At 48.9% G+C, this 115,343-nt stretch carries 90 protein-coding genes and 3 tRNA genes (1 of these 93 running past the window's edge); 66 read left to right on the top strand and 27 right to left on the bottom strand.

The window, feature by feature from the left end; genetic code table 11:
• The first annotated feature begins 30 nt into the window (after nt 1–30).
• The 4 genes from ACTJJJ_RS13415 (at nt 31) to ACTJJJ_RS13400 (ending at nt 6,477) form a co-directional block, all read left to right on the top strand.
• Nucleotides 31–450 carry a hypothetical protein gene (locus ACTJJJ_RS13415; RefSeq protein WP_188934392.1) on the top strand — a complete coding sequence of 140 codons (420 nt, stop codon included), beginning with the start codon at nt 31–33 and terminating at the stop codon, nt 448–450.
• Between the two features lie 184 nt (nt 451–634).
• Nucleotides 635–1,780: an efflux RND transporter periplasmic adaptor subunit gene (locus tag ACTJJJ_RS13410; RefSeq protein WP_440702649.1), complete on the top strand. Its 1,146-nt coding sequence runs from the start codon at nt 635–637 to the stop codon at nt 1,778–1,780.
• A gap of 28 nt (nt 1,781–1,808) precedes the next feature.
• Nucleotides 1,809–4,964 carry an efflux RND transporter permease subunit gene (locus tag ACTJJJ_RS13405; protein ID WP_440702050.1) on the top strand — a complete coding sequence of 1,052 codons (3,156 nt, stop codon included), beginning with the start codon at nt 1,809–1,811 and terminating at the stop codon, nt 4,962–4,964.
• 67 nt (nt 4,965–5,031) lie between these two features.
• Nucleotides 5,032–6,477, top strand: a complete 1,446-nt coding sequence (locus ACTJJJ_RS13400) for an efflux transporter outer membrane subunit (RefSeq protein WP_440702049.1) — start codon at nt 5,032–5,034, stop codon at nt 6,475–6,477.
• 76 nt (nt 6,478–6,553) lie between these two features.
• Here the strand turns inward: ACTJJJ_RS13400 and ACTJJJ_RS13395 are convergent, their stop codons facing one another.
• Together ACTJJJ_RS13395 and ACTJJJ_RS13390 are read right to left on the bottom strand one after the other, a co-directional pair.
• On the bottom strand, nt 6,554–8,680 hold the full coding sequence (locus tag ACTJJJ_RS13395) for a carboxy terminal-processing peptidase (protein WP_188934398.1): 2,127 nt from the start codon (nt 8,678–8,680) through the stop codon (nt 6,554–6,556).
• A gap of 11 nt (nt 8,681–8,691) precedes the next feature.
• Nucleotides 8,692–9,270, bottom strand: coding sequence for an FKBP-type peptidyl-prolyl cis-trans isomerase (locus tag ACTJJJ_RS13390; protein ID WP_440702048.1), 579 nt, complete (start codon nt 9,268–9,270; stop codon nt 8,692–8,694).
• Between ACTJJJ_RS13390 and ACTJJJ_RS13385 the strand changes: the two genes are divergently transcribed.
• The 9 genes from ACTJJJ_RS13385 (at nt 9,257) to ACTJJJ_RS13345 (ending at nt 16,926) form a co-directional block, all read left to right on the top strand.
• Entirely contained in the window at nt 9,257–9,478 is a 222-nt protein-coding gene (locus tag ACTJJJ_RS13385) for a hypothetical protein (protein ID WP_440702047.1), read from the top strand. The genes ACTJJJ_RS13390 and ACTJJJ_RS13385 overlap by 14 nt on opposite strands.
• Nucleotides 9,479–9,739: 261 nt before the next feature.
• Nucleotides 9,740–11,317: a F0F1 ATP synthase subunit alpha gene (gene atpA / locus ACTJJJ_RS13380; RefSeq protein WP_188934402.1), complete on the top strand. Its 1,578-nt coding sequence runs from the start codon at nt 9,740–9,742 to the stop codon at nt 11,315–11,317.
• A 90-nt stretch (nt 11,318–11,407) separates the two neighbouring features.
• Entirely contained in the window at nt 11,408–12,292 is an 885-nt protein-coding gene (gene atpG, locus ACTJJJ_RS13375) for an ATP synthase F1 subunit gamma (protein WP_188934404.1), read from the top strand.
• A gap of 109 nt (nt 12,293–12,401) precedes the next feature.
• Entirely contained in the window at nt 12,402–12,638 is a 237-nt protein-coding gene (locus ACTJJJ_RS13370) for a DUF5615 family PIN-like protein (protein ID WP_440702046.1), read from the top strand.
• Nucleotides 12,639–12,678: 40 nt separating this feature from the next.
• A complete protein-coding gene (locus ACTJJJ_RS13365; RefSeq protein WP_440702045.1) occupies nt 12,679–13,410 on the top strand; it encodes an outer membrane lipoprotein-sorting protein in 732 nt (243 codons plus the stop codon).
• A 127-nt stretch (nt 13,411–13,537) separates the two neighbouring features.
• Complete coding sequence (locus tag ACTJJJ_RS13360) at nt 13,538–14,065, top strand: YceI family protein (RefSeq protein WP_426292952.1); 528 nt, start codon at nt 13,538–13,540, stop codon at nt 14,063–14,065.
• A 183-nt stretch (nt 14,066–14,248) separates the two neighbouring features.
• The gene (locus tag ACTJJJ_RS13355; RefSeq protein ID WP_426292951.1) at nt 14,249–15,244 is read left to right on the top strand and encodes a mevalonate kinase family protein; all 996 of its coding nucleotides are present in this window, start codon (nt 14,249–14,251) and stop codon (nt 15,242–15,244) included.
• 108 nt (nt 15,245–15,352) lie between these two features.
• Entirely contained in the window at nt 15,353–16,216 is an 864-nt protein-coding gene (galU, locus tag ACTJJJ_RS13350) for a UTP--glucose-1-phosphate uridylyltransferase GalU (protein ID WP_188934412.1), read from the top strand.
• Nucleotides 16,217–16,236: 20 nt separating this feature from the next.
• Nucleotides 16,237–16,926 (top strand): SDR family NAD(P)-dependent oxidoreductase, encoded by a 690-nt coding sequence (locus tag ACTJJJ_RS13345; protein WP_440702044.1) that lies wholly within the window; start codon nt 16,237–16,239, stop codon nt 16,924–16,926.
• Nucleotides 16,927–16,945: 19 nt separating this feature from the next.
• On the opposite strand, the gene ACTJJJ_RS13340 is transcribed toward ACTJJJ_RS13345, so the two are convergent.
• Entirely contained in the window at nt 16,946–18,238 is a 1,293-nt protein-coding gene (locus ACTJJJ_RS13340) for a hemolysin family protein (protein ID WP_188934416.1), read from the bottom strand.
• A gap of 146 nt (nt 18,239–18,384) precedes the next feature.
• Here ACTJJJ_RS13340 and ACTJJJ_RS13335 point away from each other — a divergent pair, with 146 nt between their 5' ends.
• The 6 genes from ACTJJJ_RS13335 to ACTJJJ_RS13310 all read left to right on the top strand — a co-directional run bounded on the left by ACTJJJ_RS13335 (nt 18,385) and on the right by ACTJJJ_RS13310 (nt 25,327).
• Nucleotides 18,385–19,590, top strand: a complete 1,206-nt coding sequence (locus ACTJJJ_RS13335) for a DUF763 domain-containing protein (protein ID WP_440702043.1) — start codon at nt 18,385–18,387, stop codon at nt 19,588–19,590.
• A 134-nt stretch (nt 19,591–19,724) separates the two neighbouring features.
• Nucleotides 19,725–20,003, top strand: coding sequence for a type II toxin-antitoxin system RelE/ParE family toxin (locus tag ACTJJJ_RS13330; RefSeq protein WP_188934418.1), 279 nt, complete (start codon nt 19,725–19,727; stop codon nt 20,001–20,003).
• A 1-nt stretch (nt 20,004) separates the two neighbouring features.
• On the top strand, nt 20,005–20,328 hold the full coding sequence (locus tag ACTJJJ_RS13325; RefSeq protein ID WP_188934420.1) for a HigA family addiction module antitoxin: 324 nt from the start codon (nt 20,005–20,007) through the stop codon (nt 20,326–20,328).
• A 44-nt stretch (nt 20,329–20,372) separates the two neighbouring features.
• Nucleotides 20,373–23,804: a DUF7133 domain-containing protein gene (locus ACTJJJ_RS13320; RefSeq protein WP_426292946.1), complete on the top strand. Its 3,432-nt coding sequence runs from the start codon at nt 20,373–20,375 to the stop codon at nt 23,802–23,804.
• A 119-nt stretch (nt 23,805–23,923) separates the two neighbouring features.
• Nucleotides 23,924–24,955, top strand: a complete 1,032-nt coding sequence (locus tag ACTJJJ_RS13315) for a hypothetical protein (protein ID WP_426292945.1) — start codon at nt 23,924–23,926, stop codon at nt 24,953–24,955.
• 27 nt (nt 24,956–24,982) lie between these two features.
• Complete coding sequence (locus ACTJJJ_RS13310) at nt 24,983–25,327, top strand: DUF6984 family protein (protein WP_426292944.1); 345 nt, start codon at nt 24,983–24,985, stop codon at nt 25,325–25,327.
• Nucleotides 25,328–25,331: 4 nt separating this feature from the next.
• Here ACTJJJ_RS13310 and ACTJJJ_RS13305 read toward each other — a convergent pair whose 3' ends face one another.
• Together ACTJJJ_RS13305 and arfB are read right to left on the bottom strand one after the other, a co-directional pair.
• The gene (locus tag ACTJJJ_RS13305; protein WP_440702042.1) at nt 25,332–26,573 is read right to left on the bottom strand and encodes an MFS transporter; all 1,242 of its coding nucleotides are present in this window, start codon (nt 26,571–26,573) and stop codon (nt 25,332–25,334) included.
• Between the two features lie 14 nt (nt 26,574–26,587).
• Nucleotides 26,588–26,995 carry an alternative ribosome rescue aminoacyl-tRNA hydrolase ArfB gene (gene arfB, locus ACTJJJ_RS13300; RefSeq protein WP_440702041.1) on the bottom strand — a complete coding sequence of 136 codons (408 nt, stop codon included), beginning with the start codon at nt 26,993–26,995 and terminating at the stop codon, nt 26,588–26,590.
• A gap of 120 nt (nt 26,996–27,115) precedes the next feature.
• Between arfB and ACTJJJ_RS13295 the strand changes: the two genes are divergently transcribed.
• Complete coding sequence (locus ACTJJJ_RS13295) at nt 27,116–28,420, top strand: DUF6600 domain-containing protein (protein WP_440702040.1); 1,305 nt, start codon at nt 27,116–27,118, stop codon at nt 28,418–28,420.
• 142 nt (nt 28,421–28,562) lie between these two features.
• Nucleotides 28,563–29,582: a GntR family transcriptional regulator gene (locus ACTJJJ_RS13290; protein ID WP_188934434.1), complete on the top strand. Its 1,020-nt coding sequence runs from the start codon at nt 28,563–28,565 to the stop codon at nt 29,580–29,582.
• A 47-nt stretch (nt 29,583–29,629) separates the two neighbouring features.
• Here the strand turns inward: ACTJJJ_RS13290 and ACTJJJ_RS13285 are convergent, their stop codons facing one another.
• The 7 genes from ACTJJJ_RS13285 to ACTJJJ_RS13255 form a co-directional block, all read right to left on the bottom strand.
• On the bottom strand, nt 29,630–30,913 hold the full coding sequence (locus tag ACTJJJ_RS13285) for a sugar isomerase (RefSeq protein ID WP_440702039.1): 1,284 nt from the start codon (nt 30,911–30,913) through the stop codon (nt 29,630–29,632).
• A gap of 68 nt (nt 30,914–30,981) precedes the next feature.
• Nucleotides 30,982–33,105 (bottom strand): bifunctional aldolase/short-chain dehydrogenase, encoded by a 2,124-nt coding sequence (locus ACTJJJ_RS13280; protein WP_188934438.1) that lies wholly within the window; start codon nt 33,103–33,105, stop codon nt 30,982–30,984.
• Nucleotides 33,106–33,357: 252 nt separating this feature from the next.
• Nucleotides 33,358–35,196, bottom strand: a complete 1,839-nt coding sequence (locus tag ACTJJJ_RS13275) for a T9SS type A sorting domain-containing protein (protein ID WP_440702038.1) — start codon at nt 35,194–35,196, stop codon at nt 33,358–33,360.
• An 84-nt stretch (nt 35,197–35,280) separates the two neighbouring features.
• A complete protein-coding gene (locus ACTJJJ_RS13270) occupies nt 35,281–36,927 on the bottom strand; it encodes a leucine-rich repeat domain-containing protein (RefSeq protein ID WP_440702037.1) in 1,647 nt (548 codons plus the stop codon).
• 182 nt (nt 36,928–37,109) lie between these two features.
• Nucleotides 37,110–39,221, bottom strand: coding sequence for a prolyl oligopeptidase family serine peptidase (locus tag ACTJJJ_RS13265; protein ID WP_440702036.1), 2,112 nt, complete (start codon nt 39,219–39,221; stop codon nt 37,110–37,112).
• Between the two features lie 11 nt (nt 39,222–39,232).
• Nucleotides 39,233–41,119, bottom strand: coding sequence for a CocE/NonD family hydrolase (locus tag ACTJJJ_RS13260; RefSeq protein ID WP_440702035.1), 1,887 nt, complete (start codon nt 41,117–41,119; stop codon nt 39,233–39,235).
• Nucleotides 41,120–41,128: 9 nt separating this feature from the next.
• Nucleotides 41,129–42,052 carry a PE-PGRS family protein gene (locus ACTJJJ_RS13255; protein WP_440702034.1) on the bottom strand — a complete coding sequence of 308 codons (924 nt, stop codon included), beginning with the start codon at nt 42,050–42,052 and terminating at the stop codon, nt 41,129–41,131.
• A gap of 92 nt (nt 42,053–42,144) precedes the next feature.
• Between ACTJJJ_RS13255 and aspS the strand changes: the two genes are divergently transcribed.
• The 22 genes from aspS to ACTJJJ_RS13145 all read left to right on the top strand — a co-directional run bounded on the left by aspS (nt 42,145) and on the right by ACTJJJ_RS13145 (nt 71,459).
• Complete coding sequence (aspS, locus tag ACTJJJ_RS13250) at nt 42,145–43,902, top strand: aspartate--tRNA ligase (RefSeq protein WP_440702033.1); 1,758 nt, start codon at nt 42,145–42,147, stop codon at nt 43,900–43,902.
• A 126-nt stretch (nt 43,903–44,028) separates the two neighbouring features.
• Nucleotides 44,029–46,419, top strand: coding sequence for an SLBB domain-containing protein (locus ACTJJJ_RS13245; RefSeq protein ID WP_229222541.1), 2,391 nt, complete (start codon nt 44,029–44,031; stop codon nt 46,417–46,419).
• Between the two features lie 29 nt (nt 46,420–46,448).
• Nucleotides 46,449–47,519, top strand: coding sequence for a Wzz/FepE/Etk N-terminal domain-containing protein (locus ACTJJJ_RS13240; RefSeq protein WP_440702032.1), 1,071 nt, complete (start codon nt 46,449–46,451; stop codon nt 47,517–47,519).
• Nucleotides 47,520–47,575: 56 nt separating this feature from the next.
• The gene (rfbF, locus tag ACTJJJ_RS13235; RefSeq protein WP_188934452.1) at nt 47,576–48,346 is read left to right on the top strand and encodes a glucose-1-phosphate cytidylyltransferase; all 771 of its coding nucleotides are present in this window, start codon (nt 47,576–47,578) and stop codon (nt 48,344–48,346) included.
• A 9-nt stretch (nt 48,347–48,355) separates the two neighbouring features.
• A complete protein-coding gene (rfbG, locus tag ACTJJJ_RS13230) occupies nt 48,356–49,435 on the top strand; it encodes a CDP-glucose 4,6-dehydratase (RefSeq protein WP_440702031.1) in 1,080 nt (359 codons plus the stop codon).
• A complete protein-coding gene (locus ACTJJJ_RS13225) occupies nt 49,428–50,324 on the top strand; it encodes an NAD-dependent epimerase/dehydratase family protein (RefSeq protein ID WP_440702030.1) in 897 nt (298 codons plus the stop codon). Before rfbG ends, ACTJJJ_RS13225 begins: the two co-directional genes overlap by 8 nt.
• 2 nt (nt 50,325–50,326) lie before the next feature.
• On the top strand, nt 50,327–51,649 hold the full coding sequence (gene rfbH, locus ACTJJJ_RS13220) for a lipopolysaccharide biosynthesis protein RfbH (protein WP_188934458.1): 1,323 nt from the start codon (nt 50,327–50,329) through the stop codon (nt 51,647–51,649).
• Between the two features lie 2 nt (nt 51,650–51,651).
• On the top strand, nt 51,652–52,671 hold the full coding sequence (locus ACTJJJ_RS13215; protein ID WP_440702029.1) for a GDP-mannose 4,6-dehydratase: 1,020 nt from the start codon (nt 51,652–51,654) through the stop codon (nt 52,669–52,671).
• On the top strand, nt 52,653–53,999 hold the full coding sequence (locus tag ACTJJJ_RS13210) for a lipopolysaccharide biosynthesis protein (RefSeq protein ID WP_440702028.1): 1,347 nt from the start codon (nt 52,653–52,655) through the stop codon (nt 53,997–53,999). The genes ACTJJJ_RS13215 and ACTJJJ_RS13210 overlap by 19 nt, the downstream gene beginning before the upstream one ends.
• Nucleotides 53,989–54,915, top strand: a complete 927-nt coding sequence (locus tag ACTJJJ_RS13205; protein ID WP_188934464.1) for a glycosyltransferase family 2 protein — start codon at nt 53,989–53,991, stop codon at nt 54,913–54,915. The genes ACTJJJ_RS13210 and ACTJJJ_RS13205 overlap by 11 nt, the downstream gene beginning before the upstream one ends.
• A gap of 21 nt (nt 54,916–54,936) precedes the next feature.
• Nucleotides 54,937–55,749: a glycosyltransferase family 2 protein gene (locus tag ACTJJJ_RS13200; protein ID WP_440702027.1), complete on the top strand. Its 813-nt coding sequence runs from the start codon at nt 54,937–54,939 to the stop codon at nt 55,747–55,749.
• A 24-nt stretch (nt 55,750–55,773) separates the two neighbouring features.
• Complete coding sequence (locus ACTJJJ_RS13195; RefSeq protein ID WP_188934469.1) at nt 55,774–56,889, top strand: EpsG family protein; 1,116 nt, start codon at nt 55,774–55,776, stop codon at nt 56,887–56,889.
• Nucleotides 56,889–58,085, top strand: coding sequence for a hypothetical protein (locus ACTJJJ_RS13190; protein WP_440702026.1), 1,197 nt, complete (start codon nt 56,889–56,891; stop codon nt 58,083–58,085). The genes ACTJJJ_RS13195 and ACTJJJ_RS13190 overlap by 1 nt, the downstream gene beginning before the upstream one ends.
• Before the next feature lie 244 nt (nt 58,086–58,329).
• Nucleotides 58,330–59,460 carry a right-handed parallel beta-helix repeat-containing protein gene (locus tag ACTJJJ_RS13185; RefSeq protein WP_440702025.1) on the top strand — a complete coding sequence of 377 codons (1,131 nt, stop codon included), beginning with the start codon at nt 58,330–58,332 and terminating at the stop codon, nt 59,458–59,460.
• A 7-nt stretch (nt 59,461–59,467) separates the two neighbouring features.
• A complete protein-coding gene (locus ACTJJJ_RS13180; protein WP_440702024.1) occupies nt 59,468–60,583 on the top strand; it encodes a glycosyltransferase in 1,116 nt (371 codons plus the stop codon).
• Nucleotides 60,584–61,099: 516 nt separating this feature from the next.
• Nucleotides 61,100–63,286 carry a hypothetical protein gene (locus ACTJJJ_RS13175; RefSeq protein WP_440702023.1) on the top strand — a complete coding sequence of 729 codons (2,187 nt, stop codon included), beginning with the start codon at nt 61,100–61,102 and terminating at the stop codon, nt 63,284–63,286.
• Nucleotides 63,287–63,544: 258 nt separating this feature from the next.
• The gene (locus tag ACTJJJ_RS13170) at nt 63,545–64,672 is read left to right on the top strand and encodes a glycosyltransferase family 4 protein (RefSeq protein WP_440702022.1); all 1,128 of its coding nucleotides are present in this window, start codon (nt 63,545–63,547) and stop codon (nt 64,670–64,672) included.
• Nucleotides 64,669–65,679 carry an NAD-dependent epimerase/dehydratase family protein gene (locus ACTJJJ_RS13165; protein ID WP_426292919.1) on the top strand — a complete coding sequence of 337 codons (1,011 nt, stop codon included), beginning with the start codon at nt 64,669–64,671 and terminating at the stop codon, nt 65,677–65,679. The genes ACTJJJ_RS13170 and ACTJJJ_RS13165 overlap by 4 nt, the downstream gene beginning before the upstream one ends.
• A gap of 240 nt (nt 65,680–65,919) precedes the next feature.
• A complete protein-coding gene (locus ACTJJJ_RS13160) occupies nt 65,920–66,921 on the top strand; it encodes a sugar transferase (RefSeq protein WP_188934484.1) in 1,002 nt (333 codons plus the stop codon).
• A gap of 32 nt (nt 66,922–66,953) precedes the next feature.
• Nucleotides 66,954–68,375 (top strand): capsule assembly Wzi family protein, encoded by a 1,422-nt coding sequence (locus tag ACTJJJ_RS13155; protein ID WP_440702021.1) that lies wholly within the window; start codon nt 66,954–66,956, stop codon nt 68,373–68,375.
• 49 nt (nt 68,376–68,424) lie between these two features.
• Entirely contained in the window at nt 68,425–69,867 is a 1,443-nt protein-coding gene (locus ACTJJJ_RS13150; protein ID WP_440702020.1) for a capsule assembly Wzi family protein, read from the top strand.
• Nucleotides 69,868–70,091: 224 nt separating this feature from the next.
• The gene (locus ACTJJJ_RS13145; RefSeq protein ID WP_440702019.1) at nt 70,092–71,459 is read left to right on the top strand and encodes a capsule assembly Wzi family protein; all 1,368 of its coding nucleotides are present in this window, start codon (nt 70,092–70,094) and stop codon (nt 71,457–71,459) included.
• Between the two features lie 3 nt (nt 71,460–71,462).
• Here ACTJJJ_RS13145 and ACTJJJ_RS13140 read toward each other — a convergent pair whose 3' ends face one another.
• Nucleotides 71,463–71,852 (bottom strand): HIT family protein, encoded by a 390-nt coding sequence (locus tag ACTJJJ_RS13140; protein WP_440702018.1) that lies wholly within the window; start codon nt 71,850–71,852, stop codon nt 71,463–71,465.
• Between the two features lie 127 nt (nt 71,853–71,979).
• Between ACTJJJ_RS13140 and ACTJJJ_RS13135 the strand changes: the two genes are divergently transcribed.
• A complete protein-coding gene (locus ACTJJJ_RS13135) occupies nt 71,980–72,684 on the top strand; it encodes a 3-keto-disaccharide hydrolase (protein WP_440702017.1) in 705 nt (234 codons plus the stop codon).
• Here ACTJJJ_RS13135 and ACTJJJ_RS13130 read toward each other — a convergent pair.
• Nucleotides 72,679–76,677: an AAA domain-containing protein gene (locus tag ACTJJJ_RS13130; RefSeq protein WP_440702016.1), complete on the bottom strand. Its 3,999-nt coding sequence runs from the start codon at nt 76,675–76,677 to the stop codon at nt 72,679–72,681. The two genes, ACTJJJ_RS13135 and ACTJJJ_RS13130, sit on opposite strands and share 6 nt — an antisense overlap.
• 25 nt (nt 76,678–76,702) lie before the next feature.
• Nucleotides 76,703–77,776: a TerC/Alx family metal homeostasis membrane protein gene (locus tag ACTJJJ_RS13125; RefSeq protein WP_188934496.1), complete on the bottom strand. Its 1,074-nt coding sequence runs from the start codon at nt 77,774–77,776 to the stop codon at nt 76,703–76,705.
• A 392-nt stretch (nt 77,777–78,168) separates the two neighbouring features.
• On the opposite strand from ACTJJJ_RS13125, the gene ACTJJJ_RS13120 reads away from it, so the two are divergent.
• The 7 genes from ACTJJJ_RS13120 to ACTJJJ_RS13090 all read left to right on the top strand — a co-directional run bounded on the left by ACTJJJ_RS13120 (nt 78,169) and on the right by ACTJJJ_RS13090 (nt 85,829).
• Nucleotides 78,169–78,241: transfer RNA gene (locus tag ACTJJJ_RS13120), tRNA-Gly, on the top strand.
• Between the two features lie 64 nt (nt 78,242–78,305).
• Nucleotides 78,306–78,391: transfer RNA gene (locus ACTJJJ_RS13115), tRNA-Leu, on the top strand.
• A 75-nt stretch (nt 78,392–78,466) separates the two neighbouring features.
• Nucleotides 78,467–79,282 (top strand): helix-turn-helix domain-containing protein, encoded by an 816-nt coding sequence (locus tag ACTJJJ_RS13110; protein ID WP_188934498.1) that lies wholly within the window; start codon nt 78,467–78,469, stop codon nt 79,280–79,282.
• A gap of 41 nt (nt 79,283–79,323) precedes the next feature.
• Complete coding sequence (locus ACTJJJ_RS13105; RefSeq protein ID WP_440702015.1) at nt 79,324–80,865, top strand: FAD-dependent monooxygenase; 1,542 nt, start codon at nt 79,324–79,326, stop codon at nt 80,863–80,865.
• Between the two features lie 110 nt (nt 80,866–80,975).
• Nucleotides 80,976–81,788 carry a helix-turn-helix domain-containing protein gene (locus ACTJJJ_RS13100; protein WP_440702014.1) on the top strand — a complete coding sequence of 271 codons (813 nt, stop codon included), beginning with the start codon at nt 80,976–80,978 and terminating at the stop codon, nt 81,786–81,788.
• A 92-nt stretch (nt 81,789–81,880) separates the two neighbouring features.
• Nucleotides 81,881–82,651: an isocitrate lyase/PEP mutase family protein gene (locus ACTJJJ_RS13095; RefSeq protein ID WP_440702013.1), complete on the top strand. Its 771-nt coding sequence runs from the start codon at nt 81,881–81,883 to the stop codon at nt 82,649–82,651.
• Between the two features lie 232 nt (nt 82,652–82,883).
• The gene (locus tag ACTJJJ_RS13090) at nt 82,884–85,829 is read left to right on the top strand and encodes a DEAD/DEAH box helicase (RefSeq protein ID WP_188934506.1); all 2,946 of its coding nucleotides are present in this window, start codon (nt 82,884–82,886) and stop codon (nt 85,827–85,829) included.
• A gap of 109 nt (nt 85,830–85,938) precedes the next feature.
• Here ACTJJJ_RS13090 and ACTJJJ_RS13085 read toward each other — a convergent pair whose 3' ends face one another.
• The 3 genes from ACTJJJ_RS13085 to ACTJJJ_RS13075 form a co-directional block, all read right to left on the bottom strand.
• The gene (locus ACTJJJ_RS13085; RefSeq protein WP_188934508.1) at nt 85,939–87,240 is read right to left on the bottom strand and encodes an adenylosuccinate synthase; all 1,302 of its coding nucleotides are present in this window, start codon (nt 87,238–87,240) and stop codon (nt 85,939–85,941) included.
• A gap of 78 nt (nt 87,241–87,318) precedes the next feature.
• Nucleotides 87,319–87,819, bottom strand: coding sequence for a Fur family transcriptional regulator (locus tag ACTJJJ_RS13080; RefSeq protein WP_188934510.1), 501 nt, complete (start codon nt 87,817–87,819; stop codon nt 87,319–87,321).
• Between the two features lie 127 nt (nt 87,820–87,946).
• Nucleotides 87,947–90,235 (bottom strand): RelA/SpoT family protein, encoded by a 2,289-nt coding sequence (locus ACTJJJ_RS13075; protein ID WP_188934512.1) that lies wholly within the window; start codon nt 90,233–90,235, stop codon nt 87,947–87,949.
• Between the two features lie 169 nt (nt 90,236–90,404).
• Between ACTJJJ_RS13075 and ACTJJJ_RS13070 the strand changes: the two genes are divergently transcribed.
• Both ACTJJJ_RS13070 and tig read left to right on the top strand, forming a co-directional pair.
• A tRNA-Leu gene (locus ACTJJJ_RS13070) sits at nt 90,405–90,486 on the top strand.
• Nucleotides 90,487–90,652: 166 nt separating this feature from the next.
• Nucleotides 90,653–92,005 (top strand): trigger factor, encoded by a 1,353-nt coding sequence (gene tig / locus ACTJJJ_RS13065; protein ID WP_188934514.1) that lies wholly within the window; start codon nt 90,653–90,655, stop codon nt 92,003–92,005.
• Between the two features lie 58 nt (nt 92,006–92,063).
• On the opposite strand, the gene ACTJJJ_RS13060 is transcribed toward tig, so the two are convergent.
• On the bottom strand, nt 92,064–92,441 hold the full coding sequence (locus ACTJJJ_RS13060) for a helix-turn-helix domain-containing protein (RefSeq protein ID WP_426292910.1): 378 nt from the start codon (nt 92,439–92,441) through the stop codon (nt 92,064–92,066).
• 249 nt (nt 92,442–92,690) lie between these two features.
• Between ACTJJJ_RS13060 and ACTJJJ_RS13055 the strand changes: the two genes are divergently transcribed.
• The 5 genes from ACTJJJ_RS13055 (at nt 92,691) to ACTJJJ_RS13035 (ending at nt 97,864) form a co-directional block, all read left to right on the top strand.
• Nucleotides 92,691–93,365, top strand: coding sequence for a ClpP family protease (locus ACTJJJ_RS13055; protein WP_188934518.1), 675 nt, complete (start codon nt 92,691–92,693; stop codon nt 93,363–93,365).
• Nucleotides 93,366–93,614: 249 nt separating this feature from the next.
• Entirely contained in the window at nt 93,615–94,859 is a 1,245-nt protein-coding gene (clpX, locus tag ACTJJJ_RS13050) for an ATP-dependent Clp protease ATP-binding subunit ClpX (protein ID WP_188934520.1), read from the top strand.
• Nucleotides 94,860–94,971: 112 nt separating this feature from the next.
• The gene (locus ACTJJJ_RS13045) at nt 94,972–95,664 is read left to right on the top strand and encodes an SDR family NAD(P)-dependent oxidoreductase (protein ID WP_426292909.1); all 693 of its coding nucleotides are present in this window, start codon (nt 94,972–94,974) and stop codon (nt 95,662–95,664) included.
• Nucleotides 95,665–95,769: 105 nt separating this feature from the next.
• Nucleotides 95,770–96,729: a 1-phosphofructokinase family hexose kinase gene (locus ACTJJJ_RS13040; RefSeq protein ID WP_188934523.1), complete on the top strand. Its 960-nt coding sequence runs from the start codon at nt 95,770–95,772 to the stop codon at nt 96,727–96,729.
• A 73-nt stretch (nt 96,730–96,802) separates the two neighbouring features.
• The gene (locus ACTJJJ_RS13035) at nt 96,803–97,864 is read left to right on the top strand and encodes a 6-bladed beta-propeller (protein WP_188934525.1); all 1,062 of its coding nucleotides are present in this window, start codon (nt 96,803–96,805) and stop codon (nt 97,862–97,864) included.
• A gap of 46 nt (nt 97,865–97,910) precedes the next feature.
• Here ACTJJJ_RS13035 and ACTJJJ_RS13030 read toward each other — a convergent pair whose 3' ends face one another.
• Nucleotides 97,911–98,636, bottom strand: a complete 726-nt coding sequence (locus ACTJJJ_RS13030; protein ID WP_188934527.1) for a hypothetical protein — start codon at nt 98,634–98,636, stop codon at nt 97,911–97,913.
• Nucleotides 98,637–98,830: 194 nt separating this feature from the next.
• Between ACTJJJ_RS13030 and ACTJJJ_RS13025 the strand changes: the two genes are divergently transcribed.
• A complete protein-coding gene (locus tag ACTJJJ_RS13025; RefSeq protein ID WP_440702012.1) occupies nt 98,831–101,161 on the top strand; it encodes a TonB-dependent receptor in 2,331 nt (776 codons plus the stop codon).
• 51 nt (nt 101,162–101,212) lie between these two features.
• A complete protein-coding gene (locus tag ACTJJJ_RS13020; protein ID WP_188934531.1) occupies nt 101,213–101,767 on the top strand; it encodes a hypothetical protein in 555 nt (184 codons plus the stop codon).
• Nucleotides 101,768–101,894: 127 nt separating this feature from the next.
• Here the strand turns inward: ACTJJJ_RS13020 and ACTJJJ_RS13015 are convergent, their stop codons facing one another.
• Nucleotides 101,895–102,305: a Fur family transcriptional regulator gene (locus ACTJJJ_RS13015; protein WP_188934532.1), complete on the bottom strand. Its 411-nt coding sequence runs from the start codon at nt 102,303–102,305 to the stop codon at nt 101,895–101,897.
• Between the two features lie 193 nt (nt 102,306–102,498).
• Between ACTJJJ_RS13015 and ACTJJJ_RS13010 the strand changes: the two genes are divergently transcribed.
• Nucleotides 102,499–102,894: a MerC domain-containing protein gene (locus tag ACTJJJ_RS13010; protein WP_188934533.1), complete on the top strand. Its 396-nt coding sequence runs from the start codon at nt 102,499–102,501 to the stop codon at nt 102,892–102,894.
• On the opposite strand, the gene ACTJJJ_RS13005 is transcribed toward ACTJJJ_RS13010, so the two are convergent.
• The gene (locus ACTJJJ_RS13005; RefSeq protein WP_440702011.1) at nt 102,895–104,109 is read right to left on the bottom strand and encodes a serine hydrolase; all 1,215 of its coding nucleotides are present in this window, start codon (nt 104,107–104,109) and stop codon (nt 102,895–102,897) included.
• A gap of 150 nt (nt 104,110–104,259) precedes the next feature.
• On the opposite strand from ACTJJJ_RS13005, the gene ACTJJJ_RS13000 reads away from it, so the two are divergent.
• Both ACTJJJ_RS13000 and ACTJJJ_RS12995 read left to right on the top strand, forming a co-directional pair.
• The gene (locus ACTJJJ_RS13000; RefSeq protein ID WP_426292904.1) at nt 104,260–105,978 is read left to right on the top strand and encodes an IlvD/Edd family dehydratase; all 1,719 of its coding nucleotides are present in this window, start codon (nt 104,260–104,262) and stop codon (nt 105,976–105,978) included.
• A gap of 69 nt (nt 105,979–106,047) precedes the next feature.
• Complete coding sequence (locus ACTJJJ_RS12995; RefSeq protein WP_188934539.1) at nt 106,048–106,839, top strand: SDR family NAD(P)-dependent oxidoreductase; 792 nt, start codon at nt 106,048–106,050, stop codon at nt 106,837–106,839.
• 3 nt (nt 106,840–106,842) lie between these two features.
• Here the strand turns inward: ACTJJJ_RS12995 and ACTJJJ_RS12990 are convergent, their stop codons facing one another.
• From ACTJJJ_RS12990 to ACTJJJ_RS12975, 4 genes are all read right to left on the bottom strand, one after another.
• Nucleotides 106,843–107,550: a hypothetical protein gene (locus ACTJJJ_RS12990; RefSeq protein ID WP_188934541.1), complete on the bottom strand. Its 708-nt coding sequence runs from the start codon at nt 107,548–107,550 to the stop codon at nt 106,843–106,845.
• 44 nt (nt 107,551–107,594) lie between these two features.
• The gene (gldD, locus tag ACTJJJ_RS12985; protein ID WP_440702010.1) at nt 107,595–108,188 is read right to left on the bottom strand and encodes a gliding motility lipoprotein GldD; all 594 of its coding nucleotides are present in this window, start codon (nt 108,186–108,188) and stop codon (nt 107,595–107,597) included.
• A gap of 129 nt (nt 108,189–108,317) precedes the next feature.
• Nucleotides 108,318–110,159 carry a glutamine--fructose-6-phosphate transaminase (isomerizing) gene (glmS, locus tag ACTJJJ_RS12980; RefSeq protein ID WP_440702009.1) on the bottom strand — a complete coding sequence of 614 codons (1,842 nt, stop codon included), beginning with the start codon at nt 110,157–110,159 and terminating at the stop codon, nt 108,318–108,320.
• Nucleotides 110,160–110,366: 207 nt separating this feature from the next.
• A complete protein-coding gene (locus ACTJJJ_RS12975; protein WP_090380574.1) occupies nt 110,367–111,173 on the bottom strand; it encodes a glycogen/starch synthase in 807 nt (268 codons plus the stop codon).
• Nucleotides 111,174–111,379: 206 nt separating this feature from the next.
• Between ACTJJJ_RS12975 and panC the strand changes: the two genes are divergently transcribed.
• Nucleotides 111,380–112,222, top strand: coding sequence for a pantoate--beta-alanine ligase (gene panC / locus ACTJJJ_RS12970; RefSeq protein WP_440702008.1), 843 nt, complete (start codon nt 111,380–111,382; stop codon nt 112,220–112,222).
• A gap of 58 nt (nt 112,223–112,280) precedes the next feature.
• On the opposite strand, the gene ACTJJJ_RS12965 is transcribed toward panC, so the two are convergent.
• Nucleotides 112,281–113,759, bottom strand: a complete 1,479-nt coding sequence (locus tag ACTJJJ_RS12965; protein ID WP_188934549.1) for a Gfo/Idh/MocA family protein — start codon at nt 113,757–113,759, stop codon at nt 112,281–112,283.
• Between the two features lie 238 nt (nt 113,760–113,997).
• Between ACTJJJ_RS12965 and panD the strand changes: the two genes are divergently transcribed.
• The gene (gene panD / locus ACTJJJ_RS12960) at nt 113,998–114,348 is read left to right on the top strand and encodes an aspartate 1-decarboxylase (protein ID WP_188934551.1); all 351 of its coding nucleotides are present in this window, start codon (nt 113,998–114,000) and stop codon (nt 114,346–114,348) included.
• Nucleotides 114,349–114,391: 43 nt separating this feature from the next.
• Nucleotides 114,392–115,343, top strand: the 5' portion of a protein-coding gene (locus ACTJJJ_RS12955; protein WP_188934553.1) for a lysylphosphatidylglycerol synthase transmembrane domain-containing protein. Its footprint extends 86 nt past the window's final position; only the first 952 of its 1,038 coding nucleotides appear in the window; its start codon is at nt 114,392–114,394; its stop codon lies off the right edge, out of view.

The following is a 115,343-nucleotide window of genomic DNA, read 5'->3' as shown; positions in this document are numbered from 1 at the left end:
ATTTTCAATGACCTGATCCTTATCAGCATCATGACAAAAAGAACTTTTGTATTGTTTTTCTGGCTCGCTCAATTCGCCGTTTCATTGCTCCTGGGGCAACAGAAGGCTATTGCGTGCAAGATTGATATCGGAACCGGGGCTTTCTCTCCCTTCGAAATTCAGGAAAGGCCCGGCAGCAAGGATATTGTGTTAATCGATGATACAATCTGCCAAAACGAGACGATCGTCAGGGCCGATGAAACAAAATGGAAGGAATCTCTTTCCAAGCTTTTCAACCGCCGGCACTCTACCTACCGCTTCCTGACGCTGATCTCGCAAGCAATACCCCAGTGCGAAATTACCAGGCCTTCCAAAGTTATTAGGGAGTCTGTTCAACTGCTTTTCGTTAGCAATGGAGAAATTACGCTGCCCGACTATTACAGCTTCCTCCATCGCCTTTGCCCTTTTTGAACTCGCCGCAAGCGTTCTTTAATCCAACATTTTCGTAGCTGACGGACCGTCTGGTTGTGCCCATTGGCGCATATACTGGCCGTTCCGGGCATTCATGCTATTCTTTTTGCTGCACGGTATTCCCGCGCGGCCAAAAGCCTATTCCTATTCCCTTGCACCAACCAATTTATACAAACGCATCATGATGAAAGACCTAAAATGGCCGCTGCTTTTGCTTGTCAGCATTTTTACCTACGGCTGCGCTTCGAAAAGTGAAACTTTATCGGAGACAAAAGACAGCATTCCGACCATCCCCGTAACGGAACTCAGGCCTCAGAAAACCGAACTACACCGCGAATACGTAGGCAACATCCACGCCCTGCGCAACGTGGAAATATACGCCCGCGTGAAGGGTTACCTCGAAGAAGTGTATGTGGACGAGGGTAAGGAAGTCAGAAAAGGACAGACTTTGTTCCGCATTAATAATGAAGAATATGAAGCGCAGCTGGCCAAAGCGAAGGCCAACCTGCAAAGCGCGATCGCCGACGCAAAAGGCGCCGAGCTGGAAGTAAAGCGCGTAAAGCTGCTGGTGGATAAGAATGTCGTGGCGAAAAGCGAGCTGGAAGTAGCGCAGGCGAAACTGGCTGCTGCTAATGCGAAAATTGAGGAAGCGAAATCCGAGAAATCGAATGCGGCCATACAGCTGGCGCACACCGTAATTAAAGCACCATTCGACGGCGTGATCGACCGCCTTCCTACGAAAATGGGCAGCCTGATCGACGAAGGCACGTTGTTGACCACGCTGTCGGACATCAAAACCGTTTATGCCTATTTCAATGTGTCTGAAAACGAATACCTGGAATACGTCAAAGCCCGTGACAAGGCCGCGACCAAACAAGCCGTGGTAGAACTGGAACTGGCCGACGGCTCCTTTTTCAAACATAAAGGCATTATCGAGACCATGGAAGGTGCGTTCGACGAGGGTACCGGCTCCATTGCCTTCCGCGCACGGTTTTCAAACCCTGAAAAACTGCTGAAACATGGCTCTACGGGCACGATCCGCCTTACCAACACGGTGGACAATGCGATCCTCATTCCGCAACAAGCCGCTTTCGAAATTCAGGACAAAAACTTCGTGTATGTACTTGGCAAGGACAACAAGATCAAGACGCGCAGCTTTGTGCCGCAATCACGGTTATCTACTTTCTATGTCGTAAAATCAGGTCTCGAATCAGGCGAAACGATTGTTTGCGAAGGGCTTCAATCCCTGCGTGACGGCGTGACGATTAACCCGAAAACGGTATCTACCGACACCGTGTCAGCCGAAAAAATCGAGCTTACCGCGCGGTAGCATTCTTCTATCACCTGAATTGTAGATCATGTTTCAAAAATTCATTGAGCGACCGGTTTTATCGCTGGTCATCTCCATATTTATTACCCTGCTCGGTGTTCTGGCGGTGCTGGAATTACCTGTTTCCCAATTTCCCGACATTGTTCCGCCGTCGGTTGTCGTAACGGCTACCTATACCGGCGCCAACGCGGAAGTGTGCGTCGATGCCGTGGCCGTACCGCTCGAAAAGGCGATCAACGGGGTGCCCGGCATGACCTATATGACGAGCGTTTCCGGCAACGATGGCGTGACGACGATCAATATCTCCTTCAATGTGGGCGTAGACCCCGACCTCGCGGCGGTGAACGTACAAAACCGGGTACAAACTGTTATCGACGAGCTCCCGGAAGAGGTGATCAAAGCCGGTGTAACCACCGAAAAAGAGGTGAACAGCATGCTTATGTACCTCGATATCATGAGCTCCGATTCTACCGTGGGCGAGGATTTCGTGTACAACTTCGCGGATATTAATATTCTGAAAGAGCTGAAAAGGATCGACGGCGTAGGCCGCGCGCAGATCATGGGTAGCAAAGATTACTCCATGCGCGTATGGCTGCAACCCGACCGCATGAACAGCTATAACGTCTCCGCAGACGAGGTAATCCAGGCCATTCGCGACCAGAACGTGGTCGCTGCGCCGGGTAAGACGGGCGTCAGCTCTGGCCGTGAAAAGAATGTATTACAATATGTATTGAAATATACCGGAAAGCTCTTCGAACCCGCGCAATACGAAAACATCGTGCTGCGCTCCAATCCCGACGGCTCCATTCTGAAACTGAAAGACGTCGCCAAGATCGAGTTTGGTACGCTGGAATACGATATGGCTTCCAAATCGAACGGACGGCCTTCCGCTTCGATCATGATCAAGCAGCGCCCCGGCTCCAATGCGCAGGAGGTTATTCAGAACATTAAAACCAAAGTTGCAGAGCTTAAAACGACCACATTCCCACCTGGAATGGACTATTTCGTTTCCTACGACGTTTCCCGCTTCCTCGACGCCTCCATTCACGAGGTAATCCGCACGCTCATCGAGGCATTCATACTCGTGATCCTGATCGTTTACCTGTTCTTGCAGGACTTCCGTTCTACCCTTATTCCGGCCCTTGCGGTGCCGGTGGCGCTCGTCGGTACGTTTGCGTTCATGCAAATGTTCGGGTTTTCCATCAACCTGCTGACGCTTTTCGCATTGGTACTGGCGATCGGTATCGTAGTCGATAATGCGATTGTGGTCGTCGAGGCGGTGCACGCCAAGATGGCCGAAAAGCATCTCGACGCCAAAACGGCAACCATTGAATCGATGAAAGAAATGAGCGGCGCGATCATCGCGATCACGCTGGTCATGTCGGCAGTATTTGTGCCGGTTGCATTCATGTCGGGGCCAGTCGGGATTTTCTACCGGCAGTTTTCCATTACCCTTGCTATTTCCATTGTCATTTCGGGTATCAACGCGCTTACGCTCACGCCGGCTTTATGCGCGTTGATGTTGAAAAACACACACGGACAGCCTGTGAAGAAGAATCCGCTTACAAGGTTTTTTGATGGTTTCAACAAAGGTTATGATGGTTTGCAAAACGGTTATCGGAAACTGCTTTCGTCGATTGTGAGCCGCAGAATGATTACGATCGGACTGTTGATCGGCTTCTGTGTCGCCACCTTTGGTATTAACAGCATTCTCCCAAGCGGCTTTATTCCAACCGAAGACCAGGGAGTAATCAACGTGAACGTCACCACGCCGGTAGGTGCTACTGTCGAAAGGACGGAAGTCGTATTGGATCAGATTCAAAAAGTAGCTGAAAGTCTCGAACCGGTAGAATCTGTTTCTTCACTTTCCGGTTACAGCTTGCTCACCGAATCGGCGGGCTCGTCGTACGGGATGGCGATGATCAACCTGAAACCCTGGGACCAGCGGAAAGCTTCGGTACAGGACATTATCAAGGAAATGGAGGCTAAAACGAAGCACATTACCGATGCAGAAATCCAGTTCTTCCCTCCTCCTACCGTGCCTGGCTTTGGTAATTCCAGTGGCTTCGAACTAAGGGTTCAGGACCGTTCAGGTAATGAAGATCTGCAAAAAACAGCCGCGGTTACCAACCAATTTATCAAAGACCTCACGGCTACACCCGAGATCGCCGCTGCATTCAGCAGCTTCGACGCGAGTTTTCCTCAATATATGATCCACGTCGATTCGGACATTGCCGCCAAAAAGGGAGTATCGATCGACATCGCGATGAGCACGCTCCAAACCATGATCGGTAGCTATTACGCTTCCAACTTCATCCGTTTCGGGCAGATGTACAAGGTAATGGTGCAGGCGGATGCCAGCTTCCGCAAGAACCCCGAGGACATTCTCAAATTGTATGTCAAAAACAACCGGGGCGAAATGGTGCCGTTCTCGACTTTTATCAAACTTGAAAGGGTGTACGGCCCCGAATTGCTGACGCGCTATAATATGTATACGTCAGCGATGGTCAATGGCGACGCGGCCCCTGGTTACAGCAGCGGAGACGCAATCAAGGCCGTCGAACGCGTGGCCGCAACGAGCTTGCCGAAAGGCTACACCTACGACTGGTCGGGTATGACGCGTGAGGAGATCCTTTCAGGAAACCAGGCCATTTTCATATTCGGGATCTGTCTGGTGTTCGTGTACCTGCTGCTTGCGGCGCAGTATGAAAGCTTCCTGCTGCCGTTACCGGTAATCCTTTCGCTGCCTACCGGTGTTTTCGGGGCATTCCTTGCATTGAAGTTAATGGGACTGGAAAACAACATTTACGCACAGGTTTCGCTCGTCATGCTCATCGGTCTTTTGGGTAAAAACGCGATCCTGATCGTGGAATATGCCATTATCCGCCAAAAAGAAGGCCGTACCGTCATTGAAGCCGTGCTGGAAGGCGCCACTGAGCGTCTCCGCCCGATTTTGATGACTTCATTCGCATTTGTCGCGGGACTTATCCCACTGGTAATGGCATCCGGTGCCGGGGCGATCGGCAACCGGTCGATCGGCGCCGCGGCGGCGGGCGGGATGCTCATTGGTACCATTTTCGGGGTGATCATTATTCCTGGCCTGTACGTCTTATTTGCGAGCATGGTCAAAAAGAAAAAAACACATCCTCCGGTAGTGGCTACGGAAGAAGCATTGCTGCATTAAGCCCCCTCGAATCCAGTTTCGGCCGCGGGGCGAGTCCCCGCGGCCTTTCAAATCAGATTTTATATTGATGAAAAGACATAAAAAGTACGCTTCCGGCCTGCTGTTTGCCGCAATGCTGATCTCGGTATCAGGCTGTAAAATGATGCAGCCCGTGGAGCAGCGTGCGCAAATCAAAACCCCGGCAACATTCGCAGGCCAGGCCGATTCCGCTGGTATCGGGTCGCTGCAATGGAAAAGCTTCTTCAACGACCGGTACCTCGTCGCGCTGATCGACACAGCATTGCAGAACAACCTCGACCTGAAAATGGCCGTTCAGCGTATCGAAATGGCCCGGACCAATATCATGGCCGCTCACGGGGCCATGCTGCCCGTCGTGTCAGGCGATGTGTCCGGTGGCGGCCGCAAATTCGGTGATTACACGATGGACGGCGTGGGTAACTACGATACCAACTTCTCAGGAAACATCGACGAAGATCGCCGCCTTCCCGCCCCTTTTATGCCCGATTACTTCGTCGGCCTGCGCAGTTCTTGGGAAATAGATATTTGGGGTAAACTTAAAAATCAGAAAAAGGCTGCTTACACCCGCTTTTTGGCGAGCGAAAAAGGTCGTCAGGCGATCATCACCGGCCTCATCGCCGAAATAGCACGTTCCTATTACGAACTTTTGGCGCTCGACACCGAGCTCGACATTATCCGGAAAAACATCGCATTGCAGGAATCGGCGGTGGAAACGATTAAAATACAAAAGGAGGCAGGCCGCGCCAACGAACTCGGCGTGCGGCAGCTCACAGCTCAGTTGCTCAACACCCGCAGCCTCGAATTTGAAGTACAGCAGAAAGTCATTGAAATCGAGAACAATGTAAACCTCCTCACAGGCCGTTTCCCTGGCTCCATTGCAAGAGGTACTACGTTGGAACAGGCAATGCCGCAGGTTATCAGCGTCGGCGTACCTGTGCAAATGCTTCGCAGAAGACCCGACATCCAGCAGGCCCAACTGGACTTGCTCGCTAATTATTCCGAACAACAGGCCGCACAACTGGCATTTCTGCCTTCGTTGAATATCACGGCATTCCTGGGATTTAATGCCTTTAAAAGCAACCTGCTCTTCTCGTCGGGCTCACTCGCATATAACGCGCTTGGCGGCCTTACAGCCCCGCTCGTGAACCGGAAAGCATTGAAAGCAAACCAGAAACGTGCAGAAGCCGCGAGCCTGGAAGCACTATATGCTTACAATAAATCAGTTTTGAACGGGTTCAGGGAGGTCAGTACAAGCCTCAAAAAGCTGGAAAATACGCGCCAGATCGGCGATCTGAAAAAACAGGAGGTAGAAGTCCTGCAACAAGCCGTAGCAACCTCCAAGGACCTGTTTTTGACCGGCTACGCTTCGTACCTCGAAGTAATCACCGCGCAACGGGGTGTTTTGCAGGAGGAACTTAACCTAACCAATGTGCAGAAAGAACAGTTTCTTGCATTGGTTGAGTTGTACCGGGCGTTGGGTGGCGGCTGGGAATAACCATCAACCTACGATTATGCAAAGAGAGCACCGACCTCGCGATCGGTGCTCTCTTTGCATATCCTTGTTTAGATAACTACTTCTTCTTAGTCCCAGCCAGACTCGGCTCTTTCGAGATTACGATCAGGTCTGCCAGAATACGGCCGGTTTCAGTGAGATAGATATCCTTTTTCTTCTTCACGTCTTTGGGCGCCTCGGCAACTTTTGAATCGGTTTCCTCTTCGTCGTCACCGTCGACATTGTCCTCGCCAAGCTGCTTCATCGCCGCGCGCTTTTTCTCAGCTTCGTCGCGCTCTGCTTTCCGTTTAGATTCCTGCAAGGACACCACCTTGTTCTCACGCGCCTGCTTGAAATCGTCCAGCGTTTTTACAAGCGTTTTCAGCTCCTCGTCGGATTTGAGACGGTGTTTGTGCTTATCGCGGATTTGATCTACGATTTTAGGATTGATATTGCTGGTAACCTCATAACGCGAGGAAGGGATTTGATCCCACGGCAATGCGCTTGGCTGCGAGCCTTCGCCATATTCATTTACTTTAAATGCGGTAGGCAGTTCCAAATCGGGTGTCACACCTTTCAACTGTGTGCTGCTGCCGTTAATGCGATAGAATTTCGCAACGGTCAGTTTCACCTGGCCGAGCTGGTCTTGCTCTTTTGGCACCCATTGATTCAGGTCGATCAGCGTTTGAACGGTTCCTTTACCATAAGTTTGCTCACCCACGATCAAACCGCGCTTGTAATCCTGGATAGCAGCCGCGAAGATTTCGGAAGCTGATGCGCTGAAACGGTTGACCATTACAGCCAGCGGCCCATCATAGGCAATTGCAGGGTCGTTGTCCGATTGTACTTCTATTTCGCCCTGGCTTTCTTTCACCTGAACTACCGGTCCGCGGTTGATGAACAAGCCGGTCAGTGAAACGGCCTCCGTCAGCGAACCACCACCGTTATTACGAAGGTCGATCACGACACCATCCACGTTCGCAGCTTGCAAGTCGGTAATCAGTTTCTGAACATCGCGGGTTGTACTTGAAAATTCTTTCTCGCGGTGTTGCGCACCTTCGAAGTCGCGGTAGAATAGCGGTATATCGATCACCCCTATTTTATAGTCCTTATTACCATTGTTAATAGAGACGATCTCGCTCTTCGCACGCTGCTCTTCCAGCTTGATCTTCTCGCGAACAAGGCGATATTCCTTCGGAGCCGAGCCCGGCAATGCGTCGGCAGAGATGATCTGCAAGCGCACCACAGTAGATTTCGGGCCTTTGATCAGTTTCACGGCGTCATCCACAAACCAGCCGACGATGTCCACAAACTTGCCTTCGTCTCCCTGTGCTACCGCTACGATTTTATCTTCCTTTTTAAGTTGCTTGCCTTTGAATGCAGGTCCACCGGGGATGACCTCTACAATTTTGATATAATTATCTTCCTCACGAAGCAATGCACCGATACCTTCCAGCGACTGGCTCATTTCCTGTTTGAAACGGTCAGCCGAAGTAGGCGCCATGTAGCTCGTATGCGGGTCGAGTGACTCTGCATACGCATTCATGAACATCTGGAAAACTTGTTCGGTACGGATGCGTCCCAGTGCACGGTCGCGGCTTTTGTAGCGGTCGCGCAGGGTACTTACCACTGCTGTGTCCGCTTTACCCGACAGTTTGAGGTCTAATGCCTCGCTTTTCAGGTATTTCCGCCACGTGTCGTTCAGTTCGTCGGTGTTTTTGGCCCAAGCCGCTTTTTCGCGGTCGGTATTCATCGACTCGTCCTGTGTGAAATCGAAAGGCTTCGATTCTTTCAGCAACGTCTGAATGTACTCGCTTCTTTCTTTGTAGCGCTTTCTGAAGACATTATAGATCTGGAAAGGAACATCCAGCTCCCTTTTCTGCAAATAGTCGTCGAAAGAGTTCTTATACTGCTCGAATTCCGCGACATCGGTAGCCAGGTAGTAAAGTTTTCCGTGGTCTATCGCATCCAGGTATTTATCAAACATCGCTGCCGAAAGGGAATCGTTCAGCTTTGTTTTTCTATAATGATAACTGGATAAGATCCTGGTAGTAAGCTCCTCCGCCTTGTATTGCGCCGGAATCGGCTTGATATCTTCATCCATGGAGGCGGCTGCTGGTGCCGTCACCCCCACTCGTTCCTGAACAGGGCCCCGCTGCCAACCCAGCAACACAACCGGAATAAGAGTGATAAGATACTTTTTCATTTGCACGTTTGCTATTTTACGATTTCCAATAATTCAACCTCAAATACGAGGGCTGAATAAGCCGGTATCTGAGGACCTGCCGCACGCTCACCGTAAGCCAGCTGATATGGAATGAAAAGCTTCCATTTCGATCCGACAGGCATTAACTGAAGCGCTTCGGTCCATCCTTTAATCACGCCATTGACCGGAAACTCAACCGGCTCGCCTCTGTCGACCGAGCTGTCAAAAACCGTTCCATTGGTCAATGTGCCATGATAGTGTGTCTTAACCTTATCAGTCGCCGCCGGTTTTGGACCGTCGCCTGTTTTGATGATCTGGTATTGCAAGCCGCTCTCGGTAGTCACCACGCCTTGCTTCTTCTTGTTTTCTTCCAAAAACTTCTCCCCTTCCTTGCGCACAACCGCTCCTTTTTCTTCCATCATCTTGGTGAAGTAACCTTGTATAAACAAATTGGCTTCATCCGCCGAAAAAGCCGTTTTTTCACCTTTAAGAGCTGCTTTAACGGTTTGTGTAAGCAACTCGCTGTTGATATCGCTGATACCTTGTGACGATAGCGAATTTGCGAAGCTAACTCCAATGGCTGCTGACAAAGAGTCGGCGCTTGTTTTCAATGTTGCAGGAGCTGCTAATGTTTTTGCAGGTGTTGCCGCTGATTTCTTTACAGTTGCAGCGGGTTTAGTAGTTTTCTTGATAGTCTGTGCTGTGCTTTCCGCGGTTACCAATACTCCAAATGCCAGGGCTGCTAAAACGGTTTTTTCTAATTTGTACATTATACTGAAAGACGGTCGAAAAGATTAGAATTTAATATATAAGAGGTATTAACGATCTCAATTACAACAAAAACACAATCAGTACCTAAAAAAGTTTTAAAAATGTTATTAGAAGCTGATAAACGGTAAATTTGCCTCCGGCAGTACACTTCCGCCCATATCCTTGGAAAAATCTAATTTTATATCACAGGTTTTAGTTAAATCATTCTGTTTTTACCAAAATAAAACTCTACCTTTGCGGCAGTTTTCAGAAAACTTACTACTATACTCTAAATAAGTCAATTATACTATGGTATCTGTTAGACCGGATGAAGTTTCGGCCATCCTGCGCGAACAACTTGCAGGCGCTCGATCAGAAGCAGAACTCGAAGAAGTAGGAACAGTCCTTCAGGTTGGTGACGGTGTTGCCCGCATTTATGGTCTTTCCCAGGTACAGGCAGGTGAGCTGCTTGTTTTCGAGAACGGCCTTAAGGCCCTCGCTCTTAACCTCGAGGAAGACAATGTGGGAGCCGTATTACTAGGGGATTTCAGTGACATCAAAGAAGGTGCTACTGTAAAACGTACCAAAGAAATCGCTTCCGTGAAAGTGGGTGACGGAATCATCGGCCGTGTGGTTAACACTCTGGCTGAGCCGATCGACGGAAACGGACCAATTACGGGTGAGACGTTTGAAATGCCTATCGAGCGCAAAGCTCCGGGTGTTATCTATCGCCAGCCGGTAACTGAGCCGCTTCAAACGGGTATCAAAGCGATCGACGCCATGATCCCCATCGGACGCGGACAGCGCGAATTGATCATCGGTGACCGCCAGACAGGTAAAACTGCGGTTGCGATCGATACAATTATTAACCAGAAGGAGTTCTACGACAAGGGAGAGCCCGTATTTTGTATCTACGTTGCCTGCGGACAGAAAGCTTCGACTATCAAGTCGATCGAAGCTACCCTTCGCAGATACGGCGCGATGGATTACACGGTAATCGTGGCAGCTGGTGCTTCCGATCCTTCTCCGATGCAATTCTACGCACCATTTACAGGTGCTGCGATCGGTGAATACTTCCGCGACACCGGCCGTCCTGCTCTCGTAATCTACGATGACCTTTCGAAACAAGCGGTATCTTACCGTGAGGTGTCCCTGCTACTCCGTCGTCCTCCTGGCCGCGAAGCTTACCCAGGTGACGTATTCTACCTCCACAGCCGTCTTTTGGAACGTGCTGCGAAAATCATCGCTGATGATACCATCGCTGCCAACATGAACGACCTTCCGCCTTCACTGAAAGGTAAAGTAAAAGGTGGTGGTTCACTGACAGCCCTTCCGATCATCGAAACACAGGCTGGTGACGTTTCGGCTTACATTCCTACGAACGTAATCTCGATCACCGACGGTCAGATCTTCCTTGAATCCAACCTGTTCAACTCGGGTATCCGTCCTGCGATCAACGTAGGTATCTCGGTATCCCGTGTGGGTGGTAACGCGCAGATCAAATCGATGAAGAAAGTTTCGGGTACCCTGAAACTCGATCAGGCGCAGTTCCGCGAACTGGAAGCATTTGCGAAATTCGGTTCCGACCTCGATGCCGCTACAAAGCTGGCGATCGACCGGGGACGCCGCAACCAGGAAGTTTTGAAACAAGCACAATACGCGCCGGTTCCTGTTGAATTGCAGGTAGCGACTGTTTACGCTTCCACCAAAGGCTTGCTGGATACCGTAGACGTAGCACGTGTGAAGGAATTCGAAAAGGATTTCACCACCGTATTGGCTGGACAATATAAAGAAGCACTTGCTGCTTTGCGTGCCGGAAAACTGGACAACAGCGTAACAGACGTTATCGAGAAAGTAGCCAAAGAAGTTGCTGTAAAATATCGTTAACACCGGTAAAAATGCCGGAGCGGAACACGTCCCGGCATTTTCCTAGTACATATATAATAGGATCACCGGATCGCTTAAAACACCCAGAGAATGGCAAGCTTAAAAGAAGTACGTAACCGTATTGTTTCGGTTAATTCCACACAGCAGATCACCAAAGCCATGAAAATGGTGGCGGCAGCCAAGCTGCGTCGTGCACAGGACAGCATTTTGCAAATGCGCCCTTACGCACAGAAGCTTGGAGAAATGCTTCTGACAGTTTCGTCAGCATCGGAAAGCGCTGCCGACAGCCCGTTGAAAGCCGTTCGCGCGGTGGAAAAGGTGCTGATCATCGTCGTAACTTCCGATCGTGGATTGTGCGGAGCATTCAATACCAATGTTATCAAAGCTACAATCCAGCTGATCGAGTCGAAATATGCGGCTCAGGCAGCGAAAGGAAACGTAGAGATTTTTGCCATCGGTAAAAAAGGCGCAGAGTCGCTCGTACGCCGCGGCTTTACCGTGAACACAGCTTACACCGATCTGTTCGGCCGTCTGAGCTTTGTAAACGCGAAAAGCGCCGCCGAAGAAATCATGAAGGATTTCTCTGATGGCCGTTACGACGCGGTGGATATCGTGTACAACGAATTCAAAAACGTAGCTACACAAATCATCCACACCGATCCCTATTTGCCGATCGTAGCTGAAAACAAATCGACCAAGTCGAAAAAGACCGAGGTTAACTATATTTTCGAACCGACCGAAGAAGAAATCCTTGCGGAACTGATCCCTAAGTCGCTGAAAATCCAGTTGTACCGCGCCGTTCTCGAATCCAATGCATCGGAGCAGGGAGCGCGAATGACAGCGATGGACAAAGCCACGGAAAACGCCCAGGAGCTTCTCAAAGAACTCCGCCTTGTGTACAACCGTACACGTCAGGCAGCGATCACGAAGGAAATTCTCGAAATCGTAGGTGGTGCCGAAGCATTGAAAAACTAAGGTTACCTCAAACCATATTACAACGGCCGGATTGCAACAATCCGGCCGTTTTTTTGTTTATTTATTGATATAGTCTGTCATTTAAATGAATATACCATGGCTGATTTGATTGAGAGGATTACCGTCAATCCCGACTTATGTAACGGGAAATCATCTTACCATTGTTATCCGCGATGCTGACTTTTCCATTCGTATCAGCACAAGTGAACCTCCACCCCGGATCATTCATTTTCACCTTGGAAATATCAAGGCTTCAGAACTTTTCAACTATTATACAAATAATTGGTATAATATTACCGACCTCAGCAAAGAATATAAACTAGTTACAGTTTTCGAGACAGAATAGAAGTTTTGTCGTGACGAACCCAAACCAACAACCACACCTTATGCAACATTCCAAAAGCCTTTTCAAACTACTCACATTCCTCATCATCGCCTGCGTCGGTAATGCCGCATTTGCGCAAAACGTCGACGACATTGTTGCTAAACATGTCAAAGCCATGGGCGGTGAAAAGCTGGGTAAGCTGCAAAGCATGAAGATCGCCGCCGAAATGGATATTATGAATATGAAAGTCCCCATTACCACGATCATTGTGCAAAATAAAGGTTTCAGAAGCGAGAGCACTGTGCAGGGCATGACCGTCGTGCAGGCTGTGAGCGGCAATACCGGCTGGACCATTAACCCAATGACCGGCAATACGAAAGCAACGGCGCTTCCTGAGGACGCCATAAAATCACTCGCAAACGAAACCGATTTGACCGGCCTCTACAACTATAAGGAGAAAGGCTACAAAGTGACACTGGATGGCGAGGAGGACCTGGCAGGCGCGAAGGTTTACAAGGTAACCATGACTTTGCCAGGCGGCGTTCGCCGTGTTAACTACATTTCCAAAGACACTTTCTATATTCTGAAAATCGTAGCTCAGACGAAAGTTAACGGACAAGACATCATGTCCGAAAACATCCAGTCAGACTTCCGTGCGGTGGATGGCATTTACTACCCTTTCACTTCCGAAGTTACTACCTCCGCAATGCCAGGCACGAAAATGGGGCTAAAAATCACAGCACTCGAGGTGAACCCAAAAGTCGATCCAAAAATTTTTGAAATGCCTCAATAGAAGCGCTAAATGCAGTTTTTGAAATCCCGGAATAATTTTTCGGGATTTTTTTTATCCTTTTTGAAACTAATATTTACAAATAGATGTATATACATTAAATGTAAATACACATAAAAACAACATAGACATGGCTACTACTAAATGGGTAATCGACCCAACACATTCAGAAATACAGTTCAAAGTGAAACACCTTGTGATTTCCACTGTAACCGGTGCATTCAACACATTCGAAGGCGGTGTTGAAACAACCAGTGAAGACTTCGACGGTGCTACCGTCCATTTTTCTGCCGATGTAGACAGTATTGATACTAAACAGGAGCAACGTGACCAGCACCTTAAATCAGCCGATTTTTTCGATGCTGAGAATCACCCAAAATTGTCGTTCACAGGTAAACTGGCTAAAAAAGGTGGTGACAACTACAACCTTACAGGCTCTCTGACCGTGAAAGGCGTGACCAAAACGGTTGATTTCGCTGCGGAGTTCGGCGGTAACATGACCGACTTCTATGGCAACAACAAATCAGGCTTCGAGATCAGCGGTAAAATCAACCGCAAAGAGTTCGGCCTCGAATGGAGTGCGGTAACCGAAGCGGGTGGTGTGGTTGTAGGTGACGAAGTGAAACTGATCGCGAATGTTCAGGTCGTAAGACAATAATATCAATAAACCGTTCCTCTTAAGAAATGCGTGGATATTTTTATCCTCGCATTTTTTGTTTCCAGCCCGTTCATTAATAGATTTCACCTCGCATTGGGTAAAATTTCGAAATACCGGCTTATAAGGGCAAAATGGTATTTTATCGTCCCCATAATTATTACTTCCGGTTAAACACGCTTTACATTGATCATTGAAACACGCGCCTATGCCCGTGCGGGGCTTTTAGGCAATCCTTCTGATGGTTTTTTCGGCAAAACGATCTCCATATCTGTAAGAAATTTTGGCGCTTCCATTTCGCTCTACGAATCGCCCGAGCTACATATTGAACCTCAGCCGCAGGATCTGAACACATTCCGGAGCATTTTCCATCTGCGCGATTCGGTGAATATGCTGGGTTACAATGGCGGTATACCCCTTATTAAGGCCGGCATTAAGAAGTTTGGAGACTATTGCGAGGAAAACAGCATCAAACTTCCCAACAAAAACTTCACGGTGCGTTACCGCTCTTCGATCCCGCGCCAGGTAGGGATGTCGGGGTCCAGTGCGATCATCGTAGCATTGTTCCGGGCGCTGATGCAGTTTTACAAAGTCGAGATACCCATTGAAATATTACCACAACTGGTGATGGTGACGGAAACCGAAGAGCTGGGCATTACCGCCGGCTTGCAGGACCGTGTGATCCAGTGTTATGAGGGCTGTGTGTATATGGATTTTGATAAAACCTTAATCCAAACGCAGGGCCACGGCCGCTACGAGCGCATTAACCCCGAATTGCTGCCGAAACTTTACGTAGCGTACAATACCAACCTCAGTAAAGTGTCGGGTAAGGTACATAACGACGTGCGCACGCGCTACGATCGCGGGGAGCAAGATGTAATCGATGTCCTTGGCCAGATCGCCCAAAAAGCAGAAGACGCCCGCACCGCATTGCTCGAAGGCCGTCCCGACGATTTGCATTCACTGATGAACGAAAATTTCGACCTGCGCTGTAAGATCTACAATGTCCCTGAATCGAATAAAAAGCTGATCAATGCGGCGCGCGCCTGCGGTGCATCCGCTAAATTCGCAGGCTCGGGCGGCACCATTATCGGAATTTACAAGGACGACGATATGCTGAACCAACTCTTCGTACAATTAAAGAAGTTCAATGCGCGGGTGATCCGGCCGTTTGTGGTTTGAGTTAGGAGTGGTCAGAGGAAGTCGTTAATAGTCATTTTTATACTCAACTATATTTAAAATTTCAACAAATGCTGACGGCGACATTGCCGTTGGCCGATAGCCAAAACTATGATTCGCAAAGCCGTTATACCTGCCGCCGGGCTTGGGACCCGATTCCTGCCCGCAACCAAATCGATGCCCAAGGAAATGCTTCCGATTATTGACATTCCTACCATTCAATATGTGGTCCAGGAGGCCGTGGATTCGGGTATCGAAGATATTCTGATCATTTCCGGAAAAGGCAAGCGCGCCATCGAGGATCATTTCGACCGGAATGTGGAGCTCGAAAGCCGGTTAGAAGAAAAGGAAGATCTGCTGTGGTTCAATGAAATGCGGCGCCTCGCCGACATGGCCAACGTACATTTCGTACGCCAGAAAGAAGCCAACGGCCTCGGCGACGCGATCTACTATGCACGCCACCATGTGGGTAACGAGCCATTTGCAGTTCTGCTCGGTGACACGATCATGGATTCCGTAATCCCCGTGACGCAGCAATTGATGGACACCTACGAACAATACGGCGGCTCGGTGATCGCCGTGGAAGAAGTTCCAGCCAACAAGGTCAACCGCTATGGTATCGTCGGCGGAAACTCGCTGAGCGACACGATTCTGGAACTAAGCACGCTGGTGGAAAAGCCGGCTATTGATAAAGCGCCTTCCAACCTCGCCATTGCCGGTCGTTACATTCTGACCCCTGAAATTTTCAACACCATCGAGCAAACGCCGAAAGGTAAAAACAACGAAATCCAGCTCACAGATTCGCTTTTGCTCCTTTTGAAACGCGAGAATATATTTGCCCACCATATCGAAGGCAAGCGCCACGATATCGGCGACAAGTTGGATTACCTCAAAACAACCGTCGAGTTTGCATTGAAAAGAAAAGAATTTGCTGAACCTTTCCGGCAATTCCTGGTTGATATTCTAAATAAATAAGCACTAAACAAGCCATAACCATGCCCAAACAAATCATCGTCAGCGGAGCCACCGGAAACCTGGGTAAAGACGTTGTCAAAAAACTCACAGCACTTGGTTATGGCTTACATATTAATGTCCGCGAAGGCAAAACGGACGCCTACGCCGACAATGCGAACGTCTCCAACTACCTCGCCGACCTTTCCAATGCCCAACAGGCGGGGCATTTTGTTGCCGAAGCCATTATCAATGCAGGCAAAATTGAAGCGGGTGTATTGCTCGCCGGCGGTTTCGCGATGGCCAAACTGACCGACACCAGCGATGCCGACATCGAGCAAATGCTGACGATGAATTTCAAAACGGCATTTCACCTCGTGAAGCCATTGATGAAACATTTCGAAGCAAACGGAGGCGGGCAGTTCATCTTCATAGGCGCACGCCCGGCGCTGGTACCTGAGGCGGGTACGGGAAGTTTTGCGTACGCACTCGCCAAGAGCCTGGTTTTTCAAATGGCCGAACTGATCAATGCGGAAGGAAAATCGAAGAACATTACCGCCACGGTGATCGTCCCAAGCATTATCGACACGCCCGACAACCGCGCTGCTATGCCGAATTCAGATTTCAGCAAATGGATTCCCGCCACGGATATGGCCGAAGGCATTGCATTTGTATTAAGTGATACCGGCAAAAAATTGCGGCAGACAGTTTTGAAGCTATATAACGAGGCTTGACGGCGGTCAAAACCTTCCACTAGCTTTCCAGCACCGCAATCTTCACCTGGGAGACCGTACTGCGCTGCTTTTTAAGTATGGTAAATTCGTAATGCTTCGTTCTGAATTTCTCACCGACAGCCGGAATGCGGCCGAATTTCCAGATCAGATAACCGGCCAGCGTTTCATAATCCGGGCGTTTGGTGATGTCGTGGGGTAATTTGTCGTTCAGATCAGCGATCGACGCTGCTCCCTGCACCGTATAAGTATTATCTGCTTCGTTTTTCACGATCGGCAATTCGTTGTCATACTCATCCTGAATCTCTCCGACGAGCTCTTCCAGGATGTCCTCCATCGTCACAATACCGTCCACGCCGCCATATTCATCAATAATCACTGCCATTTGCTGGCGATTGACCTGAAACTCGCGCAGCAATGCACCGATCGGTTTAGAACCGTGCACCGTCGCAATCGGCCTGATCAGCTCCCGCAAGACGATATCCTTGCCTTGCCGCATTTTCAACAACAAATCTTTTAAATGTAAAACACCGACCACCTGATCGAGCGTATCCTCATACACCGGCATTCTGGAATAACCTTCTTCTATCACTTTTTCAAGTTTGGCTTCTGAAAAATCATTCACGTCGATACCGACCACCTGCGGACGCGGGATCATGATTTGCCGCGCTACACGCTCCGAAAAGTCGAATGCATTTTTGATCAGGTCATAATCCGCCGCTTCAATCATGCCGCTATCTTTTTGTTGCAGAACCAGATAGCGCAATTCATCGCTGCTATGCACCTCGCTGCCATGCGATGGTGTAATGCCTACTCCTTTCAAAATCACATTGGCAATACCATTCAACATCCATACTACCGGCCTGAACACCAGGAAAAAGGCGTGCAGCGGATAGGACAAAGCCAATGTCGTCGATTCCGGGCGCTGGATCGCGATCGATTTTGGAGCGAGCTCGCCAAATACGATATGCAAAACAGTGATAATCGCAAATGCGGTAGGCAATGCAATATGGTGCGCCAGTTCCGGATCAACGGAAAGGCCTACCAGATCCATGGCGCCAATGATCATTTTCGAGACGACCGGCTCCCCTATCCAACCCAAGCCAAGGCTTGCAAGCGTAATACCGAACTGGGTAGCAGCCAGGTAGCCATCGAGATTCGATACGATTTGTTTGGAAAGAATGGCCATCCGGTTCCCTTCCTGGGCTTTCTGTTCAAGCTGCGAGGCGCGGATCTTGACGATAGCAAACTCGGCAGCGACGAAAAACCCATTCAGCAGAACGAGCACAAGGGTAATGATAACCTGTAAAACCATGGAGGCCAGCGGATCAGTTTTGAGATGAAAATGCGTTTTAAAGCTGCATTTTAACAAAAAATCATACCATTGAGAAACCAAGACCGGCATTAATGCATTTCCGGTTACCCGTAGCTACCCCGAATTTTCGTAAATTAGAATCCCTTATGAAAAGTGGTCACGCCGATTTACCCCTGCATTACGGAAAAGTACCCGTCTGGCTCGCGCAGCGCATGAGCGCGCTCGGCGGCGCCATCGTGGAGGCGATCGTGATGGAATATGGACGGGATGGATTACTCCAAAAAATGAGCGACCCGTTCTGGTTTCAGTCGCTCGGATGTGTGCTCGGAATGGACTGGCACTCGTCGGGCATTACCACGTCGGTAATGGGCGCATTGAAGCAATCAGTCAACCGCAGATCGTCGGATCTGGGTATTTACATTTGCGGCGGACGAGGGAAATATTCAAGGCAGACGCCCGCTGAACTGCTGGCAATCGCCGACAAAACCGGTCTCGACGGTCATCTGCTCGTGCAACATAGCAAGTTGTCCGCAAAAGTCGACAATACGGCTATTCAGGATGGTTTTCAATTGTATTTGCATTCATTTGTTCTTTCCAAAGAAGGCAATTGGGCGGTGATCCAGCAGGGTATGAACACCGAAGAACGGCTTGCCCGCCGCTACCACTGGCATTCTCCTAGTATTCAATCGTTCATCGAAGAGCCCCATACATTCATTTATGGGCAAAATCAGGGCAATATCCTTAACCTGACGGCCAAAGCCGCCGCTCCGACCCGCACCGGTATTCTCGACCTTACGAAAGAAAATCCCGATAAGATCATGCGGGAAGTTTCGAAGCTCATCATGCCCGATCACCATGACGTCCGTGCCGAAGATGTGAACCTGAAAAGGCTCGGCGCGGTACTCGCATTGGCGCACGACAACCCGGTCGACAACATGGAATCGCTGCTTATGCTCGAAGGCGTAGGCCCGCGCACGATCCAGTCGCTGACGCTCGTGAGCGAGATCATCCACGGCACGCCGTCGCGTTTCAGCGATCCGGCCCGCTTCTCGTTCGCGCACGGCGGCAAGGACGGCCACCCGTTCCCCGTACCCATCACGGTATACGACGAGTCGATACTGACGCTCGACCGTGCCATTCAACTTGCCAAAATGGGTGATAAGGACAAATCCGACGCTTTGAAAAACCTCTCAAAAGTCTCCGCGCAGCTCGAAAAGGATTTTGAACCCAATAACCGCTTCAACGACATCGTGCAACACGAACGCGACACTTCCTGGAAATATCAGGGCCGCACAGTGAAAGGCAAAGCACAGAAGCCGAAGGGCTGGGACGGGCAGTTGGAGTTGTTTTGATACAGAAAACTGATTCGCTAATTTTAGCAAGTGTCTTTGTAACTGAATTTCAAGTACTCTTTACCACTCACGTTCCAATCTGCTCTTAAACAACTTAGGTACTTCGCAGAGTATATACTACTTTTGGAACGGCTATGATCAATAGTTTCAAGCATAAAGGCTTGCGATTGTTTTTTGAAACTGACAATCCTGCCCGATTGCAACCACACCACGTTGAGAAAATAAGAAGAATTTTATACCGATTGGACGAAGCCCACACGCTGGAACAGCTTGACATTGTCGGCTGGAATCTCCATCCACTGAAAGGTGCGTTCAAAAACCATTGGTCAGTTAAAGTGAATGGAAATTACCGGATTACATTCAGGTTTGAGCATGGGCAAGTGTTCGATGTTGACTATTTAGATTATCACTGATATGAAACGAGGAATGATGCCTCCGCACCCGGGCTCGATGATCCGGGATATGATGGAGGGTATAAAAGAAGAAACAGGCAATGATCTGACCATTCGACAGGTCGCAGAGGGATTAAGAATTTCGGCTAAAACACTTTCCAATATTTTGAATGGCCATCAAGGCGTAAGTTCCGAAATGGCTGTCAGACTGTCTGAGGCCTTTGGTTCAAGTCCGGAATTCTGGTTGAAACTCCAACGTGACTATGAGCTCTGGCACGCCGAGCAAAAAGTCAACAGGTCTAGCATCCAGCATTTTGTTCAAAAGCGCGGTTTGCAATCGGTTTAGCGACGGCTTCCTATCACAGAATCTTTGTTAATACCAAATACTCAATGATCTCCAAAAAACATCTCAAAACACCTCTAACCCTGATGGCGGCTACCACTATCGCGGTAGTGTCGTGTATGAAAATGGCCCCCATGTCGTCGGGACCGGTCGTGAAGACCAACAGCACCAAAGTGGTCGTCAAAGAAGACGCCGCGACTGGCAAGGCAAGGGCCAAAGAAATACGCGAAAAAACGGTTGTTAAACTCGCCGACGGGTTAAAACTAGACCTCTGGGCATCCGACTCCCTCGCTCCTGACCCCGTTGCCATTGCAATGGACGATGCAGGAAGAGTTTATCTCAACCGGACCAACCGCCAGAAAAACTCTGAATTCGACATCCGCGGCCACCGCAACTGGATCACCGAATCCATTGCATTGCAGACGGTGGAAGACCGTCGTAAGTTTCTGCATAAGACATTCGCGCCCGAAAAAAGCAAGGAAAACAACTGGTTAAAAGATCTCAATGGCGACGGTTCGCACGACTGGAAGGACCTTGCAGTGGAGAAAGACGAAGTTTGGCGCATTGAAGATACCGACAACGATGGGATCGCCGACGTATCGATACGTATCCTCGACGATTTCTTCGACGAAGTTTCCGACGTTGCAGGAGGCTTGCTCGTACGTGCGAAAGACATTTTCGTCACCATCGCCCCGGATGTGTGGCGTTTGAGAGACACCAATGGCGACGGCGTGCTGGACGAAAAAACTTCCATCAGCCACGGCTATGGCGTCCATATCGGTTTCAGCGGACACGGAATGTCCAATCCGATTGAGGGGCCGGATGGCAAGATTTACTGGAATATCGGCGACATCGGCGCCAACATTACTACTGCCGAAGGCGTAAAACACGAGCATCCCAACTCGGGTATCATCGCACGCTCCAACCCGGACGGCAGCGATTTCGAAATCTTCGCGCACGGGCTGCGTAATACGCACGAATTTGTGTTCGATGAATATGGTAACCTGATCAGCTCCGACAACGACGGTGACCATCCGGGCGAAAGCGAGCGTCTGGTACACGTGGTGGAGGGTTCGGACGCCGGCTGGCGCTCCAACTGGCAGTATGGTAAATATACCGATCCTAAAAACAACAGCTATAAGGTATGGATGGATGAAAAGCTGTTCAAACCACGCTGGGAAGGCCAGGCTGCTTACATTATCCCTCCTATTCAAAATTTCCATAATGGTCCGACCGGTATGCAATACAACCCAGGAACGGCTTTGGGTAAGGATTGGAAAAACAAATTCTTCCTCGTTGAATTCGTGGGTAACCCCGCGCGTTCGCCGATCTGGTCATTCGGTTTGAAGCCCAAAGGCGCTTCGTTCGTTTTGGATGGGGAGAAAAACATCCTTACAGGTATCCTGCCAACTGGTATTCGCTTCGGCCCAGACGGCGCATTGTATGTTGCTGACTGGATCAACGGTTGGGATACAAAAAACTACGGCCGCGTCTGGAAACTGGATGTTACCGACGAAAAAAACGACTTGAAAGCGATCCGTACCGAGACCAAGCGTTTGATGCAACTGGATTATACCAAACAATCCGACGATGCATTACTGCCATTGCTTTCGTACGAAGACATGCGGATTCGTCAGAAAGCACAGTTTGAACTCGCTTCAAGAGGTGCAAAAGGTGCTGCGGTATTGAGCAAGGCCATCGAACAAAAGGGCAATCAGTTCGGCCGAATTCACGGAATTTGGGGAATGGGACAACTGGCCCGCCAGGAGAAGTCGTATGCCAATGTGCTGATGACTCTGCTGAAAGATTCGGATGAAGAAATTACGGTTCAGGCTGCAAAAGTACTGGGTGATGCCAAAATCGCGGAAGCCGGGCCGATGCTGATCCCCATGTTGGCGAGCAAAAATCCACGCGTGCAGTTCTTCGCAGCGCAGGCGCTGGGCCGCGTGAAGGACAAGAATGCGGTGCAGCCGTTGATCGATATGGTTAAAGCCAATAACGACCAGGACGTGTACATCCGTCATGCGGGTGTGCTTGCGCTTTCCCGCATAGGCGAGGTGGCACCGATCGTCGCATTGGCCAACAGCCCTGAAAAATCGTTGCGCATTGCCGGAGTGCTCGTGCTTCGCCGGATGAAGAACGAGCAGATCAGCGCGTTCCTGAAAGATAAGGACGAATACATCGTAACAGAAGCTGCTCGCGGTATTAATGACGACTTGTCCATTCCGGCAGCATTACCTGCTCTGGCAGCTGTTTTAAAGGAAAAAGGATTCACATCGGAGCCATTGCTGCGCCGGGCTATCAATGCAGCCCTCCGTGTGGGCGGCGATGCACAATTGAATGACCTCATCGCATTCGCAAAGCGTAAGGATGTCGACAAAGCAATACGTGCCGAAGCGTTGGCAACGCTGGGGACCTGGGCAAGCCCTTCGGTAACCGACCGTGTCGACGGACGTTACCGTGGTCCGATGGAGCGCGATCCCGCTGGTGTGAAAGCGAAGATCAAACCGGTAATTGCCGATCTGTTGCAGGAAAATGAGCCTGCAATCCTGATCGCTACCGCGCAAATGCTGACGAACCTCAATGTGAGCGATAACAACGCGGCCCTCGCAAAAATCCTGAATGACAGCAACGATCCGAAAGTGCGCGCGGCAATGCTTGTGGCATTGAACGACCTGAAATATACGGATATGGAAACCGTCATGAAAAAAGGTATGAGCGACGCCGACGCCGACGTGCGTACAGCCGCATTGGGCATGGTAGGAAGCGTCAATATGTCGAAAGAAGCATTAACGGATATTTCCAATGCTATTTTCGAAAAAGGGAGCGTCCGTGAACAGCAGCAAATCCTGAAAGTACTGGGAAGCCTGCCGGTTGCTAAAACGGAAACCATTTTCACGGGCCTGATCGGTAAAATGGCGGATAACAAATTGCCGCAAAACCTGCTGCTAGACCTCGGCGAGGCTGTCGATTCGACCAAATCGAGCACATTACTCGCCAAAATAGCACCGCTCCGCAAGCAGGGTAGCACCGCAGCCGACTATCAGGATGCATTGTTTGGTGGAAACGCGCAGGCGGGCCGTCGCTACTTCATGACGAGTTCGGCTGCCGAATGCGTGCGTTGCCACTCGATCGGCGGACAGGGCGGAGAAGTTGGCCCTAACCTTTCGAACATCGGCAGCGTCCTCACGCGCGAGCAAATCCTGCAAGCACTCGTCGAGCCGAGCGCGCGCCTGTCGCCTGGTTTTGGAATGGTCATGCTCACGCTAAAAGACGGTACTTCCGCAGCCGGGATCCTGGCCCAGGAAAACGAGCATGAACTGATCTTGAAAACCTCCGAAGCAGAGCCGCTGAAAATCGCCGTTTCACGCATTGCCAAACGCGAAAACGTACCATCGAGCATGCCACCGATGGGTAATATCATGTCAAAAAGAGAGATTCGCGACGTGGTGGAATTCCTTTCGGGCTTGAAGAAGTAACCGATAGATCGCTAAATGAAGTAAGCCCCGGAATTTTTAATTTCGGGGCTTACTTTTATGGGCCGATTATCGCATCTTGCAAAGGCAGGATTTTAATTCATCAACACCAAAAAATTCGAATGGAATTCGACAAAAAAGAAGCGGAGGTTCTCAACCGGGCGATTCAATCCTGGGAAGATGAGGCTCGCATTTCGAAGGAACTCGCGACGGAGTTACGGACCAGTTACAGCGTCCGGAATGCAAACGTGGATGCAATTGCCATTTACGCCCTGATTTCGGCGATTTCGTGCGGGTTGCTGGCTTTTGGGGCGCTGGTGTTGGATGAGAAATGGATTGAATTGCTGCGCAAGCGGTGGGGTTTCTCCGAGAATATCGTTGGTATATTGTTCACATTCGTGGCGGGGCTTTTCGTGTACCTGGCAAAGCGGCGCATCGGTAATTCTACGGGCGCGAAAGCAAGCAATGAGGTTTACAATATCGCTATCATTCTGACAGTCGCAATCGCGATCACCTACTGGACGCGTGGGTTGCTCGACGGTCCAGGCAACTATGCATTTCCGCTGCTTTTTGCTAGCATTGCTTATGCCGGAGTGGCTGTTTTCCTTCGATCAACATTGCTCTGGATCGCAGCGATTATCGCACTGGCAGGCTGGTGGGGTGCGCAAACGCATTACTGGTCGGGCGGGAGCTTTCGCTTCCTGGGCATGAATTACCCGCTTCGTATGACGGTATTCGGGCTGGTGATCTGGGGGATGTCATGGGTAGTCGGGCAAATACGCTCACTTGCCTTTTTGAAGGATGTGACTTTTACAATTGGCCTGCTGCTGTTTCTCGTCGCTGGCTGGACCTTGTCGATTTTCGGTAATTATGCCGACTATGAAGGGTGGAAGATGCTTAAACAAAGTCACTTCTGGTTCTGGGCAGTCGGTTTTACACTGGTACTGGCGGGAATGCTTTATTATGCATTTCAATACAAGCAGGAAACCTTGCGTGACCTGTGTCTCGTTTTCTTCCTGCTGAATATTTATACCCGCTATTTCGAATATTTCTGGGATCGTACCAATGCAGGGATTTTCTTTGCATTGCTGGCGTTATCCTTTTGGTTCGTAGCCAAAAAAGCCGAGCAGTGGCGCGGCAAAACCGCCGGCTGAGCCTTAATTTTAGTTAAATACCTTATCATGAGCAATATCAGACCCATCCGCCCCGAAGAAGTTGACTTGATCCATTTCCTGCTCGAAAAACTGGAATTCGATCCGATCGATTATCCTGTGAGTGAAATGGTGGATGAATATGAAGGCGGGAAAATGGGTAGTATCAGCCTTGGCGGCGATGTGAATGCTTACGCAGGAGACCTGATTCAGGCCGAGTACATCGATATCGATAACACGCCGGTGGTCATTACATTGACACAGGATACCAACGGCCGATTGCTCGACCTCGATTTTTGGAAAGTAGATTTCACCAAATTATTGGAATACCCCACTCCCGACCGGCTGATATTCGGCAAGACGCCCGAGGAATAACCCGTTACTCCTCCTCGTAATCCAGCTCCTTGCCATAAGTTTCCTCCATCCGCCAGAGCGATAGCAACGCCAGCGAAAAGCATAATGCGCCCACAATAGCGCCTGAATGCAAAACGCCCGAATCCTTTTTCAGGAACTGGAACAATGGCAACGTGAGCAAAACCGTTGCACGTACATTATTGGCAACCGATGTAGTGACCGTCGCGCGCAGATTGGTACCGAATTGCTCGGCCGTGGTAGTGAGGAACATGGCAATGTAGCCGATCGAGAAGCCAAGCCACATGTAACAAATGTACAATGTAGTGGCATTGTTGATGCCTCCGGAAAGTAACCACACCACGCCGGCCAGCGTCATCAGCATCATCAGCAATATCGCTTTTCGCCGTGAATGCATCCATTGGCTCAGTATCCCGCTAAAAAAGTCGCCTGTGACAACGCCTATGTACGTGTATAGCACGCAGGTACCCGCCTGGACTTCGTCGGTAATACCTAGCGCTTTGGCAAATTCGTTACCAAAAGTGGAGTAAATGCCTATTACCATGTACGTCGGCAAACCAATGCCCATGCACCGCACATAGCGCACGAACCGCGACCAGCTGGTGAATATCGTCCACCAGGGCACAGGCTTGGAGCCCCGTTTTTCCAGACTTTTATTAAAAACAAAGGATTCGAGTACATTAATGCGCAAAATCAGCAGAATCAATCCCATACCTCCGCCGATGAAATAGGCCATCCGCCAGTCCGTAAGTTTTACAGCAAAAAACGCTGCAATGGCACCGGCCAGGCCTACACTTGCCACAACCGAAGCTCCGTAACCTCGTAATTCCTTTGGCAATATCTCGGCTATCAATGTAATGCCGGCGCCCAGTTCACCTGCCAGGCCGAAACCCGCAATAAACCGCAGTATCGAATAGATTTCAACATTTTGAGTAAAACCACAGGCAATATTCGCCAGCGAATAGGTCAATATCGAGCCGAAAAGGACGGACCGACGGCCGAGCTTATCCCCCAATATCCCCCACATAAAACCACCGACAAGCAGCCCGGCCTGCTGCCAGTTGTAAATGTTAGCGCCAATCTGCGAGATTTCCTCTTCCGAAAGCCCGAGGTCTTTCAGGCTGGGAACGCGCACGATATTGAAGAGCAGTAAATCGTACACATCCACGAAATAGCCCAGCGAGGCTACGATGACGGGTAATGTAAGTACGGCGCTGAGTTTGGGCTGAACAGGCGTGACGGCGGTCATAAAGGTGTTTTCGTTTATTCGTCAAAAGATTTGCGGCGCATCGACTTAATGGCGGCGTTGCGCTGTTTGGCCTTCAATCTGTCAAGTTTGGAGGCCAATGTAGGCCTGGTAGCTTTGCGGTCTTTTTCGACGGTAAGTGCCTGGCGGACGAGGCGATCGAATTTCTCGACAACCTTTTCCTTGTTGGCCAGCTGCGAGCGCTCAGTCTGGTGATATAATACGAGCACTTTACCGTTCGTTAATCGGTTGGATAATTTTTCGGTCAGCTTTTGCTTGTCCTCGCCGGTCAGGAATTGCGAATTCGGGATATCAAAACGCAGTTCTACCTTTGTTTCGACCTTATTCACATTTTGCCCTCCCTTACCACCGCTCCGGGCTGTCTGAAAGACGAGTTCGGAATGCAGGATTTCAGGATTTATCATTGGTAATTAAAGTTTTGTTAACACGTGTTAATGTCCGGCGGGGCCATTAAACCAGAATCTAAAAGTAACGTCCAAGAATCGATTTTTAAACAACAGGAAAACAATTAAAAACATAAAGTCATGGACACCATGCGTACACTAAGAATAATCGGTCTGTTCATTTTAATGCTCGGCGGTGTTTCGGTTTCTAACAAAACCCAGGCACAACCCGGTTTCAGGATCTCATTTGAAACTTTCTATGACGAGCTTTCTCCCTACGGCCGGTGGGTGCGTAATCCGCATTACGGTTCCGTCTGGATCCCCGACGTTCCCCGTGGCTTCCAGCCCTACTCCACCGCGGGTTATTGGGAACAAACGGAATATGGAAACACCTGGGTTTCGGAATACGACTGGGGCTGGGCTCCATTCCACTACGGCCGCTGGTCTTACGACGACTATTATGGCTGGTTCTGGGTTCCCGATTACGAATGGGGACCTGCGTGGGTTAACTGGCGCTCGGGTGGCGGCTACTACGGCTGGGCACCGCTGGGGCCGGGTGTGAATATCAATGTGTCGATCAATATTCCGTCGTTCTGGTGGGTGTTTGTACCGCAACGCTATGTACTGAGTCCCAGCTGGCATTCTTACTGCGCTCCACAACGACGCGTATCGCATTATTACAACAACACCGTGGTAATCAACAACTATTACCGAAACAATAACCGCACGTATGTATACGGCCCGCGCCGCGACGAGATCGAACGTATTACCCGCAGAAGCGTACCTGTACGTACGATTGACGCCAGCCCGAGAGGTCGGGGACGGGTGATTATCGCCGACCGCGGCAATGGCCGGTACGACTATGGAACCCGTGACAACGACCGCGGAGGCCGCACCATCGACGCCAACCCGCGTATCGACAGAAGCAACCGCAACGACGATAACCGCGTTGAACCTGGTGACAATTCAAGACGTGGCTCGCGTAATCCATTCGAAGACCGTAACAATGGCCGTAACGAACGCAACCGCGAATCGAATGATAATCGCAGCGATCGCTACGAAGCTCCCAATCCGGGCCGAAATGACCGCTACGAAACGCCGAATCCAAGCCGGAATGATCGCAACGAAGCACCTAACCGCTCGGAACGCAACCGCGACTACGGCAACCCGGGCAATAGCCCCGAACGTAACGGAGGCTTTGGTGGACGTGCCGAACGCGTGGAGCGCCCGAACATTGAACGCCCTGAAAGACAGGAACGCAGCAACCGGACATTCGAACCGGCACCGCGGGTAGAACGGCAGGAAAGAAGCGCACCGGAGCCACGCAGCAACGACCGTGGTAACCGTGGCGGCGACAACGGAGGCGGCAATCGCGGCGGCGGTGATAATGGAACCCGTGGCGGAGGCGGCGGTTCCAGCGAACGCAGCGGCAGAGGACCAAGATAATTGCAAGCCTTAACATAAAAACAACCCGGCGGGATAGTAGTATTCTCCACCGGGTTGTTTTTGTTTATGAAGACTTTCGATTTACGTTTCGAAAACAGATAAAAATGTTATTTTTAGCTTGATCCCCAACCCACGGTATTGAATGGAAATACAATTTGACATTGAGTTCAAAGAGAGTGCACCCAAGTACATGCAAATCATCAAATCGCTTTTGCAGGCGATTAGTAAAGGAAAGCTGAAACGAGGCGACAAGATCCCTTCTATTAACCAGTTAAGTGAAGAATACCTGCTTTCCCGCGATACCGTCGAAAAGGCCTACAAGCACCTCATCAAGGACGGCGTGCTGATTTCAGTTCGCGGAAAAGGCTATTTTATCAACCGAGTGGATATTGAAACGTCGCTGCGCATTTTGTTGGTTTTTAATAAGATCAGCAACTATAAAAAACAGGTTTACAATGCATTTGTTGAGAATATCGGCCGCAATGTGAACGTCGACCTGCATATTCATCACTCCAATACCAATATTTTCAAAAACCTGATCAAGAATAGCCTGGGCGAGTACGACTATTATGTGATCATGCCGCATTTCTATGAAAAAGCAGAGGAGGCTATCGAAACGCTGAAAATGATCCCGCCTGAAAAGCTGATCCTGCTCGACAAGGACATCGAGTTCAACAGCAAAAAGCATTCGTCCGTTTTCCAGAATTTTGAAAAGGACATTGTATATGCGCTCAATGAAGCCGTGGATTTATTGAAGGTTTACAGAAAGCTGATCCTCATTTTCCCCACCATGATCCGCTATCCGAAGGAAATCATCAAAGGTTTCCGGATTTTCTGCATCCAGCACGAGTTCGAGCACGAGATCATGTATGATTTTCATGAAAACGGCGTGGCTGTGCAGGATACGGCTTATGTGGTGATTGAAGAAAATGATCTGGTGAATCTGATCAAGAAGTGTAAAGAACAACAACTTACAGTTGGGAAAGACATTGGCATTATCTCCTACAACGAGACACCGCTGAAAGAAATCCTGCTCGACGGCATTACCACCATCTCCACCGACCATGAGCAAATGGGTAAAACTGCGGCGGAGATTATCAAGGAAGGGAAGCGGGCGATTGTCAAAAACCCGTTTACGCTGATCAGGCGGAAGTCGCTTTGATGGATGTCAGTCTGAGCGGACGGGGCCGCCCGCTCAGACTGACATCCTTAAAGCCCCGTCGCTACCGTCAGCTTACCACGCTCGTTAAGCAGCTCATTGCGCACACCCAGGTGACGGTACAGACCGATCGGGTCGAGCGAGCCGCCGCTCAGGCGCATGGCCTCGCGTACGAGCGGGCGCACATCCGTGCGGAATGCGTTTTGCAGGATTTGCTGGGCAAATACCACGTCGTTTTCGACCCGAGCCTGTTCCAGTTTTTTGCTATCGACGAGCAAAGCCTGCGCCTGTGCGATCAATATTGCTTCTACCGATTGCAGCAAATCTTCCAAAGGATCTTTCACATTGTGGCTGGCGTCGATCATCCATGCGTAAGTATCGCTTGCGCGGTTGGCGCGTTTCATACCTTCTACAAGCTCAACGAAGATCAGGAACAGCTGGTAAGGACGGATAGCGCCTACGGTAAGGTCGTCATCGCCATATTTAGAATCGTTGAAATGGAAACCAGCCAGTCGGCCTTCCATCATCAATGTCGCTACAATTTGCTCGATGTTTGCATTAGGCAAATGGTGTCCCAAATCAACCAGTACATCCGCTTTCGGACCGAGTTTTTGACAGAAAAGCAGCGAACTGCCCCAGTCCTGGATCACGGTTGAATAGAAATTGGGCTCGTAGGCTTTGTATTCCACATAAACCTTCCAGTCGTCGGGCAATGCTGCATAGATTTCCTGCAATGATTCGAGCGTGTTCTGGAATGCCCTTACAAAATTCGACTGACCCGGGAAGCAAGAGCCGTCCGAAAGCCAGATCGACAATGCTTTGGAACCGAGGTTCCCGCCATGTTTGATTACTTCAATATTGTGCTCCACCGCCTGCTTGCGCACCTTCGCGTCCACGTGCGAGAGCGAGCCGAATTTGTACGAAAGCGCCTGGTCCTTCTGGTCCTGGAATGTATTCGAGTTCACCGCATCGAATTTCAGGTCCAGCGATGCCGCGAGGTCGATAATCGGCTGAGCCTGGCCTGGAATGTCCCAGGGAATATGCAGCGAAATAGAGCCGCTGGAACGGTTCAATGCGTGCAGCAGGCCTACATCTTCGATTTTCTCTTCCAATGAACGGGGCTCTCCTACTCCCGAGAAACGTCCAAAACGTGTACCGCCGGTGCCCAATGCCCAGCTCGGAATCGCGACCTGGAATGCTTCCAGCAATTTTACAAGGTCTTTGGCATTGATCCCCTGCTCGCCCAATTGCTCTTGGAGGAAGATGAACTGGTTGTTATGCCGCGAAAACAGGCTGTCGTTATGCTGGTCGATCTGATATTGTTCAATTTTCATCTGGATAGAATTAAAAAGACTTGGCAAGTTGAAAAACCCGCCAAGTCTGATTTAACATATTTTGATCATTAGCGAAGGAATGCCGCAGGAACACCGCCGTCAACGTTGATCACGTTTCCGGTGCTTTTGTTGAGCAAGCCGCTCACGAAAATGTACACGCCGTTTGCGATGTCGTCCGTATGGATTTCCGCATTCAGCACGGTTCTTTTTGCATAGTAAGCCGGCAGTTCTTCCACTTTAATGCCGTATGCTTTCGCACGTCCGGCAGCCCAGCCGCTTTCCCAGATCTTGCTTCCGGCGATTACCGCGTCCGGGTTCACCACGTTCACGCGGATTCTGTCCGGGCCGAGTTCAGCAGCCAAAAGGCGCGACATATGTTGCTGAGCAGCCTTGGCCGTTCCATAAGCCACGTTGTTCGGGCCGGAAACGATACCATTCTTGCTAGCGATGTTGATAATATCGCCGCCCAGTCCTTGCTGACGCATGATAGCAACCGATTCCTGCGATACCAGGAACTGGCCTTTTACCAATACATCCTGCAAAATATCCCAGTCTTTGATCGTAGTATCCGCCAATGGTTTCGAGATCGACAAACCTGCGCAGTTTACCACGATATCCACACCGCCGTATTTCAGTTTAGTCGCATGCAATGCAGCTTTGATCGCCTCGTCGTCGAGCACGTTCGCCACGGTCGTATCCGAAAAGTCCTTGCCGAATTTCGCATCGAATTCCGCTTTGGTTTCGGCCAATGCTTTTTCGTCGATATCCGAAATCACCACGCAAGCACCTTCCTGCAACAGTTTCTGAGCGATTGCCTTGCCGATACCGCCCGAGCCGCCGGTTACGAATGCGACTTTACGCGATACCGATTTTTCTTTCGGCATACGCTGCAATTTCGCTTCTTCCAGCAACCAGTATTCGATGTCGAATGCCTCCTGCTCGGGCAATGAAACGTAAGAAGAGATCGCCTCGGCGCCTTTCATTACATTAATTGCATTAATATAAAACTCAGCCGCAACGCGGGCAGTCTGCTTGTCTTTCGCGAACGAGAACATACCCACACCTGGCAACAGGATAATCACCGGGTTCGGGTCACGCACGGCGGGGCTGTTGGAATGCTTGCAACGTTCGTAGTAAGCAATGTAGCCTTCGCGGTATGCTTCAAATTGCGGGCGAATGTGTTCGAGGATTTCGGCGTCGGCCGCTTCCAGTTTTTCGAATGGCAGGTCGAGCACCAACGGACGGATCTTCGTGCGCAGGAAGTGGTCGGGGCAGCTGGTACCGAGTGGCGCCAGTTTGTCCAGATCATGGCTCGCGATGAATTCCAATACACGCTCGTCATCGGTAAAGTGACCGATCATCGCCTGTTGCTCGGAAGCTAGACCGCGCAAATAAGGCGCCAGTTTGCCCGCTATTGCAGCGCGACGCTCTTTCGGCTCGCTTTCCAGACGCGCGCCCCCGAAAACGGGACGGCTCTTGCCATAGTTCTCGGCCAGGTATTCCGACGCTCTTTCGATTGTATCGAGCGTATTAATGTAAGATTCGTAAGCAGTATCACCCCAGGTGAACAATCCGTGACCACCCAATACGATACCACGAATGCCCGGATTGTCGTTCAATGCCTGTTCGAGTTGCAGACCCAGGTCGAAGCCCGGACGCTGCCAGGGCACCCACGCCAGTTCTCCGTTGAACAGCTCTTTGGTAATGGCTTCACCCTCTTTCGATGCCGCGATCGCGATCAGTGCATCAGGGTGGAGGTGATCGATGTGCTTGAAAGGCAGCAAGCCGTGCAGCGGCGTATCGATAGACGGAGCCTTTGATTTCAGGTCGTAAATGCAATGGTTGAACAGCTCCACCATTTCGTCTTCGAATTCGAGTCCGCGGTAAATGCTTTTCAGGCTGTGCAGGCGGTCGACATACAGACCGGCCAGTCCGCTTCTTGTTAAAGTACCAATATCGCCACCTGAACCTTTGATCCACATCACTTCCACGGGGTTGCCCGTCAGCGGATCTTTTTCGATGGTTTTACAGCTCGTGTTTCCACCAGCATAGTTGGTCAGGCGAAGATCTGCACCCAACAGATTTGAACGGTACAGAAGAAGTGCTACCTGATCATCACCCAGGGAAGCGGCCTTCTCTTCATCCCATAAATAGCTTACATACCTGTACTGGCTTACTTTAGAACTGCTCATATTTGTTTCCTGATTTTTTATCATTTTGAGGTAAAAGCGCTTCTTTCCTGAAAGTATTTTAACAGATTAATACTACTCTGAACTTATGTGCAAGATTAGGAAACTTAGCAATGCACACCGTCCTGTTGTATCCTGCATGTTGAAATAATTTGAGAATTAATGTGAGAATTGGAAGTTTCTGTATAAAACAAATGGCCTGAACCATGCTTGTAACAGTTCAGACCATGAAAAACAGAAATAACCTTACTGTACCTATCGCTTTATTAGCAATTTCTTCGCGACATCGCCGATCTTGATCGTGTAAATCCCTTCTTTCAAATCTTTCAAATCGAGCTTACCGCCTACCAGTGCTGCGTCGGTAACCACCGACCTGCCCGCTGGCGTAAAAACCGACACCATGTCATTACCACCCGTTCCTTCTACCGTCAGTTCAGTCTGTGCCGGGTTCGGGTAAATATTGATCACCGCTTTTCCGGCCCTTACCACAATCACTTTCGAATGTTCAAACTTCCCGTCATAATCCAGCTGCTTCAAACGGTAATAGCATGTTGCCAGCGGGCTGAGATCGGTAAAGTGATAAAACTGATCATCTTTTGTATCGCCACTTCCGTCCACAAAACCAATCTTCTCAAACGTCCGCGCATCCGCGCTGCGTTCGATTTCGAAGCCTTTGTTGTTGGTTTCGGAGGTAGTTTTCCAGGTGAGTTTGGTTTGATTCTTTTCGGTTTTACCTTCGAAAGAGACGAGGGTTACGGGGAGTGACATACTGTAAACTTCACTCGATAATGTCAACCTGGCAACAATGGAATTCGTTACAGTCGCGTAGTAGCTGCCTTCCTGCTCAACCAGGAATGTGCTGTCGCCGGTCTTTGTGGCTACCAATTCGTCAAAACGATACCAGCGGTAGGTATTGTTGGCCAACGTGCCACCCGCGTAGACGGCTAGCGTACGGTTTGTTTTTGAAATCCCTATTCTTTGCTGGGAATTGTCAGAGGCTAACCTGGAAAAGTTATTCTCCATTCCATCGAATGTGAATTTGTTACCCGTAATCTGCAACCGGCTGATCCGGATGTTGGAAACATTCGGAATAGGTCCGCTCAAATTGTTCCCACTCAGATTTATCTGCCATGCTTTTGTCAGATTATTGATCGATGCCGGCAAATTGCCGGTTAGCTCATTGTCGTAGAAGTTCAGCGATGCAAGGTTGACCAGATTGCCAATTGCCGAAGGAATGCCGCCACCGTTTTTCAAGCCCGTTATATCCAAGGAAGTTAATTCGGTGAGGTTGCCCAGTTGAGGGGGAATAGGCCCCGTAAGTGCCTTGCCCGACAAACTCAATGAAGTAAGATTGGACAGGTTCCCGACCTCCGCCGGAATGGCTCCTGAAAGCCCGGAACCCGTAATGGATAGCTTGTTCAGATTGGTCAGGTTGCCGATAGAAGCAGGGAGTGGTCCCGTGAAGTTGCAATTCAGAATATCGAGCGTTTTAAGCTTCGTCAGATGTGTGATACCGACGGGAAAACTGCCGAGGTTTGTTGGTGGCGTATTACCCGCCGTATAACCCATGGTAAGCGATTCCAGAGCGGACGCATTACCTATCGACGCGGAAACAGGTCCTGAGGGAGAAAAGCTGAGCACTTTCAATTGAGGTAATGTCCAGATCACATCAAACCCTTCCGTATCGAAATTATTGTTGCTCAATTCCAGCGTTTCGAGGCTCACCAGGTTGCCGAATTCTGCCGGAATCCTGCCTGCCAATGGCGGACGTGCATTCATACCTTCCGACCACCCCAAATACAAATCCCTAAGGGCCGTCAGGTTACCTATCTCGGGTGGAACATGGCCGGTAAACTCGTTACCGCTCAGATTGAGCGCCACAACGCGACCATTCTCGCAGGTTACGCCATACCAGCCACATGGACTGGCCCCCGGCTGGCTGGGAAGCGGCCAAGGTTCGTCCCGCTCGGAGTACCATCCTGCACCACCCATGGCATTATAAATCGAAACCAATGCGAGCCGGTCTCCTTCGAGCGTTTGTGCGAAAGAATTGATTGAACAAAGAAGAAGAAGGAACGATAAAACTTGTTTCATACATGAACTTTATGACAATAACTTTCCCATAAAGTTCATGTTTTTCTATTAAATATTTACAATCGGTTACAAACTTCCACTACATTATTTGCTGATCAGCAATCTCCTCGTGTCTGTTCCGATTTGGATAGTATACAGGCCAGGCTTTAAAGATTGTACGGAAACCGGCTTTCCTGCATCGGCTTGCGTTTTCAAAACAATCCGGCCAGTCTCATTCACAACTTGCAGATCCTTCACACCTTCAAAACCCGAAGCGATCACTTCGTATGAAGCAGGATTAGGATAAATTTTAAATACGGCGTCGCTTCTTTTCAGCTTGATGATTTTGGAGTATTCAGATTTCCCGTCATAATCCAGCTGCTTCAAACGGTAATAGCATGTTGCCAGCGGACTGAGATCGGTAAAGTGATAAAACTGATCATCTTTTGTATCGCCACTTCCGTCCACAAAACCAATCTTCTCAAACGTCCGCGCATCCGCGCTGCGTTCGATTTCGAAGCCTTTGTTGTTGGTTTCGGAAGTAGTTTTCCAAGTGAGTTTGGTTTGGTTGGATTCGGATTTGCCTTCGAAAGAGACGAGGGTTACGGGGAGTCTAACCGACACGTGATCTTTTGTAATCAACGTCAAACCCGGCACCAGGCTGTTCGTCACTTCTACCCGGTAAATACCCTCCCCATCCAAATCTATGTAACGGTCACCGGTCTGCGTCGCAGTCAGTACATTATTCTTAAACAGTTTGTATGTATTATTAGCCTCCGTGCCACCCGCGTAGACTTCAATGCTAGCTGCTGTACAACCCAGGCACAACGGATAAGTCAATTGCGCATCGATCAAATCTTGCTCCAAATATTGATCAAGGCGGCTGATATTGGACTCCATACCGGAAAAGTTGAAGGCATTATTATTGATTCTTACCTCAGCGGCCACAGGAATCCCCAGAATATTAGGGATCGGACCAGTCAGATTATTGTATGACAAATCCAGTTTCGTCAGTTTGGTCAGGTTATTGAATGAGGCTGGAATAGTACCGGTAAGCGCGTTCTGGCTCAAATCCAGTACTTCCAGATTCGAAAGCAAGCCTATTGAGGACGGAACAGAGCCAGTGGCATGAGCATTGCGCAGGATCAGTGTTTTCAGCTTTGTAAATGTTCCAAAAAACGACGGAATCGAACCTAAATTCGTCGAAGTCGGAAAGGGATAATCTTCTGCTGCCATCCGCAGATATTCCAGATTGGTGAGATTAGCAAAGCTTGCCGGCACGTTCCAATATGGCGTTATGGATAAATGCTTAAGATTCGTGAGATTACCTATGACCTGAATATTCGGCCCCTCTATCCTGTTTTCACTAATATCCAGGTATTCCAGGTTAGTCAGGTTACCCAGTTCCGCGGGCAGATTTCCCTGGAACTGAGGAAGCTCATCCCCTGCTCCCGAAAGGTCTAGATGTTTCAAAGCGGTTAGGCTTCCGACTGCTGCCGGTATCGCTCCATAAGCATCATTCTGTTCCATAATGAGACTGGTAACACGCCCGCCTTCGCAGGTAACTCCATACCAGCCGCAGGGATTATCTCCTGGATTTCCGGGGACAGTCCAACCGGTATTGTTAAACCAATTATCCCCACCGGTAGCCTGGTAGAATGCGATGAGCGCCAGCCGGTCTGTTTCCAGTGACTGACTATAAGATTGCAGGGAAATAAAAAGGCACAAGAGCACAAGCAGACATTTCTTCATAGCGTTGCTAAAAGGTTAAGTAAAGTCCTGATGAACGTTGAGCGGGTGCCTGGGCTGGCAGAAAGACGCAGCCGGTACTATAAGAATATTGTATATACAAATGTAACCGAATGCACAATAGAATGCGCACCGGTTACAAAAAATTATTGAAGTTTAATAGTAGATTACACGCTACAAGTCAATCACTTCCAGGTGAGGCCCATATTGCGGAAGAGGAATGCGTAAATGTCCGCCTGAGTTTCCAGCGCTTTTTTGGTGTTGCTCGCCCCATGACCAGAATTGGTATCGATCCGGATCAACAAGGGATTGGAGGATGTTTTGCCGGCTTTTGCCTGCAACTCAGCAGCGTATTTAAAAGAGTGTGCGGGAACTACGCGGTCGTCGTGATCGGCGGTGGTGATCATCGTGGCGGGGTAATGGCCGCCTGCTTTGATGTTGTGAAGCGGGGAATAACCGTACAATACCTTGAACTCCTCGGCATTATCACTGCTTCCATAATCGGCGATCCAGTTCCAGCCGATGGTGAATTTGTGAAAACGGAGCATGTCCATTACGCCCACAGCGGGTAATGCCACTTTGAAAAGCTCGGGACGCTGGTTCATAACCGCCCCTACAAGTAACCCGCCGTTGGAACCGCCCTGAACGGCCAGTCTTTCGGGAGAAGTGTATTTTTCACGAATCAAATACTCCGCCGCAGCGATGAAATCATCAAACACATTCTGCTTTTTCAGCTTCATGCCCTGCTCGTGCCATTTCTCACCATATTCGCTGCCACCTCTCAAATTGGCCTGAACAAATATACCGCCCTGGTTGAAGAACGGGATACGGGTAGGGCTAAACGCGGGCGGCAAGCTGACATTAAAACCACCATAACCATACAGGATTGTCGGATTGGTACCATCCAATTTCAAGCCCTTTTTATAAGTAATGAATGCAGGAATGCGGGTCCCGTCCTTGCTTGGGTAAAATACCTGCTTCGTTTCGTAGTCCGATGGCTTGAATGCCACTTCGGGTTCGCGGAAAACGCTGCTTTTACCGCTCGCAATGTCATATCGGAAGATCGTCGAAGGATAATTGAAAGAAGTATAGGTGTAGAACACGAAGGTATCCTCTTTATCCCCTCCAAATCCTGCCGCAGAACCCAATCCGGGCAGTTCGATTTCACTTTCAACAATACCCTTGGGATCATATACGGACACGCGGCTCGTGACATCTTTCAAATAGGAAGCAAACAACTTCCCGCCTGCCAACTGTGCGTATTCAAGCGGTTCCTTGCGCTCTGATAACACTGTTTCCCAATTCCGGCCAGCCGTTTTGAAAAGCATAACCTTGCCATTCGGTGCATTATCGTTGGTTTCTACCAGGAAATCCGCGCCGATGTTTTCGATAATGCGGAAACTGGCGTCCGTGATCTCCTCCCGGATCGGGACAAAACGACTTTCACCCTTTTTCAATACCCACACCCCGTTACCGTCTTTCCCCTTTCCACGATCGCTCACAGTCAGGACCGCATATTCCTCGTCCTCGGTCGTACCAACGGTGTGGAAACGCTGCGGGTTCGCGGGATCTTCGAACACCAGCCTATCCTCCGCCTGTGCCGTACCGACGCGGTGAAAGAACACCTGGTGATTTTCGTTTTTGGCAGCCAATGCGCTGCCATCCGGCTTGGGGTAGCGACTGTAATAAAAGCCATCGCCCTGCCATGAAGCCCCCGAAACTTTCACCCATTCCACTTTGTCGGCGAGCATGGAGAGGTCTTTCATATTCATCACCTGGTATTCCTGCCAGTCGGAGCCGCCTTTCGAGAAGCCGAATACCGCATGGGCTCCGTCTTTGGACAAACTGAAAACAGTAAGCCGTGTAGTACCATCGGGTGAAAGCTTGTTCGGATCGATCACTACTTCCGGCGTGCCATTCAGGCCTTTCTGGCGGTACAACACGGCCTGGTTTTGCAAACCATCGTTTTTGTAGAAATAGAAATACTCCCCTTTCTTTCTGGGTGCGGAATATTTAGGGTAGTTGTAAGCCTTTTCCAGGTCCTCAAATATCTTTTTCTTAAACGGGATCGCATTCAGATACCCAAATGTGACTTCGTTCTGCTCCTTTACCCACTCCGCTGTTTCCTGGGAACGGTCGTCTTCGAGCCACCGGTAGGGGTCGGCCACTTTCACACCGTGGTATTCGTCGTAATGCTCCTGCTTTCTCGTTTCAGGATATTCCAATTGCTGAGCATTGCCTTGTACCGACAATGCTGATGCTGCCATTAAAGTCATCAGAAAAAATTTTGAATCCATAAAAACGGCCGCTATTTAATGATCTCCACTTCCAGGGAACTTGGAGCTCCGGCCTGATGATAAATCGTGTGTTTAGCAGTGGTAAAATCTGAATCCTCTGCTTTGTAGATATTCCCTATGTACTTCTGCGGGTTGCGGTCGAACAGCGGGAATGCCGTGCTTTGCACTTGCACCATCACGCGATGGCCCTTTTTGAAGGTATGCAGCACATCCTGCAAACGGAATTTCAAATCGGTAATTTTGCCCGCAACAACCGGTTCCGGTTTTTCGAAACTGTTACGGAAGCGGGCACGCATTACTTCGCTCCGTACCATTTGCTGATAACCGGCGAGTACCACTTTCGGATCGGGCATATAGGCGTGGTTCTTTTCGTCGTCAGGGTAAACGTCGATCAGTTTCACGAAGAAATCGGCATCGGTACCGGTGGTGCTGAATTTCAGCAAGGCATTAATTTCGCCTCCAAGGGTAAGGTCTTCGGTCAGGATATCCGTTTCGAAAACGAGCACGTCGGGGCGGGTCCCTGCAAAGCGCTGGTCTTCCGACATATATTCAAATGGCGTAAAACCCGACATTTGCTTGTAATTGGCCGTGTAAGGCACCGGTTTCGACGGGTCGCTCACGTATTCGGTCACCGATTTGCTTTCTTTCGGCGCATCGAAATCCAGTTTACCTTTTGAATGGAAATAAAGCTTGCGTTTTTCCGCATTTGCTACCGGCCATTTATCGAATGTCTTCCATTCTTTTTTACCCGTGTCAAACAAATAAGCCTCCGGTAGGCCGGTCTTTCCGTCACCGGCTTCCTTCAAAAAGTGCTTGAAGAATTTCGCTTCAATATTGTTTTGGTAAAAAGTAGCAATGCTATCGCCAAAATAAATGTCGTTGTGCAAAGTATGCCCGGTTTCGCGGCTCCACCGGCCGTGCCCAAATGGCCCTACCACCAATGTATTGTACATGGAAGGATTGTTCCTTTCCAGTGTTTTATAGGTATTCAAAGGGCCATACAAATCCTCGGCATCGAACCAGCCACCCACGGTCATGAATGCATGTTTCACGCCTTTCAAATGCGGCAGGATATCGCGTTTTTTCCAGAACTCATCTTTATTGGGATGCTCGACGGTCTCTTGCCAGTAAAAATTCTTTGAATAATATTTGTCAAAATTCTTCAAAGAACCCATTTCCAGGTTGAATGAATAACCGTCCGGCTTTGGCGTGAACATTTCGCTCGCAAACCAGGAATCCGTGGTTGGCTTCGGCGGCTTGATGCCGAAAACCGGGAACGTAAGGTAATATCCCTGCGTAAATGCACCGTTGTGATGGAAATCATCGAAAAAGAAATCGGCGATCGGTGCCTGCGGCGACGAGGCTTTCAATGCGGGGTGACCGGCCAACGCGCTGGCTGTCGTATAAAAACCGGGATACGAAATGCCCCATTGCCCCACCCGGCCATTGTTGTTCGCGACGTTTTTAAGCAGCCATTCGATTGTATCGTAAGTATCCGAGGCCTCATCGACGTCGTTGTTACCTTTTTTCTGGTCGATATGCGGCGTCATGTTCGTCCACACGCCCTCGCTCAGGTAGCGGCCGCGCACATCCTGGTATACGAATATGAACTTGTCGCGCATCAGCGTCGGGCTCGGGCCCAGTCGCGGCGGGTATTTATCGGCACCGTAGGGAGCCACGCTGTAACACGTGCGCTGCATTAAAAAGGGGTATTTCTTGTCGGCAGAAGCATCCTTGGGCGAGTAGACGATCGTATGAAGCTTCACGCCGTCTCGCACCGGAATGTCGTATTCCGCTTTCGAATAATTTTCGCGGATGTATTGCTCGTCGGATGCAACTTGTCCATAAACATGCTGAGCCAGCACGATGAGTGCTGCCCGAAGTAGATTTTTGATCATAGTTTGTGATTATTTTCTCTTATAAAAATTCAGTGATACGCTCGCGGCATTTCCCTTTTCACTCAGTGTGTAAAACCCCTTATTTTCATTTTCGAAACAGATCGCCTCACCTTGCGGTTCAAGGGCCACTATCAAAGTTTTGTTCGCGGATTTAACGAGCGTCTGGCCGACAGTCTCACCAGTACTTCTTTTCCAGTAATATACCGCCAGATAGGTACGCACGACGATTTCACCTCCGTCTTTGGAAATGCTGCCCGCGGTAGCAAGTGCAACGCCCGGTACAGTACCTATTTTTTCGGCAACCGTTACATCGTTTGCCGATTGCGGGTAGGCCAATCTGTAAATATTGGTATTCTGCATTTCCTTCGACAACACAAAAATATCCTTCGTTACCGGGTCAACGATCAGTGCTTCGGCATCGCGGGCGCCGTCGGGATAGCTGAAAGTGATCTTTTGCAATGCATTCTGATTAAAAGAACCGTCGATACCGATGATTTCAGGGATGCGGTAAATGGTATTGGTGGAAGTAACCGGCTGATTATTGTTACCAATGTCGGCGATGTACACATACGACACGCCATTATCCGGTCCCGGGCCTACCGCCACTTCCTCCCAGTCGTGGTTATTGCTGCCGGGTACATTATATTGTTTGATGCTTTTCCCGTCCTTGCTGATCAGGTACAACGAATTGGGCTGACCGGAATCCTGGATCGTCCAGAGGTAACCGGGCATCGAGGCGCTTGCTGCCATACCCGATGCTTCGTCGATCACACCGGCGGCGACCGGGAACTGTTCGGGGGTTGTTTCGAACTGGTCGGAGTTGCCATTTCCGCCGGGTGACGGCTCCGGGTCGCTGCATGAACAGGTTACGGAAAAAACAAGTGAAGAAAGTAGCAGCCCCACTCGTCCGCCCACGCTGTCATATATTTTCATAGAAAACACTTCATGTTAGATTTGCTAAAAATACGTACTTTTGCCGCATTTATTATCAGCGACTTTCATTATATCAGTATTAAAATAGTTATATGTTACGTACACATACCTGCGGGGAATTAAGCTTAGGACATGTAAATCAAGACGTTGTATTATGTGGTTGGGTTCAGCGTGTCCGCGACAAAGGGGGCATGATCTGGCTCGATCTGCGTGACCGTTACGGCATCACCCAGCTTCTTTTCGAAGAGGGCAAAACCCCTGCAAATGTGTTGGAAACTGCCCGCTCGCTAGGCCGTGAATTCGTGATTTCGGCCAAAGGTTCGGTGATCGAACGTCTGTCTAAAAATGATAAGATCGCCACCGGCGACATCGAAATCCGCGTGGCAGAACTCAGCATTCTGAACCCCGCGAAACTGCCCCCGTTCCTGATCGAAGACGAAACCGACGGCGGCGACGATATCCGCATGAAATACCGCTACCTCGACCTTCGCAGAAATACGGTTCGTCAAAACCTCCAACTACGTCACCAGGTTGCACGTTACACCCGCGCTTACCTCGACAATCTGAATTTCATCGAAGTAGAAACGCCGGTTCTGATCAAATCCACACCGGAAGGCGCCCGCGATTTCGTAGTACCTAGCCGGATGAACCCCGGAGAATTTTATGCTTTGCCCCAATCGCCACAAACATTCAAACAGCTTCTGATGGTGGCCGGTTTCGACCGTTACTATCAGATTGTAAAGTGTTTCCGCGACGAGGATTTGCGCGCCGACCGTCAGCCTGAGTTCACCCAGATCGACTGCGAGATGTCGTTTGTAACCCAGGAGGATGTGTTGAATACATTCGAGGGTATGATCCGCGAGCTTTTCTCGAAAGTGAAGGGATTCGACCTGCCGGCAGTTCCCCGCATGACTTACGCCGATGCCATGCGTCTCTATGGTTCCGACAAGCCGGATATCCGTTTCGACATGTCATTCGTCGAGCTGAAAGGTGAAGACCGGGACCTTACTTCCGGAAAAGGTTTCGGCGTATTCGATGATGCCGGCCTTGTGGTGGGTATCAATGCTGCCGGCTGCGCGGGTTACACGAGAAAGCAGGTCGACGAGCTGACCGACTGGATCAAGCGCCCGCAAATTGGTGCGAAAGGATTGGTCTATGTGCGTTACAATACCGATGGATCGATCAAATCGTCCGTTGACAAATTTTACACAGAAGAAGAACTTAAAAAATGGGTTGAAGCGTTCGATGCTAAACCGGGCGATCTTTTATTGATCCTTTCGGGACAAGGTGATAAAACCCGCAAGCAACTTAATGAGCTGCGCCTCGAAATAGGCTCGCGCCTGGGGCTGCGCAACCCCGACGAATACCGGGCCTTATGGGTGATCGACTTCCCTCTGCTGGAATTTGGCGAGGAAGAAAACCGCTGGTTTGCAATGCACCATCCATTCACCAGCCCGAAACCGGAGGATATCGGCCTGCTGGATAAAAATCTGGGCCTCGTAAGGGCGAATGCATACGATATGGTTATCAATGGCGTTGAAGTGGGCGGAGGTTCTGTCCGGATATTCGAGAAAGAACTGCAGCGCAAAATGTTTGAAATCCTCGGATTCTCGGCTGAGGAAGCGCAGGAGCAATTCGGCTTCCTGATGAATGCATTTGAATTCGGCGCACCTCCTCACGCCGGTATCGCATTTGGTTTCGACAGGCTTTGCTCTATTTTCGGCGGCGCCGATTCGATCCGGGATTTCATCGCATTCCCCAAGAACAACTCCGGGCGTGATGTGATGATCGATTCACCTTCGGCGATATCGGCTGGGCAATTGAAAGAGCTGGCAATTAAGGTGGACTGATCCGGCTTGTAGGCCGAATTAGAAACCGGCAAGTCTATTTGTTCGAAGTTTTTGTAGCTTTGCCCCTATATTAGGGGCTTGTAACATTTATAGTCCCTGATTCTAAGTAATATTAAAATACACTGCATGCATTATCCATCTATGACAAGACAATACATTGTCGCGCTTTTCACTGTATTTCTGGCATTATTTAGTTTTCAAGGTTACACTCAGAACACGGCACCCACAACCGCTCCCTCGCAACCCCAGGGTAATACACCCATCAATCCGAGCCAGGCTGTTGAATTCTATAACCAGGCGAAGAATGCCGGGATGTCCGATATGGACATTGAACGTGCCGCCCTCCAGAGAGGATATACACTCGACGACATTTCCTCTATCCGCAGGCGATTGCAGCAAACTACTCAGGATAATACAAAGCGGGATCCTAAACGTGATGCGCTCGACGAAACCAGGGAACAGGACGACCAGGATGAACTGGACGAGGAGACAAATAACGAGAATGACTCGACGTCCCTCCGCCGCGGAAGATCACGCAGATTAAGCCGGACTTTCGGCTCAACCTTCTTTGGCCAGTCGACGGTAACCTTTGAACCGAATCTCCGGATTCCTACACCGAAAAACTACATCCTTGGGCCCGATGACGAGCTCGTAGTCGATATTTATGGGAATTCGGTCGACAATTTTCGCATGAAAATCAGTCCCGAAGGTACTGTTAAGATGCTCAATCTGGCGCCTGTTTATGTGAATGGGCTTACCATCGAACAGGCGAGCGAACGAATTGTTAACAGGCTGCGACAAGCATACTCTACGCTGAACCGCCCGGGTTCAGGAACATATTCAACTATTACTTTGGGAAATGTACGCAGCATCCGTGTAATGGTGCTGGGTGAAGCCCTCAGACCAGGGACCTATACAGTTTCCTCACTTTCCACGGCATTTAACGCCCTTTATGTTTCAGGCGGACCGGGGCGCAATGGCTCGTATCGAAATATAGAGGTTGTGCGGAACAACAAGGTGATCAAAAAAATCGACTTGTATCGTTTTCTTGTAGACGCCGATCTGCAAGATAACATAGCACTGCAAGATCAGGATATCATCTTGATCCGTCCTTTCGATTCACGAATAGAATTAACCGGCGAAGTCAAAAAAACGGGAATATTTGAGGCCAAGCCCGGCGAAACGTTAAAGGATATTTTACGCTACGCCGGAGGTTTTAACCCCGAAGCTTTTACCGGCCTTATCCAATATAAGCGCAATACAGGCAACAACTTTGTGATCGGTTCCATCGATTCGTCCCAGGTGGCAACTTTCCAGCCAAGAAATGGCGACTCTTTCACAGTGAAGCGTATTCTGGATGTAGTTGCAAACCAGGTTGAGATCAGAGGTGCGGTGACCCGTCCCGGCATTTACCCGCTCGACGAGCGCACTAAAACCGTTAAAGAGCTCATTACTATTTCTCAGGGAACCAGCCCCAGAGCATTCCTTAACCGCGCACTCCTCGAACGGGCCAGCGGCGAGACACAAACGGGTTTGGTGGCCATTGACCTAAGAAAGCTCCTGAACGGGGAAATTCCCGATATTGTGCTGCAACCAGGCGACGTTCTGACGATCAAATCGGTTGAGGACCTTCGCGAGTTTACATATCTCTCAATAGGCGGATCCGTAATAAATCCTGGGGAATACTATTACTACAAGGATATTACGATTGCGGACCTTGTGTTTCAGGCCGGTGGCTATACGGAGGGTGGGGTTCCTTACCGGATTGAAGTTTCCCGCCGCGTCAAAAACGATACGACAGGTCTGCCGGAGAACCAGAATGTACGGGTTTTTACGCTCAACGTAGCCGACAACCTTGTAATTAACGAGGACGACCAAAAGTTCGAATTGCTGCCCTATGATATCGTTCTCGTCAGAAAATCGCCGAGATATGAAGTGCAGAAAACGGTAACTGTGGTTGGCGAAGTGATGTACCCGGGAACATATACGATCCGGAACAACTTTGAGAGAATTTCAGATCTGTTCACGAAAGTCGGAGGGCTGAAAAAGGAAGGCTACCTGAAAGGAGCCAAATTCTATCGAAATCAGGAACTCGTCGCTCTGGACCTTCAGGCCATTGCAGACAGACCTTCATTACCCGCCAACCTTCTTCTCGCAGATGGGGATACAATGGTAATTCCCAAAAAGTCTGAAACAATACGGATTCAAGGGGGAGTGTATAATCCTTCGCTCGTGAACTTTGACAAGAACTTTTCATTTAAGGAATATATTTCTCAGGCAGGAGGCTTCACAGAGCGGGCAAGGAAAAGCCGTACCTACGTTTCCCATCCTAACGGACGAACGTATCGAACGACACGGCTTCTATTTTTCCGCTCGTATCCGAAGGTCGAACCCGGTTCAGTGATTACTATTCCAATGAAAACGGAAAGACCAGACAGACAAATGAGCCCTGGTGAGAGAGTCGCGATTATCTCTTTGATAAGCACATTGGCTATTACTGTGATTCGATTCCTCTAACTATCAGCTAATACACACAGTAAAATATTATGTCTCAAAAAATCGTATCGGGCGAACAATACGAGCCAGCATTTGAAGTACATCTGTCTGACATTATCGCCTTTTTTCGAAAATACATTTTGCTTATAGCGATCATAGCGGTAGCATCTGCCATCCTGGGCTACCTTTCCAGCTATATACAAACTGAAAAGTATACTGCCAAAACCATTCTGCTCCCTGAATACAGCGCCGCAAAATCATCGTTTTTTGCTCTTGCGGTAAGCGGCAATAATACCGATGGCCCGGGGAACCTGACACCAGACTTGTATCCGAATGTACTGGAAAGCTCGTCCTTTGGCGAGTATCTTTTGAACCAGCCTATTACTACACAATCCGGTCAAAAGTATGCTACCCTTAAATCATATTTAGCAAAGCCGTCGTCACCAGGATTGCTGGCAAGAATTCGTTCATTTTTCTCTTCCAATAAATCCGCCACCCTCCCGCACGGGCCTAAACTGGATCTCAAAGGCAGCGGAGTACTCTATTATTCGAAGGAAGAGACTGCTTTGATATCGGGAGCAAAAAGTATGGTATCCGCTTCAATTGAACAAAAAAGTAACCTGATCTCCATTGAATCCGAATTACCTGACCCTGTTTTAGCGGCATTGGTGGTGGAAAATGCCAAAAACTACCTTATCGACTACGTTGAGGATGTAAGAACTGCTAAGTTGAATCAGCAATTAACCTTTTTAACCGGCCGAACTGAGGAAGCTAAAAAGCGTCTCAAAAGTGCCGAATATGCGCTTCAAAGCTATCGTGACCAAAACCGGAATGCATTCCTCAATGTTGCGCGCATCGAAGAGCAGCGGTTACAGGCAGAATATACGTTAGCCCAGTCTATCTACTCCGACCTCGTCTTTAAACAGGAACAAATGCGAATAAGAGTAAAGGAAGAAAGGCCTGTTTTTAAAGTGCTTGAAACGACAAAAGTCCCTCTAACAACCAGCAGCCCCCATCGATTGATTATGGCGATACTTTTTGCAGGAATAGGTGCATTTGCCAGCCTGCTGTATATCGCTATTGTCAAAGAAAAATTCCACCAAAAATTAATGAAGGGCTAATCCGTCCTCATTGATCTGTCATAATTTTCATTCACACTAACGCGTAACATTAAACTATGAAGGTTGTCTTACTTGCGGGGGGTCTTGGGACCAGATTATCCGAGGAAACTGTGTCGAGACCTAAACCGATGGTAGAGATTGGCGGAAAGCCTATTCTCTGGCACATTATGAAAATCTACGCGGCACACGGCTTCAATGACTTCGTAATTTGCCTCGGATACAAAGGCTACGTAATCAAAGAATACTTCGCTAATTACTTTCTTCACCAGTCGGATGTTACCTTCGACATGAAGGAAAATAAAATGGAAATACACAACTCGCAAGCCGAACCATGGAAAGTAACCCTGGTGGATACCGGTTACGAAACCATGACGGGCGGGCGGGTTAAAAGAGTAGCTCAATACATCAAAGACGAGCCTTTTCTACTTACATACGGTGACGGCGTGGGCGATGTGGACATCTCCGGCCTGATCGAATACCATCGCCAAAACAAGAAACTTTTGACCGTTACGGCTGTTCAGCCTTCGGGTCGTTTTGGCGCATTGAATATCGACGAAGGAAACCAGGTAAATTCATTTTTAGAGAAGCCTAAGGGCGACGGAGCATGGATCAATGGCGGTTTCTTCATTTGTGAACCTAAGGTGCTGGACTACATTTCAGGAGACAGCACGGTGTTCGAGGCAGAACCTCTCGAACGAATTGCCGCCGACGGCCAAATGGTGGCTTACAAACACACTGGTTTCTGGAAACCAATGGACACGCTTCGTGATAAGCATGAGCTGGAAAACCTCTGGAGCTCGAACAATGCCCCCTGGAAAAACTGGTAAACGAAGGTCATGAATTATCAACATCTCGAAAAATATTACAGGGGGAAAAAGGTATTCCTGACCGGTCATACCGGATTCAAGGGAGCCTGGCTACTTTCCTGGCTACATACACTGGGAGCGCAAATTAAGGGTTACTCCCTGGCTCCTGAAAATGAGTATGACTTATACAACGTCATCGCTGGCGACTCCCTGTGCGAATCGGTTATTGCCGACATTCTAGACAAGGAACGTCTCAAAAGTGAGCTAACTTCGTTTGCACCCGATTTTGTTTTCCATTTGGCTGCCCAGCCGCTGGTGCGGCTCTCGTATGAGATACCTGCCGGGACTTTTGAAGTCAATGCGATTGGTACTGCCAATGTACTTGATGCGATACGGCTGCTCGATAAACCTTGTGCAGGCATTTTCATTACAACGGACAAGGTCTATGAAAACCAGGAATGGCAGTACCCGTACCGGGAAAACGATCGCCTGGGCGGCTACGATCCGTACAGCGCGAGTAAGGCGTGCGCGGAGCTGATCATCAGCTCTTACAGAAATTCTTTTTTTAGTCTGGCAAACTATTCGAGACATCAAAAAGCGATAGCGAGTGCCAGAGCCGGAAATGTGATCGGCGGCGGTGACTGGGCCAAGGACCGGATCATACCGGATATCATCCGCGCCCTAAGGCAGGGACAACCGGTGTCGGTGAGAAATCCGCTCTCGGTGCGGCCGTGGCAACATGTGCTGGAACCCCTTGGCGGCTATCTGCATTTGGGAACAAAAATGATCGACGATCCCTTGACTTTCTCCGATGCGTGGAACTTCGGACCTTTGTCGGAAGATAATCTCACCGTGGAAGAGCTTGTGAATGTGGCGTTGCAAACGTGGGGAAAAGGTACTTATCAAAAACCAGGACTACCCGACCAGCCGCATGAAGCCGGACTTCTGAAACTGGACATCAGCAACACCGTGGCCAATATGGGCTGGACGCCGAAATTTACCGCACGTGTGGCCATTCAGAATACGCTTGAATGGTACCTGAAAGTGGAACAGGGGGAGCAGGCCGTAGATTTGACGAGACAACAGATTGCACACTTTAGTCATGGATAAAATTAAAGTCATTGTTCTGGGTGCTTCGGGATTTGTGGGACGTAATCTGGTTGAAGTCTTCCGGGAAAATGAATCCATCGAAGTTATTCCAGGGTCCAGCGCCGACAAGCCGGGCCATCTTTGGCTCGACATTCTCAATCCGGACACCTGGGCTAGCCTGACCGACTTACAGCCCGACATCGTGATAGACACAAGTGGTTACGGAGTGGTCAAATACCAGCAGGATCTGCATCTTCTCTACGATATCAATTACCTGAAGAAAAGAGATTTCCTCGACTACTTTGTTCAGAATCACCCGGATGTGTTCTGGATCCAGATCGGCACCGCATTCGAATACCAATTGGAACAGGAAACGTTAACCGAAACGACTCCTTGTTTACCAAAAACACACTATGGAATTTCAAAACTGATGTTTTCGCAATATTTACTTCAAAAACCGGGCATACGCTTCTCCATACTCCGCCCGTTTGGCATGTTCGGCGAGGGCGAAGACAATTCAAAATTCTTCCCCCTGCTCATCAACGCACAGAGAAATAAAAAGACCATCGATCTCTCCGATGGCTCGCAGGGCAGGGATTACATGTACGTGCGCGATCTGGCTTCATTCATCCTTTATAAAATCATTTCTCAAACATTGTCTGAGATCGAAAATCAGGTGATCAATCTTGGCTCGGGAACTTGTCACAGCCTTCGGGAAATGGCAGCATTTTTCGCGAAGGAAATCCCTGATTTTAATGCGGAACTCTGGAATTGGGGCGCCGTTGCGCAGAGATTGGGAGAAAACGACAAGTTTTATAATGCTTCTACGAAAGCCGCGTCTCTGGGCTTCAAAAACTTTAACTTACAGGAGGCGATCAGAAACACGGTAAAATATTATTACACTAACTAACTATGGAACAATTATTAGCTCAGCTAGCCAATATAGATCAGAACCTGTTGAATGCTCTTCTCCCCGCTATCCAACAAAAGATAAAAAGAGAAATTATCCCGGGTGAAAGTTACATACCCGTAACAGGTAAGGTGATCGACGAACAAGACCTCCTGTACGGGATTGATTCGATGATTGACGGCTGGCTTACAACAGGACGCTTCGGAAAGAAATTCGAGTACCAGTTTGCCAAGTATTTTGGTTCGAAATCTTCTATCCTGGTCAATTCCGGATCATCGGCTAACCTTTGTGCATTTTACGCACTTACCTCTCCAAAGCTCGGCGACAGGCAGATTATGCCAGGCGACGAAGTGATTACAGTGGCCGCGGGCTTTCCTACGACCGTAAACCCGATGATCCAGTACGGTGCCGTGCCGGTTTTTGTCGACATTGACATCCCTACCTACAATATCAAGGCTGAGCGCATCGAACAGGCCGTTTCGCCAAAGACAAAGGCAATCATGATCGCGCATACCCTCGGAAACCCGTTCAACTTGGATGTGGTCATGGAAGTTGCAAAAAAATACAATTTGTGGGTTATCGAAGACGACTGCGACTCCCTGGGTGCTACCTATCGTAATCAGAAAACAGGTACTTTCGGCGATCTGGCAACGGTGTCTTTCTACCCCGCACACCACATTACAATGGGCGAAGGCGGTGCGGTTCTGATCAACAATGCAAGGCTGAAAATGATCGTCGAGAGCTTCCGCGACTGGGGCCGTGACTGTTATTGTGAAACAGGAAAGGACAATACCTGCCGCAAGCGCTTCGAATGGCAACTTGGCGATCTTCCGTATGGTTACGACCACAAATACACCTATTCTCATATCGGATTTAACCTGAAAGTGACGGACATGCAGGCGGCAATCGGTTTGAGTCAGTTGCAAAAAGCAGATGCATTCGTCGACAAACGCAGGATCAATCACCAATTACTGTACAACGTTCTTAAACCGTTCGAGGAGCACTTCATTCTTCACGAAGCAACCCCGCATAGTAATCCGAGCTGGTTTGGCTTTATGGTGACCATTCGTCCAGGCAGCAAGATCAACCGAAGCGACCTGACGCAATACCTTGAAGAACAGAAGATCGGAACGCGTTTGCTTTTTGCAGGCAACCTGATCCGCCAACCAGCCTACAAGGGCATTGTCCACCGCGTTGAAGGCGACCTCACCAACACCGACATCGTCATGAACGACTCGTTCTGGCTAGGTGTTTGGCCTGGTCTGAACCAAAACCACTACGATTATATCGCAGAAACGATCCGTCAATACATATCTACACTATAACTATGCGCTATCTTATAACCGGAGGCTGCGGTTTTTTGGGTTCAAATCTAGGAGCAGAGGTGCTCAAAAGAGGTGACGAGCTATTCGTATTCGATAACTTGTTCCGCTATGGCTCAGAGCAAAACCTTGCCTGGCTTAGGCAGCAAGGTGATTTCAAGTTCTACCACGCTGATATCCGGTCTTACAACGACGTAGAATTCGCCATTCGCGAAACCAAACCCGATGTAGTTTTCCATTTGGCCGGACAGGTGGCGATGACAACCTCCCTGGCAAACCCCCGCCTGGATTTCGAAATCAATGTGCTCGGAGGGAATAACTTACTGGAATCCGTCCGCAAATATGCGCCGGAAGCGATTGTAACATACTCCTCGACCAACAAAGTATACGGAGATTTCGATTGGGTGAACTTCCAGGAAACCCCCACCCGCTTCGAAGCGCAAAATTTCGAAAACGGTTTTAAGGAAGACATTCCGCTCCAGTTCCAATCGCCATATGGCTGCTCAAAAGGCGCTACCGACCAATACATGCTGGACTATGCCAAAATGTTTGACCTCAAAACCATCGTCTTCAGGCATTCATCAATCTTCGGAGGCCGGCAATTCTCTACCTTTGACCAGGGATGGGTCGGCTGGTTTGTAAGACAGGCTGTCGATATAAAAAACGGCGTATTGAAGGATAAGTTTACCATTTCCGGAAACGGAAAACAGGTTCGGGATTTACTCTTTGCCGACGATCTGATCAACTGCTATTTTTCCGCGATTTCCAACACGGATCACACTGTCGGAGAAGCATTCAATATCGGTGGAGGAATGGAAAACAGCTTATCGCTATTAGAATTGTTTAAAATTCTCGAGAACAAATTGGGAATCGAGATGGCTTATGAAGAGCTTCCCTGGCGGCAAAGCGACCAAAAAGTGTTCGTTGCCGATACTTCGAAAGCGCATTCACGTTTCGGTTGGGCTCCGCTTATTGGCAAGAACGAGGGCATTGATAGAATGATAGAATGGGTTTCGGGCAGTTAACCGGTCGTTTAGCCATTGATCAAAGCGAGAGAAGCAAGAATATAAATCGCCAGGTTCTTTTTTCGTTGCTTGCTAAGGGGATTGCTATGCTCATTTCACTGGTTCAGGTACCGCTGCTCTTCAAGCACCTTGGTAATGAGTCCTACGGGATATGGTTAACTATCCTTTCCGTTGTGTCCTGGCTCAGCCTGTCCGATATCGGGATCGGAAATGGGCTGCGCAACAGAGTGGCCGAAGCACTCGCATTAAACAATCGTACGGCAGCAAAAGAGTACGTATCGACAGCCTATGTATGCCTGGGTTCGATCATACTCGCGGTTTTGCTTTTGTGCCTCGCAGTAATTCCGTTTCTGGATTGGCAAAGCATTTTCAACACGAGCAATTCATTGTCCAATACCATATTGCGAACGACGCTTTCATGGATTGTCGCATCGACACTCCTTGGGTTCATTCTTGCCCTGGCCAACCAGGTATTGAACGCACTCCAGCAGAATTCCCTCACTGCCTGGCCGAATATCGTATTCGGTTCACTGTTCATTGGTGCAGTGTATCTTTTCCCACGGTTTATCAATGGTAACCTGGGTGCGGTAGCATTCGTCTACTCGACTTTATACGTCGCAACATTCCTTGGCTTCTCGATTTTCGTTTACAAGACATGGCCTTTTCTATCCCCCTCAGCAAAGCTATTCAAGCGTAAGCACGTCAAGAACATCCTCAACATCGGGTTGAATTTCTTCATCATCCAGGTAGCGGCCATCATTATCTTCTCAACAAGCAACTTCATCATCATCAGACTATTAGGCCCCGCTCACGTATCCTATTTCAACATTACGTTCCGGGTTTTCAATATGATCAGCATCATACTTGCAATGGTGATGACTCCCCTGTGGTCAGCTTATACGGAAGCATACCTGAAAAAAGACTACTCCTGGATTCGAGACCGGCTGAGGCTATTGAACACGTTGCTTATTCCCGTTTCCTTTGTCTTGATCCTCACAATCATTTATTTTGACAAGATTGTGGAATTATGGATGAAAACGAAAATAGAAACTCCGGCATACCTCCCATTGCTAATGGGCATATACACGCTGATTACGATCTGGAACAATATCTATGCGTACTTTTTGAATGGTATTTCCCGTACCAAGGAACAGTTGTTCACTTCCGTCATCGCCATGGCCCTGAACATGCCGCTTGCAGTCTTTCTGTGCAAATACATGGAGATGGGCGTAAACGGAGTTGTACTCGCCTCCGTTATCTCGCTTGCATTTTTCGCATTTGTCGGACCCATTACCAGTTATAAAATACTGAGGAAGCATGACCACTAACCCCCTCGTTTCAATAGTGATTCCTGTATACAACAGAGAAAAGCTAATCACAGCAACATTGGAATCGGCCCTTTCCCAAACCTACCCCAATTTTGAGGTAGTGGTGGTAGACAATCAAAGCACCGACAAAACCTGGGCTATTCTGCAAAGCATCGCTCAACAAGATAAAAGAGTAAGAGTGTTCCAGAATGAAACAAACGTAGGCCCTGTAAGAAACTGGGAACGGAGCTTTAACCTGGCGGAAGGTGAATATGTGAAGATACTCTGGTCTGATGATCTCATTGAAAGCGACTATCTTACGGAGACGATGGCTGTCTTTGAAGCTGATGTTGCTTTTGTAATGACGGGCTATGAGGAAATCACGAGCGATGGGGAGGTATTGGACCAATCTTCATACCAACAGCATACCAACCTATCCGTCGAAGATTATCTGAAAGAGAAACTTTACAGCAACAACATTTCCTTCCCCGACTCTCCTGGTTGTGCAATATTCAGAAGATCGGATCTAGTCGAAAGCCTGATCGTAGATGTTCCCAATTCCGATGAATTGAATTTTCCGCGGTATGGTGCGGGTAACGACCTGTTAATATTCCTGTTGTCAACGAGAAATCCGGCTTATAAAAGAATCGTTTGTATCGATAAATACCTTTCCAAATTCAAACATCATCAGGATTCCATCACCACTACCAACAGTACGAAGCTGAAAATTTACTACGACTGGGCCAAATGGTATTTTATTAAAAATTACTACAACACCCAAGAGGTTAAGCGACAGTTCAAATCGAGGGTGTTTTTAAATACTTACAAGTATCGATATGGCCAGCGTCTCTTAAAGAACATCGATGGAGCCGTAAGCATTTCGTTTCTTACAGAAAGAATGATCAACATCACAAAAAGAAAGCTGAGCTCCCGGTAATCTATAACCCGATTTATTCTAATGGATCGAAAACATCCGAAGATATCACTAATAACTGTCGTTCGAAACGGTGAACAACACATTGAGGAAACCATTCAAAGTATCGTAAATCAAACTTACGACAATTTTGAATATATCATAATTGACGGTAAATCGACCGACAATACACTCAACATTATCCGCCGCTATGAATCGCAAATCACGTACTGGATCAGCGAAAGCGACAAAGGGATCTATGATGCTATGAATAAAGGGGTTCGTGCATCCACAGGCGACTGGCTATTATTCATCAATGCGGACGATTTCCTATTTGAACCGAATGTATTGGAAAAAGCAGCTCCCTTGCTGGCCGCAACCAAAAACCTCGTCGCTTATGGAAATGTCCGACGGCTATATTCACAAGGCCCCGACCAGATTCTTGGCGCAGAATGGTCGACGTTAAAGCATTATTGTATCAATATCAGGATGAATATTTCTCATCAAGGGACATTTCATTCAAAATCACTATTTGCAACCCGTCTTTTTGATACTACTTTTAAAATCGCTGGTGATTACGACCTCCTGCTTAGTTACCTTAAAGAACACGACGCAGCGTATCTCCCATTCACGATTGCAAAGATGAGAACGGAGGGAGTTAGCGCAACAGCGAGCAACACATTACTTCTCCGTGAAATCAGAAGGGCCCAAATTAACAACGGGGTTTATAAATCAATACCCTCATTTGCATGGTTTAAATCTGCCGCCCGGATAACGTTCTACGGAAAAATAATCAAATTAATAGGGATCGATAGGAAGGAGAAAATCAAAGGGATTTTAAATAAAATAAAAGGCTGAACCCACAATATTACAGAACGTTAGATGCTTTACTATACCGTATTTTGCATTCTTATATTATTTGCTCTGCTCGAAATGGTGACAGTTCCGGAGCAGACAAAGAAAGCAATGTACATATTCCTGACGCTCTCATTTATCGTCATGGGTGGGTTACGTTGGAATACTGGTAATGACTGGCGCCCGTATCACAGCTTCTTCACGAAGTTTACTACCGACGACCCCTTCTTTCTAATCGCCATGGAGCCCGGCTACGTGAAATTCGTTCAGTTCCTGCGCATTTTCTCTTCAAGCTTTACTTTTTACCTTATCGTCCTTTCCACTATTGCGATAGGCATAAAAACGACATTCTTCTACAAATACGCGGGAGCCATATTCTTGGCCGTGATCTTGTATTGGGGAACTGCCCTCGCCGACATCACCGCTGTAAGACAAACGCTTGCAGTCAGCCTGTGCGTTCTAAGCAGTCACTTTATCATAGAACGAAAACCTTGGCTATTTGTCTTTTTCGTAATACTTGCGGCCCAGATTCACGTTACATCGTACATATTTCTGGTGTCATATTTCATATTTAATGCCGAATGGAGTGTACGGTCAAAATCCATCATCCTTATTGTCGCTGTGGCCATTGGAGCCTCGGGTATATCCGAAAGTCTACTCGAATTGATTGCCAACATTACGCCAGCGGGGATTGGACTTGACAGGATCAGTCAAAAGGCCCTGAATTATCTCGAGATCGGAAACGAGGTTGACCCCCAATATGAGCTAAGCAAAACACAACGCCTGACGGCCGCTATTGCCAAGCGAGCAATTCTGCTCCCCGTTTTCTTTTACTTTCAGGAGCGGGTCACAATAAGAAAGGATTTATACAAAGGGTTTTTAAATCTTTACACATTTGGAAACATCCTGTTTTTCATTGTGGTAGATTTTATAACACTTCAGAGGGCCGCCACCTATTTCTATTTCTATGAAATACTTCTGCTTTGTATTATCTACGTAAATGTTAAAAGTAAGTCGATCTGGCTCATTTTAATTATTGCTTATTCGCTTTTTAAAATGTTATCGATTCTGGTGAATGCGATGGACCTGTTGGTGCCATACATCTGGATTTTCTCAGAAGACACCTATCGTTTTGTTTATTGATGATGATTCACGTTGTAGATACTAACTCTGCTGAACATACGCACGTTGTATTCAATGCGTCGATGATTCAGGTTTTAATGAGCGCCTATCCTGTTTCGCCGATAGCTTTTTACGCAGGAGGTCCGCATCAGATTCAGGTAGCGAAATACCTGAGCACAGAGGAAAAGGAACGATTACGGTTGTATCCTATCGAAGAAAAAAAACCTGTAAGCGGGAAACTCCGAAAGGCTTTTAAAGTTATCAGCAATTTAATTTCCGACGGCCTTCTTTTCTGGCGAATATTTTCTCGAGCCAAAAAAACAGGGTCCGACAAAATTATTGTATTGAAGGCCCACCCTACCTCAATTCTGCTGATCAAAGCACTTAAAAGAATTTACACACGTGTCGAGGCGATGGTCGTTGTACACGGCGAGATCGAATTCATCTATTTTACAGATAATGCTTGGGAAAGGGAAATGGCTTATCTCTATAAGCGGATCGTCCGTACGCCGGCTCCGAATTTCAGATATATTCTGCTGAACAAAATATCGAAGAGCAAACTGGTACTCGACCAGCATCTGAAACCTCACGAAATTATCGAGATCGATCACCCCTATCCGTATTCGAAAACAATTCCGACAAAAATCAGTCATGCACCCTTACCCGTAACGATAGCTCAGGTGGGAGGATTGAGCATCCGGAAAAACGCACATCAGGTTTATTCGTTGGCCCAGCTCCTCTCCGGACCAATAGCCGCCGGCCAACTCAGGTTTGTATCGATCGGGTCAATCGATGAAGACGCCGCGCCCTATCGCAATACGCTTGTTTCCGATTTCACGAACGGGAAGAAAGGTGGGTACATATCTCGCCAGACTTTTGTTGAAGAAGTTCGTAAAATCGATTATGCTGTTTTCTTTTACGGGCCTGAGCAGTACATTTTCAGAGCCAGTGGGTCGGTTATGGACGTGATAGATTTTACTAAGCCGATTATAGCACTCAGGCATCCGTTTTTCGAGTATCTCACAAATCAAGTCGGAAATATCGGCTTTTTGTGTGCCGATCTCGGCGAAATGGCCGAAATTCTTTCGCGCATCGGAAAACGGGATACGGAGGTGATATCCAAATATGATGAGCAGTCCGCAAATCTTGACAAATTCAAGCAGATGTACGGCACCGAATTCATTGCAAATGATTTTAAGCAGCAAGTTTCTGGTTGAAACTGAGAAATATTGCCCCGAATCGCTGAGGAAACAACTCCCATTATTCAAGTTGGGCCAAATTGGGCTATCTGATGGCGCTGGATCAAATTTTGTGCATCGGCGGTTATTAACGTTATTGATAAAGGAAGCAGATTTCTAAAAGACACTTACACGTATGAAAGCAATCAACTGGGTGCGTTTTATAATTAGTTTCATTTTCCTAACACAAGCACCCGTCTCCTATGGGCAAAATCTGGTGAAAATGATTACTTTTTCGGACACGGTTAAGGATTATGGTCCAGTCTTCCAAAAAGCCGTTAACGAGATTGCGAAAGCAGGTAAGGGCACAATAAAGATCAAATACGGCATCTACCCGGTTCTTACCCAGGTTACACTGGAGAAGAAGACGGGCTCGCTTGATATCGTCGTGACCGGCGTGAAGAATGCAAAGGGTAAATTGCCCGTTCTTAAGGATGCAGATTCGACAAGGGTCCCGCACGGTTTCTTTCAATTTCACGGAAATGCGGCCAAACCTGAACTAACCATTACCATTTCGAATATTGAGCTGGTTGGGAACAACATCCCCTACTCTCCGAGCCATCCATTTTTCGGGAAACCGACACTCATATACAGCCACGCGCTGTCCGGGTTGAATGTCCGCACGATGAAGGTTGAAAACGTGACTATTCGCAATTTCTATGGCAGGGGGATCATGATCGGGAACTACTTCAACCGCAAATACGACAGAAGACACAGGGCAGAATCACCGATAGTAAGAAATTGCAAAATCCTGAATGTTTGGGGATTCAGTAGGAAAGATGATGCAGGCGACGGAGTAGAATTTATTTCCGCCCATAAACCAGTTGTCGAAAACAATGTAATCATGAACAACCTCTCGGATTCGAAGTATATGGGCCGTTGTGGCGTCGTTCTTGAACATAACACTGAAAACGCCATAATCAGGAATAATGTAATAGGCGGTTATTCCCGAAACATCCACGTTGAATGCGACTGGGGTGGGCATTTGATCGAGAAAAACAAGTTTTCGCAAAGTTCTGTTGCTGTGCAGTTGTCCGAAGATTGTGCTCAATCCGATACGTTGAAAAACCATTTTGGCCCGATCATCATCAGGAACAACACCATGGCCTATAACGGAGAGCTCCTTACTTATAAGATTCCCCGGGCAAAGTTTGCTTTCGTAACCATTTATAAACCAAGCTTCATGCTGGATGGGTTGCAAATCATTAACAATAAAATGACGATTGTTCCTGAGGCTTCGGCAAAACAGGCTGTAAGCGCCAATGCAAGAAGTAATAACGAGAAGGATCAAAAAGCGTATATTGATGTCAAGAACCAGGCAAAAGTAACCATCAAAGGCAATTCGTTCAACTGATATTCCATTGAAAGTCCTCCACATCATCAATTACCTCGGCCGGGGTGGGGCCGAAAAATTGCTTGTTAACATCTTACCCGTTTACAAATCGCTCGGGCACGAAGTCGCTGTCCTGCAATTATCCGATGCGCAGGCGGAGCCCTCTTACTTAAAAGCCCTGACCGATCAGGGTATCGAATGCCTCAGCCTGGGAACGGGTAGTGTATACTCCCCTAAACACATTGCAAGCCTGATCCGCTTTCTGCGAAATCGTCGTTTTGACGTTGTTCACGCGCATTTGTTCCCATCGCTGTACTGGACTGCTATTGCTTCTAAATTTATCGGCTACAAACCTGCGCTGGTTTTCACCGAGCACAACACACAGAACAAGCGTGCAGGGAGGGCATATCTTCGTCCGATCGAAAAATGGATGTATTCCCATTTCAACCGGATCGTTGCCATCACTCCGAAAGTAAAAAGCTTTCTCGAAGGGCGTGTTTGTCCTGTAGAACAAATCACGGTGATTCGCAATGGGGTCGATATCGACTCTTTCCAAAATGCCGAAACCTACCCCAAGTCGTTCTGGACTAAGGAGTTCGACCTTCCCCCGAACGCCATAACGCTGATGATGACGGCCCGAATCCAATACCCGAAGGATCACAGGACCCTGATTGACGCACTGAAATTTCTTCCGTCACATTTTTACCTGTTCATAGCAGGCGACGGTCCGGACAGGGCCGCAACCGAAAGGTATGCAGACGAAAACCACCTGCATAACAATGTTTTCTTCCTCGGCTTTCGAAACGATATCCCGCGTTTGATGAAATCAGTTGATATCAACATTTTGTCATCTGCCTACGAGGGGATGTCGGGCGTCGCGCTTGAAGCGCTCGCGGCCGGAAAGCCTTTCCTGGGATCGGACGTTCCCGGCATTAACGACGTTGTCCCCACAGCCGAAATGCTTTTTCCCGCTGGTGAGGCGAAGGTACTGTCAGAAAAAATCGCGCTAGTATCCGCATTGAATGAGGCACAGCATTCGGCGCTTATCGCCACTGGGCTCGCCCATGCCTCCCGGAATAGCCTAATGCAAATGGCAAGAAATCACGTCGACTTATATACGGAACTTCTTTCGTATAAACGATAATCCGCCCATATCAGGAGATTAGAGAAAAGACGTCCCTACCGCATTATCTAAATCCATCTTACTTCTGTCCTCGATTGCTAAACCGGAAGCTTCTTCCCGGTATACGGGCATGTGCGGCTATCTCTTTTCGCAAGTCACCTTTTGAAATACAGGTACAATAGTTCTACATATTATAGCAATTTGTTCTACAAAACAAAAAACTATTGGAGCTAATTCCTCAGTTGAGCGGCATTTCAGATAGAAGCAAATCCACGGCTAAAATTGGCCAAATTCCTTCTTAAAACTTAGACAATCACCGACTTCTGCCCTCAGAAACCGCTTGTAACAACAAATATGACAAGCAAAACTAATTTAATCTACTTTGCAAATTACATTTACTGCTAAGCAGTTCGAATAGTGGCACAAGTTTCTGTCACAAAATATTTTCTACATTTGTCACAACATTTCAAATATGTAAGTAGATTTATAAAATTATTTCGACTTTATAATTGATACTATACTACAATTTTACCATTTATGAAACGATTATTGTATTCATTGATCACGACGCTGATCTGCATCCCGCTCGTCGTGTCAGCCGCAGAAGCACCCAAAATTGATCCTATTCGGTTCGAAATAAAGACGGATGCCGGCCAGGTCGGTATAAATGAAGAGTTTGAGATTACGATAACGGCGCGGCTACTAAGCATTCCCGCGAACACTGCGTTCGTTTTCGAGAATTCCAATTCGTTTAGATTGAAGCTTATTGCACCGGCCGGTTTCCAGCAGACAGGAGGCACTTTTTCCGACCTGATCGGCGATGAGCTCACATCCAGCAAACAGTCGATCACCTATTCCGTTCGCGGCAGATTTGTGACTCCCGATCAGAAAGGAGCGTTCCAACTCCTGAGAGGACATAGAAATGCCACGAATCAGAGCACTTTCGTAGAAGTAGGCAGGTTGGCTTTTAATGTGGACGAAGGGGCAGCCCCATCGACCGCCCGGATCAACCTGGATACGACGCCGTCGTATGTCCGCTACCTAAGCATCGCACAACTGCGCGCAGGCGCTGCGGATACGACATCGGTCGTCTTCATTACCGACAATCTCAAACAAGGCATGTTCCGATACATAGCGACATCGACAGCCGTAGACGACGGAGCTGTGACGTTGATCGCCCCAGGGGGCAGAAGGTATGAAAGAGTTTACGACGGGATTGTCAATGTAAACTGGTTCGGCATTATTGCCGACGGTGTCACTGATCAGACGGCGCTTTGGCAATCGTTACTCAACAATACCAAATACCCCAATCTTTACTTCCCGGCTTCGGCTTCGTCTTACCGGATCAGAGCGATTAAAATTATGCCCAATAAAAACATCACATTCGGGGATAATGTGGTCGTCGAGGGAATGGGAACACTTGGTGCCAACGACCCTATGGTTTATTTGATCGGGATTATCAACGTGTCGCTAAAAGGCAAAGACGTAGTTTTTAAGGATCACCGCGAAACTTATACTTCCGGTGCAAACAGGCACATATTTGCAATTCAAGGCTCCTCCAACGTCACCATTGATGGAATTTCGGCAAACGACGGCGGTGGCGACGGCTTCTACGTCAGTGCTACCAGCAACAAGGCATTTAGCGACAACATTAACCTGCTGAATGTAAAAGCGGATAATAACCGTCGACAGGGGCTTACGATTATTTCAGGCAAAAATATCCTGGTCCAGAACGGCATATTCAGTAGATCGAACGGGGAAGCTCCGCAGGCCGGAATCAACTTAGAACCTAATTTTGCCAATCAGTTTCTTGAAAACATTCGAATAATCAATACAACCACAAGAGAAAACCAGGGAATTGGTTTGCTCATCGCGCCTGCCCCGCTTTCGGGAACGGATCGAAAAATCGATATTGTTGTGGAAAACCACTACGACTATGGCAGCCATTACGGCTTCTCGAACAACAGCGCCACCGCGGCATTGGCCGGAACAGTGATTGTGAAGAACCCAGTGTGGGAAAACAGCAGATGGAATGCATATTGCTCACGTAACTGGAGCGCGAGGGGGCCGATGGTGCAGATCATCAACCCTATTGCAATCAACCCCAACAGGTCTGGAAGCACATCTCCGAATTTCGGCGCCGCCTTTTTCGTATACAAAGCGGTGGGAGATCCCGGTGATGCCAATATCGGGAACATTCATATACTCAATCCGACCATTCAAGATGCGAATCCAACTCAAAAGATCACGTCTTCGTTCTGTTACCGGGACTTGAACGGCGCCGGCGCGAGAATCTATAACTGTACACTTACAGATCCTGTTCTTGCAACATCGGCACCGACCAGCCGCTATATGATCGTTCACAACGCCGAAATTGCCATTTCCGACAAACTAGGTTATTTATCTACCGACTTTGGTGATTACACGAGGTATGCCGGATTTGTGTACTACGGCTATCTTTACCACAATCAAAGCTCAAAAGCTGTACGATTTCTGAAACTCGAGAAAGTAAATCCTAACTTTCCGGAAGTCATTGTCGAGGTGCGTTCACCTTATCAAGTACGGATCCTTCCCGCTTCGACCGATAACATACTGCCTATTTCTCCGGTAAACTTCAAGTATATCTACAGCAGCACGGTAGGCAGCAGAATTGTGCTTAAAAAGGAAAGTGACAATTCATGGCATATCAAATCGATGGTCGGAACATGGTCCGTCGAACCGTAATACTTTAGGCGATCCGTTAACAACAACGAAAAGGCCGTCCGGTAAACCGGGACGGCCTTTTCGTTGTAATCGTGACATTTCTGGATGAATTGTGTTGAAATCAGATTCTAATGGCGTATTTTCGCTGCGGAAACCAACACACTAGGTTTAATTTCATGACTATCGTTTATCCGACAGAGGCGAATTCCTCAGGCTTTTCTCAAAAGCTTACCTGTTTCAAGAAAGTAACAGCTTTTTTCCACCAGCCTTACCTTTAAGATGAGCAATAAGAATCTACTTCTTCTTGCCCACGACGGAGAAGATTTCTATAAGGCCCGGCTACCTTTTGCACATTTCCTCAGAGACCAGGGCTATAAAGTATTTGTCATACTACCGAATGACAAATACACCGATTTGATTCGCAAAGAGGGGTTTGAAATCACAAACTCGAGTATCGAAAGAGACAATACCAATCCCCTTCATCTCCTGAAGGCTGTATTTGAAATACGACGCTATGCGCGCGCCTGCAATGCAGACATTGTGCATTCTTTCAAGTTCGTCCCGAACCTGATGAACTTCTGCGCGAACCTTCTGACGACCAGGAAAACCGTGCTGCACATTGCCGGATTAGGCATTGCATTTGCGAACCCTGGCCTGAAATTCAGGATCTTAAAATGGATACAGCAGGTTTTATTCTTTCTCCAATTTCTACGTGCGGATCTGGTCATTATCCAAAATCCCGATGACTATAACGATTTCCTGTTCAAAAAGCTATTCAGGAAGAAGATCAGGGTCGTAAAAGGCAGTGGCGTGGACATCATGAAATTCTCGCCGCTAAGGGAGCAAAAGCGCCCGGTGTCCGGGAAGAAAGTCTTTTTGTGCACAACGAGATTGATCTGGGAAAAAGGCATTCGGGAAATGGTGGAGGCATTCGAGTCGCTGCCGGCTAACCTTCGGGCCCAGGTTGAGCTCAGAATCATCGGCGAGCCCGATACCAAAAACCCCCGAGGTGTTACACCCGAATACGTCGAAAAATACAAATCCAGCACCACTATACGTTTTCTGGGCCGACAAGACCGTATCCAGGAACATCTGTGCCAGGCTGACGTGTTCATCCTGCCCAGCTACTATCGTGAAGGGATTCCGAGGAGCATTTTAGAGGCACTTGCCAGCGGATTGCCTGTTATTACGACCAGTGTGCCGGGCTGCAAGCTCACGATCGTTTCCAACCAAAATGGGCTGCTGATCGAGCCCCGGTCCGTCGAAGCTATCCGCATAGCCGTCGAAAATATGCTGGCAAACGAGCAACGCTGGCCCGAAATGGGCGCGATAAGCCGCGAACTTGCGATAGCCGAATTCTCTGAAAACAAGATATTTAGTGAGATTGTAAAACTATACGCCCAATGAAAATATTAGTGACAGGTGCTGCCGGCTTTATAGGCTTTTATATTGTAAAAAAATTGATTGCAGAAGGGCATCAGGTATTTGGGATCGACAATATCAACGATTACTATTCAACCGCGCTTAAGATTGACCGCCTGGAAGAATGCGGAATTGAAGGTATAACGCTGACAGCTAATTGGGATAATATATATTACAGTAAATCAGGAAATTACACATTCCAGCGCCTCGACCTCCTAGATATGGACGCGTTACTTCGCTTGTTCGAAGCGCATCGATTTGACTACGTCATTAATCTGGCAGCACAGGCCGGCATCCGGTACAGCATCGAGAACCCGAGATCATACTTGAAATCTAACGTCGAAGGCTTTTTTAATATCCTGGAATGTTGCCGGCAATTTCCGCCTCAGAAACTGATCTTCGCCAGCAGCTCAAGCGTTTACGGGCTTAATGAGGAGCAGCCGTTTTCTACCGCGCAAAAGGTCGACAGCCCGATCAACATCTACGCGGCCTCGAAAAAGAGTAACGAATTGATGGCTCATGCATATAGCCATCTTTATAAATTCACCACGGTGGGATTGCGTTTTTTTACCGTGTATGGTCCTTGGGGAAGGCCCGATATGGCCCCTTTCCTCTTCGCCGACGCAATCCTGAACGGGAAACCGATCAAGGTTTTCAACAACGGCCTCATGAAACGCGACTTTACGTATATAGACGACATCGCAGCGGGCATTACGTCAGTGATAGATGCAGTGCTTCCGGAATACTATCAGATTTTCAATATCGGAAATGGAAAGCCCGTGGAACTGTTCTATTTCATCCAATGTCTGGAACGATCCCTTGGGAAAGAGGCTGTTAAGGAAATGCATCCGATCGTACCCGGCGATATCGTATCGACCTGGGCCGATACTACGCAGCTTGAAGAAGCGACGGGCTACAAGCCGCAAACGGACATAGCCCAGGGTGTAGAGCTTTTCGCCAGCTGGTACAAAAGTTATTTCAAACAAGGTTGATACCTGCCAAGTAGAAACAAGGGGTGCGGCGTCTTTTTAAAACTTCGAACCTCTACCCTGGCTATCAGCTAATACCTAGTTACTTATCATCGCTGAAAATGTAACTACGCATCTCATTGGAAACCCTGGATGCGGCAAACTTATCGGGAATTTAAAGTTTTGATTATTCAAAGTTTATATTTAAACTTGTGACTTTCGAGCACACTATTTGTATAATTTTCCCAACATTTGCGCACACATATGAAAAACACCTACGTCTCTAATCGGAGGTTTGTTCATCGCCTTCTTAGTAAAACATCTACTTCCGAGGAGGTTTTGATAGTAACGAGCTATGACTATTTTTTACAGAAATATGATCTAGCGCTACTATTAAAAAGGTACAAGGAAATCATCCTGATACCGCATTCCGACGATGACGATTATCTCCTGAACCACACTGTAAGGCCACTACTCGACAAATTCGAAAAGGTTCACCTAGTTACCAACCCCGTTTACGACAAGCGTAATAGAGTAATATATGAGCTGGTCGTTCGGAAAAACAAATCGATCAGGATCACCACCGTGTATGATTTCTGCGAGAGATTTCTAAAAAAAGTCTACATTCCCGACGATATAACGGAAATCAACCCTAATCTCCTTTCAGTCCCCACTTTCGGAAGAAGAGTGAGATACCCCAAGAAAATCATAGATGTAACTATCTCTATTGTACTTTTCCTCTGTACGCTTCCTCTCTGGATCCTAAGCTTTTTCCGTATTAAATTGCAATCACCAGGCCCGGTTTTCTTCTACCAGGAGCGTGTGGGAATGGACAACAAGTTATTCCATTGCATTAAATTCCGGTCAATGGGCCTGGATGCGGAGCAAAACGGTGCCGCATTCTCCAAGAAGAAAGATTCGCGGATTTTCCCGTACGGATCTTTTATGAGAATGACCCGCATTGACGAACTCCCGCAAATCATCAATATTTTCAGAAGGGACCTGTCACTCATCGGCCCCAGACCTGAACGACTCGTTTTTACCGAAACCTTCGACGAAACGATACCTTATTATAATTTCAGACATAATGTCAAGCCCGGAATCACCGGTTACGCACAGGTAATGTACTCGTATGGCGCAGGTGTATATGACGCGCGGCATAAATTGATGTATGACCTCTATTACATCAAGAATTGGACGTTGTTCTTAGAACTTAAGATCATTCTCCTGACAGCAGTTGTAATATTTGGAAAAAGAGGCAGGTAAATACCGCACCACCTCATATGTATGGAGCCTGGATGAGGAAATACTTTTTTGTGCTATTGACCTGCATAGCATGCATTCTTAAAACTTATGCTCAGGACTCTACATTCTTCTATTCGGCTACTGTATTAGGAACTGCATCTACGTCTCAGACACCTTTTTGGCTTGCCAACAATCAATATGGGGCGATCCCAACCGCTGGCTCTTTCCTCACGGGGAGAGCCAGTTTCCATAGGGTCTACAACATCAATAATCCAAGATTCTTTCAATGGGCGGCCGGGGCCGAGGTCGTCGGCATTGCAGGAAAGCGTTCCGATGCATTCATGACCGACCTTTTTCTGGCCGGAAAAGCAGGTCCTGTGGAGTTGAGCATCGGACAACGAAAAGAAATGACAGGATTAGCCGATAGCAGTCTGACGAGTGGGTCTTTCGCACTTTCGCAAAACTATCGACCCTACCCCAAAATCCAGTTGAGTACCCCCAATTTTGTCAATATTCTTCCCGGAATCGATTTCCTTTATTTTAAATTCAGCTATTCGGATGGGCTTCTCGGGCCGGCCAGGGTTCACTACGGAAACGTATTCCAGGTGGACGACATCTACATGCACCACAAGTCTTTGTATTTCAGGCTCGGCAGACGGCGCGGAAAATTAAACCTCTATGCGGGTTTCAATCATCAGACGATATGGGGTGGAGAAGATAAGATTTTCACCGGCGGCCTGAAACGATCCAAAGCGTACGAGTACGTGATATTTGGTAAATCCTGGCGGTCCAGCAGAGTAGGCAATCATTTCGGTACTATCGACGTGGCTGCCGAATGGAGAGGATCGAAATGGGATATATTTCTCTACCGGCAGAGCATCTACGAAGACGGCTCGCTTAGCAACCTTTCAAATGTCGCGGATGGATTGAGTGGATTGAGGTTCAAAAAGAGATCACGCCCGGGCACTATCTCCGGTGTCAGTGTAAATACAGTTTTATTCGAATTCATTTACACTAAAAATCAGGGAGGGGCAATTTTCGATTATAGAACCGCAACCTTTGGAATGGATGATTATTTCAACCATTACGTATATAATCAGGGCTGGTCGTATAAAGGAAGATCGTTGGGCAGCCCTCTGATTGCACCGCAAACCACTGTCCGGGAAGAATTAAGGACGTCATCCTCGCAGTTTACCATTAACAACCGGATTATCGCATACCATTTGGGCGCCGAAGTATCATGGCAAAAGCTCAACTTTTCATTCAAAGGAACCCACTCTGTCAATTTTGGAACATATAGAAAACCTTTTAGCGAAACCCTACAACAAACATCTTTCATTCTCCGCGCCGAAAGGTCGATGTCCGCTCAAAATAAAGACCATTTGACACTAAGCCTGGCTGCCGACGTCGGTAAATTATACCCTAATAGTGCGGCCCTGATGCTTGGATGGCGAAAATCCGGTTTTATCCGATAACTTTGATAATTGTCACCGACCCGACGGATGTCCTATTTCTCTTGCATAAATGTCGCACCCTTTCTCTAAAATCCGAGCGTTACTGACCTCCTGCATTACTTGTCTCGCGCTTTCCACACACGCCCAAGACTCAACATTATATTATAAGGCGTCGGTAATGGCCGCCGGGGCAACCGCCCAGACTCCTTTTTGGCAACACGCCAACCAAAACGGTAGCATTCCGTTGAACGGTAATTTTGGTATTGTCGATGCGGGGATATATAAAGTATACAACCCCCATAACCCCCGCACATTTCAATGGAGCGCCGGTGTTCAGGGAATTGCCAGCTACGGCAGATCGGCGAATGTGTTCCTTTCGGACTTGTATGCCGCGGTAAAAATCGGGAAAGTAGAAATCCTCGCCGGACAGAAAAGAATGACCGCAGGGCTCACCGACACAACGCTGTCCTCGGGTTCGCTGGCCATGGCGGGCAATGCGCGGCCATACCCACGGATACAAATCTCCATCCCCGAGTATTTGCCGCTTTACTTCACAAACAATTTCGTTTCAGTCAAATTCAGCTATTCCGACGGCTACCTCGGGGCCAGCACAATCAATTACGGCAGCGTACCCCATGTTCCCGATACCTATTTGCACCAGAAGCAGCTCTATTTGCGGCTAGGTAACAAATCGCACCGGTACCGCGTACATCTCGGTGCTAATCACCAGGCCATCTGGGGCGGCGAAAACGAAACCATACCGCTATACCGGCTCGACATGCTAAAAGCCTATTGGTATATGATTTCCGGCAAAACGCTGGACTACAAAAAGATCGGCAACCATTTTGGGACATTCGACATTGGTGGTGAATGGCATGGAAGAGACTGGAATTTCTTCCTTTACCGCCAGAATATCTACGAAACCGGCTCTCTTTTTAGGGTTACCAATTTTGAAGACGGGCTGAACGGATTGAGTGTCAAACGCACCAAACCACTGCCGAAGGGATCTTCCTATTTTGCATTTCACTCGTTTTTGCTGGAAGTGATCGGGACACATAACCAGATCAACCGTTATCCAATCTCCGAGCTAGCATTGTTCGAAAGAGCTAACTATTTCAACAGCTACGTCTACCAGCGTGGCTGGTCTTACTACGGATCGGGTATCGGCACGCCACTGGCCCCCGCATCGGCTACGACGGACAGCAACTTGCCCCGCAATAATTCGGAATTCACCAATAATAATCGCTTCTGGGCGTTTCATACAGGTGTCACCGCCACCTGGCTGAATTTAAAACTGTCGTTCCGCGGCACTTACACGCGGAATTCAGGCTCGTTCCTTACGCCATTTGACGATGTTAGGCAGCAAATATCATTGTGGCTGGGTGTTGAAAAAAACTTAAATATCTTGAAAGGATGCAGTGCTTATTCCGCATTATCATCGGATATTGGCAAATTGTATCCCAACTCTTACGGATTAGCAGTCGGATTGCGTAAAACCGGCTTCCTGGACTAATCCACGCCGCAACCAACCGACGTATATGTTCAATATGATAATAGAAAAGTTATACTTATTTTTGTTGGCTACTATGCACACTATGAACAACGCGTGAGGGCACACCTATGAGATTTCTTTTATTCATATTACTAGCAGTACCTTTCCTTGGCTTTTCCCAATCTGAGACCAGGGAACCTGTAATCTACAGAGACTCTACCACTAACTATGTAGAATTCGTGGGAATGGGCAGTACCAACGGGTATACACCATTCTGGATCCAGTCCAACCAATACGGTATCGTCCCAAAGACAGGCCCAAACCTTAGCGCACGGGCAGGGCTGGAACGTTATTGGACCATATCCGAGAACAAAACCCGCAACGAATGGCGCGTAGGCGCAGGTGTGGAGGCAGCCGGCAATTTTGTTCAGACCAAAAATATTCTTCTTCCACAGGCACATGTAACACTGCGTTACAAAAACTGGGAGCTCTACGTGGGGCGTAAAAAACAAGCGCTTGGTCTTGCCGACTCCACGATTGGTTCCGGCTCCTACGCATGGTCCGGCAATGCATTACCGATCCCCAAGATCTATTTGGGAACAACGCGGTTCGTACCCGTGCCTTTAACAAAGGGATGGCTTTCTTTCCAGGCGTTTTATTCGGATGGATTGTTTGAAAATAGCAGGCCGATTACCCAAAATTTAAAGTTTCATCAAAAAGCATTTTACATGCGGATTGGAAAAGCCAATTCGATGCTGAAACTCTACGGAGGCTTTAATCACCAGGTTCAATGGGGTGGAAAACTCAAGAAAAATCTGGGGCTCACCGGCGAAAGATTACAAATGCCAAGCGGCTTTAAAAACTATGTTAATGCCGTTATCGGGTCGATCGGTGGTAGTGGTGACGATATTACGTATTTCGACAGCACCAGCCGGATCGGAAACCACCTTGGTTCGATTGATCTGGCGATGGAGATCGAAACTTATGAGAGTAGCATCTTCCTTTACAGGCAGTTTGTTTATGAAGACGGCTCGCTGTTTTACTTAACAGGGCTTAGTGACGGTCTTTATGGTGCCCGTATCAAACGTAAGAATTCTTACGGAGCTAATTTCGAAGTCAATGCAGCAGTTCTCGAATTACTCTATACCAAAAACCAGGGAGGGGATGATTTTGTAATTGGCGACGGAAAAAGACGGGGGCACGACAATTATTTCAATAACCAGCAAGTCCGCGATGGCTGGGGCTATTACGATAGGACAATCGGCACGCCATTCATTCCGCCTACATCGCAGACCAAATGGAAATGGCCCAATTACGCCGATAATTTCACAAGCAATAACCGGGTTATGATGCTCCATCTGGGCCTAGAAGGTACATTATTCCGGAAAATACAGTGGATGGGCAAATTCTCGTTTTCCGAAAACAGCGGCGCGTATCTTGAAAAGTTCATAGGCTCTCCCAAGCAATTCTCCGGTATGCTCCTCGTGCAATCCAAGCTTGACGTACTCGGCGGGCTAACGGTAAAAGGTGCCTACGCAGCGGATATCGGCGATTTGTACCGCAAAACTTACGGATTCATGCTCGGTGTACGAAAAGACTTTTCGTTCTACTGAGCCTTACAAGTTACTTCCGATCTTTTCAGCCAGCGTCGCGAGTTCTTCTTGCGACGTTTTTATTTTTTTGCTGAAATCGGCATCGGCCATGCTGTTGAGCGGGAGCAGATGCACATGCGCATGAGGCACTTCCAGGCCAATCACACTCACCCCGATTCGCAGGCAGGGCACCGTCTTTTCCAGTGCAGGAACAATACTTTTCGCAAATAGGAACAGACCTGTATACAACTCGTCGTCAAGGTCGAACAGGTAATCCACCTCTTTCTTCGGGATCACGAGCGTATGCCCTTTGGCGATGGGGAATGCGTCCAGAAACGCGAGAAAATCTTTTGTTTCGGCGATTTTGTGACAAGGGATCTCCCCCGCTACGATTCTTGAAAATATAGATGCCATGTGGATAGGAAGTCGGATTATGCCGAGCTACTCCCAAAAATAGGAGCCGCCAACTTTCGATCCAAATATGCCTTTGAAAACTCAAAAAGTACTTAATATTGTGGACTAAAACTTTAACAAGCGAAACATGAATTTCACAAATTGGAAGGCTTTCGGAAAAGCATCCGTTATCGCCCTGGCTACCCTGGCCTTTTCAAATGATGCAGAAGCTCAAAAAGGAAAGTGGGTTACCCTTTTCGACGGAAAGAACCTGAACGGCTGGCATAGCTGGCAACAGGACAAAGTTCTGCCGCAATGGAAAATAGAAGACGGAGCGGTAGTTCTGGCCGAAAAAGGTGGTAAAGACCTTGTTACAGATAAAGAATACGGTGATTTCGAACTCGAACTGGAATGGAAAATCGCCGAAGGCGGTAACAGCGGGATCATCTACCACGTGGTAGAAGACAAAAAATACTGCTGCCCCTACTCTACCGGCCCGGAAATCCAGGTACTCGACGACGTAAAACACCCCGATTCGAAAGCGGGCAAAGCGGGTAATCACAAATCAGGCTCACTTTATGATATGATTCCCGCATCTGATTTCACCGCTGTTAAACCTGCCGGAGAATGGAATAAGGCGAAAATCGTCATCAAAGGCGGCAAAGGCGAAAGCTGGCTAAACGGCAAAAAAGTAGTGGAATTCCCCACTCAGGGCGCCGAATGGGACAAACTTGTTGCAAACAGCAAATTCAAAACCTGGCAAGGTTTCGGCGCGTCTCCCAAAGGGAAAATTGCATTGCAAGACCACGGCGACAAAGTTTCTTACCGCAATATCCGCATCAAGGAACTATAATAAACCATTTTTAAGGTTTCCCGACCAATATTCGCGGCTGTAAACGCGCCTGAAAGGCCAGTTTTTCAAACGCAACAGAAGGGGCAGATAAGCGTGAGGCTCTTTGGATGACTTGCTGTAATGGTAAAGATCGTCGTCCGTAAGTACCAAGCCCTTGTAGGCCCCTTCTTCCTTTACGGTGATATCCCCAAATGGCAACTCTTTCCCGAATGCAGGGTTCTGCCGTACCAACCGCTCTTTCAGCAGCCAATCCGAGCGAAATTGCCCCGTAGGAAGCGGCGCCGGCTCGTACTTGCCTTCCGACACCTGCAATGCGTAGTCCATGTAAGCCCTGAGCAGTTTCGGGCCTTCGTTGGCCGTTTGTTCTGTTTGCAATTGCGACGGCCAGAGACTTGTCACAAAGTAAATCTTCTCCCGCGCCCGTGTGACGGCCACATTCAGACGATTCTCGCCTCCCTGCATATTCAACGTACCAAACTGCATGGAAATGCGGCCTTTCTCATCCGGTGCGTACCCCATTGAAAAAATGATAATGTCGCGCTCGTCGCCCTGCACATTCTCTATGTTTTTCACAAAAAGACCTTCCGGTAATGCGACTTCTTTCTCCAATGCATCCTGGATAGCCGCCTGCTGGTAAAAATTGAACGTTACCACGCCTATGCTCTTCCCGGTCCCGGCAAGCTCGCGGATAAGGCGCAATACTTCCTCCACTTCAACGGCGTTGGTATTGTTTTTCCAGACACCTTCGGTTTTAATGTATTGAATACCCGGTTCACGATCGTTGATCTTGTGGAAATCGGGCAGGAGTTTGAGGCTCTTTTTATAAAAATTTCTGTTTGAAAAATCAATGAGATCCAGCGAAAGGCTTCGGTAGTGGCCTGTCAGCTGGTAATGATCCAGCGACTGCCCCGCAAGGTCCAGCAATGACTCGATTTCAATGGCGGCAGAATACTCCTCGTCCTCCGCCCTGTCCTCGAACCGCACGCGGTAAAGATCGCTGGGCGAAAGCTGCTTGCTATCCCCGGTAACCACCCATTGTTTGCCCCGGAATGCAGCCGGCAGACTATATTCTGCATAGCATTGCGAAGCCTCATCGAAGATCACCAGGTCGAACAACCCGCTTTCCATCGGAAAAATGGCCGAAACTGCTTCCGGAGAAGCCATCCAGCATGGTATAAGCGCGAATACTTCGTCCGCGTAATTTTCCAACAATTTCCGGATCGGCCAGATCTTGCGCTTTTTCGTAACCTGGTGCCCCAGCTCGCGGTAGGTTACGCGGTTGCCGAGACGGTTTTTCTCGACATCTTCATAAGTCGCCTCGCGAAGTTTAATATTCGTAATGTCGGCGCTAAGCTTTTGCTTGGAGGTAATGCTGCCTTGGATATCGCGCTCCCATTGTCCCATTTTCAGCGACGTCACCGACCGCAATGCAGGGTATTTGCTCTCAATATGCTCGATCCAGGCTAGTTTAACACTATTTTCAAAAAGGCCTAGTACTTCCTGTGCATTCGTGAAGCCAAGCTCCTCACCCTTCCCCAAAGTTTCCTGCGTAGCACCCCGCTGCGACTCCGTCATTTCTTCCCACAAGCGGTCCATATCGGCCAGGGAATCAAAATCATTACGTAGGGATTCCACCAGGACTTGGCTGCAACCCGCAGGATCGTCGATCAGCGCGGTAATCTGTTCCGGCAATAAGTAGGGAAGCATGGCCTTTTCCATGCGGTCCCATATTTGGAGCCATTGTCTAAGGTTTTGAATGGTTTCCAAAAACCGGTCGAGCTGGTTGTTAGCACCAACAATTTCATAAAAAACTTTCGTCCAGGCGCCTGCGTCCATACGCGCGATCGCATCCGCAGCACGTTCGGCAGATTTAAAGAATGAAAGATACTCGCCCGCTTGATCAGCCGAAAAATCATCGATAAATGCCGGTTCAAAACCCAGACTTCCATGTTGCAGCCACGATTCCAGCTGCCTGCGATTCCTTAGACGTTCTTCCAGCCGCACCATGTGTTCGAAAGAAGCCGTAAGGCCGTTTGCCGTCGCTACCCGCTCTATTTCCTTCTTTTCTTTGCTAAAAACATCCCAAAAGAAGCCCGAAACGGCCGATTGCTTCGTTTCGAGTGACTTTTTCAGCATTATTTCAAATGCATTCAGCTGCGAGGCCGGCAATGACATTTCAATGCCGCCTTCCGCGATGAAACCTTCCATCACATCCACCGCCTGGCGCACGAATGCGAGCCGCTCGTGCGCATTCGAGAACGAACCGCAGTATTTTTTTACGAGCTTCCACACTGGTTCTCCGGTAACCAGTCCGGCAATATCGGTAAGCCGCTCCGCGATCTCCTTCCGGTTCCGGATAAACGCCTTGTCGGACGGAAAACCTGTTAATTGCTCAAAAACGCGTGTTTGCTTCTCAAAGGCGGCGGGCCATTCCGATAGCATACTTTCCATTATCCTCAGCTCCCCCATGCCAAATGCGGCGAAGCTCCGCCGTTTCCGCCAGGGATGCGTGGGATGGATCAGGAATGCATAGTCGGAATAGGTTTTCAGATGCCTTTTGAATCCGTCCCAGGTATCGATCCTGAACTGCCGGTAATAGGGCCGCATATCGGAGTGCGAGGCTTGCGGATCGCTCGTGAGGTAAAGTTCCTTGATACTAACCCCGCATTCGCTCTCCTCAAACAATGCGGCGCGAAAACCATTTAGTTCTTCCACAGTCTTATCAATCGCGCGGCTTTCCTGGGTGAATTGTCTTTCCAGAAATACCGAATCGAGGCTGTAATTCTGCTGACGATAGGCCTCCACTTTCTCTATCTGAGACGCAATCTGGCTGTATAGTGCCGACCGGTCGTTTTTAAAATCGTGAATAAGGCCTGTAAAATCCTTCATTCCGGTAGTAGCCAGACGCTGGTAAACGACATCCAGTGCCGCCCGTTTTTGGCATACCAATAAAACGCGCTTCCCTTTGGAAGTAAAATCAGCGATCAGATTGCATATTAGCTGCGATTTACCGCTTCCCGGCGGTCCTTGCACCACTACCGAGCGCCCGGATTTGACCGCCAGTATAATCTCTTCCTGCGATTCATCCACCGAAAACGGCGTCAGCACATCTTCCTCCTTCGACGGGCGATTTTCACGCATCGGGAGTTCAGGTTCGAAATCGCTAATCTCCTCATCGGCTTCATCTGCAAAACCGATTAGAGGCAGATTAAAACCATCTTCCTCTTCCAAATCCAGCAATTTATTGTAATCCGGAACAAGGTATGATCCTGCCTGCGGGAAAATGCCCAGAACGGCCTCGGGATAAAGTTTCAACACTCCATTGCGCTCGTTTGCTACCAGATCGGAGCTCTTTTCGCCGCTGAATGCGCCGAGTTTATCTTCAAAAAGCTGTTGATTAAAGTTGATCTTGAACGGCGTCGATTTCAGCCATTCATATAGTTGTGTCCTGAACTCGAGAAAGTCGTTTGGAAAATCCTCAAATGACTTTTCGAGTACCTCATCAGGAATTTTGGCTTCATTGAAATGCCCATAAGCCAGCGCGAAACTTTGGTTTAAAGACACATTGCTGTCATCTCGCTCGAAAAGGCACCACTGCTCGCGGTCCATGCGCAACGTCACCGGGAAAAACAGCAACGGGGCGTGGATGGGCGTACCGTCGGAAAGTTTGCCTTTCACAAACGGGTAGCCCACATACAGGTCGCGTGAGCCCCGTTCTTCTTCGATAAAACGTTCGGTACGGGCTATTTTGCGCAGCCGCTTGCTCGTTTCATTCACCTTCTCGAAACGCGGATCCGCCACATCGCAGAGCGCAACCCGGTCGTTTCCCTGGATTACCTGTTTCAGCACATCCACAGAAGGCTTCGACAACAGGAAATCCGTGTCATGGAAATCCAGGAACTGCTCGGCAGACAAGTTCGTAAGTAACAACGACTTGTTGCGGGTACTAAGATTGGTAAGTCGTTTTAGATAGGCTTTAAGAATCCGGCTCATAGGTACTCAAAACGCTGCCCGACGCCTAACTATTGGATAGTACCTCGTCCTCCACTTCCTTTTTTTCAGGAACGACCACCGAGGCTAGTATACTCACCGCCAGGATACCGATGATCACATACAGCGAATAGACGGTTTTGAACCCGATGGATTCCAGGTAATGGTGCGCGAGCATTTTCCCGCCGATAAACACCAGTAGAACCCCCAGACCGTACTTAAGGAAGCGGAAAAGCCCCATAATGTTGCTCAGGAAGAAGAACATAGACCTCAGTCCCATGATCGCGAAGATATTTGAGAAGAATACCACGTAAGGGTCCTTGGTCACCGAAAATACCGCCGGCACCGAATCCACAGCGAAAATAAGGTCTGTAAATTCGACAATGAGAACTACTACAAAGAGTGGTGTAACGAGCCATTTACCTTTTTTCAGCACGAAGAAATGTTCGTGCACGTAACGCGGGAAGACCGGGAGATATTTGGAAGCAAATTTTACGACAGGGTGTTTGGCAGGATCGATCTTCTCATCTTCCCCAGCCTCGAAGAATATCTTGCCTCCCTGGTAAACCAGCAGCAAACCGAAGATATAGATGATCCATTCAAAACGCTGCATCAGCGCCGAGCCGACGAAAATGAATATAAAACGCATGATAATCGCGCCTAAAACGCCCCAGAAAAGGACTTTTTTGAAGTATTTTGGCCGAACACCGAACGATGAAAAGATCAGGATGATAACGAAAATATTGTCGACCGAAAGCGCATATTCCAGCAAATAGCCGGTAATAAATTCCAGCGACATGTTTTTCCGGTAGATTTCCAGGCTTTCCTGAAAATCGCCCGGTATGAGCCGTAAGTGCGGCGCGTACTTGTTTTTGATCGTTTCGAGCTGCCCGTAATTGTCCACTCCATGCACCAGGTCGCCATGTGTATTAATGACCAGGTAAAATGCCAACGCCAGTGCTATCCATGCAACCGTCCAGGCTGCCGCTTCACCAAACTTGACCACATGGTCCTTTTTGTTGAAAACGCCCAGATCTAAAAGCAGCATGACACTGATCACCAGAATAAAACCTCCAAAAAACAGCACTTCGTTGGAAAACATGAACAAGCAAATTAAGTTTTGAATGAAGGCCGGACTCTTACTAAAACCGCACCACTCCGGCGGGGCCGCCCCGGCAAGCCCCAGCCTATACGGGTTAAAGGAGGCAAAGGTAAGCAAAATATAAAGTGGATAGGCGAAAACTGACGGGCGGTAAATGAGCCGTACCTATGCCCGTTTTATGAAGGATGAGTACATTAAGAAGGCAAAATGGCCTGAATAACCTCCTTTACCGCTTTTTGCCCAAAATTATTTTGGGCGTTGATCAATTGATTTACAATTTGTTAATGTTTTTGCAAGATTTTTTTGCTAAATATTTTCCTGAAAAACTTGCGTCAAATACCAGACGTCCCTACATTTGCACCACAATAATCGACAACGGTTATGCAAAATATGCGAAAGTAGCTCAGCTGGTAGAGCGCGACCTTGCCAAGGTCGAGGTCGCGGGTTCGAACCCCGTCTTTCGCTCAGAGAGGACAAAGCACCGGAGACGGTGCTTTTTTTCTCTTCACTGGTACCGGTACCTGGCTTTGCCGGGGTGGTGGAACTGGTAGACACGCAGGACTTAAAATCCTGTGGGCCGAAACGCCCGTACGGGTTCGATTCCCGTCCCCGGTACTGAAAACGAAGGAGTTACGAGCAATCGCAGCTCCTTTTTTGTTGCTTTCCCGCCCCCGCACGTTATCTTGCAACATGCACCAGGAATTTGAACCACCCGAACCGCTTCGGGACACCATCAAGTGCTTTTGGTATGATAATCGCGATTTCGGAGGTCAGAAATCCACCTTCCAGGTCGTGCCGGATGGCTATGCGGAGATCATTTTTTACTTCGGAAACCTGCATTACATTTCCGACGATGGCGGTCTGCGTCCGTTGCCTTCCCCATTTTTGATGGGATTACTCAACCAGCCTGCCATTTTTCAAACCCAAAACCGTTTGCAGATCATCGGCGTGAGATGTTTTCCCTGGACCGTGTTCGACCTGCTCGGACTCCCCTCGGGAAAAGGTGGCCTGCACATTTTCACGCATCCTATCGCAGCACTTCAACCTGCGTTGGACAACCTGATGGCTGCCGGGCGAATCGATGAAGTAATTGCGCATTTGAAAGGTTACTTTCTGCATACCCGGTCGCTGATCGCCATTGATAGCACGCTGGCCAAAGCGGGCGCTGCCATGAGGGAAGGTAATGGCATGACTCCCGTCAGCCAGGTGGCGGCAGCAGCACATGCGACGGTCCGTACCCTGGAGCGAAAATTCAAACAATCTTCCGGGTTTACCGTGAAGGACGTTTCTGGTCTGATGCGATTTGAGCAGGTTCGGAACCAGCTATGGCACAACCCGGAGTCGAATCTGGCTGGCCTGGCTTATGAGCTGGGTTATACCGATCAGGCGCATTTGAGCAGGGAGTTCAAAAGGTACAGCGGTGCCACTCCAGCAGCATTTGCCCGAAACGCAAAAAAACGAAAACAGGCGGTAAGCAATGATTTTGTCGCATTTGTACAAGCCTGAGGCGCGGGTGTTCCGGAATTTTGTAGCTCAATCATCAGAATATGAAAGCTACAACCAATCTACCGATACACGACGTTATCATTTGCGGAGCAGGGCCTGTGGGCCTGTTCCTTGCTTGCGAACTGGCCTTAGCCAAATGCTCGGTGCTCATTCTTGAAAAGGCAGAAAAACCGCATTTGCCGTTAAAGCGGCTTCCTTTCGGGATACGCGGGCTATCGGCGCCCACCATCGAAGCACTTCACCGCCGCGGGCTGCTCGAAGAACTGGAAATTCATAAGAAACTCAAAAACCCGCACATGAGCGGAACGCCGCAGCAAGGTCCGCAACGCCAGGCGGGACATTTTGCGGGCATTCCATTTCTCGAAGGCAATGTCGACACCTCGCAATGGAAATATCGCCTGCCCGGCTCCCCGGAAGCCAGTTTAATATCCGAGATAGACGAGCTCGAAACAATCCTGACACGTCGAGCAAAAGCGTTGAACGTAGAAATCAGACGCGGGCTTCCGGTTACCGATGTCCATCAAAACGAAGAAGGAGTAACAGTTTGGTCGGGTAAACAATCATTTGAAGGTAAATGGCTTGTCGGCTGCGACGGAAGCCGCAGCATCGTACGCAAAATGGGCGGTTTCGAATTCGCCGGTACCGAACCGGAATTCACCGGCTATACGACCTTGCTCGATATTACCGACCCCGAAAAACTTCCCCCCGGTCGCAATGTGACATCCGCAGGTATGTACATGCAATCGCAGCCAGGTTATGTGCTCATCCAGGATTTTGATGGCGGTGCATTCCACGATACCGGAAAGCCAGTCACCCGCGACCACATTCAGGAAGTTTTACGCCGCATTTCAAATACCGATGTAACAATTAATGCGCTGCATGTCGCTACCACCTGGACGGACCGCGCCCGCCAGGCCACAGGTTATCGCAACGGGCGAATCCTCTTAGCGGGTGATGCCGCGCATATTCATTCGCCATTGGGCGGCCAGGGGCTCAACCTCGGGCTGGGCGATGCCATAAACCTCGGCTGGAAGCTCGCCGCTACCATTCAAAACCTTGCATCGGATGGCCTGCTGAACAGTTACCAAACCGAACGCCACCCGATTGCCGCACAGGTTCTGGATTGGTCGCGCGCTCAGGTTGCCATCATGCGACCAACCCCGCACGCAAAAGCACTACACGCGATTTTCCGCGACCTGTTGAACACCCGCGACGGCGCCACTTACATTGCCGGCCGGGTTTGGGGTATTCACACGCATTACGATCTCGGCGGCGGTCATCCTGTTACAGGCCGCAGCGTTCCCAATTTCGAGTTCGACAACGGGACCAAAATTGGTGAGCTAATGCACGACGGCCAAATGATACTGCTCGATTTCACCGGAAATACATCCCTGAAAGCACTGAAAAATGATTTCAACGGCCGGATCAAATACATTTCGGGTGATGTGAAGGACCGGCCGGAACTAAGCGCCGTATTGATACGCCCGGACGGGATCGTAGCCTGGGCTTCCGACAGCACATTTGACTGCGACGAGCATTTGACTCGTATTCTTCGTAGTTATTGGAATGTTCCGGCACAATGATTTGTTCCGTTTTGTACAATTGCCGATCGTTTGCCAAGCCTACATTTGCACATGCGGAGGCGAAAGATAACTCCTCAAATATGCAAATGGCTCCCTAAATACATATCCACATGGAATTCCGACATTTCCAACCCGCCAAAGTCCTCGCCCCCTACATCCGGCATTACTATGTCTTCGAGTCTGCGGGCAATGCAGTATATGAAGATACCGTGTTTCCAAGCGGCGATATGGAGATCATTTTTAATCTGGGGGAAGGAATCTGGGAATCTTTTCGGGAAGATGGTTTTCAAAACAATCCGGCTATTGAACTCTGGGGCCAGATCACCCGGCCCTTGCAAATCCGGTCATCGGGCGCGCATTTGATGCTGGGCGTGCGCTTTTTTACGCATGCTACTTCTTTTTTGCTGGACGATGAGATCGCGATTTTCAACGACCAGGTTTCCGATCTGACAGATGTAATGGGAGCGGGCATCCGGCATCTGCATGGCACATTACAGGAGGCGCCTTCGGTTACCGCCAGGATTGCCTTGCTCGATGAGTTTTTCACCAGCAGATTAATGCGCGCTTCCGGCCGCCAGGAACGATTGGACAGAGTGGCCCATATTCTGACCAGTATCACAAAAGATGCGACGGAAAACAATATAGGCCGGATAGCCGGAACATTCGGTATCACAACCCGGTATCTGCACAAACTGGTTTACCAGCACACCGGCCTTTCTCCAAAGTCATTCGACAAGATCCACCGTTTCAAAACCAGCCTTAAACTGATCGGGGAGAATAAAATGCCTCTTACATCCATTGCCTATGACGCGGGGTATTTTGATCAGTCCCATTTTATCAGAGATTTCAAATCATTCACAGGACTCACTCCGTCGGCTTATCTAAGCAACCTTTCGGCGGTAAATCAAATGCTGATCGATTAAAAACAAGTCTGTTCCGGTTTGTACAATTCCCGGCGCCACAGCTGAAATACCTTTGTAACATCAATTCATCAAAACAAAGGAAAATTCAGATTATGAGCACTTTCGAAACATTCTCGCAGCTTCATCAACAAACAGAACCATTTTTACTCGGCAACATTTGGGATGTCAACAGCGCGCACATTTTCGAGGCCGCGGGCTACAAGGCCATCGGTACTTCGAGCCACGCGCTGGCCGCCGCATTCGGATATGACGATGGCGAAAATCTCCCGTTCGATACGCTTCTGCGCGTGGCAAAACGAGTGGTTGCAACGGTCAAAATTCCTTTCACCGTCGATATGGAAGGCGGATACAGCGACACGGCAGCGGGGATTATCGAGCATATCAAAATGCTTCACGAAGCGGGCGTCGCCGGCATTAACCTCGAAGATACCCGCGCCAAACCGTCGCGCAGGTTCCGCCCCGTCGACGAGTTCAAACAGCTGCTGACCGAGATTGCGGACGGATTGGAACAGAAAAACATTAAAATGTTTCTCAACGTGAGAACCGATGCATTCTTGCTGGGCCTCCCCAATGCACTCGATGAAACGATCAGCCGTATTAACATTTACGAAAACACGGGTATCCACGGGATTTTCGTACCGGGCGTGGCACGCGCCGAGGATATCAACACCATCACACGCGAGACGATCCTGCCCGTCAATGTGATGTGCGTGCCTGCATTACCAGACTTCAATTCATTGAAATCACTGAATGTCAAAAGGATTAGCATGGGCCCATTTCTCTTCAACAAGATATCAGCACAAACCGGCACGCTGGCGAAGAATATAATTGAAGTACAAAATTTCGCCCCTCTGTTTTCCTAGCATCGCGCGATTTGCATTGATTACAAAACCAAAAACTGAAAAAGTCTAGTTTCGAAAACATTTCAATCGAAATTCAAATTTATTCTACAACATTTTTCACAAAACGGCCAAAGGGGTCTTTCTTTTCGGGTTGATTTAATTTATATTTGAAGTTTCCCAAATCGAAAGATCCCTGCTGATTTACGGGAGGGCTTCTTCGGCATCAACACGAATCTTAGCCAACGATATACTAATGAAAGTTTCTCCCTCAGAGCCGTTTAAAATTGTATATTCAATTCTTAACCATGAGTATCTGGGGTACATCTTCGAAGCCTTTGCCGTTCAGCTTACCAGCCAGGGCGAATTTTCGTTTCAGGTCCAGAATATTTCTTCCAAAAACATCAAAGAGTTTCGCTCCGGGCTGGATACCAGGGACTTCGAGCTCGTCAAGTTAATCGACGATATCCAGCAAGACGCTGTTCTCAAAAAATACAATCCCAAGAAACTGAATGCGGTCGATTTTTTTCTAAAAGTTTATGACGCACAAAAAGGCGACAAGGCGATTCAGGAAACGATCGCCGGGTACCTTGAAAGCTGTAAATCGCGCATTCTTGACAGGCTCGCGGGAAAGGACATTTTCATCATGGGTAACGACGGTAACCCGCTGTGGAAACCTGTGACCTGGGAGCCTGAAAAAGCGACGATACGCTTCCATTTTATCCGGAATGAAGACAATACCCACTATTTCCCGACGATCAGGCACAAAATGCAGAAACTGGAATTCCAGTACAAAAACGCATTCCTGATCTGCGAAGATCCGGCCTGGCTCGTTCTCGACGGGTACCTTTACCATTTCGAGGGTAATGTGGATGGTAAAAAGATCAAACCTTTTCTCGCGAAAAAATTCATTGCGATCCCCGGGCAGGTCGAGGAACAATATTATGGGCGCTTTGTGGCGCCACTAATCGCATCATATGACGTGGTGGCGCGCGGTTTTGAGATCAGGAATGTGTCATCGGTACCCAAAACAATTCTTACGATTTCAGAATATTCAGCCCATCCGAAAAAATCACCTGTGCTTTTTCAGGACAATGAGGATGTGGAAGTGCTGGAAGAGGAGGACAATGACGTGACATTCGAACTTTCGTTTCAATATGCCGGCTTTTCCTTCCATTACGACAGTTTTGCGCATGCGTCGAGCGTGCATATGGAGAAGAAGGGCAATGATTATTTCTTCAACAAGGTTAAAAGAAATATCGAGATCGAGGGCCAGCACGTGCGGATTTTAAAGGATATAGGCCTGAATATCCGCAACGGCAAAGTTCAGATGCCCAAATCGGAAGCATTTGGATGGTTGCAAAGCAATGCAATTGCATTGGCCGACCATGGTATTGCGGTAAGGCAAAATACGGCGGACACCAAACGTTATTTCCTCGGTTATTCATCACTCGATATTTCGATTCAGGAAGGCCGCGACTGGTTTGATATTCATGCGAAAGTGTTGTTTGGAGAGTTTGAAATACCCTTTATCCAGCTCCGCAACTACATTTTAAACCGCAAGAAGGAGTTTCTGCTGCCTAATGGTGAAATAGCGGTAATTCCCGAATGGTGGTTCACCAAATACTCCGAGTTCTTTTCATTTACTGAAAACAGCCACGACGACGACGATCAGCTGCGCTTGCGAATGCATCATCTCGCATTGGTTCAGGAGCTGAAAGAGGATAATCTGGCCACCGCGGTAATCAGCAACAAGCTCGAAAACCTACGGAGTTTCCAGCATATCGAACCTGCGGAATCTCCGGTAAATTTTCAGGGATTGTTGCGCCCTTACCAGAAAACGGGTTACGACTGGCTGCGGTTTTTGAAACAATACAGATTTGGGGGCTGCCTGGCCGATGATATGGGTTTGGGGAAAACGGTGCAGACCCTCGCAATGCTGCAAGCGGAGAAAGAAGGTGGCGCCGACCGCCCGTCGATCCTCATCATGCCGACGTCCCTGCTCTACAACTGGCAGCTCGAAGCAAGTAAGTTCACGCCCGACATGCGCGTGCTCCTCTATACGGGCACGAACCGCGAGAAAGATACGGCCCAGTTTGACAACTACGATCTGGTTTTGACCTCCTACGGCATTATCAGGCTTGACATTGATATTGTGGAGGATTACCGCTTTAACTACGTGATCCTCGACGAGTCACAGGCTATTAAAAACCCGTCGTCGATCATTACCAAGGCCGTAAGAAGGCTCAATTCGGCACACAGACTGGTTTTAACAGGTACGCCAATCGAAAACAATACCCTCGACCTCTGGTCTCAAATGTCTTTTGTAAACCCAGGATTACTGGGCAGTCAGACGTTTTTCAGGGATGAATTCCAGATCCCGATCGAGAAAAAAGGAGACGAGGAAAAGACCAAACGCCTCAATAACCTGATCAAACCATTTATTCTCAGGAGATTAAAATCACAAGTCGCAACGGACCTCCCCGAAAAAGTGGAAAGTATTCAATACTGCGATATGTCCGACGAACAGGAGAAAGCATACGAGGAAGCGAAAGCCTATTACCGGAACCTGATTCTGCAAAGTATTGATTCTGAGGGGATTTCAAAATCGCAGCTGGTGGTCTTGCAGGGCCTGACCAGGCTCCGTCAGCTGGCCAACCATCCCGTCATGGTCGACCCTGAGTATACACATGATTCGGGCAAGTTCGAAGATGTGCTTTACAAGCTGCAAACCGTTATGAGCGAGGACCATAAAATATTGATTTTCAGTCAATATATTAAACATCTTGATCTTTTCAGGCATTACCTCGACGGAAAGGAGATCAACTATGCCTACCTCGACGGCGCGACGCGCGACCGCCAGGAGCAGGTTGAATCGTTTCAAAATGACGAGAATATCAAGATTTTCCTCATCTCCCTCAAAGCCGGTGGACTTGGCCTCAATCTGACCGCCGCCGACTACGTTTTCATCCTCGATCCGTGGTGGAACCCGGCCATTGAAGCGCAGGCCGTCGATCGGGCGCACCGCATTGGCCAGGATCGGACGGTGTTTACTTACAAGTTTATCACCAAAAATTCCGTGGAAGAAAAGATTCTCGCATTGCAGCGCTCGAAGAAGCAGCTGGCAGATGATTTGATTTCGAGTGAAGAAGGATTTATCAAGTCGCTGACGCGGGAGGATGTTTTGAATTTGTTGTCGTAAAACGAATGTCACCCTGAGCGGAGTCGAAGGGTAAATGCATCTCGCAAATACCCTTCGACTCCGCTCAGGGTGACAGTAACGTTATCCCCGAACAAATATTAGTTCAACATCAAGCTTCCGTCGCAGCAGCGGCGGCCTCACGGCTGATCAGCGCTTCACGGTCAGGGCCGGTTGAAATAAACGTAATAGGCAGATTCAATTCCGCTTCCAGGAACTTCACATAGGCATTCAGTTCTGCGGGAATCGCGTCGAAATCGCGGACACCGTCGAGGGAAGTCTTCCAGCCTTTGAAATCCTTATAAACCGGCTCAACAGCCTCGTCGCAAAGGTCGTAAGGCAATTGGTCGGTCAATGTACCATCCGTGAGGCGGTAATGCGTACACACTTTAATGTTATCGAAAATGGTCAGAACGTCCACTTTCATCATAATCAGCTGGGTTACGCCGTTGATCATGATCGCGTATTTCAATGCAGGCAGGTCAAGCCAGCCGGTACGGCGTGGGCGACCGGTGGTAGCACCGAATTCACGGCCTTCTTTGCGAATCTCCTCGCCTACTTCGTCATTCAACTCCGTAGGGAACGGACCGCTACCAACACGTGTGCAGTAAGCTTTGAAAATACCAAAAACTTCGCCAATCTGACGAGGAGCGATGCCCAATCCGGTCGAAGCGCCGGCCGTCATGGTAGTAGAGCTCGTTACGAATGGGTACGAGCCGAAATCGATGTCGAGCAATGAACCTTGCGCACCTTCTGCAAGCACGGTTTTGCCTTGTGCCAATGCGTCGTTCACTACATATTCACTATTCACCATGGTGAATTGCTTCATAAATTCAACCGCATCGAAAAATTTCTCTTCTGCCGCAGGCAAAGTCTCAGAATAGTCGAATGAATAGAAATCAAGAATAACTTTATGTGCATCGACGAGTTTCTTGTACTTGGCCGCAAAATTGGGAGAAAGGATATCTCCTACGCGCAAGCCGAGGCGTGCTACCTTGTCTTGATATGCAGGGCCGATACCGCGCAAAGTTGAGCCGATCTTGGAATCACCTTTCGAACGCTCGTAGGCAGCGTCGAGCAGCGCATGGGTAGGAAGGATCAGGGAGGCTTTTTTAGAAACAAACAGATTACTGATCAGGTCGAGGTTATATTTCGCCAGACCTTCAATTTCTCTCTTGAACACAACCGGATCGAGCACGACGCCGTTACCGATGATATTCTGGATATCGCTGCGGAAAATTCCCGACGGGATCTGGTGCAGCACATGTTTGATACCGTCAAACTCCAATGTGTGTCCGGCATTAGGCCCACCCTGAAAACGGGCTACAACCTGGTAGCGTGGCGCCAGGACATCCACAATTTTTCCTTTTCCCTCGTCTCCCCATTGAAGACCAAGTAGTACGTCAACTTTCATTCAAATATTGGATTACTGAAACTTAATATGGTGTAAGTGGCCCGGCAATGCGTGCATTACCGGGCCTGATCGTGATAATTATCTGTCTTCGTAAACTGCGGACTCGCGCGGCGCCTCGGCGCGGTTCTGGCAATTTTCCTTGTTGCAGTTTCCGTAGAAAATAAGCGAGTGGTGCATTACGCTGAAATTCAGCATCTCCCCTACCATGTTCTGGATCGATTGGATGCGCGGATCGCAGAACTCCATTACTTTATGACAATCTGTACAAATCAGGTGGTCGTGCTGCTTGTTACCGTACGACTTCTCAAATTGCGCGAGGTTTTTGCCAAACTGATGTTTGGTAACCAGGTCACAATCCACCAGAACGTCCAGCGTGTTGTAGACGGTCGCCCGGCTCACCCTGTAACGCTTGTTCTTCATGCTGATATACAGTTCATCTACATCGAAATGATCCTCCCTGGTATAAATTTCTTCGAGTATCGCAAAGCGCTCGGGCGTTTTACGAAGTCCCTTGTTTTCCAGGTAAGCCGTTAATATTTTCTTAGCGGCCTCGAAATTTGGTTTGCTGGCTTGTGGCATATCTCTGATATTCTTGCGCGAAAATACGCTTTTTTACTTAAATCACTCTCACATTCGCAAGCATAGTCTTGCTACCTCATTAATTACCAATCCAATAACACTGTGGCGCGGCAATCGTTCAATAAGGTTATTTCTCGCTCAGATTGGTATCGAAACGCTGGACATTGTAGACGCCCTCGACCTGCTCCAGTTTATTAATCAGGATATCCAAGTGCCTGGTATCCTGCACGTAAAGCTTGATATCCCCATTAAAAACACCATCCTTGGTATCGATCGTCAACCCGCGCATATTGATATGCAGCTCATTCGAAATGATTCGCGTCACATCGTTTACCAAACCTACACGATCGGTACCCGAGAGGTACAACCCCGCGAGGAACGCCTCGTCCTTACCCGACCATTTGGCCTTGATAATGCGGTTGCCGTGCTTCGACATCAGTTCGGCTGCATTCGGGCAGGTGGTGCGGTGAATTTTAATGCCCTCGTTGATCGTGACAAACCCAAAAACGTCGTCGCCCGCGATCGGGTTACAGCATTGCGCGAGTTTGTAATCGATCTTGTCCATGTCGTCCCCTATCAGCAACGTGTCGCTGTCTGCACGGTCGCCGTGGATTTGTTTCAGGTATTTGGTCAGTGCCTTGCCGTCGGTGCCGGTGGCTGGTGCGGCGTTACTGCCTGCGCCGTTTTCTGCTGCTTTCTTGTCTTTCGCATCACGGTCCCGCTTGAATCTTTTCAGGTCATCAATCGGGATGTAGCCCTTACCTATGCGGTAAAAGAAATCCGTAGTAGTTTTACATTCAAAAAATGCCCTGAGTTGGTTCATTACCTCCGCGGTAGCTTCCATCCCGAGTATTTTCAGCTTTTTCTCCACAAACTGGCGGCCGTCCGTTTCATACCGGCGGTTTTCTTCTTTCAGAAAATCCTTAATCCGCGCCCTCGCTTTGGAAGTTACGACGATGCGCAGCCAGTCCTCATTGGGCTTCTGCTTGCTGGAAGTAATGATTTCGATCTGATCACCATTGTTCAGAACATAGCTGATCGGCACGAGGATACCGCCTACTTTCGCTGCCATACAATGCGCACCAACTTCGGAGTGGATGTCGAATGCAAAGTCCAGCGCTGTTGAACCCGCCTGCAATACCTTCAGCTCGCCTTTTGGGGTAAACACAAAAACCTCTTCATTAAAGAGATTGCTCCTGAACTCGTCGAGAAACTCGATAGCAGCCGTTTTATCCCCGAAACCATTTTCCAGAGTCTCGCGCACCTGCGTGATCCATTGCTCGATATTACCTTTGACTTTTGTATCGTTTCCTTTGTACTTCCAGTGCGCCGCATAGCCTTTCTCCGCGATCTCGTCCATGCGCGAGGTACGGATTTGCACCTCCACCCATTGCCCGCTCTTGCTCATTACGGTCGAGTGCAGCGACTGGTACCCGTTCGCCCGTGGCGTGCTCAGGAAGTCCTTCAACCGGTCGGGGTTGGGCTTGTAATGGTCGGTAACAATGGAATATGCCTGCCAGCAGATTGCCTTTTCGCGGTCGCTCTCCGGCGGCGATTCGAGTACGATCCGGATGGCAAACAGGTCATAAATTTCCTCGAAGGGCTTGTTTTGCTTCCGCATCTTGTTCCAGATCGAATAAATCGATTTGGGACGGCCTTTGAGGATAAAATTCAACCCCGCCGATTCCAGGTCCTGGGCGATCGGCTCCATAAACTTCGAAATGAAGCGGTCACGGAGGTTTTTCGTCTCGCGCAGCTTTCTTGCAATGGCCCGGTATTCCTGCGGCTCGGTGTATTTCAAATAGAGCTCTTCCAGCTCCGATTTAATACTGTACAACCCGAGCCGGTGCGCCAGCGGGGCGTATATGAATATCGTTTCCGATGCGATCTTAAGCTGCTTGTCGCGCGGCATACTGTCGAGCGTCCGCATATTATGCAGACGGTCGGCGAGCTTTACGAGAATTACCCGTACGTCGTCCGAGAGCGTGAGCAGCATTTTCCGGAAGTTCTCGGCCTGCTGCGACGAGCCGTATTCGAAACGGCCTGAAATTTTGGTCAGCCCGTCGATAATCTTCGCCACTTTCTTACCAAACAGCCGCTCGATGTCGTCGATACCCATGTCGGTATCTTCCACGACATCGTGCAGCAATGCGGCCACGATACCGGTGGTACCCAGTCCGATTTCCTCGACCACGATTTGCGCCACCGCGAGCGGGTGGTAAATATATGGCTCTCCCGATCGCCGGCGCATGTCCTTATGCGCATCGACGGAAGTATAAAAGGCTTTTTTGATTAATTTAGCATCATTGTCCTTCAAAAAAGGTTTGGCTGTTCTTAAAAGCCGGCGGTATTTTTTGAGGATATCCTTACGCTCCTGTTCCAGGTCAATGTTGAGGGATTCAACCAGTTGCTCCACTGCTATATTCTAATTGGTATGCTTCACCAAAATAACAAATTTTAGCGACATTTTTCAACACGCTTTTACCCAAAGATAAAATTTTGGAAAAAGTTTGGAAGTTTTTAAAAAATAGGAATACCTTTGCACTCCCAATTCGACGATCGAGTTGAAAACGGGGAATAAGTGAGCGGGCGTGGCGGAACTGGTAGACGTGCTAGACTTAGGATCTAGTGCCGCAAGGCGTGGGGGTTCGATTCCCTCCGCCCGTACGAAATACAAGGGAATGACGGGGCGTCAGATTCCTGTTTTGTCTGGGAAATGAGTTGCTCCGTAGTATTGAAACCCGTCAAATGCCCTCAGGACTTCGTTTTGAGGGCATTTTTGTTTTTTTCTGTTCAAATGTAACAAAGGTATTTACCAATAGCTTAGCGACACATGGAAGTTTTGTTAGAAAAGAGTTCGCCGACCTTAGCCTCTCTGAAAGTAACGTTGACCAAGGAAGATTATCAGCCAAAAGTTGATAAAACGATCAAGGATTATTCGAAACGCGTGAACCTGAAAGGATTTCGTCCCGGCAAAGTACCATCCCATGTTATCCAACGCATGTATGGTAAAAGCATTCTGGTTGACGAGGTGAACAACATCCTCAGCAACGCAGTAAGCAGCTATATCCGCGAAAATAAATTGCAGGTTGTAGGTGATCCTGTACCTGATCGCGACAAAGCGGCAGAAGTAAACTGGGATACCCCCAGCGCGTTCGAATTCAGCTACGACCTTGGTATCGCTTCCGATTTCGAAGCAAACCTTGCCGAGCTGCCCGCTGTTAAACGCTATACTATTAATGTTGACGATAACGAACTGACGAAGACTCTCGACAGCCTTCGCGAACGTTTCGCCGACAGCATCCACCCTGAGGTGAGCGAAGCCGGTGATATGATTTTCGGTGAGCTGAAACAAGACGCTACCGAGTTCACAACCCGCACCGCCATTCCTACCAAGCAGGTGAAGGAAGAAGCTGCCGCGAAGTTCATCGGTGTAAAAAAAGGTGATGTGATCACTTTTGACATTAAAGATACTTTTACCGACGAGTCGGCTATCGCCCACGTAACTGGTAAGAAAAAAGAAGATATCGCAGATGTTTCAGGCGAATTCGTTCTAACAGTAGAAGACGTAACGCGCTCAGCGCCTGCGACTTTGAATCAGGAATTTTTCGATAAAGTACTAGGACCGGGACAAGTTGAAAACGAAGAGCAGTTCAACGAAAAGGTTCTTGAAATTATCAAAGGCAACTACGAGCGCGAAACCGAAGCATTGCTGCGCCGCGATATCGAGACTGCGTTGCTGGATTCAATTTCAATCGAATTGCCTGAGGAATTCCTCAAAAACTGGTTGGAGCGTTCCAACGAAGGCAAATTTACCCGCGAGCAGATCGACGAGCAATTCAGCGATTTCGCGAAATCTTTGAAACTGAGCCTGATCAAAAACAAGATCGCCGACAAATCGGAAGTTAAAGTTGAATACCCTGAAATTCTGGCATTTACCCGTGAAATGGTGAAAGGACAGTTTGGTATCTACGGTGACGACGAATCGATGAGAGAAACGATCGATCGCGTGGCACAAGGTTACCTTGCCGACAAAGAACGTGACAACTATACGAGCGTATTCAACCAGGTGTTCGACAACAAGGTTCTCGAAGTTATCCGTGGCCAGGTAAGCACCGACGAGCAGACTGTTGAGGTTAGCGAATTCGAGAAACTGGCGAAAGGCGAAGTAGAAGCTGAGGCCTAGTTTTCAGAAAATATAAAAAGCATTTTTTTCACCGTCCCGGGCAACCGGGCGGTGTTTTTTATTTAAAACCAATGCGCTCGCGCTCCTCTCCGATCTGACGCACAATACCGTCACCGAACAGCTGCCGGAATTTCATCTTCCATTGATCCAGCTCATTCTGCAACCGGCGGTTCTCGGCTAGTATGCGGGTGTTCTCCTGCCGGAGCCATTCGGTTTCCGACATCGATACGTCAATACCGAGCAGTTCGGGCATTGGCACGTCGAGCAGCTTGGCCACATTCTCCAACCTTGAAACGGAAAGCTCGGTGCGGCCGCGCTCAATGTCTCCGTAGGCTGTTGTAGACAGGCCGAGCATGTCTGCCATATTTTCCTGCGAAAGGCCTTTTTGTAGCCTTATCTGTCTTATTTTCTCTGATAAATTGGATGTCACGTTCATAATGTCCGATTATAATGCGTGGTATAACGTTTTTATGCTGCAATGTAATCTTTTATGATGGCTGCTGACTGTCGCATTTTTCGATAAATTGTCGCTGAAATAGACAAGGATTATTCAGTGAAATAGTCAAATTTGTGCCATGCAACCGGGAAACCAGCGGCGATATAAACAGAAACTAACCTATATTGCTTTTTGTTCTCGAAGCCAGTTGCCCTTTAACTATTGATAAATTAAAAATTAAATTTTTCGATGAATCACGGAAATGAATTTAGAAAATATGCCGTTCACCATCTGGGAATGAATGGTTTGACCGTCGACGGTTACATGAACCACACTGTTGAAAACATGACCCGTTCGGTAATCGAGGAACGCCCGATGAACTTCCGCGAGGTCGACGTTTTCTCCCGTCTGATGGCCGACCGCATTATATTCATGGGCACCGGTGTGGACGATAATATCGCCAACATCATCGTAGCCCAGCTACTCTTCCTCGAATCGGCAGATCCTAAGAAGGACATCCTGATGTACATTAACAGCCCCGGCGGTTCGGTTTACGCAGGCTTGGGTATTTATGATACCATGCAATATGTTCGTCCGGATGTAGCGACTGTTTGCACCAGCCTCGCGGCGTCCATGGGCGCGGTGCTGCTCGCAGGCGGCGCGGCAGGCAAACGCTCTGCGCTCCCGCACGCTCGCGTGATGATCCACCAGCCATCCGGCGGCGCGCAGGGCACCTCGGTCGATATCGAGATCACCACCCGCGAGATCGTGAAGCTGCGTCATGAGCTGTACGAGATCCTGGCGCACCACACAGGTCAGACAGCGGAACAGATCGGTATCGATTCGGATCGCGACAAATGGTTGAAGGCTTTGGAAGCAAAAGAATACGGATTGATAGACGAAGTTTTGACCCGCGAAAAGTAAATTGAACGACCTTTCTAAAAATGCCCCGTCAGCCAGGCTGCCGGGGCATTTTTAGTATATGGCCCAACCTTGATTTGGTAACCCGGTCAAAAAACCGGAAATTTGTAATAATATAACCACTAATTGTCAATTGAAAAGGAGATTTGAACAATACATTCAGTCTTCTTGTTACTTTGACTCACACGTTTGTTTAACACGGCTTTCCTGTTTTGGAGCCGGAAACATTCACCAAACTGTTAAATCGAATCGATGGCACAAGTAAGTTGTTCGTTCTGCGGACGTAAAAAAAGCGAAGTAGATTTGCTTCTTTCCGGGATTGACGCTCACATCTGTAACCACTGCATCGCCCAGGGGCATCAGGTCGTGACGGAAGAGCTGGGACCCAAAGAGGATAAGAAAGAGAAGAAATCGAAACTTCCTAAATTAAAGCCCGTTCCTCCTGTTGAAATCAAGCATTTCCTCGAACAATATGTCATTGGCCAGGACGACGCGAAACGCTCGCTGGCAGTGGCGGTATATAATCACTACAAACGTCTCAACCAGGTAAGCACCGATGACGACGTCGTAATCGAGAAATCCAACATTATCATGGTAGGCGAAACCGGAACCGGCAAAACCTATCTGGCAAAATCCATCGCCCGCATTCTGCAGGTACCTTTCTGCGTGGCCGACGCCACTGTGGTTACCGAGGCTGGTTATGTAGGTGAAGATGTTGAAACGATCCTGACGCGCCTGCTCCAAGCTGCCGATTACAATGTGGAAGCTGCCGAGCGCGGTATTGTTTATATTGATGAAATTGATAAAATCGCCCGTAAGTCGGACAACCCTTCTATCACCCGCGATGTAAGCGGCGAAGGCGTTCAGCAGGCACTGCTCAAACTACTTGAAGGCTCGATCGTGAACGTGCCGCCGCAAGGAGGCCGCAAGCACCCCGACCAAAAGATGATCAGCCTCAATACCGACAATATCCTTTTCATTTGCGGCGGTGCATTCGACGGCATCGAGCGCCATATAGGAAAGCGGATCAACACGCGGCCGATCGGTTTCTCCGGCGACAACCGTATTATCGAGATCTTCGACAAAGGTAACCTGATGCGCTACGTGACAGCGATGGATCTTAAATCTTTCGGGCTGATACCGGAATTGATAGGTCGTCTGCCTGTACTGACGCATTTGGACCCGCTGGACCGCGAAACGTTGCGGCGCATCCTGACGGAGCCGAAGAATGCTTTGGTAAAACAATACGCCAAGCTTTTCGCGATGGAGGGCATTATCCTGCATTTCGAAGAGGCGGTGCTCGATTATATTGTCGACCAGGCGATGATGTACAAGCTCGGTGCCCGCGGTCTGCGCGCGATCTGCGAATCGATCATGACCGACGCGATGTTCGACCTGCCGTCGCAGAAGGACGTAAAAGAATTTACGCTCTCACTCGACTACGCGAAGGATAAATTTGAAAAATCTTCAATGGCCTTGCTTCGCTCAGTTGCTTAGTAGTCATTGCATTAGCGTTTTTACAAGCGCCCTGCCTCTTTCAAAGAAGCAGGGCGTTTCTTTTTTCATCCCAATAATCCTATTTTTACACAAAAACACTATATTATTTTAAATGGAAACCTGGCTCATAAATAAGTCGATTGTCGTCATCGGAGGAACCACCGGCCCGGGCCTTTCCGCGGCACAAGCCTTTGTACGAAACGGCGCGAATGTGGTGGTAGTGGGACGCAACCCTGAAAGCTGTCTGATGGCAGAACTGAACCTGGGAAGCAATGCGAGGGCCAAACAGGGTGACGCAACACACCAGCAAACGGCGCTGGACGCGATCCAGCTTTGTATAAGGGAATTCGGAAGCTTCGATGCATTATATCACGCGCCGGAAGAACATGAGGAGCCTGCGACCGACGGCCCATTACATAACCTGAACCTCGAAACGTGGCGCAAAACGCTGGATCAGAACCTGACATCGCTCATGCTCTCCAACCAGGCCGCTGTAAGAACTTTCATGGGCATGAACAAGGGCGGATCAATCCTCAATCTTAGCCCTGAAAATTCGTCCACGGACAGCAACCTTGCCAGCCACGCGCGTGCGACTTCGAAAGCAGCTGTGATCGGTTTCTCAAAATCCATTGCGGCGGCTTATGCAGGACATGATATCCGCATCAATGTGATCTCAACGGACACCTCGGTACCCGCTGATCTGGATGGCGCCGCGGTGTATCTGATGTCGGATCATGCAAGATTCACCAACGGGCAATTGCTTGTCGTCGACGGTGGCAGAAGTGTGCTGGAAGAGCAATACTGACGGCCGCCAACAACGGCTGCGCTGTGAAGAAATTGCTATGAACGCAGAGAGAATCGCTTTTTTTCTTTTATTCGCGTAAAATAGTTCACCAGACACCGTACTCCTATGGCTACCGGACCGATTGTAACACTTACAATGAATCCCGCGCTCGACAAAAGCTCCAATGTATCGCGCATTGTTCCCGATAACAAACTGCGTTGCGAAACACCTAATTTTGAGGCGGGAGGCGGAGGTATTAACGTAGCCAAGGCCATTCACCGCCTCGGAGGCAACCCGATCGCAATTTTTACCGTCGGCGGCCCCACGGGCCAGCGGCTGCACAAGCTCGTAAAAAGCGAGGGCGTGGAAACAATGGTGATCGAAACCAAACAATGGACGCGCGAAAACTTTCACGTGCTCGAAACAAGCACGGGTTTCCAGTACCGCTTCGGAATGCCCGGCACCGAAATGATGCCGACCGAAGTGCGTGCAATCCTCGAAACCATGGAGGAGCTTGACCCTAAACCATCTTACATTATCGCCAGCGGCAGCCTTCCGCCGGGGGTGCCCTCCGATTTTTACGGACAAATCGCTAAAATAGCCCATAATCAGGGGGCACGGTTCATCGCCGATACTTCCGGCGACGCACTTCGGTATGCCACGGAGGCTGGCGTATATCTGTTAAAGCCAAACATCATCGAGCTCAGCGAGCTGGTGGGAGTCGATAAGCTGGAAATGGACGAGGTCGACGACGCGGCGCGTGCACTCATCATACGCGGGCAATGCGAGATCGTAATCGTGTCTATGGGCGCAATGGGCGCGATGCTCGTCACCGAAGACCAGGTAGAGCACATCCCAGCCCCGCCGGTTCAACCCAAAAGTACGGTAGGCGCCGGTGACAGTATGCTGGCAGGCATTGTATGGACATTGTCGCAAGGCAAATCCTACCGCGAAGCCGTACGAATGGGGGTTGCATGCGGTACCGCCGCCACTATGAACTCTGGCAGCGAGCTGTTTAGAATGCAAGACGTAAACCGCCTCCTCGACTGGCTGAACCGCTACGGAAAACGATACTCGGCCAGCTAATCAAAACTATGTACGAACAAATAGTAAGAAATCGGAGCTACGGTCTTTTTTAAAAAAATTAAAAAGATTTGTCATGTCCGAAACACATTCTCGCCGTCAGTTCGCCAAGATTACCGCAGCAACTGCCGCCGCCCTTACTTTCAAGCCATTCTATATCCTTCACGCCAAGCCCAAAGTGGATGGCGAGGTAATTGGCCATGGTAGCCACCGCTATAAGGTACACCAGGGCTGGGGCAACCTCGATGCGTCACAGTTCCCGGTCAACAACTGTCATGAAATGGTGCAGGACAGTAAAGGCAGGCTGATTATGGTCGGAGATGAAGTCAAAAACAATATCCTGATCTACGATCGGTCGGGCAAGCTGCTCGAAAGCTGGGGACACGAATTTCCGGGAGGGCATGGTCTGACATTGTGGAATGCCAACGGAGAGGAATTTCTGTTCATCAGCGATCCGAATATCGGCAAAGTCTTCAAAACGGATTTGAAGGGAAAAATCCTGCTGACGATCGAACACCCCTCGAAAGTGGGGGCCTATAAAGAAGCCGACCCATTCAAACCCACCGAAACAGCCATCGGCCCCGACGGTACCATTTACATTGCCGACGGTTACGGCTCACAATGGATTTTGAGATACACACCCAAAGGCGAATTTATCGATAAGTTCGGTGGTTCGGGCGACGGCGACGCGCAGTTCTCAACCGCTCACGGCATCGCGATCGATTACCGCGACAAAGCCAACCCGACGCTCATCGTCACCTCGCGCGCGCACAATGCATTCAAGAAATTTACATTGGACGGCAAATACCTCAGCACCATATTCCTGCCCGGCGCATATGTTTGCCGGCCGGTTTTCAAGGACGACACGCTTTACGCCGGTGTTTGCTGGTCACGCCTGCGTTATCTGAACCAAACGCCTAATTCAGGCTTCGTAACGATTATCGATAAATCCAACAAGGTGATATCTAACCCGGGCGGTACCAAACCAGAATACAAAAACGGGGAACTGCAACTGATGTTACAGGAGAAACCGATATTCATGCATTGCCACGATGTTTGCGTCGATAATGACCACAATATTTATGTGTGCCAGTGGAATGCGAAGAAAACGTATCCGGTGAAACTGGAAAGAGTTTAAGCAATAGGGCCTTTATCAAACAAGACAGCTGATCCGTTGGCAAATGCTAGCGGATCAGTTTTATGGTGATCCCGTTCACCACCATTGTCGACACGGTGAGAATGCCATAGGCGACTCCAATCGGCATTTGCGGCACCAGCCACGCCACACCCACCAGGAAAGCGACGAACCCGTAACCCGCCAGCAACAGGCCGTATAATATCCTGATCGCCGCGTCGGAGCCCTGCTGCGAATGCGTGAAAACTGCCAATGTGGAGGTCATGATCGGAAATGGCGTCAATATCCCGCTCCAAGTCGGGCCGAGGTAATCAGCGGCTTGTGTGAGCGCTACCACGAAAAGCGTCGCTACCAGCATTCTTAGCGGAATATCCCACGAAGGCTGTTTCTTGAAATCAGCCTTTGTTTTTGGTTTTGGAAAAAAATACAAGACGAGTGTCAGCACCACCATATTGAGTCCAACCCCTGCCGCAAGGGAAATATCTCGTCCCAAAGAGAGTAATGCAACCACAAAAAATGCCCCGTAACTAAGCAGCACCGTCGGCAACCAGCGCATCCTTGACGAAAGCGTCGCATACACCAATGCAAAAAGCATTGTTCCAACAGACCCCAGCAATGCGGAAGTGATCGTCGACGCCGCGAATGCAGCGCCGTGTTCCAATGCGATAAAGAAAGAGATCGGCCCGGCCACCCACGGAAACCCGCCGATCCACCCGCCAAGCCCCTCACCCCATTTACGAACAGCCATCGTTACCCCGGCAATAAGCGGGGGCATGAGCATAATTTTGGTTAAAAGCAGGTCGGACAATGATTTGATGCGGCAAAATGAAGCACAAATTTACATTTAAGAGCCTAATCCATTGAAAATTTGAGAAAATACTTCCCGATTTTAATTGCAACACAGTTGCAATCATCTTATTTTTGCAACGTTGTAACAAAAAGAATGTAACCCGCTTCGAACCGTCACCAATGTCTTTCACCAAAAACTTTATCCTTACCTCCCTGCTGGCCTTGCTTTCGGTCATGGCCATTGCGCAGAAGCCGGCATGCGAGTGCTTTGTGAAAGGCGTGGTGAAGGACAGGCACACCGGCCAGCCCATTGTGGGTGCTACCGTGCTGATCGTCGGGCAGAGTAATGGTGTTTTCACGGACGAGAATGGCCGTTATGAACTAAGGAACTTGTGTCCCGGAAATTATACGCTCGAATGCCGCATTATAGGTTACAGTCCATTTCAGCAAAAAGTCGACCTGACGGCCGGGCATGAGGAGAACTTTAACCTGCTCGAACAGGAAGTGCATTTGCACGATGTGGAAATCACGGCGCACCGCACCGATGCACCTTCCTCGCAGCCATTAACCACTATTTCGGGCGCCGATCTGGACAAAACACGGGGGCAGACGTTGGGCGAGAGCCTGAAAGGCGTTGCTGGTATTACCACTTTGCAAACCGGCTCTTCCATTGCCAAACCGGTCATCCACGGCTTGCACAGCAACCGCGTGCTCATTATGAACAACGGCATTCGCCAGGAAGGCCAGCAATGGGGCTCGGAGCACGCACCGGAAATCGACCCTTTTATTGCTACCAGAATATCGGTCGTGAAGGGTGCCGCCGGTGTTCGTTATGGCTCCGATGCGATTGGCGGCGTCATTTTAGTAGAGCCGGAAGAGCTGCCTGTCGACAAACCCATTACCGGCGAACTGAATGCGGTGGGCTTTTCCAACGGCCGGCAAGGCGTATTATCAGGGACTGTGCAAGGCGGGCTGAACTTTGTAAAAGGCTTTGGCTGGCGCGCACAGGGGACGATCAAACGGGGGGGGAATATCCGCACACCCAATTATTTCCTGGATAACACGGGGATCAGTGAAAACAACTTTTCGCTGGCGGCAGGTTACCGCAATAAGGGCCTGGGCATCGATGTGTTTTACAGCCGTTTTGATACGCAGATCGGTATTTTCTCCGGCTCGCACATCGGCAGCGTCACTGATTTGCTGAACGTTATCAATAATGGTGAGCCGTTCGTCAAATCCGGGTTCAGCTATGCTATTAACCGGCCCAACCAGAATGCGACCCACGAACTGCTTAAAGCCGAAACACATTACCATTTCAAGGATGGAAACCGGCTGCAATGGACGATCGCGCGGCAGTACAACAACCGTAACGAGTTCGACCTGCATCGTCCGCGCAACGATAGTATAGCGGCGCTCAACCATCCTGAGCTGACTTTCAAACTCACTTCATTGACAAACGACGTGGTCTGGGACCACAAACCTGTTGCCGGGAAAATCAGCGGGCAAGTTGGTGTAAGTACATTATACCAATACAACCTCATGAGCGGGCGCCCGCTGATCCCCAACTTCAACCTGTTCAATGTGGGCTTGTTCTGGATCGAGCGGTATGTAACCAGCAAATGGGAGCTCGAAGCCGGTCTGCGGTATGACTATCGAATGCTGAAAACCTACCGGATCGTGAACCGCGAGAAGATCGCTGACCATTTCGATTTCGGCAATTTTTCGGGGACGGCGGGCGCTACCCGTAATTTTTCCGAACGCTTTTCCGCACGTATGAACGTGGGTACGGCCTGGCGCGCACCCAATGTAAGCGAGCTGTTCAGCGACGGCGTGCACCACGGCGCGGCCGCCTACGAGAAAGGCGATGCTACTTTACAACCCGAAAAAGCCCTCAATTCCATTGCCAGCGTGAAATACGCCGCACCTAAATGGAGCGTGGAATTAGGAGGTTATTACAATTACATTTTTGATTTTATATACTTAAAACCGCAGTCAGAGCCGATTCTGACGGTCCGTGGAGCATTCCCCTATTTCAAATACACCCAGACAGACGCCTCGTTCAAAGGCATCGACGTTTCGGGAAGCTGGGAGTTTGTGAAGCGCACCACCGTTTCGAGCAAGCTCACCTACCTGCGCGTATACGACGAGCGCAACGACGGCTACCTGGTGATGATCCCGCCAAACAGGTTGGATAATGCGCTGAAATACCAGCTTGTCGACCGCGGCAAATGGAAAGACGGGTTTATTTCAATTGGAAACCTGTTGGTAGCGGAACAGAAGCGCGTTCCTGCAAACAGCGACTTCCTGCCGCCGCCGAAAGCCTATTCGCTTTGGAGTCTGCAAGCCGGCGCAACCCTGAAAGTTTCGGAAAAACAGCAGGTGGAAATCGGTATCAATGTGCAGAATCTGTTCAATACCGTTTACCGCGATTACCTGAACCGCTTCCGCTATTACGCCGACGATATGGGCCGCAATGCGTCGCTCCGCCTGAAATGGAAGTTTGGGGCTTAACGAAGCCCAGCCCAAAAATGAATTTTAATACAATATTTAAACCTATTACGTATGAAAATGAACCGTAAGTTGACCTGGATGCTGCTCGCCGGTATGACAATGGCCTTTGTGCAATGCAAAGATTCAGGCGATGACGTAGAGCCGGACGACGAGAACGAGCTGATCACTTCCGTCACATTGAAATTCACCGAGCAAGGCACTTCCAACGTCAGTACTTTTTCCTACAAGGACCCTGACGGCGATGGCGGTAACGCACCTACCAAATTCGATACCATTTCGTTAAAACCGAATACGACTTACACGTTGGCTATCGAACTGCTTGACGAAAGCAAGTCACCGGTTGACGATATTACCAAGGAAGTGGAAGAAGAGTCCTTCGAGCACCTTTTTGTGTACACACCCACTCCGGCCGCGCTGCTGACTTATACTTACGGCGATAAGGACAAAAACAACTATCCTATCGGCCTCACAGGCTCTGCGAAAACCGGTGCAGCCGGCGATGGAAAGCTGAAAGTGCAGCTACGCCACCAGCCAGGTGCGAAAAACGGCACTCCGACGCCAGGCAGCGACGATGTAAATCTGGATTTTATATTGAAGGTGAAGTAAAACGAAGAGCGTTGTATCAAATATGATCAGGTTGTCACCCTGAACGCAGTCGAGGGGCATTTGCATCATGCATTTACCCTTCGACTGCGCTCAGGGTGACAACGAAGTTCGATTTTGCTCTTTTTGTTTAATTGCATTTGGGACAAACGCCCTGTATCAGCAGATTGAAATGCTCGGGAAAGTAACCCTCCGGCAGTTGTACGGCCGGAATGTGTAAGTTTTCGAGGCAATTGGTTTCACCACACGCACTGCATTTGAAATGGATGTGGTCGTGCTGGTGCTTTTCTTCCGAACAGCTGTGCGAGCATAATGCGTAACGCAGTCCCTCGTCGTCCAGAACCTTGTGTATAATGCCTTTTTCGAGGAACGTTTTGAGTGTTCTGTATATCGTAACACGGTCGTAATTCTCTCCTAACGCTCCTTCCAGATCACCGTGCGATAATGCGTTCTTCCGATTGATAAATGTTGAAAGCACATCTTCCCGGCACGTGGTCGTCCGCAGGTGGTGTACTTTCAGCGTATCTCTTAACTGGTCCATTGTTTCCAACAGTTTGATAAATTCCTCCCTTCTAAAACCCTTCGCATCAAAGTTAAGTTCTAACCGGTTCAAATTCCAAGGATTCTGATTACACTTTCCTTGACCGGATACACAGACTTGAAAAATATTCTGCAACCCCGTTGCAAGTTCGGACCAAGGGTGTTATTTTTGCAACATCATTGTATGTAGGAAAATGAAAGCAGTACACTCACATGGCAGGGCCGACTACATTGGGATCTTAGGATCTGTGTTGTGCATTATCCATTGTATACTGGTTCCTGCATTGGCGTTCGGCTCGTCGGTGGCTACGCATAACCATTCGCATATCGGCTTCATTTCCCTCGATTACTTCTTTATCCTCATCAACGGCATCGCGGTTTACTACGCCACGCGCGATCACCGCTCGCTGGGCATTCGCATCCTGCTCTGGAGCGCATTGGCGATTTTCTCCGTTTCATTGATTTTCGAAGGCCGGCATCAGGCTTTCTCCTGGCTGGGTTACGCAGGTTCCGGATTATTGATCGCGGGTCACCTGATTAACCTCTACATTTGTCAGATTGCACCGCGGTTGAAGTTCAAAACCCGCTGATCATTTATCATATTCCACTTCGAACCGGCTCAGATCGGGACGGTTGGCGTGTTTCCTTTCCAGTTCGTATTCAAAAATGGTTTTACCCAGATTGGCCATGAACGGGAAGCCCACCGTTTCGTAATCGTATTTGTCGTCGTTGAAAACCCCGTCCTCGTTGCAGTAGATTACGGCGGTTACCATAAACTCTATTCCCTTCTCAAAATCGGCGACATAGGCATTGTCGAGCAGGAAGCCGTACGCATCGCCGCATTTGTTGAAGAGGCGTATATGGCGTGGCAGGCGCGTTTTGGTAGCGCCGAAAAGCAGGAATTTCACAAAACCATCGTAGTAATCATCGGTATAGCTGGCAGGGTACGTCGTTTCGACCGGGAACTGTGACATGTACTGGTACATAAACCGGTAATCGTCGTCCGTCAGGTTGAACCGCTGCGACGCCGGCACCTGGTCCGGGAAAAAGAGCGTTTTTAGCAAGCGGTGCTGTTCTTCGAGCGGGAAAAAGTTCTTTTTCGTAAAATCAAATGGCTCGTTCACCAAAGCACCGTCTTTCATATAACCTTTGCCCAACAGCACAGGCCCGGGCGCATTATATTCTTTCTCATTATACTTCGCAGGCTGATCGAAAACGATCCTGCCGTCCTTTTCAAAATGAACAGGATTGGTATAGCGATTATTTTCCGGCCCTATCGGCGATTCGAGACGGTGGAGAATACGGCTTTCTTTAAAACCTTTCTTATGCAGGCTGTCGTTAAACTCCTGCTGGCCGATAAACTCGTAAAGCCTGTTGAATGCGTCATTATCACTCGCCAGCAATATCTTTTTGGCATAATGCGCCACCGAGGGCAATCCGTTTTCCGCACTCGTGTCAGACTTCACCGCCGTTTGCTCTGGTCTTACCGCGTCGATAAACATCGGCGTGTACTTGTCGATGCCCAACTTGTTCAGTTTCTCAAATGCGAGTGCGACTGCCGGTAGTTTCACCGTGCTTGCCGGATAAAAATATTCGCCGGGATTTACCCGGTAACCATGCGTAGTAAAGTGCGGGACGTTGTTTTTATTCCTGTCGATCTTCGTATAGAGGACCTGCACCTTATATTTTTCAGGGTTTTGCAGGATCTGCGAGAAGCGCTCGGGGTGCTTTTTTAAGAGTTTTTCGATGAAATTATCTGCCTGGTACTGTGCATGAATTGGCAGGGCGGCCAGCTGTAAAGACAAGAGAAGCAACAGTTTATAATTTCTAAAAAAAAGCATGGAACAGACCGGGCACGTGTTAGCCGAATATACGATTTTTTATTTTAAAGGGCGTTCGGAATTAGTTTTTACTCCCTGCGTCCTTTACTTATCAGACATAAAATAGGGCGAATAATGGAAGAAAACAAGTTACGCAGCAGGGGCTGGTTTGGTAAATCGGGTAAGGATGGATTCATTTACCGTGCCTGGATGAAAAACCAGGGCTATCCCGCTGATGAGTTTGAAGGACGGCCGGTAATCGGCATTTGTAATACATTTTCTGAGCTGACACCCTGCAACGGGCATTTCCGTGAGCTGGCCGAATCCGTGAAACGCGGTGTGTGGGAAGCAGGCGGCTTTCCGCTCGAATTCCCCGTGATGTCATTGGGGGAAACGCTCATTAAGCCCACGGCAATGCTCTACCGTAACCTCGCGAGTATGGACGTGGAAGAATCCATCCGCGCGAACCCGATCGATGGTGTGGTATTGCTTTGCGGTTGTGATAAAACAACGCCTTCGCTGGTGATGGGTGCTGCGAGTGTGGATATCCCGACCATCGTCGTTTCCGGCGGACCGATGCTGACAGGTCGTTATCGCGGTAAAACCATCGGTACCTCCGACGTGTGGCGTTTCAGCGAATTGCACCGCAAGGGCGAGCTCACGCAGGAAGAACTCTACACCGCCGAGGCATGTATGTGCCGCAGCGACGGCCACTGCGCGGTAATGGGTACTGCTTCCACGATGGCCTGTATGGTAGAATCGCTGGGGCTCACATTACCTGAAAATGCGGCGATACCCGCGGCGGATTCGCGGCGGAAGGTACTGGCACATTTGTCGGGCCGGCGCATTGTGGATATGGTGAAGGAGGACCTGCGGCTTTCGCAAATCCTTACCCGCGAGGCATTCGAGAATGCGATCATGATCAATGCGGCCATTGGCGGCTCGACCAATTTTGTGATCCACCTGCTCGCGATTGCGGGACGCATTGGTGTGGATTTACATTTGGATGATTTCAATGATCTCTGTAAAAAAGTGCCGCTGTTGCTCAATTTGCAACCTTCGGGTGGCTATTTTATGGAAGATTTCTATTATGCGGGAGGTTTGCCGGTCGTCATCAAAGAGCTTAGCGCCATTTTGCACCAGTCGGTCATCACGGCTAATGGTAAAACAATGGCTGAAAACTCGGCGAGCGCGGAATGCTTCAATCCGGAAGTGATCGGCACGATGGAGGAACCGATTAAAGACCTGACGGGATTGGCCGTCGTGCGCGGGAACCTTTGCGAGAATGGCGCGGTGATCAAACCATCGGCCTCGCTGAAACCAGAACTGATGCAACACCGCGGCAAGGCCATCGTATTTGAGGATATTGATGATTATAAGCTCCGCCTCGACGATCCGAACCTCGACGTGGATGAAAACAGCATATTGGTATTGAAAAATGTAGGGCCGAAAGGCTACCCGGGCATGCCGGAGGTCGGAAATATGTCGTTACCTAAAAAGTTGCTCGCGCAGGGTGTGATCGACATGGTACGCATTTCCGACGGACGAATGAGCGGGACGGGGTTTGGAACGGTAGTTTTGCACGTGTCGCCGGAAGCTGCCGTGGGCGGCAACCTTGCTTTGGTACAGGACGGCGACTATATTGAACTGGATGTGGAGAACAGAAAGCTGCATCTGGAAGTGTCGGACGAAGAACTGGCGCGTCGCAGGCAACTCTGGAAACCACTTGAACTGGGCTATAACCGGGGTTACGTACACCTGCACATCGCCCACGTAACGCAGGCGCACGAAGGCGCCGACCTCGACTTCCTCAAAGGCGGTTCGGGCGATAAAGTAACAAGAGATTCGCATTAACAGGCTGGTAATGCAGCTTTACCCGGATCGCCGGCCGCCGCATTACCACCTTCAAAATTCAGCATTGCAATGAGTAGCCAACTTTTTGATAACCAGGTCGCGATTGTAACCGGTGCCGGACAGGGCATCGGGTTTGAAATAGCGAAACAACTGGCTTGCCAGGGTGCCGGCGTTATCCTGAACGATACCAACAAAGCCCTCGCCGCCGAGGCAGCCAAGAAAATACGGAACAAGGAAGGCGAATGCGTGGCCTTCGCAGGGGACGCTTCCCAGCCGGAAGTGATCGACGCGATGGTCGACGAGGCCGTCAAATGCTTTGGTAAACTGACACTGACCGTTTGTAATGCAGGTATTACGCTTTTTGGTGATTTCTTCGAATACCCGGCCGAAAATCTGCGGAAAGTACTGGAAGTGAATCTAATGGGCTCGTTCCTGCTCACGCAGGCCGCTGCAAAGCAAATGCGGAAGCAGAAATCAGGCGGGAGGATATTACTGATGTCGTCCGTGGTAGGCCATCAGGCACACCAGTTCCTGGGCGCTTATGCGATGACCAAAGCCGGGCTTGAAATGCTGGCCAAAAACCTCGTGATTGAGCTCTCCCCGCATGGGATTACGATCAACGCCGTGGCGCCGGGAGCAACTTTAACCGAGCGGACACTGGCGGAAGATCCTACTTATCCTAAAACATGGTCGGCGATTACGCCCATGGGCCGTCCCGCGATTTGTGAGGACATTGCCAATGCCGCATTGTTCCTGCTATCGCCGCATTCGGGCCATATCACGGGGCAAAGCCTGATCGTCGACGGCGGTTGGACTTCCGTGAGTCCCCTGCCGGATTTGAGTAATATGAATGTGAAGTAGCCCCTATTCCCCCGAAAAAAGCTGCGCTTCCAGGTCATCGATCGTTCCGTCTTTTGAAAAGAACAACTCGCGTGGCTTGGCAGCGGTGCTTGGGTTGACGGTCATAAAGCTGCGGTACTGATCGTCGGTGATAATCTTTAAAGTCAATGCCCTTTTCAGCACCATCGGGAATGGCACTTTGAAGAAATTGGCAATATCGGACGCCAGAAAGCCCGGTATTTTGGAAATATCATTCCTGAAAAAGCTTTCTACTTCCTCAAAAGGCAGCAACGCTTCGAAAATAAGCTGCTCCGAGCGGGTAGCGAGCGATGCCGTGTTCGCGTAGATCGTGTGCAAACCGAGCGAGACCGTAAGCAAATGAATGTGGTAATTGCGCTCGTTGATATCCGAAGCCGCATTCACGAAAACCCAGCCTTTCTGATGGTAGATCGCCGAGAAGCCCTTGAAAAGCGGGTCCACTTTATGCAGTTGTGCGATCTTGATGCCCTCGGGATATGGTAATTTATGCCCGATCTGATGCACAATATCCTGCGCGTAGGAAATGTCAGCCACCTCGCCAGCCGGTTCGATCATCCAGTCACCGTTCACCAAACCTTCAAAAAGCTGATTCGTGATCCTTTGGCTTTCTACCTGTCCCAAATGCAGGACGATGCGGTTACCGCGGACGGAATAATCAAGAAGAAGCTGGTTTTTGGGTTGCTTTCTGGGCATGTCGGGATCGTTGTTGAGGCGTGAGTTTCAAATATAAGGCAATTTTATCGCCACTCCAAGGTGTTAAGGAGCTGAACCATGTCGGCCTGCAGATAATCGATGACGGGTGCCAGCGAATCATTTTTGGTGGCCGTCGGGAAGTAAATCGCGCCCCTCATGAAATGCCCTGTACTGTCGGTAGTATAAAACTGGTACGGACTAGGCACATCGCCTTCAATCCTGAACAACAAAGCCGTCCGTCCCGATTTGCTCAAAACACGCTGCTCCTGGATCGACGAAGCCCTGATCTGATGCTTACTTGCCAATTTGTAACTATCGTCGATAAAAGTTTTCAGCAAAGCCGGGTTGCTGCCGAGCGGCTTGTAGGTAATTTGAATATTAGCCTTAAACTGCGGATAACTGATAAAAATCCAGTCTTTCCCCGCCATTTTAAATGTATCCGGCTCCACCACCGCATATTTGGAATATTGAAATGTGTAGGGATACTTTTCGGGGAGCTGCCGGTAGCTGTGTGCGGGAAGGTCAATGCGGTTGTAGCCTTTGGGTTTCGGAACGTAATTTTGCTGCCCTTCTTTTTTACAGCCCGACATTAAGAGCAGTGAAGCAGGCAGTATAATGCTAAAAATGAATCTGTACATAGAGTTGGTCCCGTTGGCAAACTTGCGCAAAACTAACGAAAACAGCTTTATATTAATTTTATCTGAAACCTGTGAAAACAAAAAAGCGAAACTATCGCTGATAGTCCCGCTCTCCGGCGCCCTCCTCTGTTACTCGACGGTAACCGATTTGGCAAGATTTCTTGGCTGGTCGACATTCCGGCCCCGCATTACTGCGATATAATACGAAAGCAGTTGCAGCGGGATCACGGAAACAAGCGGCGTCAGAATTTCATGGGTATTGGGCACTTCGATCACAAAATCGACCATCCCGGGGATTAATGTGTCGCCTTCCGTCACGATCGCGATTACACGGCCTTTGCGTGCTTTCACTTCCTGGATATTGGACACGATCTTTTCATAGGAACTGTCCTTCGTAGCCAGGAAAACTACCGGCATATCCTCGTCGATTAGTGCGATCGGGCCGTGTTTCATCTCCGCGGCGGGATAACCCTCGGCGTGGATGTAGGAAATTTCTTTGAGTTTCAATGCCCCTTCCAGCGCCACAGGAAAATTCAATCCACGTCCCAGATAAATGAAGTTGCGCGCATAAGTGAATATGAATGCGATCTCCTTGATTTTAGCCGCATTTTCAAACACGCGCCCCACCTTCGCCGGGATCGTTTCGAGCTCGATCAGCAGCTGGCGATAGGTTTCTTCCGAAATCGTACCTTTTCGTTTCGCTACGGCAATGGCCATCAACGTAAGCACAGTCACCTGGGCAGTAAATGCCTTCGTACTGGCCACGCCGATTTCCGGGCCCGCGTGTGTATAAGCGCCTGCATGCGTAGCACGGGCGATGGACGACCCAACCACGTTGCATACTCCGAATATCGTAGCCCCTTTGGATTTTGCGAGCTCAATCGCCGCAAGGGTATCCGCTGTTTCGCCCGATTGGGAAATGGCTATTACAATGTCGTTTTCTTTAATGACCGGGTTACGATAGCGGAACTCGGAGGCATATTCTACCTCCACATTGATCCGCGCCAACTCTTCGAAAAGGTATTCGGCTACCAAGCCGGCATGCCATGAAGTACCACAGCCTACGATCACCACGCGGTCGGATTGGGCGAGCTTATCGAGGTAGTCGTTCAGTCCACCAAGTTGCAGGTGCGCGTCGTCCGCACGCAGGCGACCGCGCATGGAGTCGGCAATAGAGCGGGGCTGTTCGAAGATTTCTTTGATCATGAAATGGTCGTAACCGCCTTTCTCGATGGTTTCCAGCTCCATTTCGAGCTTTTGAATGTATGGAATGGTCTCTTTGGTACTTTCAAGGTGCTGAATGCTCAGTTTGCCGTCGCTGATTACCGCTACTTCATAATCGTCAAGGTAAACGACGTCTTTTGTGTATTCCACAATGGGTGTGGCATCCGAAGCGAAGAAGAATTCGCCCTCGCCTATCCCGATCACCAGCGGGCTGCCTTTGCGGGCCGCAATGAGCTGACCAGGATGGTCGACCGACATGACGACGATGGCATATGCGCCCACTACTTCTTTCAATGCCAGCCGCACGGCAGCTTCGAGCGTAGCACCCGTTTCTTTCTGGACATCTTCGATGAAATGGATCAGTACTTCGGTATCTGTGTCGCTCAGAAACTTATGACCTTTGCCAATCAGGTTTTGTTTGATCGACGCGTAATTCTCGATAATGCCGTTGTGGATAATGGACAGGCGGCGGTTGTTTGAATAATGCGGGTGGGCATTTACGTCATTAGGCTCGCCGTGCGTGGCCCAGCGCGTGTGGCCGATGCCGATCGTGGCGGTAAGATGCTTTCCTGCCAGCTCCGATTCGAGGTCCGACACCTTCCCCTTTTTCTTGTAAATATTCAATTCGTTATTTTCGAGCAACGCTACTCCCGAACTATCATAACCACGATATTCCAGACGTTTCAGTCCCTTTAAAATCAAAGGATATGCCTCCCTGTTTCCAACATAAGCCACAATTCCGCACATATTCTTAAAATATTTTAATTTTTGTGTATGTTCTAGACTAGGCAAATAAATGGCAATCGGCGGTCGTTAGCAAGCTAATTTTTAATTAAATACTAAAAAATATCCAATTTATAGAAAGTGCTCGAACACGCGAAACATTCCTGAAAAACACAAAAAAGCCGGCGACTCTGAGAATCGCCGGCTTTTCCGCGTTGTGAAATCTATCTGTTAGCTTACCAGATCATTATAGAGATTGTAATACGACTCCGAGAAATTCTCATCCTGCTCATCGAGCTGAACGCGTTTCGGCGCATTGTTGAAAATTTCATTTAGACTCGCGCTGCAATGCTCCTCGGCTTTCAGCACCGCGTCGGCATAAGCACATCCGATTTTTACAAAACCTTCGAAATCGGCAGAATGCAAATGCGCCAGCGCCTCATCACTCACGTCCATTGCCTTGGCTTTGCTCTGCAAATCGGCATCGAATTTATAGTCAAATGCATTATTATGTACGGTAAACACACTTTTCGTATCCTTAAACATCGGATCGTTACGGTAAGTGGTTTTAAGGTACAATGGAATCAGAGCCGTCATCCAGTCATTACAGTGCACCACGTCCGGAGCCCATCCCAGTTTTTTAACTGTTTCCAAAACACCCTTGCAAAAGAAGATCGCGCGCTCGTCGTTGTCGTCGAAGAAGTTGTTTTCCTTATCGAAGAATACGGATTTGCGATGGAAGTAATCATCGTTATCTATGAAATAGACCTGCAACTTCGCATTTGGAATCGAAGCTACTTTGATGATCAGCGGCTTTTCTTCATCTCCTACGGTAATATTGATTCCTGACAGTCGAACTACTTCATGAAGCCTGTTTTTGCGTTCGTTGATAAGACCGAAACGCGGAACGAGTATCCTGATTTCTGCCCCTCTTTCCTGCATTGCCTGAGGAAGCTTCCTTACGTAATCGGCAACATCGGTTGTTTGGAGGAAGGGATTGATTTCACTGGCTACATACAAAATTCGTAGTTTCTCCATAGATCTTTTAGCAGTTTGTGAAAAAAAGTTTTGCAAAATTATACAAAAAAAATGGCAATTTCAAAAGATATTCCAAACTAATTGTCATATTGCGCCCAGTTTGGGATTTCCGTGTCCTGATGTTTCCATAATCTGCTTTACGAATGATGCTATCTTGAAAAAGCAATCGTAGCCCGCAGGTTACTCCCTCAGTTTTCGAATTTTACATGGAAGTATTCACTTCGGTCAAAAGCCTCCGCCAATACCTGGATCAGCAAGTTTTACAGCAAAAAACCATAGGCCTCGTCCCCACGATGGGTGCCCTTCACAAAGGCCACATTTCGCTGATTGAAGCCGCAAAAAAAGACACTGATATCGTCATTTGCAGCGTATTTGTGAATCCGACTCAGTTCAACAACCCCGAGGACCTGGCCAAATACCCGAGAACGTTTGAAGCAGACCGTGCCATGCTCGAAGAGGCAGGCTGCTCTGCTGTCTTTGCGCCATCCGTAGAAGAAATGTATCCCGAGCAGCCCGTCGTTAAAATGAACTTCGGCGCATTGGAAACTGTAATGGAGGGTGCATCTCGCCCCGGGCATTTCAATGGCGTGGGCATTGTTGTTTCCAAGCTCTTTAATATTGTAAAGCCGCACCGGGCGTATTTCGGGCAGAAAGACCTGCAACAGGTGTCGGTAGTACGCCAGCTGATCAGCGACCTCGGGTTCGGATTTGAGCTGGTGATATGCCCCACCGTTCGCGAAAAGGACGGACTGGCGATGTCCTCACGTAACACGCGCCTGAACGCGGCTGAACGCGCGATAGCGCCGCACATCTACCGCATACTCGCAGCGGCGGGCGAAGACCTGCGCACGGGAGGGCAGGTAAGCGAAGTAATCGGTTGGGCAAAAAGTGAATTTGCGAAGATCAAAGAATTTACCCTCGACTATTTTGAGGTAATCGATATCAAAACCTTGCTACCTATTGAAAAAATAGGCCCTGCGGGCCTCAATGCGATCTGTGTAGCGGCTTTCCTCGGCCCGGTAAGACTGATCGACAATATTGTATTCTGACTTAACTCACCAACGCATTAAAATGAAGAAGGCCCCTTTCGGAGCCTTCTTTTTGTTGTTATGCCAATTTCCAGTCGCCGCGGTATTTGCGTTGCACGAACTGGTTTGCTTCGTCGAAGTTGGTAATCTTCATGTTCTTGCCATCCCACAACAGTTTTTTGCGGCCCGGGTAGTCGAAACCCTTGCCATCGGCCTTCGCGGCGCGGAGGTTGTAGCTGCGGATACCGAGGTTACCCATGATCACAGTCTCCGTCAACGGACCAGCGTAATCGAATGATGAAGTCAGCGCTTTGTGCTCCTTGCTGTTGAAACCAGCCTTGCAAGCGTCGCTCCACGATACGTGGTGACCAAATTCCGGCATCGTCGTGTATTTGTTACCGAAGTCGCCTTGTTTGTATTCCAGCTTGGTGCCGTCTTTGAGGTATACTTTTGGTGCAATACCATAAGTTCCGCAAGTCATTACACCTTTTTCACCAATCAAAAGCACACCATTGCTGCTATCCGGCTCTCCCAGCGGATCGTTCGCGGGGATCAAATCCGGGTGGAACGGACGGAGACCACCGTCGTGCCAGGTCAGCGTCACTTCCGACTTGTTCACTTTGTTCGCAGGGAATTTCAATTGAACGCGTGACGATGGCGGGCAGCCTTCCGGAATGTATTCTGCATTCCAGTCCTTAATGAACACCTGGCCAACGCTACATTCAAGTTCCGTTGGATAACCAAGGCCGAGCGTACGGAACGCCGGGTCGATCAGGTGGCAACCCATGTCGCCCAGTGCGCCGGTACCAAAATTCCACCAGCCTCTCCATTTGAACGGGTGCCATGCGGGGTTATAATCCACCCAGTCGGCACAACCTACCCACAATTCCCAATCGATATCCGCAGGCACTTCATGTTTGCCGGTCGGAACGGGAATGCCTTGCGGCCATACCGGGCGATTGGTCCAAACATGTGCTTCGTGGACGTTACCGATGAGGCCTTTGTTAAACCATTCCTTCATCTGGTTCTGCGCAGGGTTGGAAGCGCCCTGGTTACCCATTTGGGTTACCACTTTATATTTGCGCGCAGCTTCGGTGAGCATGCGTGCTTCGTAAATATCGTGTGTAAGGGGTTTTTGTACGTACACGTGCTTGCCACGCTGCATGGCTGCCATCGCGATGATCGCGTGCATGTGGTCGGCAGTCGAAACCGTTACGGCATCGATGCTCTTGTCCATTTCGTCGAACATCTTGCGGAAGTCCTTGTACTTCTTCGCATCAGGGTGCAGCTCGAAATTCTTTTTCACTTGTGGCTGTCCCCAGTCCACGTCGCACAGTGCCACCAGATTTTCGGCGCCTTTGTTCCATGCATTGTTGGTGTCAGAAAAACCTTTTCCGCCCACGCCTACACCGGCGATGTTGAGCTTGTCGCTCGGCGCTTTATATCCTTTTCCCAGCACGTGGCGGGGAACAATGAAAAAACTTCCAATGGCCGCTGCGGAGGTCTTCTGTAGAAAGTCCCGGCGGTTAACGTCTTTCGGTTTGTTTTCTGTACTCATCGGTTTTGGTAATGAAAATATAAAGTAGATTAATATAGATTAAAGGAATAAGTTTTTACTGAGGATCAAATACTATTAAATCCCGCTTAAATATAATAATGTTCTCACGAAACCCATGAACAGCGGCATTTCAATTGTCGCGGAACTGTGCCACCGGCGAGTATGTTTTGATGGCTGGGTATTATTCCTGTAACTTTGCAAGGGTAATGCATTTCAATTAGACCAATACCACCGGGTAATGCAAATCACAGTAATGAAATCGAAGATTCACCGGGTTAAGGTGACTCAGGCAGAATTGAACTACGTTGGCAGCATCACGATCGACGAGGATCTGATCGACGCCGCGGGATTGATAGAGAATGAACAGGTTCACATTGTGAACAATAACAATGGCGAACGTTTTGTCACATATGTTATTAAAGGCGAACGTGGTACGGGTATGATATGCCTCAATGGTGCGGCCGCCCGCAGGGTGCAGATCGGCGACATTATCATTATTATTGCGTACGGCAGCATGAGCCAGGAAGAAGCGAAAACCTTCAAACCGATGGTGGTTTTCCCGGATCATAACAACCATCTGGTAAGCTGATCTTCCGGTTTTCACCTCCACTATATATCCATATTAGCATAGCATGAAAAACATACTGCGTTACACCATATCGCTTGTCCTGGCAGGCGGTCTGCTCTGGTTTGTGTTTAAAGATATCAACCTGAGCGAAATGCTCGACCGTTTTGCCAAATCCGACTGGCGGTGGATCGCCGTATCATGCTTTTGCCTCCTGCTCGCGCACATTACGCGTGCGTGGCGCTGGGGAATGCTCATCGAGCCGCTGGACCATAAGCCGGGTATTGTAAACAGCTCGGTGTCGGTCCTTACCGGTTACTTTGCCAACTACATCGTCCCCCGAATGGGCGAAGTAACGCGTTGCGGGACATTGTATCGCCTCGAACGCATTCCGGTGAGTTTGAGCTTCGGTACCGTTGTCGCCGAGCGAATTTTTGACGTCATTATATTGGTTTTGATGATTGGATTGAATTTCATCCTCGAATTCGAGCGCCTCAGTACTTTCTTCACTGATTTTTTCCAGAGCAAAATAGGCGGAAGCCAGGGCGGCGGTTCGGGTAGCGGCATGTTGCTCAGCATTCTGATCGTCGGCTTACTTGCTATCGGAGTTGTGGCTACGGTTATTTTCAGGAATGCAGCATTACGTAACAAATTGCAGCAGAATGCGATTATCTCCAAGATCGTCAACTTCGCCCAAGGCATGCTCGAAGGACTTTTGAGCGTACGTAAGCTGCGCAATCCCGGCCTTTTCATTTTCAGCACAATCCTGATCTGGGTACTTTACTACCTGGTTTCATACGTGCTTTTCTTCTGTATCCCCGAAACGTCGGACCTCGGTCCATTGGCCGGTTTGACGTTGCTCGTAGTCGGTGCGATTGGTATGACGGCGCCAACGCAAGGCGGGATCGGTGCTTACCACCTCCTCGTCGGTAACGTGATGGTGCTTTACGGACTTTCGCAGAACGACGGCATCACATTGGCGACATTCATCCACGGCGCTCAAATGCTGTTCATGCTCG

This window comes from Dyadobacter sp. 22481 (genome assembly GCF_052044875.1).
Classification (GTDB): Bacteria; Bacteroidota; Bacteroidia; order Cytophagales; family Spirosomataceae; genus Dyadobacter; species Dyadobacter endophyticus.
Note: the sequence above shows the minus strand (reverse complement) of the source record. Positions and strands in the feature narration are given on the sequence as shown.

Bases quoted from the DNA above. Each gene is read 5' to 3' on its own strand.
- atpG (WP_188934404.1), top strand. From the start codon at position 11,408: ATGGCAAGCTTAAAAGAAGTACGTAACCGTATTGTTTCGGTTAATTCC.
- panD (WP_188934551.1), top strand. From the start codon at position 113,998: ATGCAAATCACAGTAATGAAATCGAAGATTCACCGGGTTAAGGTGACT.
- ACTJJJ_RS12965 (WP_188934549.1), bottom strand. From the start codon at position 113,759: ATGAGTACAGAAAACAAACCGAAAGACGTTAACCGCCGGGACTTTCTA.
- glmS (WP_440702009.1), bottom strand. From the start codon at position 110,159: ATGTGCGGAATTGTGGCTTATGTTGGAAACAGGGAGGCATATCCTTTG.
- ACTJJJ_RS13160 (WP_188934484.1), top strand. From the start codon at position 65,920: ATGAAAAACACCTACGTCTCTAATCGGAGGTTTGTTCATCGCCTTCTT.
- ACTJJJ_RS13110 (WP_188934498.1), top strand. From the start codon at position 78,467: ATGCACCAGGAATTTGAACCACCCGAACCGCTTCGGGACACCATCAAG.
- ACTJJJ_RS13255 (WP_440702034.1), bottom strand. From the start codon at position 42,052: ATGAAAATATATGACAGCGTGGGCGGACGAGTGGGGCTGCTACTTTCT.
- ACTJJJ_RS13105 (WP_440702015.1), top strand. From the start codon at position 79,324: ATGAAAGCTACAACCAATCTACCGATACACGACGTTATCATTTGCGGA.
- gldD (WP_440702010.1), bottom strand. From the start codon at position 108,188: ATGTACAGATTCATTTTTAGCATTATACTGCCTGCTTCACTGCTCTTA.
- ACTJJJ_RS13340 (WP_188934416.1), bottom strand. From the start codon at position 18,238: ATGGTTTTACAGGTTATCATTACCCTTGTGCTCGTTCTGCTGAATGGG.
- ACTJJJ_RS13015 (WP_188934532.1), bottom strand. From the start codon at position 102,305: ATGGACCAGTTAAGAGATACGCTGAAAGTACACCACCTGCGGACGACC.
- ACTJJJ_RS12990 (WP_188934541.1), bottom strand. From the start codon at position 107,550: ATGCCCAGAAAGCAACCCAAAAACCAGCTTCTTCTTGATTATTCCGTC.
- ACTJJJ_RS13145 (WP_440702019.1), top strand. From the start codon at position 70,092: ATGGGCAGTACCAACGGGTATACACCATTCTGGATCCAGTCCAACCAA.
- ACTJJJ_RS13095 (WP_440702013.1), top strand. From the start codon at position 81,881: ATGAGCACTTTCGAAACATTCTCGCAGCTTCATCAACAAACAGAACCA.
- ACTJJJ_RS13055 (WP_188934518.1), top strand. From the start codon at position 92,691: ATGAATCACGGAAATGAATTTAGAAAATATGCCGTTCACCATCTGGGA.
- ACTJJJ_RS13000 (WP_426292904.1), top strand. From the start codon at position 104,260: ATGGAAGAAAACAAGTTACGCAGCAGGGGCTGGTTTGGTAAATCGGGT.
- ACTJJJ_RS13175 (WP_440702023.1), top strand. From the start codon at position 61,100: ATGAAACGATTATTGTATTCATTGATCACGACGCTGATCTGCATCCCG.
- ACTJJJ_RS13415 (WP_188934392.1), top strand. From the start codon at position 31: ATGACAAAAAGAACTTTTGTATTGTTTTTCTGGCTCGCTCAATTCGCC.
- ACTJJJ_RS13195 (WP_188934469.1), top strand. From the start codon at position 55,774: ATGCTTTACTATACCGTATTTTGCATTCTTATATTATTTGCTCTGCTC.
- ACTJJJ_RS13030 (WP_188934527.1), bottom strand. From the start codon at position 98,636: ATGCCCCCGCTTATTGCCGGGGTAACGATGGCTGTTCGTAAATGGGGT.
- ACTJJJ_RS13155 (WP_440702021.1), top strand. From the start codon at position 66,954: ATGAGGAAATACTTTTTTGTGCTATTGACCTGCATAGCATGCATTCTT.
- rfbF (WP_188934452.1), top strand. From the start codon at position 47,576: ATGAAGGTTGTCTTACTTGCGGGGGGTCTTGGGACCAGATTATCCGAG.
- ACTJJJ_RS13290 (WP_188934434.1), top strand. From the start codon at position 28,563: ATGGAAATACAATTTGACATTGAGTTCAAAGAGAGTGCACCCAAGTAC.
- ACTJJJ_RS13010 (WP_188934533.1), top strand. From the start codon at position 102,499: ATGAAAGCAGTACACTCACATGGCAGGGCCGACTACATTGGGATCTTA.
- ACTJJJ_RS13240 (WP_440702032.1), top strand. From the start codon at position 46,449: ATGTCTCAAAAAATCGTATCGGGCGAACAATACGAGCCAGCATTTGAA.
- ACTJJJ_RS13125 (WP_188934496.1), bottom strand. From the start codon at position 77,776: ATGTTTTCCAACGAAGTGCTGTTTTTTGGAGGTTTTATTCTGGTGATC.
- atpA (WP_188934402.1), top strand. From the start codon at position 9,740: ATGGTATCTGTTAGACCGGATGAAGTTTCGGCCATCCTGCGCGAACAA.
- ACTJJJ_RS13215 (WP_440702029.1), top strand. From the start codon at position 51,652: ATGCGCTATCTTATAACCGGAGGCTGCGGTTTTTTGGGTTCAAATCTA.
- ACTJJJ_RS13205 (WP_188934464.1), top strand. From the start codon at position 53,989: ATGACCACTAACCCCCTCGTTTCAATAGTGATTCCTGTATACAACAGA.
- ACTJJJ_RS13325 (WP_188934420.1), top strand. From the start codon at position 20,005: ATGAAACGAGGAATGATGCCTCCGCACCCGGGCTCGATGATCCGGGAT.
- tig (WP_188934514.1), top strand. From the start codon at position 90,653: ATGGAAGTTTTGTTAGAAAAGAGTTCGCCGACCTTAGCCTCTCTGAAA.
- ACTJJJ_RS13320 (WP_426292946.1), top strand. From the start codon at position 20,373: ATGATCTCCAAAAAACATCTCAAAACACCTCTAACCCTGATGGCGGCT.
- ACTJJJ_RS13040 (WP_188934523.1), top strand. From the start codon at position 95,770: ATGGCTACCGGACCGATTGTAACACTTACAATGAATCCCGCGCTCGAC.
- ACTJJJ_RS13275 (WP_440702038.1), bottom strand. From the start codon at position 35,196: ATGAAACAAGTTTTATCGTTCCTTCTTCTTCTTTGTTCAATCAATTCT.
- ACTJJJ_RS13085 (WP_188934508.1), bottom strand. From the start codon at position 87,240: ATGAAAGTTGACGTACTACTTGGTCTTCAATGGGGAGACGAGGGAAAA.
- arfB (WP_440702041.1), bottom strand. From the start codon at position 26,995: ATGATAAATCCTGAAATCCTGCATTCCGAACTCGTCTTTCAGACAGCC.
- ACTJJJ_RS13410 (WP_440702649.1), top strand. From the start codon at position 635: ATGAAAGACCTAAAATGGCCGCTGCTTTTGCTTGTCAGCATTTTTACC.
- clpX (WP_188934520.1), top strand. From the start codon at position 93,615: ATGGCACAAGTAAGTTGTTCGTTCTGCGGACGTAAAAAAAGCGAAGTA.
- ACTJJJ_RS13140 (WP_440702018.1), bottom strand. From the start codon at position 71,852: ATGGCATCTATATTTTCAAGAATCGTAGCGGGGGAGATCCCTTGTCAC.
- ACTJJJ_RS13365 (WP_440702045.1), top strand. From the start codon at position 12,679: ATGCAACATTCCAAAAGCCTTTTCAAACTACTCACATTCCTCATCATC.
- galU (WP_188934412.1), top strand. From the start codon at position 15,353: ATGATTCGCAAAGCCGTTATACCTGCCGCCGGGCTTGGGACCCGATTC.
- ACTJJJ_RS13020 (WP_188934531.1), top strand. From the start codon at position 101,213: ATGAAAATGAACCGTAAGTTGACCTGGATGCTGCTCGCCGGTATGACA.
- ACTJJJ_RS13360 (WP_426292952.1), top strand. From the start codon at position 13,538: ATGGCTACTACTAAATGGGTAATCGACCCAACACATTCAGAAATACAG.
- ACTJJJ_RS13245 (WP_229222541.1), top strand. From the start codon at position 44,029: ATGCATTATCCATCTATGACAAGACAATACATTGTCGCGCTTTTCACT.
- ACTJJJ_RS13335 (WP_440702043.1), top strand. From the start codon at position 18,385: ATGAAAAGTGGTCACGCCGATTTACCCCTGCATTACGGAAAAGTACCC.
- ACTJJJ_RS13270 (WP_440702037.1), bottom strand. From the start codon at position 36,927: ATGAAGAAATGTCTGCTTGTGCTCTTGTGCCTTTTTATTTCCCTGCAA.
- ACTJJJ_RS13395 (WP_188934398.1), bottom strand. From the start codon at position 8,680: ATGAAAAAGTATCTTATCACTCTTATTCCGGTTGTGTTGCTGGGTTGG.
- rfbG (WP_440702031.1), top strand. From the start codon at position 48,356: ATGAATTATCAACATCTCGAAAAATATTACAGGGGGAAAAAGGTATTC.
- ACTJJJ_RS13170 (WP_440702022.1), top strand. From the start codon at position 63,545: ATGAGCAATAAGAATCTACTTCTTCTTGCCCACGACGGAGAAGATTTC.
- ACTJJJ_RS13080 (WP_188934510.1), bottom strand. From the start codon at position 87,819: ATGCCACAAGCCAGCAAACCAAATTTCGAGGCCGCTAAGAAAATATTA.
- ACTJJJ_RS13090 (WP_188934506.1), top strand. From the start codon at position 82,884: ATGAAAGTTTCTCCCTCAGAGCCGTTTAAAATTGTATATTCAATTCTT.
- ACTJJJ_RS13130 (WP_440702016.1), bottom strand. From the start codon at position 76,677: ATGAGCCGGATTCTTAAAGCCTATCTAAAACGACTTACCAATCTTAGT.
- ACTJJJ_RS13190 (WP_440702026.1), top strand. From the start codon at position 56,889: ATGATGATTCACGTTGTAGATACTAACTCTGCTGAACATACGCACGTT.
- ACTJJJ_RS13385 (WP_440702047.1), top strand. From the start codon at position 9,257: ATGGCTGCTGACAAAGAGTCGGCGCTTGTTTTCAATGTTGCAGGAGCT.
- ACTJJJ_RS13045 (WP_426292909.1), top strand. From the start codon at position 94,972: ATGGAAACCTGGCTCATAAATAAGTCGATTGTCGTCATCGGAGGAACC.
- panC (WP_440702008.1), top strand. From the start codon at position 111,380: ATGGAAGTATTCACTTCGGTCAAAAGCCTCCGCCAATACCTGGATCAG.
- ACTJJJ_RS13260 (WP_440702035.1), bottom strand. From the start codon at position 41,119: ATGATCAAAAATCTACTTCGGGCAGCACTCATCGTGCTGGCTCAGCAT.
- ACTJJJ_RS13165 (WP_426292919.1), top strand. From the start codon at position 64,669: ATGAAAATATTAGTGACAGGTGCTGCCGGCTTTATAGGCTTTTATATT.
- ACTJJJ_RS13285 (WP_440702039.1), bottom strand. From the start codon at position 30,913: ATGAAAATTGAACAATATCAGATCGACCAGCATAACGACAGCCTGTTT.
- ACTJJJ_RS12995 (WP_188934539.1), top strand. From the start codon at position 106,048: ATGAGTAGCCAACTTTTTGATAACCAGGTCGCGATTGTAACCGGTGCC.
- ACTJJJ_RS13305 (WP_440702042.1), bottom strand. From the start codon at position 26,573: ATGACCGCCGTCACGCCTGTTCAGCCCAAACTCAGCGCCGTACTTACA.
- ACTJJJ_RS13225 (WP_440702030.1), top strand. From the start codon at position 49,428: ATGGATAAAATTAAAGTCATTGTTCTGGGTGCTTCGGGATTTGTGGGA.
- ACTJJJ_RS13265 (WP_440702036.1), bottom strand. From the start codon at position 39,221: ATGGATTCAAAATTTTTTCTGATGACTTTAATGGCAGCATCAGCATTG.
- ACTJJJ_RS13150 (WP_440702020.1), top strand. From the start codon at position 68,425: ATGTCGCACCCTTTCTCTAAAATCCGAGCGTTACTGACCTCCTGCATT.
- ACTJJJ_RS13200 (WP_440702027.1), top strand. From the start codon at position 54,937: ATGGATCGAAAACATCCGAAGATATCACTAATAACTGTCGTTCGAAAC.
- ACTJJJ_RS12975 (WP_090380574.1), bottom strand. From the start codon at position 111,173: ATGGAGAAACTACGAATTTTGTATGTAGCCAGTGAAATCAATCCCTTC.
- ACTJJJ_RS13315 (WP_426292945.1), top strand. From the start codon at position 23,924: ATGGAATTCGACAAAAAAGAAGCGGAGGTTCTCAACCGGGCGATTCAA.
- ACTJJJ_RS13100 (WP_440702014.1), top strand. From the start codon at position 80,976: ATGGAATTCCGACATTTCCAACCCGCCAAAGTCCTCGCCCCCTACATC.
- ACTJJJ_RS13035 (WP_188934525.1), top strand. From the start codon at position 96,803: ATGTCCGAAACACATTCTCGCCGTCAGTTCGCCAAGATTACCGCAGCA.
- ACTJJJ_RS13280 (WP_188934438.1), bottom strand. From the start codon at position 33,105: ATGAGCAGTTCTAAAGTAAGCCAGTACAGGTATGTAAGCTATTTATGG.
- ACTJJJ_RS13295 (WP_440702040.1), top strand. From the start codon at position 27,116: ATGGACACCATGCGTACACTAAGAATAATCGGTCTGTTCATTTTAATG.
- ACTJJJ_RS13060 (WP_426292910.1), bottom strand. From the start codon at position 92,441: ATGAACGTGACATCCAATTTATCAGAGAAAATAAGACAGATAAGGCTA.
- ACTJJJ_RS13135 (WP_440702017.1), top strand. From the start codon at position 71,980: ATGAATTTCACAAATTGGAAGGCTTTCGGAAAAGCATCCGTTATCGCC.
- ACTJJJ_RS13310 (WP_426292944.1), top strand. From the start codon at position 24,983: ATGAGCAATATCAGACCCATCCGCCCCGAAGAAGTTGACTTGATCCAT.
- ACTJJJ_RS13025 (WP_440702012.1), top strand. From the start codon at position 98,831: ATGTCTTTCACCAAAAACTTTATCCTTACCTCCCTGCTGGCCTTGCTT.
- ACTJJJ_RS13185 (WP_440702025.1), top strand. From the start codon at position 58,330: ATGATTACTTTTTCGGACACGGTTAAGGATTATGGTCCAGTCTTCCAA.
- ACTJJJ_RS13405 (WP_440702050.1), top strand. From the start codon at position 1,809: ATGTTTCAAAAATTCATTGAGCGACCGGTTTTATCGCTGGTCATCTCC.
- ACTJJJ_RS13400 (WP_440702049.1), top strand. From the start codon at position 5,032: ATGAAAAGACATAAAAAGTACGCTTCCGGCCTGCTGTTTGCCGCAATG.
- ACTJJJ_RS13345 (WP_440702044.1), top strand. From the start codon at position 16,237: ATGCCCAAACAAATCATCGTCAGCGGAGCCACCGGAAACCTGGGTAAA.
- ACTJJJ_RS13330 (WP_188934418.1), top strand. From the start codon at position 19,725: ATGATCAATAGTTTCAAGCATAAAGGCTTGCGATTGTTTTTTGAAACT.
- rfbH (WP_188934458.1), top strand. From the start codon at position 50,327: ATGGAACAATTATTAGCTCAGCTAGCCAATATAGATCAGAACCTGTTG.
- aspS (WP_440702033.1), top strand. From the start codon at position 42,145: ATGTTACGTACACATACCTGCGGGGAATTAAGCTTAGGACATGTAAAT.
- ACTJJJ_RS13210 (WP_440702028.1), top strand. From the start codon at position 52,653: ATGGGTTTCGGGCAGTTAACCGGTCGTTTAGCCATTGATCAAAGCGAG.